105 protein-coding genes, 2 tRNA genes, 3 pseudogenes and 1 riboswitch (1 of these 111 cut by a window edge) are annotated in these 114,325 nt (G+C 59.6%); of the genes and pseudogenes, 56 read left to right on the forward strand and 54 right to left on the reverse strand.

The window, feature by feature from the left end:
- Positions 1–543 precede the first annotated feature (543 nt).
- The 12 genes from J1D76_RS15390 to J1D76_RS15445 form a co-directional block, all read right to left on the reverse strand.
- Positions 544–617, reverse strand: a tRNA-Gly gene (locus J1D76_RS15390).
- 181 nt (positions 618–798) lie between these two features.
- Positions 799–1,683, reverse strand: coding sequence for an alpha/beta fold hydrolase (locus J1D76_RS15395; RefSeq protein WP_421139109.1), 885 nt, complete (start codon positions 1,681–1,683; stop codon positions 799–801).
- Positions 1,684–1,996: 313 nt separating this feature from the next.
- Positions 1,997–2,689, reverse strand: coding sequence for a pseudouridine synthase (locus J1D76_RS15400; RefSeq protein WP_421139110.1), 693 nt, complete (start codon positions 2,687–2,689; stop codon positions 1,997–1,999).
- Positions 2,690–2,723: 34 nt separating this feature from the next.
- Positions 2,724–2,942 (reverse strand): cysteine-rich CWC family protein, encoded by a 219-nt coding sequence (locus tag J1D76_RS15405; RefSeq protein WP_421139111.1) that lies wholly within the window; start codon positions 2,940–2,942, stop codon positions 2,724–2,726.
- On the reverse strand, positions 2,929–4,422 hold the full coding sequence (locus J1D76_RS15410; RefSeq protein WP_421139112.1) for a sensor domain-containing diguanylate cyclase: 1,494 nt from the start codon (positions 4,420–4,422) through the stop codon (positions 2,929–2,931). Before J1D76_RS15410 ends, J1D76_RS15405 begins: the two co-directional genes overlap by 14 nt.
- Before the next feature lie 191 nt (positions 4,423–4,613).
- Entirely contained in the window at positions 4,614–6,392 is a 1,779-nt protein-coding gene (atzF, locus tag J1D76_RS15415; protein ID WP_421139113.1) for an allophanate hydrolase, read from the reverse strand.
- Between the two features lie 26 nt (positions 6,393–6,418).
- Positions 6,419–10,063, reverse strand: coding sequence for an urea carboxylase (uca, locus tag J1D76_RS15420; RefSeq protein ID WP_421139114.1), 3,645 nt, complete (start codon positions 10,061–10,063; stop codon positions 6,419–6,421).
- Between the two features lie 280 nt (positions 10,064–10,343).
- The gene (locus J1D76_RS15425; protein WP_421139115.1) at positions 10,344–10,985 is read right to left on the reverse strand and encodes an urea amidolyase associated protein UAAP2; all 642 of its coding nucleotides are present in this window, start codon (positions 10,983–10,985) and stop codon (positions 10,344–10,346) included.
- Positions 10,986–10,996: 11 nt separating this feature from the next.
- Complete coding sequence (locus J1D76_RS15430) at positions 10,997–11,722, reverse strand: urea amidolyase associated protein UAAP1 (RefSeq protein ID WP_421139116.1); 726 nt, start codon at positions 11,720–11,722, stop codon at positions 10,997–10,999.
- A gap of 13 nt (positions 11,723–11,735) precedes the next feature.
- Positions 11,736–12,524: an ABC transporter ATP-binding protein gene (locus tag J1D76_RS15435; protein ID WP_421139117.1), complete on the reverse strand. Its 789-nt coding sequence runs from the start codon at positions 12,522–12,524 to the stop codon at positions 11,736–11,738.
- Positions 12,521–13,336: an ABC transporter permease gene (locus J1D76_RS15440; protein ID WP_421139118.1), complete on the reverse strand. Its 816-nt coding sequence runs from the start codon at positions 13,334–13,336 to the stop codon at positions 12,521–12,523. Before J1D76_RS15440 ends, J1D76_RS15435 begins: the two co-directional genes overlap by 4 nt.
- Before the next feature lie 15 nt (positions 13,337–13,351).
- On the reverse strand, positions 13,352–14,419 hold the full coding sequence (locus tag J1D76_RS15445) for a putative urea ABC transporter substrate-binding protein (RefSeq protein WP_421139119.1): 1,068 nt from the start codon (positions 14,417–14,419) through the stop codon (positions 13,352–13,354).
- Between the two features lie 60 nt (positions 14,420–14,479).
- Positions 14,480–14,580: riboswitch (guanidine-I (ykkC/yxkD leader) on the reverse strand.
- A 284-nt stretch (positions 14,581–14,864) separates the two neighbouring features.
- On the opposite strand from J1D76_RS15445, the gene J1D76_RS15450 reads away from it, so the two are divergent.
- A complete protein-coding gene (locus J1D76_RS15450) occupies positions 14,865–15,137 on the forward strand; it encodes a hypothetical protein (protein WP_421139120.1) in 273 nt (90 codons plus the stop codon).
- Between the two features lie 167 nt (positions 15,138–15,304).
- Positions 15,305–15,724 (forward strand): hypothetical protein, encoded by a 420-nt coding sequence (locus J1D76_RS15455; protein WP_421139121.1) that lies wholly within the window; start codon positions 15,305–15,307, stop codon positions 15,722–15,724.
- Between the two features lie 127 nt (positions 15,725–15,851).
- Here the strand turns inward: J1D76_RS15455 and J1D76_RS15460 are convergent, their stop codons facing one another.
- Positions 15,852–16,964, reverse strand: a complete 1,113-nt coding sequence (locus J1D76_RS15460) for an enoyl-CoA hydratase/isomerase family protein (RefSeq protein ID WP_421139122.1) — start codon at positions 16,962–16,964, stop codon at positions 15,852–15,854.
- Positions 16,965–17,096: 132 nt separating this feature from the next.
- Here J1D76_RS15460 and ung point away from each other — a divergent pair, with 132 nt between their 5' ends.
- Positions 17,097–17,789 (forward strand): uracil-DNA glycosylase, encoded by a 693-nt coding sequence (gene ung / locus J1D76_RS15465; RefSeq protein ID WP_421139123.1) that lies wholly within the window; start codon positions 17,097–17,099, stop codon positions 17,787–17,789.
- A 56-nt stretch (positions 17,790–17,845) separates the two neighbouring features.
- On the opposite strand, the gene J1D76_RS15470 is transcribed toward ung, so the two are convergent.
- From J1D76_RS15470 to J1D76_RS15490, 5 genes are read right to left on the reverse strand one after another with little or no spacing between them, the layout of a single operon-like run.
- Positions 17,846–18,892: an AbrB family transcriptional regulator gene (locus J1D76_RS15470; RefSeq protein WP_421139124.1), complete on the reverse strand. Its 1,047-nt coding sequence runs from the start codon at positions 18,890–18,892 to the stop codon at positions 17,846–17,848.
- Positions 18,885–20,399, reverse strand: a complete 1,515-nt coding sequence (locus J1D76_RS15475; protein ID WP_047526747.1) for a tripartite tricarboxylate transporter permease — start codon at positions 20,397–20,399, stop codon at positions 18,885–18,887. Before J1D76_RS15475 ends, J1D76_RS15470 begins: the two co-directional genes overlap by 8 nt.
- A 1-nt stretch (position 20,400) precedes the next feature.
- Entirely contained in the window at positions 20,401–20,859 is a 459-nt protein-coding gene (locus tag J1D76_RS15480; protein ID WP_421139125.1) for a tripartite tricarboxylate transporter TctB family protein, read from the reverse strand.
- A 59-nt stretch (positions 20,860–20,918) separates the two neighbouring features.
- Entirely contained in the window at positions 20,919–21,896 is a 978-nt protein-coding gene (locus tag J1D76_RS15485) for a Bug family tripartite tricarboxylate transporter substrate binding protein (RefSeq protein WP_421139126.1), read from the reverse strand.
- A 39-nt stretch (positions 21,897–21,935) separates the two neighbouring features.
- Complete coding sequence (locus J1D76_RS15490) at positions 21,936–23,225, reverse strand: OprD family porin (RefSeq protein ID WP_421139127.1); 1,290 nt, start codon at positions 23,223–23,225, stop codon at positions 21,936–21,938.
- 238 nt (positions 23,226–23,463) lie between these two features.
- Here J1D76_RS15490 and J1D76_RS15495 point away from each other — a divergent pair, with 238 nt between their 5' ends.
- Both J1D76_RS15495 and J1D76_RS15500 read left to right on the forward strand, forming a co-directional pair.
- On the forward strand, positions 23,464–24,135 hold the full coding sequence (locus J1D76_RS15495; protein ID WP_421139128.1) for a response regulator: 672 nt from the start codon (positions 23,464–23,466) through the stop codon (positions 24,133–24,135).
- The gene (locus tag J1D76_RS15500) at positions 24,128–25,516 is read left to right on the forward strand and encodes a sensor histidine kinase (protein ID WP_421139129.1); all 1,389 of its coding nucleotides are present in this window, start codon (positions 24,128–24,130) and stop codon (positions 25,514–25,516) included. Before J1D76_RS15495 ends, J1D76_RS15500 begins: the two co-directional genes overlap by 8 nt.
- Before the next feature lie 104 nt (positions 25,517–25,620).
- Here the strand turns inward: J1D76_RS15500 and J1D76_RS15505 are convergent, their stop codons facing one another.
- Positions 25,621–26,442: an HDOD domain-containing protein gene (locus J1D76_RS15505; RefSeq protein WP_421139130.1), complete on the reverse strand. Its 822-nt coding sequence runs from the start codon at positions 26,440–26,442 to the stop codon at positions 25,621–25,623.
- Between the two features lie 34 nt (positions 26,443–26,476).
- Complete coding sequence (locus tag J1D76_RS15510) at positions 26,477–27,418, reverse strand: YgfZ/GcvT domain-containing protein (protein ID WP_421139131.1); 942 nt, start codon at positions 27,416–27,418, stop codon at positions 26,477–26,479.
- 149 nt (positions 27,419–27,567) lie between these two features.
- Between J1D76_RS15510 and J1D76_RS15515 the strand changes: the two genes are divergently transcribed.
- Both J1D76_RS15515 and J1D76_RS15520 read left to right on the forward strand, forming a co-directional pair.
- Complete coding sequence (locus J1D76_RS15515) at positions 27,568–27,822, forward strand: succinate dehydrogenase assembly factor 2 (protein ID WP_421139132.1); 255 nt, start codon at positions 27,568–27,570, stop codon at positions 27,820–27,822.
- Complete coding sequence (locus tag J1D76_RS15520) at positions 27,806–28,258, forward strand: protein YgfX (RefSeq protein ID WP_421139133.1); 453 nt, start codon at positions 27,806–27,808, stop codon at positions 28,256–28,258. The genes J1D76_RS15515 and J1D76_RS15520 overlap by 17 nt, the downstream gene beginning before the upstream one ends.
- On the opposite strand, the gene nadB is transcribed toward J1D76_RS15520, so the two are convergent.
- A complete protein-coding gene (gene nadB / locus J1D76_RS15525; RefSeq protein WP_421139134.1) occupies positions 28,227–29,843 on the reverse strand; it encodes an L-aspartate oxidase in 1,617 nt (538 codons plus the stop codon). The genes J1D76_RS15520 and nadB overlap by 32 nt on opposite strands.
- 552 nt (positions 29,844–30,395) lie before the next feature.
- On the opposite strand from nadB, the gene rpoE reads away from it, so the two are divergent.
- From rpoE to J1D76_RS15545, 4 genes are all read left to right on the forward strand, one after another.
- Positions 30,396–30,977 carry an RNA polymerase sigma factor RpoE gene (rpoE, locus tag J1D76_RS15530; RefSeq protein ID WP_003172477.1) on the forward strand — a complete coding sequence of 194 codons (582 nt, stop codon included), beginning with the start codon at positions 30,396–30,398 and terminating at the stop codon, positions 30,975–30,977.
- Between the two features lie 31 nt (positions 30,978–31,008).
- Positions 31,009–31,596, forward strand: coding sequence for a sigma-E factor negative regulatory protein (locus tag J1D76_RS15535; RefSeq protein WP_421139135.1), 588 nt, complete (start codon positions 31,009–31,011; stop codon positions 31,594–31,596).
- An 8-nt stretch (positions 31,597–31,604) separates the two neighbouring features.
- Complete coding sequence (locus J1D76_RS15540) at positions 31,605–32,564, forward strand: MucB/RseB C-terminal domain-containing protein (protein WP_421139136.1); 960 nt, start codon at positions 31,605–31,607, stop codon at positions 32,562–32,564.
- A 178-nt stretch (positions 32,565–32,742) separates the two neighbouring features.
- Positions 32,743–34,167 (forward strand): DegQ family serine endoprotease, encoded by a 1,425-nt coding sequence (locus tag J1D76_RS15545; RefSeq protein WP_421139137.1) that lies wholly within the window; start codon positions 32,743–32,745, stop codon positions 34,165–34,167.
- A 78-nt stretch (positions 34,168–34,245) separates the two neighbouring features.
- Here the strand turns inward: J1D76_RS15545 and J1D76_RS15550 are convergent, their stop codons facing one another.
- Positions 34,246–35,679: a M48 family metalloprotease gene (locus tag J1D76_RS15550; RefSeq protein WP_421139138.1), complete on the reverse strand. Its 1,434-nt coding sequence runs from the start codon at positions 35,677–35,679 to the stop codon at positions 34,246–34,248.
- Positions 35,680–35,776: 97 nt separating this feature from the next.
- On the opposite strand from J1D76_RS15550, the gene J1D76_RS15555 reads away from it, so the two are divergent.
- Both J1D76_RS15555 and J1D76_RS15560 read left to right on the forward strand, forming a co-directional pair.
- A complete protein-coding gene (locus J1D76_RS15555; protein WP_421139139.1) occupies positions 35,777–36,016 on the forward strand; it encodes a sulfurtransferase TusA family protein in 240 nt (79 codons plus the stop codon).
- 31 nt (positions 36,017–36,047) lie between these two features.
- Positions 36,048–37,118, forward strand: a complete 1,071-nt coding sequence (locus J1D76_RS15560; RefSeq protein ID WP_421139140.1) for an AI-2E family transporter — start codon at positions 36,048–36,050, stop codon at positions 37,116–37,118.
- Between the two features lie 112 nt (positions 37,119–37,230).
- Here J1D76_RS15560 and J1D76_RS15565 read toward each other — a convergent pair whose 3' ends face one another.
- Together J1D76_RS15565 and J1D76_RS15570 are read right to left on the reverse strand one after the other, a co-directional pair.
- A complete protein-coding gene (locus J1D76_RS15565; RefSeq protein WP_421139141.1) occupies positions 37,231–37,704 on the reverse strand; it encodes a peroxiredoxin in 474 nt (157 codons plus the stop codon).
- A 10-nt stretch (positions 37,705–37,714) separates the two neighbouring features.
- Complete coding sequence (locus J1D76_RS15570; RefSeq protein WP_007979776.1) at positions 37,715–38,275, reverse strand: glycine cleavage system protein R; 561 nt, start codon at positions 38,273–38,275, stop codon at positions 37,715–37,717.
- Positions 38,276–38,603: 328 nt separating this feature from the next.
- On the opposite strand from J1D76_RS15570, the gene dapA reads away from it, so the two are divergent.
- The 5 genes from dapA (at position 38,604) to J1D76_RS15595 (ending at position 42,293) form a co-directional block, all read left to right on the forward strand.
- Entirely contained in the window at positions 38,604–39,482 is an 879-nt protein-coding gene (gene dapA / locus J1D76_RS15575; RefSeq protein WP_421139142.1) for a 4-hydroxy-tetrahydrodipicolinate synthase, read from the forward strand.
- 17 nt (positions 39,483–39,499) lie between these two features.
- Positions 39,500–40,615, forward strand: a complete 1,116-nt coding sequence (gene bamC / locus J1D76_RS15580) for an outer membrane protein assembly factor BamC (RefSeq protein ID WP_421139143.1) — start codon at positions 39,500–39,502, stop codon at positions 40,613–40,615.
- A 4-nt stretch (positions 40,616–40,619) separates the two neighbouring features.
- A complete protein-coding gene (locus J1D76_RS15585) occupies positions 40,620–41,378 on the forward strand; it encodes an MBL fold metallo-hydrolase (RefSeq protein WP_421139144.1) in 759 nt (252 codons plus the stop codon).
- 28 nt (positions 41,379–41,406) lie between these two features.
- Positions 41,407–42,120, forward strand: a complete 714-nt coding sequence (gene purC, locus J1D76_RS15590) for a phosphoribosylaminoimidazolesuccinocarboxamide synthase (protein ID WP_007944067.1) — start codon at positions 41,407–41,409, stop codon at positions 42,118–42,120.
- A gap of 83 nt (positions 42,121–42,203) precedes the next feature.
- Positions 42,204–42,293: transfer RNA gene (locus J1D76_RS15595), tRNA-Ser, on the forward strand.
- Between the two features lie 142 nt (positions 42,294–42,435).
- Here J1D76_RS15595 and J1D76_RS15600 read toward each other — a convergent pair.
- On the reverse strand, positions 42,436–43,146 hold the full coding sequence (locus J1D76_RS15600) for a hypothetical protein (protein WP_421139145.1): 711 nt from the start codon (positions 43,144–43,146) through the stop codon (positions 42,436–42,438).
- 381 nt (positions 43,147–43,527) lie between these two features.
- Here J1D76_RS15600 and J1D76_RS15605 point away from each other — a divergent pair, with 381 nt between their 5' ends.
- On the forward strand, positions 43,528–44,700 hold the full coding sequence (locus J1D76_RS15605; RefSeq protein WP_421139146.1) for a hypothetical protein: 1,173 nt from the start codon (positions 43,528–43,530) through the stop codon (positions 44,698–44,700).
- A 556-nt stretch (positions 44,701–45,256) separates the two neighbouring features.
- On the opposite strand, the gene J1D76_RS15610 is transcribed toward J1D76_RS15605, so the two are convergent.
- On the reverse strand, positions 45,257–45,826 hold the full coding sequence (locus J1D76_RS15610; RefSeq protein ID WP_123536214.1) for a recombinase family protein: 570 nt from the start codon (positions 45,824–45,826) through the stop codon (positions 45,257–45,259).
- Between the two features lie 177 nt (positions 45,827–46,003).
- Between J1D76_RS15610 and J1D76_RS15615 the strand changes: the two genes are divergently transcribed.
- Positions 46,004–47,023, forward strand: coding sequence for an HNH endonuclease (locus tag J1D76_RS15615; protein WP_421139147.1), 1,020 nt, complete (start codon positions 46,004–46,006; stop codon positions 47,021–47,023).
- Here the strand turns inward: J1D76_RS15615 and J1D76_RS15620 are convergent.
- Positions 47,007–47,222: a hypothetical protein gene (locus J1D76_RS15620; protein WP_421139148.1), complete on the reverse strand. Its 216-nt coding sequence runs from the start codon at positions 47,220–47,222 to the stop codon at positions 47,007–47,009. The genes J1D76_RS15615 and J1D76_RS15620 overlap by 17 nt on opposite strands.
- A gap of 161 nt (positions 47,223–47,383) precedes the next feature.
- Between J1D76_RS15620 and J1D76_RS15625 the strand changes: the two genes are divergently transcribed.
- Positions 47,384–48,310 (forward strand): FRG domain-containing protein, encoded by a 927-nt coding sequence (locus J1D76_RS15625; protein WP_421139149.1) that lies wholly within the window; start codon positions 47,384–47,386, stop codon positions 48,308–48,310.
- Positions 48,311–48,951: 641 nt separating this feature from the next.
- Here J1D76_RS15625 and J1D76_RS15630 read toward each other — a convergent pair.
- Positions 48,952–49,836 (reverse strand): hypothetical protein, encoded by an 885-nt coding sequence (locus J1D76_RS15630; protein WP_421139150.1) that lies wholly within the window; start codon positions 49,834–49,836, stop codon positions 48,952–48,954.
- A 97-nt stretch (positions 49,837–49,933) separates the two neighbouring features.
- Complete coding sequence (locus J1D76_RS15635; protein ID WP_421139151.1) at positions 49,934–50,707, reverse strand: hypothetical protein; 774 nt, start codon at positions 50,705–50,707, stop codon at positions 49,934–49,936.
- A gap of 859 nt (positions 50,708–51,566) precedes the next feature.
- Between J1D76_RS15635 and J1D76_RS15640 the strand changes: the two genes are divergently transcribed.
- Positions 51,567–52,283 (forward strand): hypothetical protein, encoded by a 717-nt coding sequence (locus J1D76_RS15640; RefSeq protein WP_421139152.1) that lies wholly within the window; start codon positions 51,567–51,569, stop codon positions 52,281–52,283.
- Positions 52,284–52,292: 9 nt separating this feature from the next.
- On the opposite strand, the gene J1D76_RS15645 is transcribed toward J1D76_RS15640, so the two are convergent.
- Together J1D76_RS15645 and J1D76_RS15650 are read right to left on the reverse strand one after the other, a co-directional pair.
- A complete protein-coding gene (locus J1D76_RS15645; RefSeq protein WP_421139153.1) occupies positions 52,293–53,765 on the reverse strand; it encodes a tyrosine-type recombinase/integrase in 1,473 nt (490 codons plus the stop codon).
- A gap of 208 nt (positions 53,766–53,973) precedes the next feature.
- Positions 53,974–54,165: a YegP family protein gene (locus J1D76_RS15650; RefSeq protein WP_421139154.1), complete on the reverse strand. Its 192-nt coding sequence runs from the start codon at positions 54,163–54,165 to the stop codon at positions 53,974–53,976.
- A gap of 272 nt (positions 54,166–54,437) precedes the next feature.
- Between J1D76_RS15650 and J1D76_RS15655 the strand changes: the two genes are divergently transcribed.
- The 6 genes from J1D76_RS15655 to J1D76_RS15680 all read left to right on the forward strand — a co-directional run bounded on the left by J1D76_RS15655 (position 54,438) and on the right by J1D76_RS15680 (position 60,018).
- Entirely contained in the window at positions 54,438–55,403 is a 966-nt protein-coding gene (locus J1D76_RS15655) for a glycosyltransferase family 2 protein (RefSeq protein ID WP_421139155.1), read from the forward strand.
- Between the two features lie 3 nt (positions 55,404–55,406).
- Positions 55,407–56,117 (forward strand): class I SAM-dependent methyltransferase, encoded by a 711-nt coding sequence (locus J1D76_RS15660; RefSeq protein ID WP_421139156.1) that lies wholly within the window; start codon positions 55,407–55,409, stop codon positions 56,115–56,117.
- Entirely contained in the window at positions 56,114–56,500 is a 387-nt protein-coding gene (locus tag J1D76_RS15665; RefSeq protein ID WP_421139157.1) for a GtrA family protein, read from the forward strand. Before J1D76_RS15660 ends, J1D76_RS15665 begins: the two co-directional genes overlap by 4 nt.
- Positions 56,497–58,593, forward strand: coding sequence for a DUF6311 domain-containing protein (locus J1D76_RS15670; RefSeq protein WP_421139158.1), 2,097 nt, complete (start codon positions 56,497–56,499; stop codon positions 58,591–58,593). The genes J1D76_RS15665 and J1D76_RS15670 overlap by 4 nt, the downstream gene beginning before the upstream one ends.
- Before the next feature lie 86 nt (positions 58,594–58,679).
- Entirely contained in the window at positions 58,680–59,606 is a 927-nt protein-coding gene (locus J1D76_RS15675) for a LysR substrate-binding domain-containing protein (RefSeq protein ID WP_421139159.1), read from the forward strand.
- Between the two features lie 46 nt (positions 59,607–59,652).
- Entirely contained in the window at positions 59,653–60,018 is a 366-nt protein-coding gene (locus tag J1D76_RS15680) for a 5-carboxymethyl-2-hydroxymuconate Delta-isomerase (RefSeq protein WP_421139160.1), read from the forward strand.
- Between the two features lie 3 nt (positions 60,019–60,021).
- Here J1D76_RS15680 and J1D76_RS15685 read toward each other — a convergent pair whose 3' ends face one another.
- Together J1D76_RS15685 and J1D76_RS15690 are read right to left on the reverse strand one after the other, a co-directional pair.
- Complete coding sequence (locus tag J1D76_RS15685) at positions 60,022–60,960, reverse strand: LysR family transcriptional regulator (protein ID WP_421139161.1); 939 nt, start codon at positions 60,958–60,960, stop codon at positions 60,022–60,024.
- Positions 60,961–61,074: 114 nt separating this feature from the next.
- Positions 61,075–61,992: a DMT family transporter gene (locus J1D76_RS15690; protein WP_421139162.1), complete on the reverse strand. Its 918-nt coding sequence runs from the start codon at positions 61,990–61,992 to the stop codon at positions 61,075–61,077.
- 511 nt (positions 61,993–62,503) lie between these two features.
- On the opposite strand from J1D76_RS15690, the gene J1D76_RS15695 reads away from it, so the two are divergent.
- The 6 genes from J1D76_RS15695 (at position 62,504) to J1D76_RS15720 (ending at position 69,058) form a co-directional block, all read left to right on the forward strand.
- Entirely contained in the window at positions 62,504–63,886 is a 1,383-nt protein-coding gene (locus J1D76_RS15695; RefSeq protein WP_421139163.1) for a glutamine synthetase family protein, read from the forward strand.
- Positions 63,887–64,076: 190 nt separating this feature from the next.
- Positions 64,077–65,726, forward strand: coding sequence for a phosphoethanolamine transferase (locus J1D76_RS15700; protein ID WP_421139164.1), 1,650 nt, complete (start codon positions 64,077–64,079; stop codon positions 65,724–65,726).
- A gap of 72 nt (positions 65,727–65,798) precedes the next feature.
- On the forward strand, positions 65,799–66,461 hold the full coding sequence (locus tag J1D76_RS15705; RefSeq protein ID WP_421139165.1) for a class I SAM-dependent methyltransferase: 663 nt from the start codon (positions 65,799–65,801) through the stop codon (positions 66,459–66,461).
- Positions 66,462–66,584: 123 nt separating this feature from the next.
- Complete coding sequence (rnd, locus tag J1D76_RS15710) at positions 66,585–67,718, forward strand: ribonuclease D (protein WP_421139166.1); 1,134 nt, start codon at positions 66,585–66,587, stop codon at positions 67,716–67,718.
- On the forward strand, positions 67,715–68,008 hold the full coding sequence (locus J1D76_RS15715) for a YcgL domain-containing protein (RefSeq protein ID WP_421139167.1): 294 nt from the start codon (positions 67,715–67,717) through the stop codon (positions 68,006–68,008). The genes rnd and J1D76_RS15715 overlap by 4 nt, the downstream gene beginning before the upstream one ends.
- A gap of 117 nt (positions 68,009–68,125) precedes the next feature.
- Entirely contained in the window at positions 68,126–69,058 is a 933-nt protein-coding gene (locus tag J1D76_RS15720; RefSeq protein ID WP_421139168.1) for a D-2-hydroxyacid dehydrogenase, read from the forward strand.
- A 137-nt stretch (positions 69,059–69,195) separates the two neighbouring features.
- On the opposite strand, the gene J1D76_RS15725 is transcribed toward J1D76_RS15720, so the two are convergent.
- On the reverse strand, positions 69,196–69,789 hold the full coding sequence (locus tag J1D76_RS15725; RefSeq protein WP_421139169.1) for a nitroreductase family protein: 594 nt from the start codon (positions 69,787–69,789) through the stop codon (positions 69,196–69,198).
- A 164-nt stretch (positions 69,790–69,953) separates the two neighbouring features.
- Between J1D76_RS15725 and J1D76_RS15730 the strand changes: the two genes are divergently transcribed.
- On the forward strand, positions 69,954–70,403 hold the full coding sequence (locus J1D76_RS15730; protein ID WP_008015986.1) for a YcgN family cysteine cluster protein: 450 nt from the start codon (positions 69,954–69,956) through the stop codon (positions 70,401–70,403).
- A gap of 35 nt (positions 70,404–70,438) precedes the next feature.
- A complete protein-coding gene (locus tag J1D76_RS15735) occupies positions 70,439–71,668 on the forward strand; it encodes a hypothetical protein (RefSeq protein WP_421139170.1) in 1,230 nt (409 codons plus the stop codon).
- A 113-nt stretch (positions 71,669–71,781) separates the two neighbouring features.
- On the opposite strand, the gene J1D76_RS15740 is transcribed toward J1D76_RS15735, so the two are convergent.
- The 4 genes from J1D76_RS15740 to J1D76_RS15755 form a co-directional block, all read right to left on the reverse strand.
- A complete protein-coding gene (locus tag J1D76_RS15740; protein WP_421139171.1) occupies positions 71,782–72,159 on the reverse strand; it encodes a YgaP family membrane protein in 378 nt (125 codons plus the stop codon).
- Positions 72,160–72,239: 80 nt separating this feature from the next.
- Positions 72,240–72,710, reverse strand: a complete 471-nt coding sequence (locus J1D76_RS15745; RefSeq protein ID WP_007911337.1) for an RNA methyltransferase — start codon at positions 72,708–72,710, stop codon at positions 72,240–72,242.
- 190 nt (positions 72,711–72,900) lie between these two features.
- A complete protein-coding gene (locus J1D76_RS15750; protein WP_007944009.1) occupies positions 72,901–73,272 on the reverse strand; it encodes a YajD family HNH nuclease in 372 nt (123 codons plus the stop codon).
- Positions 73,273–73,321: 49 nt separating this feature from the next.
- Positions 73,322–74,008, reverse strand: coding sequence for a spermidine synthase (locus J1D76_RS15755; RefSeq protein ID WP_046043858.1), 687 nt, complete (start codon positions 74,006–74,008; stop codon positions 73,322–73,324).
- A gap of 95 nt (positions 74,009–74,103) precedes the next feature.
- On the opposite strand from J1D76_RS15755, the gene J1D76_RS15760 reads away from it, so the two are divergent.
- Positions 74,104–74,394, forward strand: coding sequence for a hypothetical protein (locus J1D76_RS15760; RefSeq protein ID WP_421139172.1), 291 nt, complete (start codon positions 74,104–74,106; stop codon positions 74,392–74,394).
- Here J1D76_RS15760 and J1D76_RS15765 read toward each other — a convergent pair.
- Entirely contained in the window at positions 74,391–74,864 is a 474-nt protein-coding gene (locus J1D76_RS15765) for a cyclic nucleotide-binding domain-containing protein (protein WP_008015977.1), read from the reverse strand. The two genes, J1D76_RS15760 and J1D76_RS15765, sit on opposite strands and share 4 nt — an antisense overlap.
- A gap of 202 nt (positions 74,865–75,066) precedes the next feature.
- Positions 75,067–77,121: a S9 family peptidase gene (locus tag J1D76_RS15770; protein ID WP_421139173.1), complete on the reverse strand. Its 2,055-nt coding sequence runs from the start codon at positions 77,119–77,121 to the stop codon at positions 75,067–75,069.
- Between the two features lie 147 nt (positions 77,122–77,268).
- Here J1D76_RS15770 and J1D76_RS15775 point away from each other — a divergent pair, with 147 nt between their 5' ends.
- From J1D76_RS15775 to J1D76_RS15785, 3 genes are read left to right on the forward strand one after another with little or no spacing between them, the layout of a single operon-like run.
- Positions 77,269–77,766 (forward strand): MFS transporter, encoded by a 498-nt coding sequence (locus J1D76_RS15775; protein WP_421139174.1) that lies wholly within the window; start codon positions 77,269–77,271, stop codon positions 77,764–77,766.
- A 32-nt stretch (positions 77,767–77,798) separates the two neighbouring features.
- Positions 77,799–78,575 (forward strand): class II glutamine amidotransferase, encoded by a 777-nt coding sequence (locus J1D76_RS15780; RefSeq protein ID WP_421139175.1) that lies wholly within the window; start codon positions 77,799–77,801, stop codon positions 78,573–78,575.
- Between the two features lie 13 nt (positions 78,576–78,588).
- Positions 78,589–79,131, forward strand: coding sequence for a DUF2937 family protein (locus J1D76_RS15785; RefSeq protein WP_421139176.1), 543 nt, complete (start codon positions 78,589–78,591; stop codon positions 79,129–79,131).
- Between the two features lie 44 nt (positions 79,132–79,175).
- On the opposite strand, the gene J1D76_RS15790 is transcribed toward J1D76_RS15785, so the two are convergent.
- The 4 genes and pseudogenes from J1D76_RS15790 to J1D76_RS15805 form a co-directional block, all read right to left on the reverse strand.
- Positions 79,176–81,287: a TonB-dependent receptor gene (locus J1D76_RS15790; protein WP_421139177.1), complete on the reverse strand. Its 2,112-nt coding sequence runs from the start codon at positions 81,285–81,287 to the stop codon at positions 79,176–79,178.
- Positions 81,288–81,302: 15 nt separating this feature from the next.
- The gene (locus tag J1D76_RS15795) at positions 81,303–82,514 is read right to left on the reverse strand and encodes an MFS transporter (protein WP_421139178.1); all 1,212 of its coding nucleotides are present in this window, start codon (positions 82,512–82,514) and stop codon (positions 81,303–81,305) included.
- Positions 82,504–84,423 (reverse strand): IucA/IucC family protein, encoded by a 1,920-nt coding sequence (locus J1D76_RS15800; RefSeq protein ID WP_421139179.1) that lies wholly within the window; start codon positions 84,421–84,423, stop codon positions 82,504–82,506. The genes J1D76_RS15795 and J1D76_RS15800 overlap by 11 nt, the downstream gene beginning before the upstream one ends.
- Positions 84,424–84,535: 112 nt before the next feature.
- Positions 84,536–84,709: pseudogene (locus J1D76_RS15805) on the reverse strand (LysR family transcriptional regulator); the annotation flags it as partial.
- Between J1D76_RS15805 and J1D76_RS15810 the strand changes: the two are divergent.
- The 4 genes and pseudogenes from J1D76_RS15810 to J1D76_RS15825 all read left to right on the forward strand — a co-directional run.
- Positions 84,705–84,852, forward strand: a pseudogene (locus tag J1D76_RS15810) (MFS transporter); the annotation flags it as partial. The pseudogenes J1D76_RS15805 and J1D76_RS15810 overlap by 5 nt on opposite strands.
- Before the next feature lie 83 nt (positions 84,853–84,935).
- Positions 84,936–85,688, forward strand: a complete 753-nt coding sequence (locus tag J1D76_RS15815; protein ID WP_421139180.1) for a 5-oxoprolinase subunit PxpA — start codon at positions 84,936–84,938, stop codon at positions 85,686–85,688.
- Positions 85,685–86,389: a 5-oxoprolinase subunit PxpB gene (gene pxpB / locus J1D76_RS15820; RefSeq protein ID WP_421139181.1), complete on the forward strand. Its 705-nt coding sequence runs from the start codon at positions 85,685–85,687 to the stop codon at positions 86,387–86,389. Before J1D76_RS15815 ends, pxpB begins: the two co-directional genes overlap by 4 nt.
- Positions 86,386–87,315 carry a biotin-dependent carboxyltransferase family protein gene (locus tag J1D76_RS15825; protein WP_421139182.1) on the forward strand — a complete coding sequence of 310 codons (930 nt, stop codon included), beginning with the start codon at positions 86,386–86,388 and terminating at the stop codon, positions 87,313–87,315. The genes pxpB and J1D76_RS15825 overlap by 4 nt, the downstream gene beginning before the upstream one ends.
- A gap of 422 nt (positions 87,316–87,737) precedes the next feature.
- On the opposite strand, the gene J1D76_RS15830 is transcribed toward J1D76_RS15825, so the two are convergent.
- The 3 genes from J1D76_RS15830 to J1D76_RS15840 all read right to left on the reverse strand — a co-directional run bounded on the left by J1D76_RS15830 (position 87,738) and on the right by J1D76_RS15840 (position 90,996).
- A complete protein-coding gene (locus tag J1D76_RS15830) occupies positions 87,738–88,916 on the reverse strand; it encodes a vWA domain-containing protein (protein ID WP_421139183.1) in 1,179 nt (392 codons plus the stop codon).
- Between the two features lie 12 nt (positions 88,917–88,928).
- Complete coding sequence (locus tag J1D76_RS15835) at positions 88,929–89,774, reverse strand: AAA family ATPase (protein WP_007911294.1); 846 nt, start codon at positions 89,772–89,774, stop codon at positions 88,929–88,931.
- A gap of 145 nt (positions 89,775–89,919) precedes the next feature.
- Positions 89,920–90,996: a DUF748 domain-containing protein gene (locus tag J1D76_RS15840; RefSeq protein WP_421139184.1), complete on the reverse strand. Its 1,077-nt coding sequence runs from the start codon at positions 90,994–90,996 to the stop codon at positions 89,920–89,922.
- A 128-nt stretch (positions 90,997–91,124) separates the two neighbouring features.
- Here J1D76_RS15840 and cysK point away from each other — a divergent pair, with 128 nt between their 5' ends.
- Both cysK and J1D76_RS15850 read left to right on the forward strand, forming a co-directional pair.
- Positions 91,125–92,099 (forward strand): cysteine synthase A, encoded by a 975-nt coding sequence (cysK, locus tag J1D76_RS15845; protein WP_421139185.1) that lies wholly within the window; start codon positions 91,125–91,127, stop codon positions 92,097–92,099.
- Between the two features lie 249 nt (positions 92,100–92,348).
- Positions 92,349–93,287, forward strand: a complete 939-nt coding sequence (locus tag J1D76_RS15850) for an aspartyl/asparaginyl beta-hydroxylase domain-containing protein (protein WP_421139186.1) — start codon at positions 92,349–92,351, stop codon at positions 93,285–93,287.
- A 43-nt stretch (positions 93,288–93,330) separates the two neighbouring features.
- Here the strand turns inward: J1D76_RS15850 and J1D76_RS15855 are convergent, their stop codons facing one another.
- Together J1D76_RS15855 and J1D76_RS15860 are read right to left on the reverse strand one after the other, a co-directional pair.
- On the reverse strand, positions 93,331–93,546 hold the full coding sequence (locus tag J1D76_RS15855; protein ID WP_421139187.1) for a hypothetical protein: 216 nt from the start codon (positions 93,544–93,546) through the stop codon (positions 93,331–93,333).
- Positions 93,543–94,088, reverse strand: a complete 546-nt coding sequence (locus tag J1D76_RS15860; RefSeq protein ID WP_421139238.1) for a hypothetical protein — start codon at positions 94,086–94,088, stop codon at positions 93,543–93,545. The genes J1D76_RS15855 and J1D76_RS15860 overlap by 4 nt, the downstream gene beginning before the upstream one ends.
- A 449-nt stretch (positions 94,089–94,537) precedes the next feature.
- Here J1D76_RS15860 and J1D76_RS15865 point away from each other — a divergent pair, with 449 nt between their 5' ends.
- Complete coding sequence (locus tag J1D76_RS15865; RefSeq protein WP_421139188.1) at positions 94,538–95,401, forward strand: DMT family transporter; 864 nt, start codon at positions 94,538–94,540, stop codon at positions 95,399–95,401.
- Between the two features lie 36 nt (positions 95,402–95,437).
- On the opposite strand, the gene J1D76_RS15870 is transcribed toward J1D76_RS15865, so the two are convergent.
- The 4 genes from J1D76_RS15870 to J1D76_RS15885 all read right to left on the reverse strand — a co-directional run bounded on the left by J1D76_RS15870 (position 95,438) and on the right by J1D76_RS15885 (position 99,575).
- Complete coding sequence (locus J1D76_RS15870; RefSeq protein WP_421139189.1) at positions 95,438–96,379, reverse strand: LysR family transcriptional regulator; 942 nt, start codon at positions 96,377–96,379, stop codon at positions 95,438–95,440.
- Positions 96,380–96,448: 69 nt separating this feature from the next.
- On the reverse strand, positions 96,449–97,978 hold the full coding sequence (locus J1D76_RS15875; RefSeq protein WP_421139190.1) for a tripartite tricarboxylate transporter permease: 1,530 nt from the start codon (positions 97,976–97,978) through the stop codon (positions 96,449–96,451).
- Positions 97,975–98,508 (reverse strand): tripartite tricarboxylate transporter TctB family protein, encoded by a 534-nt coding sequence (locus J1D76_RS15880; protein WP_421139191.1) that lies wholly within the window; start codon positions 98,506–98,508, stop codon positions 97,975–97,977. Before J1D76_RS15880 ends, J1D76_RS15875 begins: the two co-directional genes overlap by 4 nt.
- Before the next feature lie 53 nt (positions 98,509–98,561).
- Positions 98,562–99,575 carry a Bug family tripartite tricarboxylate transporter substrate binding protein gene (locus J1D76_RS15885; RefSeq protein ID WP_421139192.1) on the reverse strand — a complete coding sequence of 338 codons (1,014 nt, stop codon included), beginning with the start codon at positions 99,573–99,575 and terminating at the stop codon, positions 98,562–98,564.
- 418 nt (positions 99,576–99,993) lie between these two features.
- On the opposite strand from J1D76_RS15885, the gene J1D76_RS15890 reads away from it, so the two are divergent.
- From J1D76_RS15890 to J1D76_RS15920, 7 genes and pseudogenes are all read left to right on the forward strand, one after another.
- Entirely contained in the window at positions 99,994–101,334 is a 1,341-nt protein-coding gene (locus J1D76_RS15890; protein WP_421139193.1) for an MFS transporter, read from the forward strand.
- Complete coding sequence (locus J1D76_RS15895) at positions 101,327–102,286, forward strand: amidohydrolase family protein (protein WP_421139194.1); 960 nt, start codon at positions 101,327–101,329, stop codon at positions 102,284–102,286. The genes J1D76_RS15890 and J1D76_RS15895 overlap by 8 nt, the downstream gene beginning before the upstream one ends.
- Entirely contained in the window at positions 102,283–103,287 is a 1,005-nt protein-coding gene (locus J1D76_RS15900) for a 4-hydroxythreonine-4-phosphate dehydrogenase PdxA (protein ID WP_421139195.1), read from the forward strand. The genes J1D76_RS15895 and J1D76_RS15900 overlap by 4 nt, the downstream gene beginning before the upstream one ends.
- A gap of 339 nt (positions 103,288–103,626) precedes the next feature.
- Positions 103,627–103,830 (forward strand): annotated as a pseudogene (locus tag J1D76_RS15905) (MFS transporter); the annotation flags it as partial.
- Positions 103,831–104,022: 192 nt separating this feature from the next.
- Positions 104,023–105,198, forward strand: a complete 1,176-nt coding sequence (locus tag J1D76_RS15910; RefSeq protein WP_421139196.1) for an L-rhamnonate dehydratase — start codon at positions 104,023–104,025, stop codon at positions 105,196–105,198.
- 53 nt (positions 105,199–105,251) lie between these two features.
- Positions 105,252–106,247 (forward strand): AraD1 family protein, encoded by a 996-nt coding sequence (gene araD1, locus J1D76_RS15915; protein WP_421139197.1) that lies wholly within the window; start codon positions 105,252–105,254, stop codon positions 106,245–106,247.
- A 120-nt stretch (positions 106,248–106,367) separates the two neighbouring features.
- Positions 106,368–107,948, forward strand: coding sequence for an aldehyde dehydrogenase (NADP(+)) (locus J1D76_RS15920; RefSeq protein WP_421139198.1), 1,581 nt, complete (start codon positions 106,368–106,370; stop codon positions 107,946–107,948).
- Between the two features lie 135 nt (positions 107,949–108,083).
- Here the strand turns inward: J1D76_RS15920 and J1D76_RS15925 are convergent, their stop codons facing one another.
- A complete protein-coding gene (locus J1D76_RS15925) occupies positions 108,084–108,977 on the reverse strand; it encodes a DMT family transporter (RefSeq protein ID WP_421139199.1) in 894 nt (297 codons plus the stop codon).
- A 157-nt stretch (positions 108,978–109,134) separates the two neighbouring features.
- Between J1D76_RS15925 and aceK the strand changes: the two genes are divergently transcribed.
- Positions 109,135–110,853, forward strand: coding sequence for a bifunctional isocitrate dehydrogenase kinase/phosphatase (gene aceK, locus J1D76_RS15930; RefSeq protein ID WP_421139200.1), 1,719 nt, complete (start codon positions 109,135–109,137; stop codon positions 110,851–110,853).
- 168 nt (positions 110,854–111,021) lie between these two features.
- Positions 111,022–114,325, forward strand: partial view of an ATP-dependent RNA helicase HrpA gene (gene hrpA / locus J1D76_RS15935; RefSeq protein WP_421139201.1) — the 5' portion only. Its footprint extends 608 nt past the window's final position; the window shows 3,304 of its 3,912 coding nt (coding positions 1–3,304); it begins with the start codon at positions 111,022–111,024; its stop codon lies beyond the right edge, outside the window.

The raw sequence follows: 114,325 nt of genomic DNA on the forward strand, positions 1-114,325 counted from the left end.
TCCCGAACTCAGCAGTGAAACGATGCATCGCCGATGGTAGTGTGGGGTTTCCCCATGTGAGAGTAGGTCATCGTCAAGATTAAATTCCGAAACCCCAATTGCGAAAGCAGTTGGGGTTTTGTTTTTGCGCGTAGAGAAAAGCTGCCATCGCTGTTCATCCCCATATTTCACAATCGGGGCATTAGCCGATGCTTGCCGCGTTGTCCCGAGACTTATTGGTTAGAGTTGATGTCACTAGGCCAGAGTCGGTGCGGGCGGGGGCATGGTGTTCACCCATGCATGAATGCCGTCGCGCCAATAGGCGCAATGCGACAGCCTTCGCTGCACTGTGATCAGTGGTTCGGGTATACGCGTGAATGTCGCTTTGACCCAAGTGAACGCGATAGCGAGCCGGATGGTGATACGAAGGACTAGATTCCGCTCGAACGGCGGTAGAGGTTGTTGCGTTACATCACGTTGTAGGAGTCCTTAATAGGAGGACTACGTGACAATCTCGCTTTTCGCTCATTAAATTTCAGTGAAATAAACGAGTTATGAGAAAAGTGGAGCGGGTGAAGGGAATCGAACCCTCGTTATCAGCTTGGGAAGCTGGAGTAATGCCATTATACGACACCCGCTCAGAGCGGTGACTTTGTACCAGATACAGCCGACGATTTGAAGTTTTTCTTTGCGTGGAGCGGGTTTAGCATCCATTAAGCCAAGAAAAGCGTACGGCATGCCGGTCGATCGCGGGCAAGCCTCGCCTCTGCGCGATACGTTTAACGCAGCAGGGCGGGGCTTGCTCGCGATGACGCCACTTCAGCCTGCCAATGCATGGTGGTCCTGGACGTAGTGGCAACGCAGTCGGCTTTCGTATTGCGCGGGTTTCAGGAAGCCCATCAGTGCATTTCGGCTGTCCCGGCAGGCAGCTTTGTGTTCCATGTCGAGAAAGTGGCCGGTGGCCTGAAGGGTGCTGAACGTGCTGTGTTGCACGTGGTTGGCAAACAACCGGGCGTCGTCGGCGGCGGTGTATTCGTCCCATTCGCCATTGAGGAACAGCACCGGCACGTCGATTTTCTGCGCCGCGTTCAAGTAGCATTGGCGGTCGCTGTGCAACACGTCGCTGATGTGGAAGTGCATCTGCCCGTATTCATGTTCGGCCAGGGAGCTGACGTGGCGATAGTTGAAGCGCTTGAACAACGACGGCAGGTGTTTGCCGATGGTGTCGTTCACCAGGTGCCCGACGCGGTCGCGGTCGAGGTTGCCCAGGTGTTCGACGCCGCGCTCGAGGTAGTCGAGCATGTGCGCGTTGATCACCGGGGAGAACGAGCTGATCACGGCTTTTTCGATGCGCCGTGGTCGTTGCGACAACGCCATCATGGTCGCGGCACCGCCCCAGGAAAACGACAGCACGTGTTCGGCGGCGAAGTGGTCGATCAGCTCCAGCAGGATCTGCCCTTCGACTTCCTTGGTGAGCATTTTTTCATGCAGGTTATGAGCTTTTGACCGGCCCGCGTAGGGTTGGTCGTAGCAGACGACGTTGAACTGCGGATGGAGGTTTTTCACGGTTTGTGCAAACGACGCAGTCGTGGCCATCGAGCCGTTGACCAAGATAATGGTCTTCTCTGCGGCGTCTGCGCGATAGAACTCCGTGTAAACCCGATACTGACCCTGTATATCCAGCACAGCGATTTCTGGCCTCATGTCATAAGACTCCTGGCAAGCGGGTATGCGCGCAAATAGAGATTGCACGAGCTTTGTGACAGGTAGGCATACGCCTGGAATTTGAGAGGCCCATGTCGATCCATTGCAGTCCGGTCGACGGGTATTGTTATTGGCGGGCAGTCTGCCGGGTGAGGCCGGAACCGTTGGGTCCCTACCGGCAAAAAGTTTCTTAGAAGTATGTGGTGACTTGTCGGTCACATTTCGGCCGACGTCCTGATTCAAGCAGGGGTCACGTCATCGCGCAAGTGCCATTGGTAAATTGTTCGACAACATCTGCTCGGCGGTCGCCTGCTTAGATCACTCCGATCTCTTCGTCGCTCAATGGGCGGTATTCGCCCGGTTTCAGCGTGTCGTCGAGCACCAGTGGCCCCATGCGTTCGCGGTGCAGGCGCATCACCTTGTTGTCGAAGTAGCCGAACATGCGTTTCACCTGGTGATAGCGGCCTTCGACGATGCTCAGGCGCGCGCATTTTGGCTTGAGCAGCTCTAGCCCGGCGGGTTGCGTGGTGAGGTCTTCGAAGGCGAAATACAGCCCTTCACTGAACTTGGCCGCGTATTCAGGGCCGATGTCCTGCTCGGTCTCGACGTAATAGACCTTCGCCAGCTTGGTCTGCGGCTGGGTCAGGCGCCGCGACCAGCTGCCGTCATTGGTGATCAGCATCAGGCCGGTGGTGTTGAAGTCCAGGCGCCCGGCAATGTGCAGCTCGTCCTTGTCCGGTTCATCGATCAGGTCGAGCACAGTCGGGTGATGTGGGTCTTTTGTGGCACTGACGCAACCGGTGGGCTTGTGCAGCATGAAATGACGCAACGGCTTGCCGACTTGCAACACATCGCTGTCGACTTCGACGCGGCTGAATTCACGGACTTCAGTGTGCGGGTCGCTGACGACTTTTCCGTCAACTCGCACGCGTTTTTCCACCAGCAACAGGCGTACCTGCTTACGGTTGAAGCACGGCAGGTTGCTGAGGAATCGGTCGACACGCATGACTTATGGATCAAGAAGGAAAGAGGCGCGCATCTTACTTGAACAATTCGGGCGCTGCTTGCAACTGCGCCTCGACCTCCGCGCAGCGCGGGCACAGGCAAGAGGCGTTGCGCAGTTCTGCCGGCAGCGCTTCGAGCACCGCCGGGTCAATGCTGACGCCGAAGCACCAGCAAGCGCGACCGGCGGTGCGCGGGTCGGCCAGGGTGCAGTCGTTGGGGGCGCCGCAGGCGGGGCAGAGGTCAGGCGGGTTCATGGACGCAGTGAGACATTTCCACACAGGTTCGGTTACGGCCACTTTGCTTGGCCCGGTACATCGCATGATCCGCCCGCGACAGCAGGCTGTGCAAGGTGTCATCGGGTTGCAGGGTGGTGAGGCCGATGCTGACGCTCACCTGCAGGACCTGGCCGTTGTAGGCGTAGCGCTGTTGTTCCACGTGCTGGCGAATTTTCTCGGCGATCATCAGACCGGTCTTACCGTCAGTGTCCTTGAGCAGCACGATGAACTCTTCACCGCCCCAACGGCAGACAATATCGGCGTCGCGCAGGCAGCTTTGCAGGTCGCGGGCGAAACCGATCAACACCTGGTCACCTGCGAGGTGGCCGTAGGTGTCGTTCAACGCCTTGAAATGGTCGAGGTCCAGCAGCAACGCGGTCAGCGGTTTTGGCTCGCGCCGGGCTTCATGCATGGCTTGCGCGGCCAGCAGGTCGAAGCCGCGGCGGTTGGGCAGTTCGGTCAGGCTGTCGAGGATGGCCTGGGCCTGGATATTGTCCTGATAGCGCTTGATCACCCGGTTGAGCAAGGCCAGCACGATCAGTGTGACCAAGAGGCAGATCAGCAGGTTGAGGTACAGCGACTGGCGGATGTCACCGAGGGCGCTGTCTTCGCGTTTATCAACGAACAGGTACCAGTTCAGTTCCGGGATAAACCGCACATTGAGGAAATGCCCTTGGCCCTGCACGGAGTATTCGTAGCTGCCGCTGTGAGGTTTTGGCAGCCGGTTGATCAGGTCTTTCATGCTGTCGAGTTCACCGAGCTTCTGCCCGATCTGTGCGCCTTGCGGGCCCCCGTCGGCGCCCGTGAGCACCAAGCGTCCGAAGTTGTCGACGAAATACACGCTGCGCTGGTAACGCTGCTGGTACTTGTCGATCAGCTTGATCACCGCATCGACAGTCAGCCCAACCCCGGCCGCGCCGATGAAGCGGCTGTTGTAGTCGTAGACCTTGTAGTTGATGAAGAAGGTCAGGTTGTCCTTGTTGGCGAGGTCCGGGTCGACGTTGATCTCGTACGGGTCCTTCATGTCTCGCACGCGGAAATACCAGGCATCGCGCGGCTCAGTCGCCTTGACCTGCTTGAGCACACCTTTGGCGTGGTAATAGGTCAGGCTGGTGTTGGAGACGAAGAACGCTGTGTAGGCACCGTAGTGGGTCATGACCTCGTTGAGGTAACGGGTCATCTGGTCGGAGTCTTTTTCACCATTGACCACCCAATCGCGCATGAAGGTGTCGCGGGCCATCATCGAGGAAATCAGGATTGGCCTGACCAGGTCTTTCTGGATTTCCGAGTAGACCGTGTCTGACGTCAACGGCAGTTCGGTGTTGACGATGTTGTCGCGGATCGAGGCCCGGGAGGCGTAGTAACTGAGGAAGGAAGTGGCGAGGAAGCCAGCGCCCAGCAATGCGACCAGCGTGAGCACCAACGAACGTTGAGAATACAGTGGCGAGCGAAGCGGCATGGCAGTTCCATTGGCAGTCATCCGATGGCCTGCATTCTAATGGCACTGTGGGGAAATGACTGCTGGATTCGCAAGGTATATCGGTAGGTATCGGTTGTGGCGGTGTTTGGGCTGATGTCTTCGCTGGCAAGCCAGCTCCTACAGGGATAGCACCGAACCTGTAGGAGTTGGCTTGCCAGCGAATCGAAAGATCACCGCAGGGTTGTCAGATACATCCGCCAACCGCCCAAATGACTGATATTCACCGCACCTTCCAGTCCATAGGCCTCACAGATAAACCCGCTCTCCCAGCGACCATCCGCCAGTTGCACCTTGCCCAGACCCAAAGGGGCCGCAATCCCGGTCAGGAACGAGCCCAGTTCGCTGCTCGGCAATTCCCAGACTTCCACGGCGATCGACACGCCACCGTCCTTCACTCGGACCATCCCCGGACGAAACGGCGGACCGCCGGCCAAGGCATAGAGTTGATAGTCCGGCGAGCTGAAAGTGGTTTCCACCAGACGGGCGCCGCGCTGCTTGAGTTGCCAGTTCAACGCCAGCCCCTCCAGGTGCGCGCCGCAGACCACCAACCGCGCCCGATCATGCCGAGCAACCGTCACCGGGGCCGGTGCAGCCAGGCCCTGCTGGCGCTGCAAGGCATCGGCCACGCTCAACAAATACTGATCGGTAAAGGCCCGGCCAAACAGCGTCACGCCCCACGGCATACCGTTGTGCATGAAGGCACTGGGCACGGCGACGGCGGCGTAGTCGAGCAGGTTCATGAAGTTGGTGTAGTAGCCCAGTTCCGAGTTGCGCAGCACGGGTTCTGTTTCAAGCTCCAACAGTGTCACCGGGCGGCCGATGGTCGGCGTGACCACGCAATCGAGGCCTACGAGCGCTGTGTCGCACAGGGCTTTGAGCGCTTGCAGGCGGTATTGGGCGCGGAAGGTTTGCACGCCATTGACGGCCGGTGCCTTGGCCAGTACCGCGCGAATCACCGGCAGCACGGCCTCGGGATTCTGCGTCATCAACTCGCCAGCCACGCTGTAGCGCTCGGCCACCCACGGGCCTTCATAGAGCAAACGAGCAGCCTCCAGAAACGGCGACATATCCAGTTCCACTGCTTCGCCACCCAAGGCCTTGAGGCGGTCGATGGAATCACTGAACAGCAATGGGCCTTCAGGGCAGCCGAAGAATTGCAGGTCCTGCGCACGGGGCACGCCAAAGCGGAATGGGCGCGGTGTACCGAACGCCGAACCGTCGTTCCACAGCGGGTTGCTTCGGCTGTATTCGTCCCGAGGGTCGAGGCGCGCGGTGAGCGCCAGCAATTGACTGGCCTCGCGCGCCGTGGCGGTAAACGTGGTGACGCAATCTAGGGTACGACAGGCCGGTACCACGCCCCCGGTGGAGATCAGGCCTTTGGTGGCTTTCATCCCGACCAGGTTATTCAATGCCGCCGGCACGCGCCCGGAGCCGGCGGTGTCTGTACCCAACGAAAAGCTCGCGACCCCGAGTGCCACCGCCAGCGACGAACCGGCACTGGAACCGCCCGACGGGTATTCCGGCAACACGCTGTTGGGGCACGCGCCATAGGGTGATCGACTGCCATTGAGCCCGGTGGCGAACTGGTCGAGGTTGGTCTTGCCCAACGGAATCGCACCGAGGGCCAGCAGTTGCTCGACGATGGTCGCCGAACGCTCCGGCACGTAGGCAAACGCCGGGCACGCCGCGGTGGTTGCAATGCCCGCCAGGTCGATGTTGTCCTTGATCGCGAACGGCACGCCATACAGCGGCAGGCTGTCGAGGTCTCGACCGTCGAGGGCGGCAAGGTAGGGTTCCAGTTCCTCGACGCTGAGCAAATGGATGAACAGGTGATAATCCGGGTTCAGCGCCGCGGCTTTGTCCCGCAGTTTCGGCAGCAGTTGCCGGGGCGTGAGGCTGCCGTCGCGGTAGGCGCTGCGCAGGGCGTCGAGTTGCAGATTGATGCTCATGGTGTCAGTCCTTTTCAAAAATGGGTTCAGTCGAGTTCCAGCACCACGACGCGCTGTCCGGCGCGCACCGCCGAGCCCGGTTGCACGCGAATCTCGCGCACCACGCCAGCCATCGGGGCGAGCAAAGGGATTTCCATCTTCATCGACTCCAGGATCACCAGCACGTCACCGGCCTCGACGCGGTGGCCGCTCTCGACCTGGACCTGCCAGAGGTTGCCGGCGATGTGGCTGTCGACGCTCAGTTGACCGCTGGCCAGTGGCGCGTCTTCGGCGATCTGCGGAACCCATTCTTCGCTGTCGAAATGCGCCTGGCCGCTGGCGATCCAGCGCTCGCGCTCAGCGTTGAACGCGCCTTTTTGCTGAACACGAAACGCCTCGATGGTTTCGGCTTCCCGGGCCAGAAACGCCTGGTAATCCGCCAGGTTCAACTGGCTGTGCTCGATGCTCAGGTCGAAGCGCCCGAGGGGGAAATCGCGGCGGATGCGCAACAGCTCATCGGCGCTGACCGGGTAGAAACGGATCTGGTCGAAAAAGCGCAGCAGCCATGGCTTGCCGTCGAACGCAGCGACCTCGCGGTAGCGGTTCCACATCTGCAACGTGCGCCCGACGAACTGATAGCCACCGGGGCCCTCCATGCCGTACACGCACATGTAGGCGCCGCCGATGCCCACCGAGTTTTCCGCGGTCCAGGTGCGCGCCGGGTTGTACTTGGTGGTCACCAGGCGGTGGCGCGGGTCGAGCGGGGTGGCGACCGGTGCGCCGAGGTAGACATCGCCCAGGCCCATCACCAGGTAGCTGGCATCGAACACCGTGCGTTGCACTTCATCGAGGTTGGGCAGGTCGTTGATGCGCCGGATGAACTCCAGGTTGCTCGGGCACCACGGCGCGTCCTTGCGCACGGTGGTCATGTATTTCTCGATGGCCAACTGGCATGCCGGGTCATCCCACGACAACGGCAGATGGACGATGCGCGAGGGCACTTGCAGGTCTTTGGCGGCGCACACGGCGTCCCATTCGCCGGCGACGATGCCGAGCAGGTCGGCGAGTGACAGTTGCTCGGGTTGATAGTGGATTTGCAGCGAGCGGATACCCGGCGTCAGGTCGATCACGCCGTGCAGCTGTTTGCTTTCCAGCGCCTGCATCAAGGCGTGGGCGCGGAAGCGCAGGACCAGGTCGAGTTCCGGGGCGCCGATTTCCAGCAGCAGGTGTGTGTCGCCGGACAGTCTTGCGACTAACCGCGTATCGTCCCGCCCAATATCCAACACAACAGGCGACACAATCCCCTGTAGGAGCTGGCTTGCCAGCGAAAGGTCTCCGTCAGTCAACATTGCGGTATCTGATACACCGCTTTCGCTGGCAAGCCAGCTCCTACAGTGATCCCATTTCAAGGCGAGGGTGCGGGCGGTCTTGAGGTCGACTGGACGGAACTGCACCTTGTCCCCAGCCTTCAGTTGCCCCAACTGCCAAAGATCCGCCTCGATCACCGTCACTGGGCAAACAAAGCCGCCGAGGCTCGGGCCATCCGGGCCGAGGATTACCGGCATGTCACCGGTAAAGTCCACCGCACCGATGGCGTACGGGTTGTCGTGAATGTTCGACGGATGCAAACCCGCTTCGCCGCCGTCGGCGCGTACCCATTCCGGTTTCGGCCCGATCAGGCGCACGCCGGTGCGGCTGGAGTTGAAGTGCACTTCCCATTGCGTGGCGAAGAAGGTAGCGATGTAATTTTCCGTGAAGTATTCCGGCGCGCCGTGGGGGCCGTAGATCACCCGGATTTGCCGAACGGCCGGCAACTCGGTGACCTGTTCTTCAGGCAGTTGTTGACCGACACTGAGGTCTCTCAACGGCGGAACGTGCAACACGTCGCCGGCGCGCAAGGCGCGGCCGCCATGACCGCCGAACTGGCCCAGGGTAAAGGTGCTTTTGCTGCCCAGATAGTTCGGCACTTGCAGGCCGCCGCGCAGGCACAGGTAACTGCGGGCACCCGCGCCGGCGATGGTGCCCAGGCTCAACGTCATGCCCGCCGTGACCGCCAACGCGGTGTTCATCGCGACCTGTTCACCGTTCAACGTCAGCGGAATAACGGCCCCGGTGACGGCGATAACCGCATCGCAGTTAAAACGAAGCAACGGCCCGCTCATGGTGATTTCCAGCGCCGCCGCGCCTTCGTCATTGCCCAGCAAACGGTTGCCCAGGCGCAGGGCCCGACTGTCCATCGGCCCTGATGGTGGCACACCGACCGCCCAGTAACCCAGACGCCCCGGATAATCCTGAACACTGGTTTGCGTCCCGGCGCTCAGCACCTCGAAGGTGTTGGCCTGATACACCAGGCCTTCCAGGCATCGGGTCCACGGCTGGCCGCTGGCGAACGGCGCATCGAGCAAAATCTGCCGCAAGTAGTCGCGGTTGGTTTCCACGCCGTAGAGCTGGCTGGCCCCCAGCGCCTGATGCAGTTCTGCACTGGCCGCTTCGCGGGTCGGCGCCCAACTGATGAGCTTGGCGATCATCGGGTCGAAGTACGGCGGGATCTCGCAGCCGGCCTCGACCCACGTGTCGATGCGCAACTGGATGCCATTGGCCGCCGGGAACTCCACGGCGGTGAGCAACCCCGGGCTCGGTTGAAAATCGCGGCCCGGATCCTCGGCATACAACCGCGCCTGGATCGCATGACCTTCCGGCGTCAAGCCCTGCACCAATTCGCTCAGCGGCGGCAGGTCACCGGCCGCCAGTTGCACCATCCAGCGCACCAGATCGACGCCCCATACTTGTTCGGTAACGCCGTGCTCCACTTGCAACCGGGTGTTCACTTCCAGGAAGTAAAAACGCTGGGCCTCGCTGTCGAAGACGAACTCCACAGTACCGGCGCTGCGGTAGTTCACCGCTTTGGCCAGTTTGATCGCCGCTGCACACAGTTCATCGGCCATGCCCTCGGGAAGGTTGGGTGCCGGGGTTTCTTCGAGGACTTTCTGGTTGCGCCGCTGCACCGAGCAGTCGCGCACGCCGAGGGCGATCACCTCGCCGCGACCGTCGCCGAACACCTGTACTTCCAGGTGCCGGGCGCGCTGGATGTATTTCTCGATGAACACCCCGGCGTCGCTGAAATTATTCTGGCCCAGGCGTTTGACCGCTTCGAACGACTCGCTTAACTCGGCCGCGCTGCGGCACACGCGCATGCCGATGCCGCCACCACCGGCGGTGCTCTTGAGCATCACCGGGTAGCCGACCTGTTCACCGGCCAGCAACGCAGCGTCGAGGCTGTCGAGCAGTTCGGTGCCTTCGAGCATCGGCACGCCGTGTTGCTTGGCCAAGGCGCGAGCGGTGTGCTTGAGGCCGAACACCCTCAGTTGTTCTGGCGTGGGGCCGATGAAGGCGATGTTGGCGGCTGCGCAGGCTTCGGCGAACGCGGCGTTCTCCGAGAGAAAACCGTAGCCAGGATGGATCGCGGTGGCGCCGGTGGATTGGGCGATGGCGAGGATTTTATCGACCGCCAGGTAAGTGCCCGCGGCCGCGCCTTCACCGAGGCTGTGAGCCTCGTCGGCTTGCAGGATGTGCAGGCTGGCGGCATCGGCTTCGGAGTACACCGCGACACCTTGCACGTGCAGTTCACGCAAGGTACGCAGGATGCGGCAGGCAATCGCGCCACGGTTGGCAATCAGGACTTTTTCGAACATGGCATAACCCCCGGAGGCGATAGCGCATCAGCCTCGACTGGGATGCGGGCCGTCCCGCAGTTTTTCGAAAGGCACCGGGGTCGTCCCCGGTGGCAGAAATTGTCAGCAGCCCTGTAGGAGCCTGGCTTGCCAGCGAAAGCGGTGTACCAGGCACATCTTTGGTAAAAGTGCTGGCCCATTCGCTGGCAAGCCAGCGCCTACAGATGGAGCGTTTATTTGATGCACTGCCCGGAACGGGCCTGGCACAAGGCAAACAACCAGCGGCGCAACCTTGGGAATTTCAATTCCATACCAGCAGCTCCGCAGGGGTGGGGTTGTAGGCGTTGCACGGGTTGTTCAGTTGCGGGCAGTTGGAGATCAGCACGATCACGTCCATCTCGGCGCGCAGGTCGACGTACTTGCCCGGTGCGGAAATCCCGTCTTCAAAGGTCAGCCCCCCTTCCGCGGTGACCGGTACGTTCATGAAGAAATTGATGTTCGGCCCGATGTCGCCCTTGCCCAGGCGACCGTCATGCACACAGGCACGCAGGTAGTTGTCACGGCAGCTGTGCATGTGGCGTTTTTCAAGGGCGTAGCGCACGGTGTTGCTCTCTTGAGCACACGCGCCGCCGAGGGTGTCGTGACGCCCGCAGGTGTCGGCGACGATGGTCAGCATCGGCTTGCCGAGGTTGGAATACAGCACGCTGCCGGTGCTCAGGTACACGCTGTTTTGCCGGCGCAAAGTGCGTTGCACGTCGTAGCGTTCCTTGGGGTTGGCAACGCTGTAGAACAGGGTATCGACGGCCTGATTGCCTTCCAGGTCGAGGATGCGCAGGGTCTGGCCGGCCTTGACCTCCATCAGCCAGGGTTCGCCGGCGGGGATGGTGGCGCGGTAGACCGCGGTGTCAGGCGACTGTGGAGCGGTGGCGATTGCGAGTGACATGGCAGCGATCCTCAGGCGAACAGACGGTCGGTATTGATGAAGCCGCGCTCGTTTTCCGGGCGCGAAGTGCGGCAGTGTTCGGCGACGCTGGCGTCGGCGTTCATCCAGCTCAGCTTCAACGGTTTTGGTGCGTACTCAGGCGTCGGGTCCATCGGGTGTTGCAGGGCGGTGAGCACCACCAGGGTGTCCATCGGCGCGTACAACTCGATGTAGTCGCCAGCCTTGGAATTGCCCTCGACAAAGTGAAAGCGCCCGGCGTCATCGACGTTCACGCGGCTGAACAGATTGAGGGTCATCAGCAGGTCCGACAGGCCCAGGCCCCACTTGCCCAATTCCACCAGCAGGTTGTCGGTGCCGTTGCGGAAGAAGCCGTTGCGCAGTTCCTGATAGCGGCCCGTGCCGTACTTTTCGGCGACTTCTTCAGCGCAGAGCACGCCGCCCAGGCTGTCGCTCCAGCCGCAGGTGTCGGCAGTGATCGCGGCCAGCACGCGGCCCATGTCCGAGTACAGGCAATGGCCGGTGGTGAGCTTGGCGGTGTGTTGGCACTTGAGGCTGTCGGGCAGGTTCAGGCGTTCGGTTTTTTCATTGGCGTTGAGCAGCGTCAGGCTGACGTTGGCACCGCCGCGCAGGTCGGTCAGGCGCAGCAGTTGGCCGCGCTTCAAGACGAAAGATCGATGGCCGCCGCCGGGGAGCATTTCTTCGGCAAAGGACGGGAACAGCAGGGTCGAATCGGTCATGGGCAGAATCCTCTCAAGCGGTTCGAAGTTCACCCGCCAGTTGCACCGGCAGGGTGTCGACGGCGGCACGGCTAATGCAGCGGTCGCTGTTCAAAGGGATGTCGTAGGTGATGCGGGCGCCATAGCGGCCGGGGGCGTGCGGGTCGAGGCGGACCTTGTCGAACACCAGCAGGCGCGTGCCGAGGCTGAAGCCTTCGGACAGGTCATGGGTGACCATGAACACCGTCAACCGGGTTTCGCGCCACAACTCCAGCAGCAAGGCGTGCATGTCTTTGCGGATGCCCGGATCGAGGGCGCCGAAGGGTTCGTCGAGCAGCAGCACGCGCGGTTTCATGATTAGCGCCTGGGCGATGGCCAGTCGTTGTTGCATGCCGCCGGACAGCTGCGCCGGGTACTTGTCCAGTGAGTGGCCGAGGCCGACTTTGCACAGCAGCACCGAGGCCAGTTCGCGGGCGTCTTTTTTTGCATGGCCGAACAGTCGACCGAGCAACGGTGAACGCGGCAGTTCCAGGCCCAGGGCGACGTTGTCCAGCACGCTCAGGTGCGGAAACACCGAGTAGCGCTGGAACACCACGCCGCGGCTGGCGTCCGGCTCTGCGGCCAAGGGCTGGCCGTCGAGCAGGATCTCGCCGCGACTGGCGCGCTCCTGACCGAGCAGCAGGCGCAGGAAGGTCGACTTACCGCAACCAGAGGCGCCCACGAGGGTGCAGAATTCACCTTCGTTGACGTTCAGGTTCAAGCCTTCGAGCACCACCTGATCGGTGTATTGCTGCCAGACGTTCTTGACGGTGATGAAGCTCATTTGGCCGCTCCTTCATACCAGGGGAACGCGCGGCGGGTCAGCTGCTTGAGCCCCCAATCCATCAACCAGGCGAGCAGGGTGATCCACACCACGTAGGGCAGGATCACGTCCATCGCCAGATAACGACGCACCAGGAAGATCCGGTAGCCCAGGCCATCGGTCGAGGCGATGGCTTCGGCGGCGATCAGGAACAACCACGCTGAACCCAGCATCAGGCGCAGCGAGATCAACAGCCGTGGCAACAGTTGTGGCAACACCACCCGCAACATCAGGGTCCAGGTCGAGGCGCCGAGGGTCTGCGCCTTGATCAGCAACTCCACGGGAATTTCCCGGGCGCGCTGTTCCAGGTCCCGGGCCAGCGCCGGGGTGATGCCGATGACGATCAGCATCACCTTCGACAATTCGCCGAGACCGAAGACGATGAACAAGATCGGCAGGATCGCCAGCGGCGGCACCATCGACAACACCGTGAGCAACGGCGACAACGGCGCGCCGAACAACGGCAGGGTGCCGGCGGCGATGCCCAGGCAAAGCCCGGCCAACGCACTGATGCCCAGGCCGATGGCCAGGCGTTGCAGGCTGGACGCGGTGTCTTGCCAGAGCAGGTACTCGCCGGTGCGGCTGTCGGCGACCAGCGCCAGGCGTTTCACCGCATCGGTCATCTGCACGGCACTGGGCAGCAGCTTGTCGTTGGGGTTGTCCGCCAGTCGCTCGGCCGAGCCCATGAAGTAGGCCAGCAGCACCAGGGCGAACGGCAGGATCACCAACAGCAGGCGACTCGGGCGATCCGGGTGACGGTTGATCAGGCGCATGGCCAGTTCTCCTGATTACAGCTTGGCGTCGGCGGCCATCTGGACGTAACTCGGGTCGAAGCGCAGCTTGAGGTTGCCCTTGTCGCCGCTGGTCACGCCGTTGGCGAAGGCCATGCCGACCGCGCTGGTGTCCTTGGCGCCTTCACCCAGCAAACCGTGCTGGAAGGAAAACTCGGCGACTTTGCGCATGGTTTCCGGCAGTTGTTTGCTGGTAGAGAAATCCAACGCTTCTTTCGGCGTGGCGAACAACCTGGTGGTGTCCAATTGCGCCTGGAAACCCGGCAGGTCGGTGCCCGAGGCTTTGGCCATGTGCTCCAGGGCAGCTTTGCTGGCGGCGTTTTTTGCGTTCATCAACTCGACCACTTCGAACCAGGCGCCGGTCAGTGCCTTGCCCAGGGCCGGGTTGTCTTTGAGGGTGGCGCTGTTGACCACCATCATGTCCATGATCTCGCCGGGGATCTGGCTGGAGTTGAACACTTCGCTCACCCCGGGCTTGGCCAGGATGTCCGAGAGCATCGGGTTCCAGGTGGTGACGGCGTTGACTTGAGGGGTGTTGAAGGCGGCCGAAATATCGGCATCGGAGGTGTTGACCACTTTCAGGTCTTTCTCGGTGAGGTCCACCGAATCCAGGGCGCGGGCCAGCAGGTAATGGGAGACCGACAGCTCGACGAGATTGACGTCCATGCCCTTGAGGTCGGCGAGTGTCTTGCCTTCGCCCTTGAGCACGATGCCATCGTTGCCGTTGGAGAAATCGCTGACGATCAGCGCGGTGCTGTCGACACCGCCGGCGGCCGGAATGGTCAGCGCGTCCATGTTGGTCATGGTGCAGCCATCGAACTGGCCGGCCGTGTATTGGTTGATCGATTCGACGTAGTCATTGAGCTGCACCACATCGATCTTGATGCCGTACTTTTTTGCCCATTTGTCGATGATGCCCTGGCTGTCGGCGTACTCCCAGGGCATCCAGCCGGCGTAGATCGTCCAGCACACGCTGAAGTGGTCTTTCTGGGCGGCTTGGGACGAGAAGCTCACGAGGGCGGCGAACGCAGCGGCGAACAGGGCGGGTAAACGAAGCTGGGACATGGTGGTTCTCCAGTTGATCGAGGGCGGACAGGAAGGCAGCGGCACCGCTAGCGGTGGCTTGTCTCCCGGGCTTTTGTCCCGCCGTGTAACCTCAACTGGAGGTCGCCAACTCTCGGACCAGCCGCTCGCGATTGCGAGCCGGAACCCTAGTCAGCCATTTTCAAATTGTGGTGCCGCGAACCTTGGGTGACTCCTGCACGGGTTTGCTATAGCGAGAGGCGTGCCAAGTCGGCTCGAGCGCTCTAGCGTGGGGAGCAGTAAGCGAAGTTGGATTTGATCGGCAAGCGCGCTGCCTTGTGATGGTGCGCCGGTGCACTGCATTGGGACGCGGCAGCCGCTGATCCGAAGGTCTGTGCGGCGCTGCACTTGGCAGGGTTTTGCCAGTCAAAAGAAGTGTCAGCCGGTTGTGTGCCGACTGCTGTCACAGGTCTTTACGGAGGCCGTCATGTTACGTCGATTGTTATTGGGCGCCGTGCTCGGGCTTGGATTGTCGGGATGCTATTACTACGACTATCCCTACGATGCCTACGCCACGCCTTATTACTATCCCGGTTACTACTCGCCTTATTACTCCGGTTACTACGGTGGCTATTACGGCCCGCGTTACTACGGTGGGTATCGCGCCTATTACTACGGCGGGCACGGTTACTATGGAGGCCATGGCTATCATGGTGGCGGTGGCTATCACGGCGGTGGATACCACGGTGGACACCACTAATCAGCGCGTGAATGGATGAAAAACCTTTCATCGGCGAGATGTTTCAACTTGTTGCAGGAACGCACCAGATTTGGAATTCGATGTCTGATCTTTCGACAGTCACAGAACTTCTGACGGTCGCCTGCCAGCGTCGCTGGTGTGGCTCACTCGCGGTCCAGGAGGCCGCTATGCATCTGCGAATTCTTCTACTGGCTGTATTGGGTTTGTCCGTTGGTGGATGCGTGCCTTATTACGAAGAAGGAGGCGGTGACTACGGTTCCGAGGTCTACACCTCCCCAGCGCCTGCGTATTACGCCGCAGGCAGTTCCTACTATTCCAATGGTGGCGGTTACTACACTCCGCCACCGCGCTATTACGTGCCACCTGCGCGGTATTACCAGCCGACACCGCGCTATTACTCGCAGCCGCGGATCTATCAACCGGCCCCGCGTTACTACCAGCAATCACGGGGTGACTACCGCGCGCACCAGAACCATGGCTGGGACGACCACAACCGCGGCGGCTGGAACAACAATGCCCGAGGCCACGACGGACGCGATCATCGCGGCGGCCGCGGCGATCACGATGGGCGCGGCGGGCACCGCTAATCTTTCCATCAAATAAAAAAACTGTAGGAGCGGGCTTGCCCGCGAAGGCGTCCTTTCAGCACACTTTGCTGTGTCTGCCATACCGCCTTCGCGAGCAAGCTTGCGCCTACAAGTTTGTGGGTGTTTCTCAATACTCGGACAAATCCGCCAGCGGATGCCGACCTTCCCATGCCTTGTGGAAATGCGCCTCGACCACCGCGTCCGGCACGCTGTTGACGTCGGGCCAGTGCCAGTGCGGCTTGTGATCCTTGTCGATCAATCGGGCGCGCACGCCTTCGCTGAACTCCGGATGACGGCAGCAGTTGAGGCTCAGGGTGTATTCCATCTGGAAGATTTCGGCCAGCGACAGGTGGCGGGCACGGGCGATCTGCTCCCACACCAGGTGCGCGGTCAGCGGTGAACCTTCGCTCATGGTGTTGGCGGCGCGACTGAGCACTGGATCAGTGTGATCGCGCAAATCGCTGATGGCTTTCCAGGCGCAACGTACATCGCTGACATCCAACAACTCGTCGATCTGCTGGCGGCGTGGCAGCCACTGGGCGGCGGGCATCCGCGCGATGGCTTCTTGCTGCAAGGCCTTGAGCAGGCTATTGAGCTGCATCGGTGTCTGTTCCTGCCAGTTCAACTGCAGCAATCCGTCGATCAACGCCGGTTGTTGGTCGTCGAGCAGGAAGCGGTCGGCCAAATCCAGATCAATCGCATCACGGCCGTTCATGTGCGCACCGGTCAGGCCCAGGAACAAGCCGAGCTTGCCGGGCAGGCGCGACAGGAACCAACTGCCGCCGACGTCCGGGTACAGGCCGATGCTGATCTCGGGCATGGCCAAACGGCTGCTCGGCGTGACAATGCGGGTACTCGCGCCTTGCAGCAAGCCCATGCCGCCGCCGAGCACATAGCCATGGCCCCAACAGATCAGGGGCTTTGGATAGGTGTGTAGCTTGAAGTCCAGGCGATATTCCGCGGCGAAGAAATGGGCGGCCAACGGTGGCACTTCCCCGGGGTGCGCGCGACAGGCTTCGACCAGGCTGCGCACTTCGCCACCGGCACAAAAAGCCTTGGAGCCATTGCCACGCAGCAACACACAGACGATTTGCGGGTCCTTGGCCCAGGCGTCCATGCGCTCGCGCAGGGCGTTGATCATCGGCAATGACAAGGCATTCAGCGATTTTTCGGCATCCAGGCTGGCAACGCCGATGCGCGCTCCGTCGGTGCCGGTGAGTTCTTCGAAGTGCAAATTCATCGTGACCTCGATCGGGAATTTGAAGGATAAGTATGATCGCTGTGGGGGAAAGTGCCGGATCGGCGTCAGACCAATTGACAAGCGAGGTAGGCTTTCCTAGGGTTCGCCCCACTGTTTTTGCCGGGTAAGACCATGACTGCTGACGACCGAATCAAACTCGAACCGAGCTGGAAAGAGGCACTGCGTGCCGAATTCGACCAGCCCTACATGGCAGAGTTGCGAAACTTCCTGCAACAGGAGCGGGCGGCCGGCAAGGAGATCTATCCGCCGGGGCCGATGATTTTCAACGCGCTCAATTCCACGCCGCTTGAGAAGGTCAAAGTGGTGATCCTCGGCCAGGACCCCTATCACGGCCCAGGCCAGGCCCATGGTTTGTGCTTTTCGGTGCAACCGGGCATTCCGACACCGCCGTCACTGCTCAATATCTATAAAGAGTTGAAGCGCGACCTGAACATCGACATTCCCAACCACGGCTACCTGCAGAGTTGGGCCGATCAGGGCGTGCTGATGCTCAACACCACCATGACCGTGGAACGCGCCAGTGCCAACGCGCACAAGGACAAGGGTTGGCAGTTTTTCACCGATCGCGTCATCGAGGTGGTCAGCCAGCAGCAACCGCACCTGGTGTTCATGCTGTGGGGCGCCCATGCGCAGAGCAAGCAGAAGCTGATCGATGCGACCAAGCACCTGGTGTTGACCTCGGTGCACCCATCGCCGCTGTCGGCCTATCGCGGCTTCCTTGGTTGCGGGCACTTCAGCCGTACCAACAAGTTTCTGGAGCAGAATGGCGAGACGCCGATCGAATGGCGGTTGCCGCCGGTTTGATGGGAACTTGTTGAGTTTTTGTGGCGAGGGAGCAAGCTCTCTCGCCACCGGGGGAGTCAAATTTCTGGTTCTTCCGGGTTCCGGCTCCAATACTTGAACAACGGCTCCGCCAGAAACAATACGAACAACAGCCGCATCACCTGCATCGCCGTCACCAGTGGCACCGACAATTGCAGGGTCTCGGCCGTCAGGCTCATCTCGGCAATCCCTCCCGGCATCATGCCCAGGGTCAGCGAACGCAGGTCCAGATGGGTCAGCGCACTCAAGCCCAATGCCGCCGCCGTGGCGATCAACATGGTCAACACCGTGCCGACCAAAGTGCGCCCCATGAACGAGGGCGCGCGCCGGAAAAACTGCCGGTTGAAGTGACAGCCCAAGCCGCTGCCGATCAGCCATTGGCCAATCTGGCTGCCGCCGTTGGGCAAACCGATGTGCAAATCCCAACCGATGCTCACGGCCGCGCTGACCAGCAACGGCCCGAACAGCCAGGGGTTGGGTTGATGCAGTCGCTCCCAGATCCAGGCAGCCAAGGCCCCGGCTGGAAACAGCATCGCCAGCCAGCGCCAATCGATGCTGCCAGCGTGGGAAATCGGCGCGCCGTCGCCTAACAAATACTTGAACGCCGCCGGCACACAGAGCACCACGACCAGCACCCGCAAACTCTGACCCGCCGCCACACGGCTAAGCACCGCGCCATTGCGGGCGCCGAGGTTGACCATCTCCCCGGAGCCGCCAGGCATGCTGGAGAAAAAAGCGGTGGCGCGATCCTCACCGGTGCGGCGCATCAACCACACGCCGACCACGGCCGACAGGCTGGTGACCAAGGCACCGAAGAAGATCAAACCGAAATGACTCAGCACCTGCTCCATCACCACCGGGGTGAAGTGCAGGCCAATGCCGATGCCGACAATCCACTGGCCGCATTTGCGACCGCCAGGGATTTCGGCCAATTGCCAGGGTGTCAGGCAGCGCACGAGGATGATCGCCAGCAACGAGCCCACCATCCACGGCAAGGGCCAGCCGACCTGGCTGGCGAGAAAACCGCCAAGCAGGCCGACCAGCGGGGTTCCCCACCAGGCGCTGAAGGGTTGCCGATCAGACATCGGCGATAGCGCGCTGCGCGGCTGAACGTTTGCGCCAGATACGAATGATCGGCATCAACAGCATGATCGCCGTCAGCACCCAGCAACCGAACGTGATCGGACTCGACCAGAGGATCTCCAGCGCACCGTTGGAGATCGACAGGGCGCGACGCAGGTTCTGTTCCATCAAGCCGCCGAGGATGAAGCCCAGCAGCAGCGGCGACAGCGGGAAGTCCAGCTTGCGCAGGATGTAGCCGAAGATGCCGATACCGATCATCAGGAACAGGTCAAACGTGGTGGCGTGTACCGCGTAGACGCCGATCCCGGTGATGATGGCGATCACCGGCACCAGTGCCCAGTTCGGCACGGCAAGGATGCGGGTAAAGATGCGGATCATCGGGATGTTGAGGATCACCAACATCACGTTGGCGATGAACAACGAAGCGATCAGGCCCCAGACGATGTCCGGTTGCTGTTGGAACAGCAGCGGGCCCGGCGTGATGTTGTACAGCGACAGTGCGCCGATCATCACCGCCGTGGTGCCCGAACCTGGCACGCCGAGGGTCAGCATCGGCACCAGCGCACCGCACGCGGCACCACCAATGGCGGTTTCCGGCGCGGCGAGGCCGCGCATGTCACCCTGGCCGAAGGTGCCCTTGGCACCGGCGATGCGCTTCTCGGTCATGTAGGCTACGGCGCTGGCCAGGGTCGCACCGGCACCCGGCAACACGCCCATGATGAAACCCAGTACGCCGCAACGTATGTTCACCACGAACACCGACGCCGCTTCCTTGAAGTTGAACATCATGCGCCCGGTGGCCTTCACCGCTTCCTGGCCGTGGTGGGTTTTTTCCAGCAGCAGGAGGATTTCGCTGATGGAGAACAGGCCCAGTACCAGCACGACGAACTGAATGCCGTCGGTCAGGTGGATGTTGTCTCCGGTGAAGCGGTACACGCCGCTGTTGGCGTCGATCCCGACTGTCGACAGGAACAGACCGATCAGCGCCGCAATGAATGTCTTCAGCGGACGGTCACCGGCCATGCCACCGAGGCAGACTATCGCGAATACCATCAACACAAAGTATTCCGCCGGGCCAAAGGCAATCGCCCATTTCGCCAGCAGCGGGGCGAACAGCACCATGCCGCAGGTGGCGATGAACGCACCGATGAACGAACTCCACGCCGACAGCGACAGCGCTACACCGGCCAGGCCTTTGCGGGCCATCGGGTAACCGTCGAGGGTGGTCATCACGGTGGAGGCTTCGCCCGGGATGTTCAGCAGGATCGAGCTGATTCGCCCGCCGTATTCGCAACCCAGGTACACCGCCGCCAACAGGATCAGCGCCGACTCCGGTGGCAGGCCGAGGGCGAACGCGATCGGGATCAACAACGCCACGCCGTTGATCGGCCCCAGGCCCGGCAGCAGGCCGACCACGGTGCCGATCAGGGTGCCGCACAGTGCGGTCACCAGGTTATACGGGCTCAGCGCGACGCCGAAGCCCTGTCCCAAATAGCCAAGAGTATCCATATCAGTTCTCCAGGACGTCGAGCACGCCCAGTGGCAGCGGCACGTCCATCAAGCGGTCGAACAGCAGGTAAAGACCGACGGCCATCAGGCTGATGATCACCACGCTGGGTACCCAGCGGCCGCCATACAGGCGTGCCATCGGTACACCGGTAATGATGCTGGCGACGATGAAGCCAAGGGGTTCGAAGGTGCCGGCGAACACCAGCAACAACACTACGCAGAGGCCGATCTTGGTCAGGGTTTCGCGATCCAGCGGCGGTTCGTCGTCGCTGTGCTTGATCGGCGCCGGACGAAACACCATGTACAGCAGCGCCGAGCCCATCAGGCCGAGCATCAACAGGGGAAAGGCCCGAGGTCCTACCGGCTCGTAGGAAAAAGCCGCTTGGTACGGCCACGCCATCAGCGCCAGGCCGATACAGGCCAGCAGCAGCACGGAGGCGAAAATGCGTTGTAAGAGCATGTGCAACTCCTGGGCGGCGCCCCCGTAAACACGGGGCCACCGCCGCTAGACAGAGACGATCACTGGATCAGGCCGAACTCTTTGGCCAGCACTTTGTAGTCCGCGACTTGCTTCTTCACGTAGGTGTCCAGATCCGGGCCGGTCATGGCGAACGGGAAGAGCTCACGCTGGTCACGCAATTTGGCGAAGTCTTCGGAGGCCAGCAGTTTGTCGAAGGCCGCTTTCCACCAGGCGTAGTCTTCATCGCTGACTTTTGGCCCGAGGTAGAAGCCGCGCACCACCGGCCAGACGATGTCGTAGCCTTGCTCGCGTGCTGTTGGTATGTCCTTCATTTCCGGCTCGTCCAGACGCTTGTCGGAGAACACCGCCAGCAGGCGCATATCGCCGCTCTGGATGTGCGGCATGGAGTCGGAGATGTCGGTGCTGCCGACCTGGATGTGGCCACCGAGCAGCGCGGTGGCAATTTCACCGCCGCCTTCGAGGGCGACGTAGCGCAGGTCACGCGGGTTGATCCCGGCAGCCTTGGCGATCAGCGCCGTTTGCATCCAATCCTGGCTACCGACGGTGCCGCCGGAACCGATCACCACTTTGCTCGGGTCTTTCTTCAGCGCCTGGACCAGATCATCCAGGGTCTTGTACGGCGAATCGCTCTTCACCGCGATGGCGCCGTAGCTGGTGCCCACGGCCGCCAGCCAGCGCACATTGCTTTCATCGAAGCGACCGAACTTGCCTTGAGCCAGGTTCAACAACGAACCGCTGGACCAGGCCACCAGGGTGCCGGCATCGGCGGGACGCTGGGCGACCACCGCGTTATAAGCCACGGCGCCGACACCGCCGGGCATGTAGGTCACGCGCATCGGCTTGGTCAGTAGCTTTTCGTTGACCAGCGCGCTTTGCGCCAGTTTGCAGGTCAGGTCGAAACCACCGCCGGGGGAGGCCGGGGCGATGCATTCCGGGCGTTTCGGTTCGGCGAGCGCTTGGCCGGTGAACAGCAGGACGCTGGCGGCGAGGGCCAGTTTACGCATTGACAGGTTCATTCAAGTCTCCTTGGGAGTTGTTGTTATCGACGTACTGAATTACCAAAGGGCAACGCTGTAGCTCACCAGCAGACGGACTTCATCGGCATCGCGAGCGGAGTAGTTGGAGCGGTAGGTGGCATTGCGCAGGCGCACGGCGACATCCTTGAGCGCGCCGCTTTGTACTACATATTTGATCTCGGAGTTGCGTTCCCACTCTTTGCCTTCGTCACCGCTCTTGAGCTTGATATTGTCGCCGCTTACATAGCGGCTCATGAAGCTCAGGCCAGGGATGCCGAGGGTGACAAAGTCAAAGTCATAACGCGCTTGCCAGGAACGCTCTTCGGCGCCGGCAAAGTCGTTGATCTGCACGAAGTTCACCAGGTACGGGTCAGCGCCATCCACATACGGGAACGCGCTGTCGCCGGACATGTGCTGGTAGCCCGCACTGAACTTGTGTCCGCTCAGGGCGTAGCTCACCAGGCCATTGAGGGATTTGTTGTCGATCTTGCCGCCGCGGGCCTCGCCCTGATCGTCGCTGATGGCAAACCGCAGGTCAGTGCCAAAGGTGCCTGGGCCGAAAGGCTGTGAGGCGATCAAACCGAGAAAGTGCTGGTTGTAGACTTCACCGAGTTGCGCGAAGTGATAGCTGCCGGTGATCTTGTCGGTGAACTTGTAGTCCAGCCCGCCAAAGTCAAAGTGGTCACCTGCCACGGTGCCAGCAAAACGGCTGTTCTTGTTGTTGAGGGCAACGTCCTCGAAGTCAGTGCTGTCGCGGTCCTTGGCTTTGTCCAGGCGCCCGCCGGTGAAGGTCAGGTTCTTGATCTCTTTTGAGGTCAACATGCCGCCTTCAAAGGTCTGCGGCAGGATGCGCCCGTCGTTGGGCTTGAGAGTCGGCAGCTCTGGAATCAGTGTGCCGACTTTCAGTTCGCTGGCGGATATTTTCACTTTGCCGGTCAGGCCGAGCTTTGAGTATTCGTCGACGGCGCGCCCATCATCGGTCGGCAACAGGCCGGTACCGGTGCGGTCCGGACTTGAGTCGAGCTTGACCCCCATCATGCCCAGTGCATCGACGCCGAAGCCTACGGTGCCATTGGTGTAGCCCGATTTCAGGTTGAGCATGAAGCCCTGTGCCCATTCGTCACGCTTGGACTGTTGGGCGCTGGTGCCATCGCGGAAATCGCGGTTGAAGTACATGTTGCGGGTTTCGAACGTGGCCGAGCTGTCTTCGAAGAATGCGGCCTGGCTCAACGGCGAAAAACCGGCAAGGGCAGCAGCGCTGGCAAGCGCAGTGTGGCTGAAACGGGAGAGGCGGGCAGGCGCGATGGCCTGGGGCTGCAGAGACTGCATGGATGACTTACTCCGTTTATTGTTCTTATTTGACGAAAACGCTTCGAGGCGTTTTTCGGATCGCTGTATGGCGGCAGCGACGGCAGTCGAAACTGTCCGTGGTCCGACTCTAACGGGCTAACCTTTCGCTAACCTTTCAGAAAGCTTTCACTGCTTTTCGGGCTTCACAGCGACGGATGCCGCTGTAAACTCCGCGCCAAAGAGTGGCGTCGGCCATCCCTGAATGAGGTAAAGATCCATGCGTGTCCTGCTCGTCGAAGACCATCTGCAGCTCGCCGAAAGTGTTGCCCAGGCCCTCAAGAGCACGGGGTTGACCGTGGACGTTCTGCACGACGGCGTGGCGGCCGACCTGGCGTTGGGCAGCGAGGAATATGCGATGGCGATCCTCGATGTCGGCCTGCCGCGCATGGATGGTTTCGAGGTGCTGGCGCGTCTGCGGGCGCGGGGCAAGAACCTGCCGGTGCTGATGTTGACGGCCCGTAGCGACGTCAAGGACCGGGTCCATGGGCTGAACCTCGGCGCCGACGATTACCTGGCAAAACCCTTCGAACTGACTGAACTCGAAGCCCGGGTCAAAGCCCTGCTGCGTCGCAGTGTGCTGGGCGGTGAACGCATTCAGCGCTGTGGCGTTTTGGCCTATGACCTGGAAACCCGGCGTTTCACCCTCGGTGAAGCATTGCTGACCCTGACCTCCCGCGAACAGGCCGTGCTCGAAGCACTGATCGCCCGTCCCGGCCGGGTGATGAGCAAGGAGCAACTGGCTTCGCAAGTCTTCGGCCTCGATGAAGAGGCCAGCCCCGATGCCATCGAAATCTACGTGCACCGCCTGCGCAAGAAGCTCGACGGCCACCCGGTGGCCATCGTGACCTTCCGCGGCCTGGGCTACTTGCTGGAAAGCCGTGATGCATAAGCCCAGCAGCCTGCGATGGCGGTTGCTGTGGAACCTGGCGCTGTTGCTGGTGGTATTGATGCTGGCCAGTGGGTTGAGTGCCTACTGGAACGGGCGAGAGGCCGCCGACACGGCCTACGACCGGACCTTGCTGGCCTCGGCGCGAACCATTGCCGCCGGTCTTTCCGAGCGCGACGGCAGCCTCAGCCTCGACGTGCCCTACGTGGCCCTCGATACCTTTGCCTATGACAGCGCCGGGCGAATTTTCTATCTGGTCAATGACATCAATCAGAAGCTGATCTCCGGCTACGAAAACCTGCCCGCACCCCCGCCAGGAACGCCGCGCACCGATGACTATCCGGCATTGGCACGTTTCTACAACGCTCAATATCGTGGGCAGAACGTGCGCGTGGTCAGCCTGCTCAAACCGGTGAGCGAGCCAAACATGAACGGCATGGCGGAAATCCGCGTGGCCGAAACCGATGAAGCGCGCGTCAGCATGGCCCGCAGCCTGGCGGCGGACACGTTACTGCGCCTGGGCATGCTGGCCATCGGTGCGCTGATGCTGGTCTGGTTTGCTGTGAGCGCCGCATTGCGCCCGTTGGAGCGCTTGCGCACGGCGGTGGAAGAGCGCCAGCCAGACGATCTGCGCCCCTTGCCGTTAGTAGAGGTGCAGCGTGAATTGTGGCCGTTGGTGCGGGCACTCAACCACTTTACCGAGCGCTTGCGCGGGCAGTTCGAGAAGCAGGCGCAATTCATTGCCGACGCTGCCCACGAATTGCGCACGCCGTTGGCGGCGCTCAAGGCGCGGCTGGAACTGGGCATGCGCTCTGCCGAGCCCGACACCTGGCGCAGCACCTTGGAAACCGCTGCCCAAGGCACCGATCGCCTGACCCATTTGGCCAATCAATTGCTCTCTTTGGCTCGGGTCGAAAATGGCGCCCGGGCGATTGCCGAGGGTGGCGCGCAGTTACTCGATCTCAGCCAATTGGCTCGGGAGCTGGGCATGGCCATGGCGCCGCTGGCCCACAAGCGCGGTATCGCCTTGGCGCTGGAGGCGGATGAGCCGGTCTGGCTGCGCGGCGAACCGACGTTGTTGAACGAACTGCTGAGCAACCTGGTGGATAACGCACTGGCTCACACGCCATCGGGGGGTAACGTGATTTTGCGCGTCTCGGCACCGGCCGTGCTGGAAGTGGAAGATGATGGCCCGGGCATTCCCGTCGAGGAACGTAGCCGGGTATTCGAACGCTTCTACCGGCGCAATCAGCAGGTGGCCGGCTCAGGGTTGGGGTTGGCGATCGTCGGCGAGATCTGCCGCGCGCACCTGGCGCAGGTCAGCTTGCACGATGGCGAGCAGGCGGGGTTGAAGGTACGGGTGAGTTTTACAGCAGGGGAATGACACTGCTCTTTGTGGCGAGGGGGCTTGCCCCCGTTGGGTGCGAAGCGCCCCCCAAATGGGACTGCTGCGCAGTCCGACGGGGGCAAGCCCCCTCGCCACAATGATCAGTAAAACATCGTGCGCGTTTCTTCAAGGTCCGCGCACATCACCTTGTCATCGATGTCGATGCCCAGGGCATTGAAGGCCGGTACGCTCAACGGCTCAAAACGAGCAAACGGATGGTCGGTGTCCTTGTGGCAATACAGACTGGCCACCTGCACCAGATCCACATAGTCGATTTGCGCAGATTGTCGCTTGAAGTTCAGGTACAAGCGCGGAATCTGCACCAGCATGTCCGGAAAATCCCAGACCTTGAGTAACTTCTCGCCGATCAGCGGATGAATCTGGTCAATCACATGATTGAGGCTGACGGGATCGGACAGCAACTCATAGTGATCCTCGGCATAGGTCAGTATCGGCAACACACCAATCTGATGCACCAACCCGCCAAGCGCGGCCTGATCGGGTTTGAGTCGGGTGTAGTTGCGGCACAAGGCATAGCTGACACCGGCGATTTCCAGGCTTTTGCGCCAGACATCGCGCATCTTCTGCTCCACCACATCGGAGCGGGCATGGAAAATCTGCTCCATGACCAGGCCGATTGCCAGGTTGCAGCTGTAGTTGATGCCCAGGCGGGTGATTGCGGTGTGCAGGTCGGTCACTTCCTGGGTGGCACGCAACAGCGGGCTGTTGACCACCTTGATCAGGCGCGCCGACAGCGCGGTATCGCGGCCGATCACTTTGCTCAGGGTACTGACGCTGACTTCCGGGTTTTCCGCGGCCTTGCGAATCTGCAGGGCTACTTCCGGTAATGTTGGCAGAACCAGGTCATCGTTATTGATGGCCTCAACCAAATCCTGTTGGACCTTTTCCGCCAGCTCGCTCATTTAGTCTCTCTAGGTGTTGCGCCAGATACTGCCGTTATTGCTGGATTTCGCGATCGCGATCCAGGTCATAAGGCAGGTCAAGCAGCTGCAGGGCCGGTCCTTCGAGCGCGCCCAGGTGGATGTCGCCACTGTCTGCTGCTTCGGCTTGCAACACCGCCAGGAGTTCAATGTTGTGCCCGGTCCGAGCGGCCAGAACCACTTCACCGATGGAACTGTTGTGGGTCGGGGCAAACAACGCGATACCCGGTTCTGGCAACTCATCGGCGGCCAGTTGCAGGCGATACAGGCGGCGCTTGAGTTTGCCCAGGTACTGCATCCGCGCGACGATTTCCTGGCCGGTGTAGCAACCTTTCTTGAAGCTCACGCCGCCGACCGCTTGCAGGTTGAGCATCTGCGGGATGAACAATTCGCGGGTTTGCGGCATGACCTGGCCGATCCCGGCGCGGACCTGGCCCAGCAACCATTGATTGAGATCACCTTCGCCCAGCAGGGCCGAGAGCTTGCCTTTAATGGCATCGGCTTGATCGGCGGCGACCCACAGTTCAGCGCGTTCAGGTGAGACACGGATAGCGATCAGCCCGTCGTTGCGCACGACACTGTCGGTTGCGGCGGGCAGGTCGAGGCCAAGGCTGGCCAGCGCCGCGTCGCCCTGGTCAATGCCGAAGCGAACCCAAGCCACGCTTTCGTCGGTGAGTTTCGATTTGGAGAATACAGCGTACTTTTTCAGGTCCGCCAATTGCGCTTCGATCAGCTCGGTAGCCATGGCCAGGACCACGCCGTCCCCTTGGAGCAAAATGCGGAAACTCGACTGCATCCGACCTTTTTGCGTGCAGCGCGCACCGAGGCTGGCCCGGTTGTCGCTCAGGTAATTGAGGTTGCAGGTCAGTTGGCCTTGCAGGAACTTGCTGGCGTCCGCGCCGCGGACCGCGAGAACACCTTCGTGGGAAAGGGTGCAGAAAAAAGCAGAATCGGCCATGGGTCATCGCAGGGTAAAAAGTCTGGTGGACATCATAAGGGGCTGCCTTCGAAATGGGTAGTTAACAAAGGCTCAGCGGTGCCCGACCAAAGCCGACTGTTCGACCGGGCGCGGGCCTGTATACTTGCGGCCTATTTGAGGAGCGCTCCATGGTCGAAGATGTTGAACTGAACCGCCTCTACTGGCACAGCCGCCGCGGCATGCTTGAACTTGACGTGTTGCTGGTGCCGTTCACGAAAGAGGTTTACGCAACGCTCAACGAGGTGGATCGCGCGTTGTACGTCCGATTGCTGACGTGTGAGGATCAGGACATGTTCGGCTGGTTCATGGAACGCAGCGAATCGGAAGATCCCGAGCTGCAACGCATGGTTCGCATCATCCTGGACCGTGTCCAGCCCAAGTAATTCGTTCGAATGCCGCTGGCATGCCTCTCGGCAGTTGCTGGCGGCGTATCTGGTTGCCCAGTTGTTCGCGCTGGGTTCGATGTTTCTTCTCTCTGTTCCGCTTTGGGCCAGGTTGCTTGGCATCGTGCTTTGCGTGCTCCACGGTGCCTGGTTGTTGCCGCGACAGATATTGCTGACGCACCCGCGGGCCTTTTGTGGCTTGCGGCGTGATGCCGATGGCTGGCAGTTGTGGAATCAATCGAAGGGTTGGCAGCCCGTGCAACTGCGCCCGGACAGCCTGGCGCTACCGCTGGTGGTGGTCTTGCGCTTTCGTCTGCGTGGCGAGCGCGGAGTCAGGTCGATTTGCGTGCCTCGCGATGCGCAGGCGGCGGATGTGCACCGACGCCTGCGAGTGCGGCTCAAGTTCAGCCGACGTAGGTGGGCGGCACCAGAATAGTGTCCAGCGCGACCGGCAACAGGTTCGGGTAGTCGAGGGTGTAATGCAGGCCCCGACTTTCCTTGCGCTCCATGGCTGACAGAATCATCAGCTCGGCCACCTGTGCCAGGTTGCGCAGCTCGATCAAGTCCCGGCTGACCTTGTAGTTGCTGTAGAACTCGTCGATTTCATCCAGCAGAAGCCGTACGCGGTGTTGCGCCCGTTGCAGGCGCTTGTTGGTGCGCACGATGCCGACGTAGTCCCACATGAACCGCCGCAGCTCATCCCAGTTGTGCGCAATGATCACGTCTTCGTCGGAATCGGTGACCTGGCTCGCATCCCAGGCGGGCAGGGCGTCCGGCATCGAAACCCGGGGCAACTGCTCGATGATGTCTGTGGCCGCGGAGCGGGCATAAACGAAGCATTCCAGCAGCGAATTGCTGGCCATCCGGTTGGCGCCATGCAGGCCGGTGAAACTGGTTTCGCCGATGGCGTACAGGCCCGGCACGTCGGTGTGGCCTTGCTGGTCGACCATCACGCCACCGCAGGTGTAGTGCGCCGCCGGAACCACGGGAATGGGCTGTTTAGTGATGTCGATGGAAAATTCCAGGCAGCGTTCGTACACCGTCGGGAAATGCGTCTTGATGAAGGCTTCGGGCTTGTGGCTGATGTCCAGATAGACGCAGTCGACGCCCAGGCGCTTCATTTCATGGTCGATGGCGCGGGCCACGATATCCCGTGGCGCCAGCTCGGCCCGTGGATCGAAGCGCTGCATGAAGCGCTCACCGTTAGGCAGTTTCAGGTGCGCACCTTCGCCGCGCAGCGCTTCTGTGATCAGGAAACTCTTGGCTTGCGGGTGATACAGGCAGGTGGGATGGAACTGGTTGAATTCCAGGTTCGCCACCCGGCAGCCCGAGCGCCAGGCCATGGCGATGCCGTCGCCACAGGCGCCGTCGGGGTTGCTGGTGTAGAGGTAGACCTTGGCTGCACCGCCGGAAGCGAGGATCACGAAACGTGCGCCATAGGTGTCGACTTGGCCAGTGCCGCGGTTGAGCACATAGGCGCCGAGGCAACGATCACCTTCGAGCCCGAGGCGTTTCGCGGTGATCAGGTCAACCGCGACGCGCTGTTCCAGCAGTTCGATGTTCGGTCGGTTCCTGGCCTGTTCGAGCAGGGTGGTGAAAATGGCCGCACCGGTGGCATCGGCGGCATGGATGATGCGCCGATGACTGTGGCCGCCCTCGCGGGTCAGGTGGAATTCAAAGCCGCCGTCCTCATTGCTCGCCTGTTCATCGCGAGTAAAGGGCACGCCCTGGTCGATCAGCCACTGGATCGCTTCCTTGCTGTGCTCGACGGTGAAACGCACGGCGTCTTCATGGCACAGGCCGCCGCCGGCATTGAGCGTGTCATCGACATGTGATTCGACGGTATCGGTGTCATCCAGAACGGCTGCAACGCCACCCTGGGCCCAGAACGTCGAGCCATTGGCGAGGTTGCCCTTGCTCAAAACAGCAATGCGCAAATGACCGGGCAAGGTCAGCGCAAGGCTCAAGCCGGCAGCACCGCTGCCAATTACCAGAACATCGTGTTGAAACTGTTGGCTCATTTCAGGATTCCGCTCAAAGCGACCCGGATCGGGGGTGGCGCAGCTGGACTGGCGAGTCAAGACAGCCGCACAGCCCACTAGTATATAGAGGGGGGGAGCGGCACAATACCCGAGCTAGCATGGCATTGTGAAACTACTGTGACGCAAAACACCGGGCGCTTCGTCGGATGTTTTTCTGCCCGTTGGGTGTGAGAATGACTGTATCGCCGATTTAACAGTCTTTTTCCCTTCACGGTTGCACAATGTCGGACAGGTGTAGCTATAAATATTTGGAACTTTTGCCAAAGGGCCAAGATCAATAGACCGTTGCCTGAATCAAGGGACAGTGTCGGCTTCAGTGCAGGATTGCGGTTCGATCCTTGCCGAAGAAACCGATGACAAGATTATTCGCGCAGCCGGGTCAACTCGTGCTGCGCTTTTCGTGCGTGCCAAATCAGAGCCCGCAGGAAACTTGCCTGGAGGGGGAGAACTTTTGCGAAAAGCCCGAGTCTATGTTTGCAAGTCTGGTCGTTTAGTTCTGCAAACCTCCTCCGAGCTCATCGAGGAGTGTTCATGCTAACCCAGGAAGAGGATCAGCAACTGGTCGAGCGCGTTCAACGCGGCGACAAGCGTGCTTTCGATCTGCTAGTGCTGAAATACCAGCACAAAATTCTCGGGTTGATCGTGCGTTTCGTGCACGACACCCATGAAGCCCAGGATGTGGCACAGGAAGCCTTTATCAAGGCGTACCGTGCACTTGGAAATTTTCGCGGAGACAGTGCGTTTTATACGTGGCTTTACCGCATCGCCATCAACACGGCGAAAAACTATCTGGTTTCACGCGGCCGTCGGCCGCCGGATAGCGATGTCAGTTCCGAGGATGCAGAGTTCTACGATGGCGATCATGGCCTCAAGGATCTCGAGTCGCCAGAGCGGGCCTTGCTGCGGGATGAGATCGAAGGCACCGTCCATCGAACCATTCAGCAACTGCCGGAAGATTTGCGTACGGCGTTAACTTTACGTGAGTTTGATGGTCTGAGTTACGAGGACATTGCGAGCGTCATGCAATGCCCGGTAGGCACCGTGCGCTCCCGGATTTTCCGCGCCCGGGAGGCCATCGACAAAGCCCTGCAGCCGTTGTTGCAGGAAAACTAAAGACAGCGGCGACAGCCAAGAGAGGAACGCCATGAGTCGTGAAGCCCTGCAGGAATCGCTGTCCGCAGTGATGGATAACGAAGCGGACGAATTGGAATTGCGTCGGGTATTGAATGCCTGTGACGATGTTGAAACCCGTGAAACCTGGGCTCGTTATCAGATCGCTCGGGCAGTGATGCACAAGGATCTGCTGCTTCCTCGTCTGGATATTGCTGCGGCCGTTTCTGCTGCCCTGGCCGACGAGACCGTACCGGCAAAAGCTTCGCGTGGTCCGTGGCGCAGCCTGGGTCGCCTGGCGGTCGCAGCTTCCGTGACCCTGGCGGTGCTGGCCGGTGTACGTCTATACAACCAGGACGAGATCGCCGGTGTCGAATTGGCCCAGCAATCGAATCAACCTGCACTGGCCGTTCCTCAAGTAAAAGGCCCAGCCGTTCTAGCAGGCTACAATGAGAGTTCGGACGCCACCGGCCCTATGGCCAACGGCGTATTGCAAGGTCAGCCCGGCTGGCATGATCAGCGTCTGCCAGGTTACCTGCGCCAGCATGCGCAACAGGCAGCACTGAAAGGTACTGAGAGCGCGCTGCCTTACGCTCGTGCCGCAAGTCTGGAAAACCGTTAAGGAGGATCATGCGCGCCATACCTCTACTTTCGCTTCTGCTCAGCGGCTGGTTCATTGTTCCAGCCCATGCCGACGAAGCCCAGGACTGGTTGACCCGCCTGGGCCAGGCCGAGCAACAGCAAAGCTTTCAGGGTACTTTCGTCTACGAGCGTAACGGTAGTTTTTCTACCCATAACATCTGGCACCGCGTCCAGGATGGAAAGGTCCGCGAGCGATTGACCCAGCTCGACGGAACCGCTCAGGAAGTCGTTCGTTTTGATGGGCATACGCAATGCGTCAGCGGCACGTTGATCGCAGGGCTTGGGGACTCTCCCAACTCTTCCGCCCGTGCACTTGATCCGCAAAAGCTCAAGAATTGGTATGACCTTGCCGTCATTGGCAAGTCGCGTGTGGCCGGGCGTTCGGCAGTGATCGTATCGCTGACGCCTCGTGATCAACACCGCTACGGTTTTGAATTGCATCTGGACAAGGAAACCGGCCTGCCGCTGAAGTCGCTGTTGCTCGACGACAAGGGTCGGTTGCTGGAACGTTTCCAGTTCACGCAACTGGATACTGCTGACGTACCTGCCGAAAGCAACCTGCAAGCCAGCGCCGACTGCAAGCCGGTCAATCTCGAGAGTGACAAGGCTTCGGCGGTGAAATCGGCCCCGGTCTGGCGCTCTGACTGGTTGCCGCCGGGCTTCGAACTCATCAGCAGCACGGCTCGCAAGGATCCAGAGACCAAAACCCAGGTCAATAGCCTGATGTTTGACGATGGTCTGGCGCGTTTCTCGGTGTTCCTTGAGCCGCTGAACGGCGCTACCGTCACCGACACCCGCACTCAGTTGGGGCCAACCGTTGCGGTTTCCCGGCGCTTGACTACGCCGCAGGGTGACATGATGGTGACGGTCGTTGGCGAAATACCGGTCGGCACCGCTGAACGGATCGCGCTTTCAATGCGCACCGACGCCGCTGCAACAAAGCAGTGAGCCGAGTTCGAAATGTTTCGTGAGCATTTCAACTTGCAAAAATCCCTTGAATTTTCTATAGGTCAGAGCCTCTCGGCTCTGGCCTTGTTTGTTGTTCCCGGAACAAAAATACCGGCGTATTGTTCCCGGTGTTCCTTGCTCCATATCGCTTAACCATGCTCGTCGTAACGGGAGCCGTATGTCGATACCACGCTTGAAGTCCTACCTTTCCATTTTTGCCACCGTGCTGGTGCTCGGTCAGGCCGTTTCCGCCCAGGCGGTCGAACTGCCTGATTTTACGCAACTGGTCGAGCAGGCCTCGCCAGCGGTCGTGAACATCAGTACCACGCAAAAGCTTCCGGATCGCAAAGTCAGCCAGCAGATGCCGGACCTCGAAGGCTTGCCGCCCATGCTGCGCGAGTTCTTTGAGCGGGGCATGCCGCCACAGTCGCGTTCCCCGCGTGATCGCCAACGCGAGGCCACATCGTTGGGTTCGGGTTTCATCATCTCGCCTGATGGCTACATCCTGACCAACAACCACGTGATTGCCGATGCTGACGAAATCCTCGTCCGCCTGGCAGATCGCAGCGAAATGAAAGCCAAGCTGATCGGTACCGATCCACGTTCCGACGTGGCGCTGCTGAAAATCGAAGGCAAGGACCTGCCGGTGCTCAAACTCGGCAAATCCCAGGACCTGAAGGCCGGGCAGTGGGTTGTTGCGATCGGCTCGCCGTTCGGTTTTGACCACACCGTGACCCAGGGCATTGTCAGTGCCGTCGGTCGCAGCCTGCCAAACGAAAACTATGTGCCGTTCATCCAGACCGACGTGCCGATCAACCCGGGTAACTCGGGCGGTCCGCTGTTCAACCTGAACGGTGAAGTGGTGGGCATCAACTCGCAGATCTACACCCGTTCCGGTGGCTTCATGGGCGTGTCGTTCGCGATCCCTATCGACGTGGCCATGGATGTTTCCACTCAGCTGAAATCCGGTGGCAAGGTCAGCCGTGGCTGGCTGGGTGTGGTGATCCAGGAAGTGAGCAAGGATCTGGCCGAGTCGTTCGGTCTGGAAAAACCGGCCGGTGCGCTGGTGGCCCAGATTCAGGATGATGGCCCCGCTGCCAAGGGTGGCCTGCAAGTCGGCGACGTGATCCTGAGCATGAATGGTCAGCCAATCGTGATGTCGGCAGACTTGCCGCATCTTGTGGGTGCGTTGAAAGCCGGTGCAAAAGCCAACCTGGAAGTCATTCGCGACGGCAAGCGCAAGAATGTCGAGCTGACTGTCGGTTCGATCCCGGAAGAAGGTAAAGAGCTGGACGCCGAGCCGAAATCGAGCATTGAGCGCAGCAGCAATCGCCTGGGTGTTTCCGTAGTCGAACTGACTGACGACCAGAAGAAAACCTACGACCTCAAGGGTGGCGTGGTGATCAAGGAAGTGCAGGACGGTCCAGCCGCCCTGATCGGTTTGCAGCCAGGTGATGTCATCACCCACCTGAACAATCAGGCCATCGGTTCCACCAAGGAGTTCGCGGACATCGCCAAGGCGTTGCCGAAGAACCGCTCGGTGTCGATGCGCGTACTGCGTCAGGGTCGTGCTAGCTTCATCACCTTCAAACTGGCTGAATAATCCGGTTGTGGGTTGAATAAAAAACCGCCTCGAAAGAGGCGGTTTTTTTGTGTCCGGGTTTTTTGTTTCCCAGGGGCGTCAGCCCATCATGTCCTTGATCATGCGCTCTTGTTCCATCAACTCGCGCTGGCGGGCGTCGATGCGCGACGACAGCGGGAAATTGCTGCCAGCCTTGCGTTTGGCAAAGTCCAGTTGCTGGATGGCCTGTTTATAGTCCCCGACCAGTGCGAAGTATTCGGCGCGAGCCTGGTGCAGGCCGATGATGTTGCCGGACAAGCCGCGAGTCTCGGCCACCTGATACCACACGTCCGGATCATCCGGGCGCGACTTGAGCAGGCCTTCGAGGGCTTTCTCTGCGTCCGCTGTGCGGTTCTGCTTGAGCAGCAAGTCGACGCGCACCTGGTTCAGCGGATAGTTGCCAGGGAACTGGCCCATCAACCGGTCAACCCGGGACTGCGCGTCCGCCAGGCGATTGTTGGTGATGTCCAGATCGACCTGGGCGAGGTTGTAGATGATCTCGTTGGGTGCCTTGGCCAGCAATTGCTTGAGGTTATCCCGTGCTTCGTTCAACTGGCCGCCCTTGATCTGAGCGATGGCCAGGCCGTAGCGGGCTACATCGTTTTTCGGATTTTCTTCGAGCTGGGCACGAAAACGCTTGGCGCCGAGCCCCGGGGTTTCTTCATAGGTCAGCTGGACGCGCGCGCGAATCAGCTGATAACGCATGCTGTCTTCGATACCGCCCTGTGGGAACTGTTCGGCGCGGTTGCGGGTGTCGGCGATACGCGATTCGGTCACCGGGTGAGTCAGCAGGAATTCCGGAGGCTTGGCATCGAAACGGTACTGACGCATCAAGCGCTCGAACATGGTCGGCATTGACCGCGGATCGTAACCGGCCTTTTCCAGATTGAGGATGCCGATACGGTCGGCTTCCTGCTCGTTTTGCCGGGAAAAACGGCGTTGTTCCTGGATCGCCGCGGCCTGGGTGCCGGCAATGGCGGCAATCCCGGCGTTACCGCCACCGGCGGCGGCGACCACGATGCCGGCGAGCAATGCTGCCATCATTGGCACTTGCATGCGTTGCTGCGCTTCGATGCCCCGGGCAAAGTGGCGTTGCGACAAGTGAGCCAATTCGTGCGCCAGCACCGAGGCATATTCGCCTTCGGTCTGGGCATTGAGGAACAGGCCGCCGTTCACCCCGACAATCCCGCCCGGCGCGGCGAAGGCGTTGAGCTGTGGGCTGTTGATCAAGATGAATTCCAGGCGCCGGTCAGTGACCTGGCTGGTCTCTACCAGTTTGTAGACGCTGGATTCGACGTAATCCTTGAGTTGCGGATCGTTGAGCTGTGCAACCTGGCTGCGCAACATGGCCAGCCAAGCGCGACCGAGCTGGTATTCCTGTTGCGGCGAAACTATGGCAGAACTGGCGTCGCCGAGTGACGGCAAGTCGTCGGCGAAGCCCGGTGAGGCGAGCAGGCAAGCGAGCGTCAGCAGGGTAGGGCGCAAAAAGGTCATGCACAGAGCCTTAGTCGACAAAGACCTTACTGTAGCCGGACACCGACGTTGCGACCAGATATTCTAGGCAACTCGATACCTGACCCGGAGTGATGCAATGACCGACGCTGTAGACCATGACGTTGAACTGGACGCCAGTGGCCTGAACTGCCCGTTGCCGTTGCTCAAGGCCAAGATGGAACTCAACCGGCTGGCCAGCGGCGCGGTGCTCAAGGTGATCGCCACCGATGCGGGCTCGCAGCGTGACTTTCGCACCTTTGCCCGATTGGCCGGTCATACGCTGCTTCTTGAAGAAGATGACGCGGGCGTGTACCGCTACTGGTTGAAAAAAGCCTGAATTGTGCCGCGTTTGCGCCTAGGGAAAATTGATGTTCAAAGTGTTACGCGACTGGATCCAGCGCTACTTCTCCGATGAAGAGGCGGTGGTGCTGGCTGTTCTGCTGTTTCTGGCGTTCACCGTGGTGCTGACCTTGGGCGGGATGTTGGCGCCGGTGCTTGCCGGCATGGTGCTGGCGTATCTGATGCAAGGGCTGGTGGTGACCCTCGAACGCCTGCGTGTGCCGGGTTGGGCGGCGGTGGGGCTGGTCTTTGCCTTGTTCATGGGGTTGCTGCTGGTATTCATCGTGGTGGTCGTGCCGTTGCTGTGGCATCAGTTGATCACGTTGTTCAATGAGTTGCCCGGCATGCTGGCCAAGTGGCAGTCGCTGCTTTTGCTGCTGCCCGAGCGTTATCCGCATTTGGTATCCGACGAGCAAGTGCTGCGGGCCATCGAGGTGGCACGGGGCGAAATCGGCAAATTTGGCCAGTGGGCGCTAACGTTCTCGTTGTCGAGCCTGCCCTTGCTGGTGAACATCATGATCTACCTGGTGCTGGTGCCGATCCTGGTGTTCTTCTTTCTCAAGGATCGGGCCATGATCGGTCAGTGGGTGCGTGGTTACCTGCCACGGGAGCGGGCGTTGATCACGCGCGTCGCCCATGACATGAACCGGCAGATCGCCAATTACATTCGCGGCAAGGTCATCGAAATCGTCATTTGCGGGGGGGTGACCTACATCGCCTTTGTTGTGCTCGAACTCAACTACGCGGCGTTGCTGGCCATGCTGGTGGGGATTTCGGTCGTCGTGCCTTACGTCGGCGCCGTGGTGGTGACCGTGCCGGTGTTCCTGATTGCGCTGTTCCAGTGGGGCTGGAGCGATCAGTTCATTTACTTGATGGCGGTCTACGGGATTATCCAGACGCTCGATGGCAACGTACTGGTGCCGCTGCTGTTCTCCGAGGCGGTGAACCTGCACCCGGTGGCGATTATCTGTGCGGTGCTGTTGTTTGGCGGGCTGTGGGGGTTCTGGGGCGTGTTCTTTGCGATCCCGTTGGCCACGCTGTTCAAGGCAGTGCTGGATGCGTGGCCGCGCAAGGAGCCTGTGGTGGCGCCGCTGCTTTAGTTTTTCCCTGGGGCTGAAGACCTCTTCGCGGGCAAGCCCGCTCCTACAGGGTCAGTGGATGCTTTGTAGGAGCGGGCTTGCCCGCGAAGGCGTAAGAGCAGGCGCCAGAAAGTCAGGCCTTGTTCAGCGCCTGAGCCGCTGCCAGAACCGCATCAACATGCCCCGGCACCTTCACGCCGCGCCATTGCTGACGCAACACGCCGTTCTCGTCGATCAGGAAGGTGCTGCGATCCACACCCATGTATTCCTTGCCGTAGAGCTTTTTCAGCTTGATCACGTCGAACAGTTGGCAAATGGCTTCGTCCTTGTCGCTGATCAGCTCGAAGGGAAACGCCTGCTTGCACTTGAAGTTCTCATGGGATTTCAGGCTGTCGCGAGACACGCCGAACACTTCGGTATTGGCAGCCTTGAACGCGGCGTACTGATCGCGAAAGCCCTGGCCCTCGGTCGTGCAGCCCGGGGTGCTGTCCTTCGGATAGAAGTAGATCACCACCTGCTTGCCCTTCAGGCCCGCGAGACTGACGGTCTGCCCGCTGGTGGCAGGCGCTTCGAAATCGGCAACCGGTTGGTCGATGGCAACGGCCATGAAAGCTTCCTTACATTGGGTTCTGTGGGCGCCACGGTTCGATCAGGGCATCGAGGTTCAGCGCGTCGGCGAAGTCCAGGAACTGGTCGCGCAACCAACTGATCTGCACGCCGGCGGGCAAGGTCACGGTGAACGTGGCGTTGAGCATGGTGCCGCCGGTCTGCGGGGCCTGGTAGGTGTCGCAGGTCAGGTTTTCCAGCTCGACGTTATGGTCCATGAAGAACTGGCACAGCTCGTTGATGATGTCCGAACGGTAGGCCGAGCTGACATAAGCGACGTACGGCAGGGCCTGGGGGCGGTTTTCCAGCGCCGCGCTGCGCACCACGTTGACCGTGAACGCATGCCGCTTGGCCAGCACCGGCAGGCTGCCTTCCAGGCGAGCCAGGGCATCCCAGCTGCCGGAGATTTCCAGCACCAGCGCACTGCATTCGCCGTGACGGGTCAGGCGGGAGGTGACCACGGCGCAGCGGTTTTCATGGCTGGCGCGGCACAGGACGTTGGTCAGCTCCATGGGGTTGGCGCCGAGGGCACTGATGACAAGGAATTGTTCGCGAACTGTGGGGGTGGACATGCAGCATTCCTAAAGCGATGAGCGGTCGATACGTCGACGGGCTGTTTTGCCGGAAGCCAGCCTGCGGACGCGCATTCGCAAAGCCCCAAGTGACCGGTTGCGGACTGCTCCGGCAGGGCGGGAGCGAGCGCTGGCAACGCTGGATCAGGGCTTGTAATGCCGAAAATGGAGACTGAAAACCGGCGGACGAGCTTGTCTGTACCGATCAAAGTCTGAAGGGTAGCGAAAAGCGGCGCCAAGGGGAATGGCGGCAGCACAGTACTTCGCTTGTGCAAGCATCTTGGCGCCAGTACCATTACGGCTCTCTTTTTCCGGCAGGAGCGGTTTCATGATTGCGGGCAGTATGGTGGCACTGGTCACACCCATGGATGCACAGGGTCGTCTTGACTGGGACAGCCTCAGCAAACTCGTGGACTTCCACCTTGAAAACGGCACCCATGCCATTGTCGCCGTCGGTACTACCGGCGAGTCGGCAACCCTCGATGTCGACGAACACATCGCGGTCATCAAGGCTGTGGTCAAGCAGGTCAATGGCCGCATTCCGGTGATCGCCGGTACCGGCGCCAACTCGACCCGCGAAGCCGTCGAGTTGACCCGCAATGCCAAGGAAGCGGGCGCCGATGCCTGCCTGCTGGTCGTGCCGTACTACAACAAACCGACCCAGGAAGGCTTGTACCAGCACTTCAAGCACATTGCCGAAGCGGTCGACATCCCGCAAATCCTGTACAACGTTCCCGGCCGCACTTCCTGCGACATGCAGGCTGAAACCGTGATTCGCCTGTCCACCGTGCCGAACATCATCGGTATCAAGGAAGCGACCGGCGACCTCAAGCGCGCCAAGGCCATCCTCGATGGCGTCAGCAAGGACTTCATCGTCCTGTCCGGCGATGATCCAACCGCCGTCGAACTGATCCTGCTGGGTGGCAAGGGCAACATCTCCGTGACCGCCAACGTCGCACCGCGTGAGATGGCCGACCTGTGCGAGGCCGCCCTCAAGGGTGATGCCGAGACGGCTCGGGCAATCAACGAAAAACTGATGCCGCTGCACAAGGACCTGTTCATCGAAGCCAACCCGATTCCTGTGAAATGGGCTCTGGTTGAAATGGGCCTGATGCACGAAGGCATTCGCCTGCCGCTGACCTGGCTGAGCGCACCTTGTCACGAAACGCTGCGCAAGGCCCTGCGCCAATGCAGCGTCCTGGTTTAATTGAGGAAGTACAACGCATGAAGCGAATGGCCGGACTTTCCGCACTTGCCTTGATTATCTCCAGCACCAGTGGCTGTGGATGGGTCTGGGGCCCGGAAGGTTATTTCCGCGACCGGGGTAGCGATTACCTGCAAGCGCAACAGACTGCACCGATGCAAATGCCGCCGGATGTCCATGCCGCCAAGCGCCTGGACCCGCTGTTGCCGATCCCGCGCAACGTAGCTGATGACACCGACAAGGGCGAGTACATCGTGCCTCGGCCGCAGCCGCTGACGGCGACTGCCGACGCCAGTGCCTATTCGCTGCAGAAAAGCGGTGGCTCCAGCTCCATCCTGGCGCAAAACCAGCCGGCCGAAGTCTGGCCCGTGGCCGTTCAATTCTTCCAGGACAACGGTTTCCGTCTGGATGAACAGCGTCCGCAAACCGGCGAATTCACCACCTCCTGGCAGCACTCCGACGAGTTGTCCGCCGCCATGGGCAAACGCCTGAGCGCGGCCGGTGTCGGTAGCGACAGCGAAACCCGCGTGCGGGTGCGTATCGAGCCGGGCGTGCAGCGCAACACCAGTGAAGTCTACGTGGTGAGCGCCGAGCGTCCTGCCGGCAGCACCGCCAACGTGGATTTCACCAACCGTTCGGTCAACACCGGCCTGGACGCGGCGCTGATCGACGACATGCTCGCGAGCATGAGCCGTATCTCGGAGAAGGGCGGTTCGGTGTCGATGCTGGCCTCGCGTGATTTCGACGCGCCGAGCCGTGTCAGCCTGAGCGAAGACGGCAGCGGCAACCCTGTGCTGAACGTCGGTACCGACCTGGATCGTGCCTGGTCGAGCGTCGGTCGTGCGCTGGAGCAAGGCGAATGGCGCGTTGAGGACATCAACCGCAGCCTGGGCCTGTACTACATCAACCTGGCCGAAAAAGCCGAGAAGAAAGACGATCAGCCAGGCTTCTTCAGCCGCTTGTTCGGCAGTGCGCCGAGCAAGGAAGAGCTTGATGCCCGTGCCGAGCGTTATCAGGTTCGCCTGAGCAAGGTTGGCGAGAACGTCCAGGTCACCGTCGAGAAGAACATCAATACCGTGGCGCCGGCCGATGTGGCGCGTAAAGTGTTGAGCAAGATTCAAGACAACCTGGGCTGATCACATGCGTTTTGCCGTTCTCGGCAGTGGTAGCCAAGGGAACGGCACGCTGATCGCCAGCGCTGATACGTACGTATTGGTCGATTGTGGTTTCTCCCTGCGGGAAACCGAAAAACGCCTGCTGCGCCTGGGTGTGAACCCTGCGCAGCTGAGCGCGATACTCGTGACCCACGAACATGCCGACCACGTGCATGGCGTGGGTTTGCTGTCTCGGCGCTACAATCTGCCTGTCTACCTCAGTCGCGGGACCTTGCGCGGGATGCGCAAACCGATTGAACCCGCGTGCTTTCTGGCCGGCGGCGAGCAACTGCAAATCGGTGACTTGAACGTCGGGGTCATTACCGTGGCCCACGATGCACAGGAGCCGACGCAATATGTCTTCAGTGACGGTGAACGGCGTTTCGGCCTGTTGACCGACCTGGGTTCCTATTGCGACAAGGTGCTGGACGGCTACAGGGACCTCGATGCGTTGATGATCGAGTCCAACCATTGCCGGGACATGCTGGCTCGCGGTCATTACCCGTACTTTCTCAAGCAGCGGGTGGGCGGTGAACTGGGACATTTGAACAACCACCAGGCAGCATTCCTGGTGTCCGAGTTGGGCTGGCAAGGCCTGCAACATCTGGTCCTGGCCCATCTGAGCAGCAAGAACAACCTGCCGCAGCTGGCCCGGCAATGTTTTGTCGACACCCTCGGGTGCGACCCGGACTGGCTGCAACTGGCCGATCAAGATTCAGGGCTCGACTGGCGTCACATCGCCTAGCCCATCTACTTAGCAAGCGGAGCCCACCATGGAAAAGCGTGAAGAACTCTATCGCGGAAAAGCCAAGTCGGTTTACAAGACTGACGACGCCAACCGTCTGATCCTGCTGTTTCGCAACGACACCTCGGCGTTCGACGGCAAGCGTATCGAACAGCTCGATCGCAAGGGCATGGTGAACAACAAGTTCAACGCCTTCATCATGCAGAAGCTCGAAGCCGCCGGCGTGCCGACTCAGTTCGACAAGCTGCTGGGCGATAACGAATGCCTGGTGAAAAAACTCGACATGATCCCGGTCGAGTGCGTCGTGCGTAATTACGCGGCGGGCAGCCTGGTCAAGCGCCTGGGCGTTGAAGAGGGCATGAAGCTCAACCCCTACACCTTCGAACTGTTCCTGAAGGACGACGCCAAGGGCGACCCGTTCATCAACGAATCACACGTCGTGGCCTTCGGATGGGGCACCGCCGAGCAACTGGTTCGCATGAAGGAACTGTCGCTCAAGGTCAACGAAGTCCTGAGCAAACTGTTCGACGATGCCGGCCTGCTGCTGGTCGACTTCAAGCTCGAATTCGGTGTGTTCCACGATGGCTCCATCGTGCTCGGCGACGAGTTCAGCCCGGATGGCTGCCGCCTGTGGGACAAGGCGACCGGCAAGAAAATGGACAAGGACCGCTTCCGTCAGGGCCTCGGTGACGTCATCGAAGCCTACGAAGAAGTGGCCAATCGTCTGGGCGTACCGCTTTAATCGACGCAAGCATCTGAAAGCACAGAAATATTTCGCTTGGGGGGTTCGCTTCCGGCGAAAGTGTTGTTATGATGCGCGCCGTTGGAGAGATGCCAGAGTGGCCGAATGGGACGGATTCGAAATCCGTTGTACCTTCACCGGTACCTAGGGTTCGAATCCCTATCTCTCCGCCATATTCAGAAAACCCCTGTAATTCAATGAGTTACGGGGGTTTTTCTTTTTGGGTTGTACTACTCGGTTGTACTACTCAAATCTCCATAGCTGCACGCAAAATCCTTCCCTGCAACGTCATCCCAATTGAATACCAATGCGGTTTCAAGCCCCTCCGGTTAGCTCGCCTACCAATGCCGCGTGGCAATTGGAAAATAGCTCTGCAACCTGCTTCAACGTACCGATGATTCCTTTGGCCTGTGTGTCGTCGTGTGAGAAGGTTTCGACCACGTTGTCATGCTGATCAAGCATCAGTAGCGTCTTGGTCGGCTTTTGGTGCTGTCCCATTCTTGAAAGCAGGGCATCGTAATCGTCCTCCCGGATGACGGACTTCTGTTTGTCTTTTTCCTTGTCCTTTGTAACTGGGTAGCGGAAGAACGTACTTGATGAGTCCGTTGCCTCGATTTCACTGATCCATTGCCCTAGCTCGGTGGGTAAGCTCCAATCTGTGTTTGTGTGGGTAGCTAGGTACTCGGCGTGGTCTTCAAAAAGCGAGCAGAGGTGTTGATAAAGCGGTTGAAGGCCGTGGACGTTATGCATGGGCTTCCACTTCTCCCCGACAGGGATTTGAGGTTCGCCGCTTGCTGGTATGGCGCCGTACGGGATGTTGAGTTTCCTGTGAAAAATGATGATCGCTGACTTCAGGAAAAGCTCTATAGCGTGCCGGTAGAGAAAGCTCACAGGCAGATGAGCATTCAAGGTTGGGGTGCTCTCTCTGGAGTCTTCAAGAGCGTCAGCAGCGTCCCTGAACGAGTCTGCGACTGCACCAAACCCTGAGTCAAAATGCCTATCTAGCGGTAGCATCATGTAAAGCATTACTGGCCTCCTATGGAGATGGCGTATAAGCGGAAGGTCTATCACCCAGTTCTTCGCTGCCCTGAAGGCTCCACGGCACATGATGAGGCGGTCTTGGGGAGCTGTGTGGTAAACAGAGCTGTGTTCCTGAGAGTGTGGCAGGATCGGTGCGAGACGCACGATGTGTATTCGAAGGGGGCGAGCCCTGCCCAGAAGCTGGCGGCAATCTCTGTAAAGGGCGGCTGATCAAGCAAGGTTGCTGTTAGACCTCTGTATAAGGTGGGTCATTCTTTTCAACGCCTGATCGTTCTGCAAAGATGGCGATCTGCTTAGCGGTACTTCGCCGAGACATCCGAAAAGCCAAGACGGCCTAACGCCTTTTCATAAAATCAGGAGCTAACCTTGGACGAAGAGCATCAGAACTACTTCCTAAAGCTCGAAGTGATTCCGCCTAAGTTGCTGGCTAAAATCCTAATTGAAAAGCGTCAGCCAAAAGGCTTTTCGGGCTGGATTCTAAAAAACGAAATCAGACCAATAAGCATCTACTGTTACCTATATGCCAAGTATGGTCCACCTAATGGCTTCATGAATTTTTTGAGGAATGATTCCTCCGACAACTTGGTACATTGGGAATGGACTTTGATGAATGATGACGGCATGGTCATGTTTCAAGGTCACAACTACCGAACCGAGGTTCAATTTTTAGGAAACTTTAACCGGCCAGAGATTACCAAAGCTAATCTTGTATCGCAAATCAAGGCAGACCTTGGTGCTTATGGCAAACAGATGACGGCCATTCGCACGCAGCTTGAAAAGTGGACTGAGTTTGTTAATCCTTACCACAGCATAGAATCAACGATTGAGACTCAGTTCAACAAGCTGAGAGAGCTTAACTTATCACCAGCAGTAGATAGAGTGCATACCCCAACTTCCGCAGATGAGTTGAAAACTTATCAAGAAAGATTCTCAAAAATGGCTGAAAGATACACCTTCGGCACCGGACTTGCGTTCGGCTTGAGATGCATGCTTCCTGTACAGGCAGAAACCTTCATCAATCTCTTAATCTTCGCACTAGCCAAAAGCGAGATAAGGGAAGACGATGTCAAGTACAGAGATTTTGTCTCAGACACCATATCAAATAGACTGCAACTTCTGCACATTAACTGCATGGGGTTTGAGCGGCCCGTTGATCATTCGCACGTCTCTTGTAGGAACTTCTATCAGCTCATGAATGACAGAAACGATTTGCTGCACGGAAACTTTAACGTAAATAAGCTAAAAATCGGTGACGTATACTTTAATGGTAACGTGCCAGTGAAGTATGAGTATGGCGATCTATGGCAGGACACTCTTGGTGTTAGAATCGAAAGTGTTAAGCTTGACCATATAGAGGCTAACTACTCTATCGTTCGGGAGTTTATCTCCTATTTATTGTCACTGCTCTCGCAGAAGGTTAAAGATCAGATTGAACTCATCATGAGCGTTCGTGATCTTGGGTATAGCGAAAAGATGAGTAGAATGGGGGTGCTTTTCTCTTCAAGAGCTATAGAGGGTTTTATGTTCTTTGAAAGTTAATTCATCACCTCAGAGTCTCCATCGGGCGAATGACCTTTTACGGCATAAAACCCCGCCGCCGCCCGGAGAGACTTTGCATTGTTGGAGCTGCTTCAAATCTAGCTGGCAAAAATAATGTGATGGGGCGTGGCGTTTGGAAAACGGGGTTATCGCCTGAGCTACTTAACGCAAACACGGCCACCCTGTTTTAAAAGCTGGGAAAAGCAGAAATAAGTGATGGACGCCCTACGCACGACTTGCCTTCTGTGGCTGGCTGTTTGCGGTGTGTGAGCAGGTGGTGCTGGGCGGCGCCGGTGCAGTGTCGTATCAACGTATCTTGTCGGGGCTGTATGACGCTCTGTGACAGCGTGAGGGCATGAAAATGCCCGCTCATTGGCGGGCTACGTCTTAGCTGTCAAAGGAGAATGCTTGTTGCATTCGGCGTAGGTGTTCGCACTCCGGTATGCATGACGGTGTAAGCTGAAACCCTTACAGGCTGTGGCCTTTGGAGGTATTACTCTTCGATCTTCATTCCGGTATACGCCTACCTAGAGGGGGGAGTGAATCTTTCAGGGCGTTAGGATTTATTCCAGTGCCGTTTGACTGTGGCAATACCAATCCCCAGTTCAGCGACTACTTGTGCCTGTGTCATATCCTTAGCCTTCAGGCGTTGCACCGATGCTGTCGTGTCGGTTGCTTCTGGGCGTCCTAGCTTCTTGCCTTCAGCCTTGGCACGGGTCAGGCCCTGTTGGGTACGCTCGATCAGCAAGTCACGTTCAAATTCAGCGACAGCCCCCAGCACTTGCATGGTCATCTTGCCCGCTGCACTGGTGAGGTCTACACCGCCAAGGGCGAGGCAGTGAACTCGGATACCACCTTCTGCAAGGCGCTCAACAGTCTGACGCACGTCCATGGCATTACGGCCCAAGCGGTCAAGTTTGGTAACGATCAGTACATCCCCAGACTCCATACGATCCATCAGCTTCTGAAAGCCGGGACGTTCGCTGGCGGCGATGCTGCCTGAAATGGTTTCCTCGACTACGCGGCTCGATTGCACATCGAAGCCAGCGGCTTTCACCTCCTGCACTTGGTTGGCGGTAAATTGCCCGGCAGTGGAAACGCGGCAGTACAGGAAGGTGCGTGACATGGTGAAGGCTCCGTATCGTTTAACGTGGTATCAGTGTACCAAGGTATCAACAATGCACTAGGCCTATTTTTATGGTGCGTGATACCGCCTGTCTGAAAGGTATCATTTAACGGTCGTTTGTTGGTGCTCTGATACTATCAAGCTCTGTCATCCCTGAAGCCCGATAGAGAATTGGTAATGAGCACTTCATTGGAATATTTAAGACCTGCCAGCAAATCGATGATCATTGACTGCGTTCGAAGTGCGGGGATAGATGTTTCAGCATGGAGCCTTAGGAAAACGGATGGCCGACCAGTAGCCTTGCCTCAATCAAATGGTGGCTACTGTTATGAATGGTCTTATCGAAGTGCAGACAGAAGTACCCTGCTTGTGTGTGTTTGGTGGGAAAGGCTGCATGTCGATAGTCAAGGGCGGGTTTGCTTTTCAGAAAACCTGAAGGCATATGCCGATACCTTGATCCAACAGCTTGAAAAAGACCCCAAGAATCGAAATCGAACAATCAAAGACTCACGTATTCATCGTGCCCAGCATTTCAGCTCTACCATCGCGCTGGCCTACATGAGCTCGACTCCCGTCCGGGTAGTAATAGTGTCAGGGCCAGTTCGTGAAGAGGAGGATGAAGGAAAGGAACGTGATCGAGCGACAGGGCGTCAATTAGATGATATGCAGTGGTTCGTCGAGTCGTTCGACGATTACACTGGGGCGTTCGTACTGGTTCGCAGCAACCGTAACCCACTGAGTAACGTTACTGAAACGACTGGTGTTGAAGAAGCTACCTCCCAGATAGAAATCGACGTAGTGAGAGATACTGCCGTTGTAGATCAGTTTGCTACTAATGAGCGGCCAGACACATATACCTATAACGGCGTACAACGTTACCGTGATCCTAGGGTTCGTCGGCGAGTATTGGAACGTTCAGAAGGTGTCTGTGAGCTAACGAAGGTTCCCGGCTTTCTGATGGCGAATGGCGGCGTCTATTTGGAAACCCATCACATCATTCCACTTTCAGAGGGCGGCCCTGATACGGTTGAGAACGTCATAGCCTTAACTGCAGATGCCCATCGCCAAACCCATTTCGCTGTTGACCGGGATGAATTGCGGACACGTTGTTTGGAGATCGTTGCATGTCAAATCGACCGAGAGGATGAGCTATCGCAGCGGGCTACTTCGTTGGTAGCGATTATTGCCGGAGCTTGAGAATTCCAGCGGTGATGGCTGACGCGTTCGCATCGAGAGTTTCCAATGCAGTGACGGCGTTTTCATGGGCTTCGCTTGAACCGGTGGATTTAGCCCATAGGGCCACTTCTTCAATTGCAGCAGCCAAAGCGTGCTGGTTGTGCAGCAGGAGTGTTAGAACGTCTGCTATGGCTATATGGACATCTGTGTTTTCTGCCATGGGTGGTCATCCTTGAGGGGGTGGCAAGGATAGTAGTTCAACTTGAAGCTGGCTGAGGCTGTAGTGCGGACATGTCAACAGGAGCCTAAGCAATGGGAGGTTGGTGGCATTGCCGAATGGCCAGTACACTCAGGCATGACCAATTCGAAGCAAGGTGAGTGATGGGAAACGTTTTTGAGAAGCCTTTCGAGACAGCTCGTGAGCTGCTTGACTACGTATCACCTCTTAATCCTGTTTGGGATAAGGGCCAGTATATTTTCAGGGGCCAACCAAGCGACAGCTACAAACTTACACCCTCTGTTTGCCGCCGTGGTGAAGGGTCGTTTGCATATGGTTCCCCAAGAAGAGTGTTTGACGAAACGAGTTCAGGGCAGGTTTCCTTTGAGTTTGAAGTCCTCAAGAGATTTTTGCTTGGCTGTGATCGGTCAGGTTTAGTTTTGCCGGGTTACACCGAGCAGGTTAAGCGAGAGTTAAGCGAACAATACTACTACTTAAACTACTTCGAAACTGGCAAACCTTGGCCCCCGGCCCAGCTTTACGAAATCATGGCTGTCGCCCAACACTATGACGTACCTACTCGACTGCTTGACTGGACAGAGAGAAGCTTTGTCGCCTGTTACTTCGCTGCGGCAGGAGCAAACCTTGAAATTGATACTATGACGATGCCCAGAATTGCCATATGGGCACTAGATATTACCTTTGCTGATTTTTGGGAAACGGTGAGCCTCATCAGAACACCGGGTGGCACAAGTAGAAACCAAGCGGCTCAATCCGGCCTATTCACCACTCACAACATTGCGACCTACGACGTTGCAGATGTGTACACGCCAGAAGCATTAGAAGACGTTGACGAGATATATACCATAACCGCAAGACCTAGGCCGCTCATCAAAATGACTCTGCCAATCAGCGAAGCACCCGACTTATTAGACCTATGCTCTAAACTTGGGGTTGATGGCTCAACACTCTTTCCCGGTTTCCATGGGGTGGCAAAAATGGTGAGGGATTGGGCTAACGTTGAGGTTGGAGTCAGACACTCTCAGTCAGCACTTGATGACTACCATGCAGATTACAATGAACCAGACTAAGTAGTAGACCTGAAATGATCACCATATAGACGGGCCACTCAGGGTGTTCATTAAGGCACGTCGCCACCTGCGAAACATTAATAAGCATCCACTCTAAAAGTCCGTTTAGAGTCTTTGCACCGAAAGCGTGAGCTTTCCAAGAGCACTCAGCTACGGCGTGACCGCCGACATTCCTTCGGGTGTACTTCAGTAATTAATAAAATATACACAAATCCAGCTTTCGCCCTTGATCTTGCTCTTGTTTTTCCGTGCATAAATGAATACGTCAGTATTCAGTAGTGACCATGTCAGTGGACACTGACAGCTTGCACACCAAGGCGGTAAGCCTTAAAGTTTATGGGGATGATATTTATATATCATTCATCCCCAACCATGAAATCTGAATCAGGTCGTAAGTGAAACTTACAGTGGTTACCCTACATGCTTCGCATAAGAAGATCAAAATCAAGAGCGTAGGTGTGTATTGATATCATTTAATTTACTGGTGTGCTGATCCAGAATGGGGACGATACGCCTATTGTCTTCGAAGCAGGTTATCCCACTCAGACGTCAACGTCTGGAGTAATAATTATTGGACGGTACGTCCACCCACCCACTCACATATATATGGTACGCGTGGGTGGGTGAATACGTCTGGGTGATCAGTACCCGGCCGCCGTAATGACCTGTTCCACCTCTGCATAGTGGGCAGGGTGCAGCCAGCCTTTCGCCTCGCAATGATCCAAGAAAGCATCGTGTCCACTGGGTTTCGGGAAGTAGTCTTTTCGTGTCCGGCTGACTGAATTCATCGGTGCATCAGGGTGCTGGGCCAACGCATCGGTCAGCGTCAGTGACCGTTCGAGTAGAGTCTCGGTGGGCTCGGAATGATACTCGCGTATCGCCAGCTTGAGGATGTGACGACGCGCAGCATACGCCTGCTTTCTCTGTGCTTCGTTCAGTTCAATCTCGTCATTTACCGCATCTTGGCGATGCTCGTCCATGTACTCATCAACAATTTCCACGATAGCCTGCTCGATCCTAAGAGCGCATTTTTCGATGGAAATTCTCGACTCGGTAGGGCGACATGTGTTGACCCAGTCCATTACGAAGAGCGGACTGTCAGTCCTTTCTTCCGCCAAGGTTCTGATTTTGGTGCGAACTCGATTGATGTGGTCAGCGGTGTACAGGCTTTCGAATTTCCCCGTCTCGGTGTTCCACTCAACACCGTAGCATTCGTGAAGAATCTGCCGAAGTTGATAGTCCTTGATGCCGGTGCGGCCAATCGCCATCGGGTAACACCGAGCGACTGCACGCTCGAAGGGGGATATTGGGACTTTCTCGGTTACAGGCACACCCTTGATGACTTGACGAACGTAGTGCTCGGTCTCACCTGTGGCTTCAATGATTTTTCGGCGAGACATGCCAGCTGTATGGAGTGCGAGAACTTTTTCTTTGCGAGGATCAAGGAGGGCTGCCGCCCTGGAGGGGGCATCATCATTTGCGGCGTGGGCGGTGGGAATCAAATTTAAAACGAATGGGTGCGACATGGATTGTTCTCCTCTGGTTAGTTCATTTCATAGGCGGTTGCCTCAGTGTTTGGTTTGGCCGCAAGTGAACGCCTGCGGCTATGTTTGGTAATGCTGTTTAAGCGAAGAAACCAGTAGTTTCCCTGCCTGCGGTCGCGTCAGCTCGAAGCCGGTCAGCGTAGTGAATCAACGCTCGTACAACCTCTAGATGCACCACTCGTTCATTCATGTACCGCCGTAGAGCATCATCAATGACGTCTGCCTTCTTCACCTGCCAAGCTTTGTGTGCTGCTTGGGGGCAGTCAAAACTGCCGAGGCGAATTTGCTTGCCATCTGCTCTGCAAAGAGCTCTGAATTTTCCGCCCTGCTTCTGCTTGGTGACGCCCAGCGGCCATTCGCCCCGTGTGGCTGAGGAGTCAGTCACAATGAGATTGAGGTACGGGGGTACGTATCGACAGTGCTCCGGTCCGTACACCTTGTTGCCGGGGCAAATCAGGTCTTTGTCCAAACACCAGCCTTCAACATGGTTTTGATCAAACCAAGCTTTGAACCCAGAAAGTCTGAGCCACTCAGGGTGTACAGAGCACCCAATGTAGGTGGGGTAGCGAGCATGGACTTTCTCGTCATAGCCGCGATGAATCACCGCGCTCCATGTTGAGTACGCTGGTTGAAGCACGAGCTTACCGGTCTTAGGGTCACGGTAGGACGAGTGTCCGGGAAGATCGTTAATCCCAACTCCACACACAAGCTTCCCGCTAACGCTGTCGTTGGCGGACGGAGCTCTGTGTCCGGGAATTGTCGTTGTAGCTGCGATCTGGCAGATGAGGTGATTGCGTGCGAGTCGCGGCGATTCACCATTGGTCTTGTCGTTTTCAGTAAAAGTGCTGCTCATAAAATCCTCCTATGTAGTTAAAAATGGGCGATAAAAAACCGACACATTGGTCGGCATCGGGCTCGTCATTCTTCTCACTACGGAGGAGCAGGAACTTAGCTATTCGATGTCGTCGACCTCAATGTTGATGTTGCTTCGATTGCGTTTGTCATGGGGCTTCTCATGATCTGCTGTGACCGTCAGGCGGTGGTCAGCCGAAATTCAGGCGTTAAAAAACCTCCTGCGGTTTCGTGCATTTTCAGCACTGGCCACGTAGAGGTTTCTCGGCGATCTGTTCTGCCCGCTGTGGCAGATGCGTATAGTTTCACAACTACGTGCCGCTTGTCAAGGAGTTGTTGCGGCAGGCGCTCAGATGTGGTTGTAACTTTGTTCCGGAAGCGAATCATTTCAGAGCCCCATAGCGCCGTGCCATTTTGCATAAACCAGTTTCCAGCGGAGTGGAAGCGCCCTGCTTAGTCCATACAGCCATGTAAGCCCGTAAACAGTGGACTTAACGACGGTTATCCCTCAGGACATGACGAATACAGTGCAGGTTATGCTCGAGTTTATCAGTGGTTTCTAGCGAGTTTTCGGAGCCACCAATAGCCCACAACAACACTGTCACTGACCACCGCAACGAGCAATTCCCGAAGCATCTCCGAGATGGTCTCACCGGGCACCCCTGAACCGTAGACATCAAAAGTTATCGTGCCCGACGAACGTAGCCCTTGCTTAGGTGAGGATTTTGTCTCCGGGGGCAGGTTGATATGGGCACTCGTGACGCTCAAATAGTTGTGTTCCTTGGATGGGCCTGATCGGTTGGCGTCTGGTCGTATTACTCAGTTAACATCCGCGAAATCGGGCATACACAGGTGATGAAATGCAGACGGACAACGCAAAGCAGGGCTCAGTATTGAAGAAAATTGCAGGGTGGACGTTCAGCGCCTTCGCGGCGTGGGCCATCACTAAAATTTTTGATAGTTACTACGATCTTTCGCTTTTTAGCTCCGCGTATGCAGCGGTTGGGGAGTGGCTAGGCCAAACGATTCCGGTGCAACAGTGGTTGTTTTGGCTTGTGTTTGGCGCCGCACCACTGGCCATCGCTCTAGGACTTTGGAGCTATTGGGATAGGCGTCTCGTGGTGGCTGTTGCGAAGGCTGAAGAAGAGAAGGCTTATAAGAGCGCGAGAGACTCTGTTGAGAAGGCCAAGACAGCCAGCAAAGAGTCGGAGGTTGCCAAGCAAGAATTGAAGGTGATGCGTAAGAAGCTAGAGGCTATTGATTCAGAGTTGGCTGCTGCTAATGCGAAAATTGCTGACCTCCAGACACCAAAGGTTCAGCCGCTCAACGAGCAACAACGCTTAGTCCTTGCTGCTATCGCGTATTACGACAATACCGACGAGGAGTGTTATGTGAAAAGCCTCAGCCAGCGAATCAAACTTACGATGGTCGAGACTGAAGGGGCTGTTGATGTGCTGTTGAAACGTAACCTTGTTGCTGATTTTTACGCCAACACTGGCAGGGGCGTTTTTCTGAGTCCAGATGGTCGTGCGTATGTACTGTCCCCGGACTTCGACATGTCCCATCTGCCTTTGTGATAGGCGTTTTTAGGCAATGAGGGAAGGGAGCTTGGAGATTGCTGCCAGCTTCTGTAGCGCGCTCGCCCCTTGTGAGTAAACGTCGAAGGTCACGGTTCCAGTTTCATGTCCCACCAGTTCAGCAATCAGTGGCCCTTGCACGCCAGCCCTGTGAAGTTGAGTGATAACCGTCTTGCGGATCGAATGGAACACGTGTTGGGCGCCGTAGCCATGCGCTTCTTTGAGTCTGCCGAACGCCTTTGAGAGCGCGTCAGATCGTATGCCGTACTTGTTCTTACTGTCAGACGGGATCAGGTAGCCATCCTTGGAATCGTTCTTCAGGCGCTCGACAATGCTCGACAGGTCAGGGTGTACAGGTACGACACGGATACCCGCTGCGGTTTTCGAATCAACAATGTCGAAGCTTTCAATGCCGTCCGGCTTAATCACGTGCTCGACTCTTAACTGGCACAGTTCTTCAATTCTGGCACCGGTGTACGCACCCAAGAGGATCAAGTCAGCCAGTGTCGTGTGGTCAGCGGCTAATGCAGCAGCGTGAAGCTCTGCAATTTCTTTTGGCTGGAAGTCCTTTCGCTGACGGTCTGCACGTTCCTTACCACGGGTCTGCGGTAGTTCATGGTTATCGAAAGGATTGGCCTTGTCTTTGAAATCCTCTCGCCAACGAATGTCGTGCTTCATCGCCCACTTCCAGAAGACGTTACCTGCCAGCAAGTATTGGGTGAGGGTCTTGCTCGCCAGCTTGAGCGAGTCAAGCCACGCCGATACGGTATCGAAGTCGAGCGGTTTGCCTTCTTTCGTCAGGTATGCCGACAGCTTCTCCAGCTTGGACTGCTGCTGATCTATCGTCTTGGTGGCGACATTCCGCGTTTCACGATACTGGCGGAAAGTAGCGATACGCTGCTTGGTGATCGGTGACCGAACTTTACGAATGCCATCACCATCACCAGCCGCAATCATCCTGATCTCTTCCTTCTGATCGGCGTTCGGCGTGTAGTGGGTTTCAAACCGTTGAGCTATCGCGGTTTTGAACATGTCCCCCAGTTCATCATCAAGCCTGAATAGACCCATGGGGGTTTGGCGTCCTTTCTGAATCATTCCCTTGAGAGCGTCCACCATGGCAGGGTTGTCTTCCATGAACTGCGCCATTTCAGTTGGATCGGGTACGACATAAGGAGCAGGGCCAGCTTCACCTATGCGCGCCATTTTGGAATGCTTCGTTACCCTGTCCACCGTTTCGAGCATCCCAGTCATCGACTCTTGCCAGTCTTGTGGTAATGGCTTGCCAGTTCGTGCAGCTTGAAACTGCGCTTTCCATCCAGCAAGAACAGAGAGGCGTCGGGTCATTGCTTCGGATCGAAGGCCGGTCTTTAACGACTGAATCAGAACGGACTTCCCGCCCATAGCTTTTCGCACAGCTTTAGGCACGGCCAGTCGCACATACCATGTCGATTCGCCTTTCTTCTGAATCAAGTTGTCTGACATTGGGGTGCGCCGTGAAGTGGGGGAGTGGTACAGCGAATTGTACTACTCAATTGTACTACTATGCACGCTGAAAGCCCCGTAATACCGGGCTTGTTGATCGAAACTCTTCTTTATGGTGAGTCCCTATCTCTCCGCCATTACATAGAAAAAGCCCCGTAGCTGAGAAGCTACGGGGCTTTTTCGTTTCTGCGGTTATCGCAAGCGGCGATCAGATCTCCCTGATCGGAGTCTCATCCTGCACGCCCTTGATCAACTGGATGACGTGCAGGCAATCAGCCTTGTTCACATAAGACTCGCCGCTGGCGACGGTCTCATGGTTACCCGCCCGCAACCTCCATCGCCATTGTCCTTTGCCGGTGCTCGGTGTGCCTTTGATTTGCCTGTAGATCTCGAAATACATTCGGTTCGCTCCCTGCGATAGTCGTGCGACAGCCTGTGTGACGCATCGATGTCAGCCTAACGGAGCAGTTTTTTTTGGCTATCGGTCTTTTGTTTCCAATCGTTGGTAAGGATTCCGGGGCGGCGGATCAGGGCGGGCGGATCAGCCTCTGGATTGTCCGGATCGGCGCCGTCCCACCCTTGCAAGCCCGTCGGGGCTGCTGCTTAATACAGATCCGCTCATGGCGCCCGAAAACTTTCGGCGACCGAAATCACTATAAAAAGAGCACGCCATTGACTGAGCACGGAACGCAACTGGCCGCCCAGGTGACGTTATCGCTGGTTGTCCCGGTTTTTAACGAGCACGACAGCCTCGACGCCTTCCTTCTGCGCGTTGACGAAGTCTTTGCGCCGCAGCCCTCGATCACGCTTGAACTGGTGTTCATCAACGACGGCAGTACGGATGACACGCTCGCACGCCTGCTTGAGCGTCAGCAGCACGATTCTCGCCTGCGCATCGTTGACCTGAGCCGCAACTTCGGCAAGGAAGCGGCAATGTCTGCCGGTTTGCAGATCGCCACCGGCCAGATCGTGGTGCCGATCGATGTCGACCTGCAGGACCCGCCAGAAGTCATCCTGCAGATGATCGAGCGCTGGCGAGAGGGCTATGAAGTGGTGCTCGCGCATCGGGTCAGCCGTCGTAGCGATACCTGGGCCAAACAGACGTCCGCACACTGGTTCTATCGCCTGCACAACAAGATCGCTGAGCAGCCGCTCCCGGAAAACGTCGGCGACTTTCGCCTGATGGATCGCTGCGTGGTCGATGCGCTGCTGACGCTGCCCGAATCCCGGCGATTCATGAAAGGTCTGTTCGCATGGGTCGGGTTTCGCACCACCCACGTTGATTACCAGCGTCCTGAGCGGGTGGCAGGGCAGAGCAAATTCAACACTTGGCGGCTGTGGAATTTTGCCTTGGAAGGCATCACCAGTTTCAGTACCGAACCGCTGCGAGTCTGGACGTACATCGGGGCGATGGTGTCGCTCGTGTCTTTCGCGTTTGCCATCTTTATCGTGGTACGCACGTTGATTTATGGCATCGATATGCCCGGTTATGCCTCGCTGATGGTCGCCATCACGTTCCTGGGGGGCTTGCAGCTGATTGGTATCGGGGTGCTTGGTGAGTATTTGGGCCGTACCTACATCGAATCCAAACGCCGGCCGGTTTTTCTCGTGCGCCGTGTCTACGACCCGAAGGACTAGCGCATGGATCTCAAGGAAACCGACATCCTCGGCGACAGCATCGGCGAGCATTGGTATTACTGCTCGAAAGCGGCAGCCACCCGTCGCCTGCTCGGCGATGCACCGATCACACGGATCCTCGACGTCGGTGCGGGCTCCGGGTTCTTTACCCACCATCTGCTGGCCCACACCGATGCGCGCGAGGCGTGGTGCGTCGATATCAGCTATCCCGCCGATTCCAGCGCGAGTACCGCCGGCAAACCCGTGCATTATCGTCGCCGGGTTGCGACCGTCGATGCCGATCTGGTGCTGCTGATGGATGTGCTGGAACATGTCGATGACGACCTAGGCCTGCTCAAGACCTACGTCGATAGCGTGCCGTCAGGCAGCCGGTTTCTGATGACAGTACCTGCCTTCCAGTTTTTGTGGAGCAGCCACGACGACTTCCTCGAACACAAGCGACGCTACACCTTGAACCAATGTGAAACCCTGGCCCGCAACGCGGGTTTGTCGGTGCAGCGCGGGGCCTACTATTTTGGTGCCGTGTTCCCGATTGCCGCTGCATTGCGCTTGCTGCCCCAGGGGCCGCAAGCCTCGGCGCCTCGCTCACAGCTCAAGCGCCATCATCCGCTGGTGAACAGGGTGCTCAAGACCCTCTGCGCGCTTGAGCTGCCATTGATGGGCAGGAACCGACTGGCGGGGTTGAGCGTGTTTGTGCTGGCGCAAAAACCGTGACCAGCACTGAAAAAAAAGCGCTGATCCAGCGCGGTCTGCGCTTTGCCGTGACCGGACTGTTTGTGACGGCCCTGCATGCGCTGGTCGCGATCCTGTTCATCAATTTTGTCGTCGCCCACCCCCCTCTGGCCAACGGCGTGGCGTTTGCCGTGGCGACGGTGGTGTCCTACGTCATCAACACGACCTGGAGCTTTTCCTCCCGGTTGCATGGCCGCACGTTGACGCGTTTCATGCTGGTCTCGTTCGGCGGTTTTTTGTTGGCCATGTTGATCGCCTGGGTGGCGCAACGGGCGGGACTCCACTACTTGCTGGGCATCGGCGCCGTCGCGCTGATCATTCCGGCCTTCACCTTTGTTCTGCATAACTTCTGGACCTATCGATGAGGGATTCGAACAGGCATCCGGCCCTCTCGCTTTTACCGTTGTTGCTCGGCGTGCTGGCTTTTTTTCTGGTGGTCGGACCGCGGGTGCTGGATCCGCAAAACATCGCCTGGCTCAAGGACGGTGATCCGGCGACGCATTACCTGGGGTGGGTGTATTTCCGTCAGGCGCCTTGGTCGTTTCCGCTCGGACTCAACCCGTCCTATGGGTTGGAGCTGGGCAGTGCGATCATTTTCTCTGACTCCAATCCGCTACTGGCGCTGCTGTTCAAACCCTTCAATACCTGGCTGCCGGAGACCTTTCAGTATCTGGGTTTTTGGCTGTTGGCCTGTTTCGTTCTCCAGGCCTGGTTTGCCTGGAAGCTGCTCGGGTTGATGACCGATAACACTGTGCTGCGCCTGTTGGGGGCGGGCCTGTTCGTGTTTTCGCCGCCGATGTTTTTTCGGATGGGCTGGCACCTGTCCCTGGCGGGGCACTTTCTGATTCTGGCGGCCCTGTATCTGGCGTTGCACCCGGCGCTTGAGCGGCGACGCCTGGCCTGGGGCACGCTGTTGGCGACAACGGCGCTGGTGCACGCCTATTTGTTGGCCATGGTGGCGCTGCTCTGGGTCGCGGATCTATTGGGCAAGCTGTTGATCGGCAAACTGTCTCGTCGTCAGGGGCTGATCGAGTTGGCGGGCCTGTTCGCCCTGGTCAGCGTGTGTTGCTGGCAGGCCGGTTATTTCAGCATTGGCGACGGGGCGGCCGGGGCCGGATTTGGCTGGTTTCGCATGAACCTGGTGGCGCCGTTCGATCCGAGTGGCTGGTCGTCTGTGCTGCCGAACATTGCGCAGGGCGAAGGTGACTACGAGGGTTTCAACTATCTGGGGCTGGGTGTGCTGTTGCTGGTGCCATTGGCGGGCGTGGCGTGGCTGCGTCGCGACATTGCATTAAAACCCTTGCTACGCACGCGTCCCTTGCTGCCCTGGGCGTTGATGGGACTGACGCTGTTCGCGCTGTCGAATCAGGTCGGTTTCGGCAAGTCGGCTTTTCATTATCCGCTGCCCGAATTCGTGGTCGGCCTGGCGGGTATCTTTCGGGCCTCGGGGCGGATGTTCTGGCCAGTGTTCTACGCCATTGTCGCGCTCGTCACGTTCCTGGTGGTACGCGGCTATCGACCGCGAGTCGCCATGTCGTTGCTGGCGTTGGCGCTGGTTGTGCAAATCGTCGATACCCGCGCCGGCTGGGCAGGTTTGAGAGCGATGAAAATGCTGCCGCAGACTTCAGCCTGGGCCAGCCCGATGCAGGACCCATTCTGGAGCAGCGCGGCCAGCCACTACAAAAATATCCGCGCACTGATCCCCGTCAACCAGCCGGAACAGTGGCAGGCCATTGCCGATTTCGCTGCGCGCCATGGCTTGAAGACGGACGCCGTGTACATGGGCCGCGTCAGTTCGTCGGCGCTGGACAGCGCGCAACGCGAGGCGCAACGCAGGCTCGCTACCGGCCAGTATGAGGCCGACTCGCTGTACATCCTCGAAGGCGATGCGCTGGACGCTGCCATCAGCAATGTTCATCGCGACACCGACCTGCTGACCAGGGTCGACGACTTTGTCGTGTTGGCCCCCGGCTGGAAACGCTGTGCCCAATGCCTGGTGATGGGCGATGAGGCGCAGGCGATGACAGCTGTTCCCATGAGTGCGCCGGGCGTGATGAAGGCGTTCAACCGCAAGAGCCGGCAACTGGGCAAAGGCTGGGCTGCACCCGAAACCTGGGGCACCTGGAGCGATGGGCAGGAAGCCGAAATCGTGTTGCGGGTCGCCCCCCAGACACACTCGATCGTCATCCATGCCATGGCGTTTGCCTTTGCGCCCAAGCTCAGCCAACGGGTTATCGTGAGTCTCAACGGCATAGAAGTGCTGTCGACACGCCTGACCCAAGCCCAGGGCAATCAACTGGACATTCCGCTCACCGCGGCCGTGCGCAACACACTGGCGGATGACGGGATTTTGAACGTCCACCTGCAATTGCCTGATGCCGTCAGCCCGCAAAGCCTGGGGTTGAACGATGACCCGCGCGTCATGGGGTTGGGTTTGAAAACGTTGACCGTTCACTGACCGACCGCTCGATGGCGCGTATCGATGGACGCCAGTCCCGTGGACTTTCTACACTGCTTCGAGTTTGGGAGCCTGGAGAGCAATGGATGAATCGCAACGAACTACGCAAGGCCGATATCAACCTGATGGTGGTGTTCGAAACGCTGATGCTGGAGCGCAATGTCACGCGGGTGGCGGAGAAGCTGTTTCTCGGCCAGCCGACCATCAGTTCGGCGCTCAACCGCTTGCGTGCGATGTTCAATGATCCGCTGTTCATTCGCGTCGGCCATCGCATGGAGCCGACCGCGCGGGCCGAGGAAATCATCAAGCACCTGTCGCCGGCGCTGGATTCCTTGTCCGTGGCCTTGAGCCTGACCCATGATTTCGACCCGGCCAGCAGCACCATGTCATTTCGCATTGGGCTGTCGGACGATGTCGAATTCGGCCTGCTGCCGCCCTTGCTGCGCGCCTTGCGTCAGGAAGCGCCGAGCGTGGTATTCGTGGTCCAACACGTCGATTACTGGCGGATTCCCGACTTGCTGGCCGCCGGCGACATCACCGTCGGCATCAGCCAGACCCGTGGCCTGCCGGCCAATGCCAAGCGCAAGTTGCTGCGGCATATCCAGCCAAGCATCCTGCGCGCCGATGCCAGCGATACGCCGTTGACCCTCGATGAATATTGCTCACGGCCGCACGTTCTGGTTTCCCATACGGCGAACATCAGCGGTTATGCCGACGAGTGGCTGGCGGACATTGGCCGCACACGCCAGGTGGTGCTCTCGGTCCCGCAATACAGCGCATTGCCAGCACTGCTCGCCGGTACCGACCTGATCGCCAGCCTGCCGGACTATACCGCTGAGGCAATGGCCGCGTCGGGTGCGTTGTTCAAGGAACCCTTTCCGTTCAAGACACCGACCCTGGACCTGTCCATGGTCTGGCTCAGTCATGTCGATACCGACCCGGCCGAACGCTGGTTGCGCTCGCGCCTGGAAGCGTTCATGAGTGAGCGCGCCGTGTTGCCATTGCCCGAATGAGCAGGGTATATGTACGACCCCTTCAACGCCTTTCAGGAGCCAACTCATGCCTCACCTGCACATGGAATACACCGCCAACCTCACCAGGCTGAATGCCGATGTGGCCCTGATACGGCTAAACAATACGCTGGTGGGTTCCGGTCAGTTTGCCGCCGAATTCGACATCAAGAGCCGCGCGGTCAAGGTCGAGACGTTCAAGGTCGGTACGGCCCTGGCCGAGCGGGCGTTCGTGCATGTGAAGCTGGCGCTGTTAAGTGGGCGTTCCGCCGAGATCAAGAAGCAGCTGTCGGAAAGCCTGCTGGTCGTGGTGCAGGACCTGTGTGAATGGCCGAGCGGTATTGAAGTGCAACTGTGCGTGGAAATTCTCGACATCGATCGCGATTCCTACAGCAAGACCGCCATCAGCCACTGAGCGTCAGGCCGTTTCCTGCTCGGCGCAGGCGCGGATGACCTGTTCTCGCAGCCAGGTGTTGGCGCTGTCCCTGTCAGCGCTTTGGCTCCACTGCATGTCCAGGGTAAAGCCCGGCAGGCCAACAGGCGCTTCGCGGCAATGGAAGGTGTCTGCGCTGGCCAGCAGTCGCTGGATGCGCCGGGGCAGGGTCAAGGCGTAGTCGGTGCCGGTAATCAGCTTCAGCGCTGCACTGTAGCTATTGGCGCGCGCGATGATCTGGCGCTGGCGCGCCTGTTGCGCCAGCCAGCCGTCGACCATGTTGGTGGCAGACGTCCAGGGTGTCGGGAACACATGGCGACGCTCGACGTAGGTTTGCAGGCTCAAGCGCGGTTCCGGCGGTGCGGCGCGCTGGTCGAAAACACACACCAGGTCGTCCTCGAACAGGGTCCGCGAGTGGAAGCCGGCATGGCTGCGATGAAACTTCGGACCGAAGCACAACGCCAGGTCGAGGCTGCCATCACGCAATGCGTCGGCCGGGATATCGGCTTCAAGCTTGAACACATTGATGCTCACCGGCAGGTCGCTGGCGTCGAAAGCTTTCAATAAGCGCGGCAGGATCAGTTGCTCGAAATATTCCGGTGCGCAGAGGTTGAAGGTCACCGGTTGCAAACCCGGGTCGAATGTCGCTGAGCCGGCGTAGCACAGGTTGATGCTATCGAGGATGTTCAACACGTGCGGGTACATGCTGCCGGCCTTGTAGGTGGGCTGCATGCCGCCGGTACGGGTATTGATGAATAGCTCGTCGGCGAAGCTGCTGCGCAGTTTTTTCAGGCAGTAGCTGACCGTGGACTGGCTCAGACCCAGCGCCTCGGATACCGCGGTGACGCTGTTCTGCTCATACACGGCGACGAACACCAGCAGGTCCTGCATGTCGAGTTTTCTAAGCGAATTACTGTTGAGCATCCCTTGCCTCTCGCTGTGCCCCTTGCGCCGACCGCGCGCGAAGCTGAGCGGATGATCCTAGCCGAATGGGCGGGCAGGGAGAACGCCTTGCAGGCCCTTTCGCCATCCGTCATTTCAGCCCTGGGCCACCGGCGAAAAAGTTCGGCGGCTGGACATCAGCAGCGCGAACATGCCGATCCCCACCAGCACGGCGCCGGCCAACTCCAGCGGCAGTGGCATTTGCCGCCCCCAAAACCAGTGGAACAGGGTGATGAACAACGTGCTCAGGTAGATGTAGGAAATCACCGAGGACGGCGCAATCACACCGATGGCTCGGTGCAATAGCCAGAACGTCGCCAGCGTGGCGAACACGGCGAGGTACATCAGCCAGTAGAAATCATTGAGGCTCAGCAACGCTGCCGAACGCCAACCGCCGCTAAAGCCACAGAGCACCAGCAGGAAGAGCGCACCAAACAGCATGTTCCAGAACGTCATGGGCACCGGCCCGCGCCCTTTGAGGCTATTGGCTTTGAGGCATTGATTGAGGGGCGCATAGAGTGCCATCGCCAGGCAACCGGTGCCGAACACGGCTAACGCATAAGGCGACGGTAATTCGCCGGGCCCCGTGCCTTTCATGATCAACAGCACTGCACCGGCAGCGGCGAGCAGCATCGGCACGATCCGTTGTTTGAGGCGGCTGTCAGGGGCCAATACCGCTTCGAAACCCAGGGTCATCAGCGGCACCAGGGTGAACATCGTCCCGGTGTTGACGGCAGAGGTGTAGCGCAATGCTTCGAACAACGAGCCGAAATACAGCGCCAGCAACAGGCCGAGCACCGCGTGCCCCAGCAGCCCGCGCGGCGTCATGGCGACATCGCCCTTGACGAGCAGCAGCGGCAAAAATACTGCGGCGCAAAACAGCAGGCGCAAACCGGTCAGCAGGACCGGATCGATTGCCTGACTGACCTGCGCCGCCGCGGAAAACGACGCCGCGACCAACAAGGCCCACAGCAGCATGCTGGCGTGGGCAATGGTGAAACCGGTGGATTTCATGATCGGACCTTGAGGTGTGTGGGGTTCCGATTAGGCGCGCCGGGCCGGGAAGCGGCAAATCAGAATATCCGGCGAGGTATTTAAAAACTAAATACTGTAGGCGCGAGCCTGCTCGCTCACACCAGGGAAAGCAGTGTTGGCTTGAATGTTTAGCCAGCCAGCATCCAAAGTTCTTCAAATCGCGATTTAACGACTCAAGCCGTCGTGTGACGCTGCGATCCATCTGTTTTCTGCGGTTCTCCCTATGGACGGTCGGCCAGTCGCAATCCACTCCAAGGCATGCATCGACGCCCCAGCGTCGAGCCATGGTCGTCGATTCACGCCCGCCAGCGCGCCAAACCTCAGTGCACTTCCTTCCGAACTGGCCTTCTGGGCGCTGTGGCATTGTCGTCATGCGCGCCCACCGGATTCCCGCTTTTTCCGCTGATAGTTCCTACAGATTCCGCTTGATGGCGGGATTAAAGTGCGGGTGCTTTTGCGCACCCGCAAGACACGGAAAAAGAGAATTGCCATGAGTTGTGCCACGACCTCGTTCGCCACCCCGCAAGAAGCCCTGACCTTCCTGGAGCAGAACCCGGACATCGAGATGTTCGAGCTGTTCATCCTCGACAACAACGGGGTGCCGCGGGGCAAGTTGCTGCACCGTGATGAGTTGCTGGCGGTGTATGAAAGCGGGCGGCCATTGCCGAGCACCATCCTTGGCCTGACCATCAACGGCGATGACGTGGAAAATTCCGGGCTGGTCTGGGATGTCGGTGACATCGATTGCCGGGCCTACCCGATCAGCGGCAGCCTCTCGCGCATGCCGTGGCGCCTGATTCCCACGGCGGCCGTTCAGGTCAGCATGCACCCGACAGAGGGCATGCCGGCGACCATTGCCGACCCCCGTCATTTGCTCGCTAAAGTCATCGCGGGTTTGCAGGCGGACGGCTATTACCCGGTCATGGCGGCAGAACTGGAGTTCTATCTGCTCGATCAGCAACGCGACAGCAACGGCCGGCCACAACCGGCAAGGGATGTCGATGGCGGGCGCCCGCGCGGCACTCAGGTCTATGGCTTGCGCGAGCTTGAACAGATAGAGCCGTTCCTCGCCGATCTCTACAGTGCCTGCAAGCTCCAGGGTATTCCTGCACGCACGGCGATTTCCGAATACGCGCCGGGTCAGGTGGAAATCACCCTCGAGCACCGTGGCGATGTGTTGCAGGCGATGGACGAGGCAGTGCGTTACAAGCGGCTGGTCAAGGGCGTCGCCCACAAGCACGGGATGACGGCCTGCTTCATGGCCAAGCCGTTCAATGACCTGGCCGGCACCGGCATGCACATGCACGTGAGCCTGGCGGATAAGGACGGCAACAACCTGTTCGCCAGTGAAGCCCCGGACGGAACGCCGCTGCTCAAGCAGGCTGTGGCCGGCATGCTGAGTACCTTGCTCGATTCACTGCTGCTGTTCTGTCCCAACGCCAACTCCTACCGCCGATTCCAGACCAACAGCTATGCGCCGCTGGCGGCCACCTGGGGCGTGGACAACCGTACTGTGAGTTTGCGCGTACCGGGCGGCCCGGCGTACTCGCGGCACATCGAACATCGCATTTGTGGCGCGGACGCCAACCCTTACCTGGCGGCTGCGGCGATCCTCGCCGGTATTCACCGGGGCATCCGCGAACAACTCGACCCGGGCGCACCGGTCGAAGGCAACGGTTATGCCCAGGCGGCGAAGCTGTTGCCGACAGACTGGCTGACGACCTTGCGCTCCCTGGAGGATTCAAGCTGGGCCCGGGACGCCTTCGGCGGTGAATTCCTCGGCGTTTACCTGGCGGTGAAACGTGCCGAATATCGCCAATTCATGGGGGAGGTCGGCGAGCAGGACTGGCGCTGGTATCTGCATCAGGCGTGAGCTGAAACTGAACCAGGCCTGAACCATTCTCAAATAGTACAAAAGTTTCAGGCGGGTTTCGGGAGCCGACTAATTGTTGGCTTCTTTTTCACAAAAAATTGATGGTTGGCTATCTAAAATTAGAGCTGTCTCGGTAAATGAAATTTTCACATTTGCCGAAGGCACTTCTTTTCAGGACCCGCCGAACCTCATGCTTAAGATTAAAGCCGTGCGCCCCGAATGGGTGACACTGATTGCCAGCGCATTTTTGTTAGTTGGCTTCAATTTTGTACTGTGGCAACACCTGTTCGAGATCACCGCGTCCGACGGCAAAGGCATGATCATGCGCGTGGCCTTCGGCGTAATGATCTTCGCGGCCTTCAATATCGTGCTGACCCTGCTGGCGTTCCGCCCGTTGCTCAAGCCGGTCCTGACGCTGTTGTTCATGATCAGCGCCGGCGTCGCCTATTTCATGAGTCAGTACGGTGTCCTGATCGACACCGGCATGCTGCGCAACTTCGCAGAAACCAATGCCACGGAAGTGCGTGACTTACTGTCGCCCAAGTTGTTTGTTTATCTGTTGCTGCTTGGGGTATTGCCGTCATTTCTATTGTGGAAAACGCCGATTAATTATCGTCGCTGGCACCGTGAACTACTGAGCAAAGTTCTGGTGGCTTTTGCGTCGGCTGCGGTCATCGGCGGTGTGGCACTGATTAACTATCAAGGCTTGTCTTCACTGTTTCGCAATCATCATGAGTTGCGCCTGATGGTGGTGCCAAGCAATTACATCGGCGCCTCGGCGGGTTTCCTGCGCGAGAAAGTAGCGACCGCGCGGCAACCCTTCGTCAAGATCGGTGAAGATGCCCAGCGTAATCCAGCCTGGCAAACTCATGGGCGTAAATCCCTGACCGTGCTGGTCGTGGGTGAAAGTGCCCGGGCAGAGAACTTCGGCATTTTGGGTTACAGCCGCGACACCACGCCGAAACTGAGCAAGGAAGACGGCCTGATCGCTTTTACCGACGTGCATTCCTGCGGTACTGAAACGGCCGTTTCGGTGCCCTGCATGTTCTCCAACATGGGGCGCCAGGACTACAACGCGAGCAAGGCGAAAAACGAAGAAGGCCTGCTGGACGTGCTCAAGCGTGCGGGTATCGACGTGATCTGGCGTGACAACCAGTCGGGCTGCAAAGGCACGTGCGATCGCGTCACCGTTCAGGATGTCAGCAATCTGAAAGATCCGGCCCTGTGCGCCAACAGCGAATGCCGCGATGAAATCCTCCTGCAGGGCCTGCAACACTTCATTGATACCCTGGACAAGGACACCGTATTGGTATTGCACCAGATGGGCAGCCACGGTCCGGAGTATTTCAAGCGTTATCCGAAAGAGTTCGAACGTTTTACCCCTGTTTGCGAGAGCAATGCACTGAACAATTGCAGCCGCGAAAGTATCGTCAACGGTTATGACAACACCTTGGTCTATACCGATCACGTGCTGTCGACCCTGATCGATCTGTTGCGCACCAATCAGGACAAAGTCGATACCGCCATGCTGTATCTGTCGGACCACGGCGAATCCCTGGGTGAGTACAACTTGTTCCTGCATGGCACGCCTTACATGTTGGCGCCGGAGCAGCAAAAGCATGTCGCCATGTTTGCCTGGTTCTCCGACAGTTATAAAAAGTCGTTCTCGGTCAATACCCAGTGCCTGCAACAGAACCGCGAAAAACCGTTGAGCCAGGACAACCTGTTCCACTCGATGCTCGGGCTGCTGGAGGTCAACAGCAAGGTCTACAACCAGAACCTGGATATGTTTGCCGGATGCCGCGGTCCAGTGGCCGACGGGGTGTTGGCCAAGGATTGAGTGCACCGTTCCTGATTCACACGACGGCCGCCGCCCCGCGGCCTGTACCACTTTCATCAAGAGCCCTTGCACATGTCTGCCCAGCCTCCATCCGCCATCGAGCTTGAGATCGCCCGGCGCTACGACCAGGAGCACGCGCGCGTCTGCCTTCAGCCGCAAGCGCCGGGCCTGCGCGGACGTCTGGCGCTCTGGCGTGAGGAGCGGCTCGTGCGCAATGCGCTCAAGGTGGCGGGCGAACCCGGACTGATCCTCGACGTGGCGTGTGGCGTGGGACGTTTCTGGCCGGTGCTGGCCGAACATGCGAACCGGGTGATCCTGGCGACGGATCCGTCCCAGGACATCCTTGATCATGCGCGCACTCATCACCCGCAAGCCTTGTTGAAGCGGATCAAGACCTTCCAGAGCTCGGCGTTCTCGATTGGTTTGTCGGAGAACGCGGTCGACAGCATTTTTTGCATGCAACTGTTTCAGCACCTGCACATCTCGGAACATCGACTGGCAATGTTGGGGGAGTTTTACCGGGTCAGTCGCGATACGGTGATTGTCGCGGTGCGCCTCGACGGTCTTTTCAAGGGTACGCACTCAGACGTGGAGGGCATTCCAGTCCGTCCGTTGCCGTCCAAGGTCGAGGTGGAAAGCGAATTCAGGCAGGCGGGTTTCCGTTTGCTCAGCCACCAGGACTTTTTCCCCGGTTGTGCACGGATGCGAATCTACGTGCTGGGTAAGACCAGCTAGTGCGACGTCGTCGGACTATTCTTCATGTCATGCAGAAATTTTCGCTAACGCTCTTGCTCAGTGGATGCGTGGAAATCGCCGGGGGCGATATATACTGCGCGCCATTCATCAAGGGAGAGCCGTGTGGCCATCGATATTCACTGGATTCGCGACAACGATAGCCTCGGACACTGGTGTGCCGAGTGGCAGCAGTTGCCATTCGTTGCCCTCGATACCGAATTCATGCGGGTCGACACCTTCTACCCCATTGCCGGCCTGTTGCAGGTCGGGGATGGCGAACGCGCCTACCTGATTGATCCCCTGACCATCGACAACTGGCAACCCCTGGCCGCTTTGCTGGAAAACCCGGCCGTGGTCAAGGTTGTCCACGCGTGCAGCGAGGACCTCGAAGTCCTGCTGCGCCTGACCGGCAGCCTGCCGGTGCCGCTGTTCGATACGCAACTGGCGGCCGGCTACCTGAACCTCGGTTTTTCCATGGGCTATTCGCGCCTGGTGCAGGAAGTGCTCGGCATCGACCTGCCCAAGGGTGAAACCCGGTCCGACTGGCTGCAACGTCCGCTTTCCGACACCCAGATCAGCTACGCCGCCGAAGATGCCGTGCACCTGGCGGAAGTCTTCGTGAAGTTGCGTCCGAAATTGTCCGACGATAAATACGCCTGGGTCCTGGAAGACGGTGCCGAACTGGTCGCCAACCTGCGCCGCGAGATCGATCCGTACGAGGTTTATCGCGACGCCAAGCTGGCCTGGAAACTGTCTCGCGCCCAACTCGTCGTCCTGCGTGAGCTTTGCGCCTGGCGCGAAAAGGAAGCCCGTGCCCGTGACCTGCCGCGCAACCGGATCATCCGCGAGCATTCGCTGTGGCCGCTGGCGCGTACGCAACCGGACAACCTCGGTGCCCTGGCGAAAATCGAAGACATGCACCCGCGTACCGTGCGCCAGGACGGCGAGTTTCTGCTGGACCTGATCAAGCGCTCGGGCAGTGTGTCCCCTGACCAGTGGCCGCCAGCCGTGCCGGAGCCGCTGCCGATGGAAGCCGCTGCGCTGCTCAAACAGCTCAAGGCCATCGGCCAGGCCGAGTCAGAGCGCCTGGGCATCGTCCCGGAGCTGATGCTACGCAAGAAAACCCTGGAGGCACTGCTCAAGAGCGGTTTCCCTGAGGGGCCTTACCAATTGCCTGATTCGTTGCGTGGCTGGCGCCGCGAATTGATGGGCCAGGCGCTGCTCGACAGCCTGGCCTCCGCCGGAGAACAGCCTTGAAACGTATTTGCTCCATCTATCGCAGCTCAAAGAGAAACGAAATGTACCTGTATGTGCTCAAGAGCGATGCGCTTGAGCGTGTGCCGGATCCCCTGATGGTGGCCTTCGGCAAGGCAATCCACGCGTTCGACCTGGTATTGAGCCCCGAGCGCAAGCTGTCGCGCGAAGACATCACGGTCGTACTGGATAACCTGGAAAAACAGGGTTATCACCTGCAAATGCCACCGGCCGAAGACGAGTACATCGAGCACTTGCCGGAAGAGTTGCTGCGTCGTAACGACCCGATGTGAACGCCATACAGGCGTGATTCAGCGTGGTCATGAAACACTGATTGATTTTTGCGTCGGACGCCGAAGGAGCCTTGCTCCGTCGGCGTTCGCCTGCCCCGTTTTTGAAAGGTTTGAAGCATGCGCGTCCTGATTGCTGAACACGACCATCCCGTGTACGCCCAACTGTTGCGCGAGGCGGCGCCGGATCTGGAGGTGCTGACCAGCGGCGACTCCGCCGAATTGGCCCTTCAGGCCGCGGATTGTCCGGTGTGGCTGGGCCAGCCTGATCTGCTGGCGACCCTGCTGCGCCAGGGCCATCAGCCGCAATGGCTGCAATCGACCTGGGCTGGCATCACGCCGCTGTTGGCCGACGGTTTGCCATGCCACTATCGATTGACCCGGGCGGTCGGCATCTTCGGGCAGGTGATGGCCGAGTACGTGCTCACCTACATGCTCGGTCACGAGCGTGAAGTGTTGGCGCGGCTGGTCAGCCAGGTCGAGCGCAAGTGGGACAGTCGCCATGGCCAGAGCCTCGCGGGGCGCAAGGTGTTGATCGTCGGCACCGGTGATATCGGCCAGAGCGTCGCGCAATTCCTCGTGCCGTTCGGCGTCGAGTTGTATGGCATCGCCAGCAGTGCGCGGGAACAGGCGCCGTTTAGCGAAGTCGGTTCGCTGGCCGATTTGCCCCGACTCGTCGGCGAGGTCGACTACGTGGTCAATCTGCTGCCGAACACGGCGGACACCCACGATATCTACGATGCAGCGCTGTTCAAGCAATTCAAGCCGACCGGGTTGTTCATCAACGTCGGGCGCGGTGTGGCGGTGGTCGATGCGGACCTGGTAGAGGCGTTGAAAGAAGGGCATCTGGCGGGCGCGGTGATTGACGTCTGCCGTCAGGAACCGCTGCCGCAGCGTCATCCGTTCTGGACGGCCTGGGGCTTGCTGTTGACCGGTCATAGCTCGGCGCCGACTTCGCCTTCGATGATGGTCAAGCTGTTCGTCGACAACCTGCGGGCGTATCAGGCGGGTGAAGCGTTGCGCGGGGAAGTGGATTTCGAGCGCGGGTATTGATTCACCGCTGAAGCCAAAAACTGTAGGAGCGAGCCTGCTCGCGAAGGTCGCTAACGATGACGCGCGTCATCTGGGTAAACGCGTTGCCATCAGGTGCTTCGCGAGCAGGCTCGCTCCTACAGAAGGAGTGCATGGGCTTAGAGGGTGAAGTTGCCTTCAGCCGCCAGTTCGCTCAATGGGCGACGCGGGCTGGGCTCTTCGCGGGCTTGCAGGTAGTCCGCCAGGCTTGCCTTGTCCCCCAGCTTGCCGACTGCAACAGCGGCATGCAGGGCGTAGCCTTCAGGAATGTTCAGCTCCTTGCGGGTCAGTGCCTGGTCGAAACCAGCCATGCCGTGGGTGTGCCAGCCACTCAGGCTCGCCTGCAACGCCAGGTGACCCCAGGCCGAACCGGTATCGAAAGTGTGCCACAGGGCCGGGGTTTCTTCGGTGGCGCCTGGCGCGGTGAAGGTGGTTTTCGAGATCACGATCACCAGGGCCGACGCATGTTGCGCCCAGCTGCGGTTGAATTCGTTCAGCAAGCCCAGGTAACGCTCCCAGTTCGGTGTGTCGCGGCGCGCGTAGAGAAAGCGCCAAGGCTGCGAGTTGTAGGCCGATGGTGCCCAGCGGGCGGCTTCGAAGAAGCTCAGCAGGGTTTCCTCGGGAATCGCTTCGCCGGTGAAGGCGCGGGGCGACCAGCGATCAGTGAACTGAGGGTGAATGGCGTAATCGGCAACGCGCGGGTTGGCACTCATCAAAGATTCCTTGCTACGTTTGAAAGTGGGAAACGACGCAAAACCCTACTTGGCGGAGCAATAACTGACAAGCCCGTTCTACCGGCAGTCGCCAATGCTTGGCCCACGGGGCTTCGGGCACTAGACTGGCGGCCTTTTCACCACCTGATGCAGTTGCTTGAACCATGGCCGCCAAAGTAGAACCGTTCTGGATACGCAAGACCCTCGATCAACTCGATCAGGAGGAATGGGAGTCGCTGTGCGACGGCTGTGGATTGTGCTGCCTGCAAAAGCTGGAAGACGAAGACGACAACAGCGTTTATTACACACGCATCGCCTGCAAACTGCTGGACCTGAAAACCTGCCAGTGCACCGACTATCCTAACCGTCGTGATTCGGTGCCGGATTGCATCCAGCTCACGCCGGGCAAGGCCGACGAATTCAAATGGCTGCCGCCGACCTGCGGTTATCGCCTGGTCAGTGAAGGCAAGGACCTGCCACTTTGGCATCACTTGGTGTGTGGCGATCGCGATGCCGTGCATCACGAGCGCATCTCCCAGTCCGGGCGCATGCTCGCCGAAGGCAGCGTGCCGGAAGATGATTGGGAAGATCACCTGATTTTCCGCGCAGGCTGATTGCCCTGGTTTCAACTGTTCACCAAGGAGTGTGTATGGCTGTGGGATGGCGGCAGGCATGGGTGGTTGGATGGCTGGCGCTGAGTTCGCCGGTGTGGGCTGCGAACAAGGTCAATCTGGATTATCACGTGCGCCTGCTGCCACAGAGCGATCAGGCTGAAGTACGCCTGACGCTCGCCCAGGGCTCGGCGGTACGCAGCCTGGATTTCGACCTCGGCGATGGCAGCCACTACAGCGACTTCAAGGCCGACGGCCAATGGCAGCTGACCCCCGGCAAAGCGGTGCGCGGTGTCTGGAGCCCCTCCAGTGACAAAGCCAGCCTGACTTACCGGGTGAACATCAGCCACGGACGCAAGAGCGGCAGCTTCGACACGCGCATGACACCCAACTGGGCGTTGATGCGCGGCGATGACTTGGTACCGGCGGCCAAACTCGATCTGCAGGACGGCATCGAACTGGTTGCACGCCTGGAGTTTGAACTGCCCGGCGGCTGGAAAAGCGTCGAAACCGCCTGGCCACGGATCGGCAAGAACAAGTTCCGCGTCGATAACCCTTCCCGATTGTTCGATCGGCCCACGGGCTGGATGCTCGCCGGTCAACTCGGCAGCCGCCGCACTCGGTTGGGCGAGACCGACGTCACTGTCACCTCGCCGCTGGGGCAAGGCATGCGCCGCATGGATGTGCTGACGTTGCTGACCTTCGTCTGGCCGCAGGTGCAGGCGCTGTATCCACGGCACCCCGGCAAGCTGCTGATTGTCGGGGCCAGTGATCCGATGTGGCGCGGCAGCCAGTCAGCGCACGAATCGATCTATCTCAACAGTCACCTGCCGTTGGTCAGCGAAAGCGGCAGCAGCGCGTTGGTGCGTGAGTTGGCCCAGGTGTTCGGGCGTATCAATGGCACCGAGCGCAGCGACTGGATCGGCGAAGGCTTTGCCGAGTATTACGCGATCGAACTGGTACGCCGGGCCGGCGGCATGAGTGACGAGCGCTATGAGAGCCTGCACGGCAGGCTGCTCAAGAGCAGCCAGAACGTCATCACCTTACGCGGTGAGCAGCTCAATGCGGCGCAAGTGGCCAAAGCCGTGGTGTTGATGCAGGAACTGGATCGCGAGATTCGCTTGAAAACCCATAACAAGCGTTCGCTCGATGACGTGTTGCGCGGGGCGATGCGGCTGGGGAATATCGATACCAACGCGTTCGTGCAGCTTAGCGAGAGCGTGATCGGTGGGTCTTCCAAGGTATTGAGTACCGAGTTGATTCAGTAGCACCGCCATTCGCTGGCAAGCCAGCTCCTACAATTGAACTGTGCCGTTCACAAAACCAATGTAGGAGCTGGCTTGCCAGCGAAGAGGCCGGTTGCCTCAGTACAAATCCCGGATCAAACCCCGGCTTTCGGCGACTTCAGCGAATCATTCCCGGTGACCGTAGCGGTTTTGGTCGCCGCCTCGGCATTGGCCTTCAACTGGCTCAACTCTTCACCCGCGCGCTGGATTTTCGCCCGCACGTTGTTCATGTCCTGACGGCTTTTCTCCAGCAGGCTCTTTGCCGAACTGTGCCCGGTAATACCCCGGGCCAGGGCCACGCCGCCAATGGCGACCTGGATCAGGCCGAAGATCCCGCCTCGACGCAGGCCCTTGCCCACCATCACCATGCCACCTGCCAGCGAGCCGATGCGCTCCCAGCCCTGTACATTCTGCTCCGAAGGGCTCTGGAACGGGGTGGATTCGATGCGTTCGACGCGTTTGAGTTCGCTCATGGTCTGTCTCCAGGCTTCAGTGATCGATAGTTAAGCTGACTGTCCAGGCAGGCTGCTTGTTCCATCCAATGTGCGGCGATTCAGCGGAATTTTGGTCCGGAGCGGGTATTGAGACCCTTGGCCATGCGGTCGTAGAGCACGACGTTTACCGTGGCAGCGAGGTTCATGCAGCCGGTGGTCGGGATGTAGACCACGTCTTCGCACCAATCGCGGATCTCTTTATCCAGCGAACCGTCTTCCGGGCCGAAGATGTACAACGCACGGTCCGGGTGGGTGTATTCCGGCAACGGACGGGCGCCCTCGACCAATTCCACGGCCACCGGCACACAGTTGAGGGGCAGGATTTTCTTCAGGTCGTCAATGCCGATCAGCGGGATGTCGTAGTGCACGCGCTTGGTATCGGTGACGAAGTCGGCGGCGCGTTCATAACGCTTGCCGGTGTAGAACACCGACGCCACGCCATAACAGCCAGCGGCGCGCATCACCGAACCGACGTTCTCCGGTGATTTGGGGTTATACAAACCAATGCAGCTGTACCGTTTGTCTGCCACGTGCGGGGTGCCTTTCGGGAAAAAAGCGCGATTATACGGGGATTGAGGGAGGGGTGTTCAGTTTGAGATTGGTGGGTGTGTGGTCGATTGCTTTCGCTGGCAAGCCAGCTCCTACATTGTCATGCGTGCGGTGCAAAACCCGTAGGAGCTGGCTTGCCAGCGAAGAGGCCAGTTCAGGCGCTGAAAATTATTAATCTTCTTTTTTCATCAGCCCGGCCAGGGCGGCAAACGGATTATGCGTCGCCTTGGCGATTTTCGGCGTGCTCAGCGAGCCCTCGCCGAAATACTGCTGATCGGTGTAACGCGAGTGCTCATTATCGTGGCAGTACAGGCACAACAGCTCCCAGTTCGAACCGTCCTGGGGGTTGTTGTCGTGGTTGTGGTCGCGGTGGTGTACGGTCAGTTCGCTCAGGCGCTTGCCGGAGAACTCACGGGCGCAACGGCCACAGACGTGCGGGTACATTTTCAGGGCTTTGTCGCGGTAGCCCATTTCCTTGTCGCGCTGATTGTCGGCGAGGATGCGGTCCAGCTTCGAAGTGTTGGTCGGGGTGGACGAACTCATGGGTTCACCTTTGTAGAATGACTAATGACGGTAATAAGTGAAGTTTAGCTCAGCCCTTGAGCTTCTCGGCAATCCAGATGGTGTGGCGGGTGCCCTTGTTGCCATGGGCGAAGACCTGGACTTCCTCGGCCTTGAAGCCGGCTTTCTTGAGTTTGTCGGAAAACTGCCGGTCGGCGCTGGCCGACCAGACGGCCAACACGCCTTTGGGTCTCAGGGCTTTGGCGCAGGCGCTCAGGCCGCCGGCGGAGTACAGCCAGCTGTTGGCCTTCTGGGTCAGGCCTTCGGGGCCGTTGTCGACGTCGAGCATGATCGCATCGAAGCCCTGGGGTTCGGCCTGCAGGACTTTGGCCACGTCTTCCATGCGAATCACGGTCCGCGGGTCTTGAAGCGGGTTGCCGGCTTTCTCGCCGAGTGGCCCGCGATTCCATTCCACAACGCCAGGCACTAATTCAGCGACCACCACTTCGGCGGTCTTGCCCAAGTGCTTGAGTGCCGAGGCGAGAGTGAAACCCATGCCCAGGCCGCCAATCAACACCCGCGAATTCGGCCGGCCGGCGACCTTGCGGCAGGGAATTTCGGCCAGGGCATCTTCGGAGCCGTGCATGCGTGTGTTCATCAATTGCCCGCCGTCGCCGCCCTGGATCTTGATGACAAAATCCTCGCCGTATTCGAACAGGCACAGGGCACCGCCGTTTTCAGGGATGGGGGTGGTGTCCAGCAGAACGAAACGTTTCATGGGGCTCACTTGAAGAAAATTGGCACGACACGGGAGGGCAAACAGACGCAGTTGGGAGTAGCCTGTTGATGACGACAAGGCCAACGGAGCCATAGATGAAGCGCACCATTCTAACGGTCATTGCCCTGGCCGCGCTCTCGATAACTGCAGTGCAGGCCCAACAGCTGCAATCGATTCCCGTCAGCCCTGCGCCGATGCCCGGTTCGCCCGGCACCGCGACTCCCACGCCGTATCCGCAAATCAGCCCGGCACCCTTGCCGAAAGTCGGGCCCGGTAGCAGTGGTCCGCCATTGGTACCCATTGAAATGCCGAGCCCGCCGACCAAGGATCAACCCGTGCCGGGCATTGAACAGAACCCGTCAAAAGTTAAGTCACCGGGTGGCTAGACCTGCTGCGACAGCAATTGGCCGTCGGCCATGCGCAAGCGTTTGGAGAGGGACACGGCAAGGGCACGGATGATCTTGGCGGCAATTTTCGGTGCGTCGTTGAGCATCTTTTCCAGGGAGTCCTTGCCCAAGTTGAGCAACTGACAGTTGCTCGCGGCCACACAACTGGCTGACCGCCGTTCGCCGTCGAGCACGGCCATTTCGCCAAACGAGCGGCCACTGCGCAAGGTTGCGATGGTGACCCGTTGCCCGTCGGCGGTGGTTTTCTGCACGGCCACCTGACCGGTGTGGATGATGCACATGAAACTGCCGGCATCACCCTCCTGGAAAATTTCCTCGCCTTGGGCAATCGTGCTGATGCTGAAATAGCCTGACGCCGCGGCAAAATCCGCGGGCAACAGTTGATTGAACAGGCCGCAATCCATCAGCCAGTCGCGAATTTCGTTGTTCAGAAAGGTTGATTCAGACATGTCGTCACGGTCTATTTGTCATGTGTGTTGTCCGGGATTGTCTTGATGCACTCAATCCTATTGTAGGAGCGAGCCCCTCGCGATGAGGCCGGTACATTCGATATCGATGTTGAATGTGCCATCGTTTCGCTAGCAGGCTCGCTCCTACAGGGGGAATTGGCCAGCGGTGCGGAGTTAAGACCGGCACACCGCGTCAAGTTCCTCAGGCAATGCGCAAAACCTTGAACAAAAAAGCATATTCGAGCGCTACGTCACGCAATCCCTGGTACCGACCGCTCATCCCGCCGTGTCCGGCACCCAATTCGGTCTTGAGCAGCAACGGATTGCTGTCGGTCTTGGTCGCACGCAATTTCGCTACCCACTTGGCCGCTTCCCAATATTGCACCCGACTGTCGTTGTAGCCGGCGATCACCAAGGTTGCCGGATAGGCTTGCGCGGTGACGTTTTCGTACGGGGCGTAGGCCTTGATCCGATCATAGACGTCCGGCTCCTGCGGGTTGCCCCACTCGTCGTATTCCGTCACGGTCAGTGGCAGGTCGGGGTCGAGCATGGTGTTGAGTGCGTCGACGAACGGCACCTCGGCAATGGCCGCACCAAACAGCTCCGGCCGCTGGTTGAGCACCGCGCCGATCAGCAAGCCACCGGCGCTGCCGCCGCTGATCGCCAATTGCGGGGCAGTGGTGAAGCCTTGGGCGATCAGGTGTTCGGCACAGGCGATAAAATCGCTGAAAGTGTTGTGCTTGTGCTCTTGCTTGCCCGCGCGGTACCAGGCTTCTCCCAACTCGCCGCCGCCACGCACATGGGCAATGGCAAACGCCATGCCGCGATCCAGCAAGCTCAGGCGTGCATGGGAAAACCAGGGGTCGAGGCTCTCGCCATAGGCGCCATAACCGTAGAGGTACAGCGGCACCGGTTTGCCGAGGTCGGCGCGTTTGATCACCAGGCTGATCGGCACTTGCGTGCCGTCCGGCGCAGTGGTCCACAGGCGCTGGCTGACGTAGGCATCGGCATCGAATGGGCCGAGCACCGGGGTTTGCTTGAGGACTTTCTGCTCGCCGGTCGCCAGTTCCAACTGACGGACTTGCGCCGGGCGGTTCAACGCTTCGTAGCGCAGGCGAATCCGCGCGCTGTCAAACTCCAGGCTGTTTTGTACGTGTAGGCTGTAGGCTGCATCCGGCAGTTGCACGCGATAAGGCGCCAGGCCTTGTGGGTGAACTTCGATAATCGGCAAGCCGCCAATCCGCAGGCTGAGGGTCATGGCCCCGATGTTCAGGCTGATGCCGTCGATCATCACCGTGTCGCTGTGCGGGACCAGGTTCTGCCAATCGGCTTCGGTCGGTACGGCGCCAGTGTCGACGGCCGTGTATAAGGCGAAGTTGATGCCGTCGCGGTTGCTGCGGATGAACCAGGTCCATTGCTCGTCGAGTACGCCGTGGTCGACGTCGTACTCATGATCCTCCACCCGTGGCGCCAGGCAGGTGAACGCCTGCTGGGGCTGTGCGGCATCGAGCACCCAGACTTCGCTGGTGGTCTTGCTGCCCACGGACAGCAGCAGTTGCTGTTCGGAGCTCGAGCGGTAGCAATGCATGAAGAAGCGACCGTCCGGCTCATGGAACACTTCTTCGGCCGCCGTACCGTCCAGTCGATAGCGATACAGCTTGTGCGGGCGGTGAGTATCGTCCAGTTCGCCGAAGAACAGCGTCAGGCTGTCGTTGGCCCAGGTCATGCTGCCGTCGCAGTCCTCGAACGCCAGTTCGCTCACACGGCCGTCGGACAATTCCTTCACGAACAGCGTGTAAATTTCATCGCCGCTGGAATCGACGCTGTAGGCCAGGCGTTGATGATCGGGGCTGATGCTGAACGCACCCAGGGAAAAGAAGCCACCGTTGGCCAGCTCGTTCGGGTCCAGCAGCAGTTGTTCGCGGCTTTCGTCGAGGATCAGGCTGTCATCCGCCGGACGCGGGCAGCGATAGTGTCGGGCGTATTCGTCGCCTGCGGTGGTGCGGGTGTAATACAGGTACGGTCCCCAGGGCGAGGGCAGGGACAGGTCAGTCTCGAGGATGCGCCCCTTGATCTCGTTGAACAGGGTTTCGCGCAATTCGGCCTGATCGGCGGTTTGCGCTTCCTGATAGCTGTTTTCGGCCTTCAGGTAGTCAAGCACTGCATCGGTGTCGCGCTCTTGCAGCCAGGCATACGGGTCGGAGCCTTCAGCCTTGTGGGCAATCGGAGCGTCGTGAATGTTGGCGGATAGGGGCATGAAGAAATCTCGAACAGTGTACGAAATGGGGTTCAAACCCGTAGGAGCAAGCTTGCTCCCACAGGGTTATGTGTCTTGGCCGAAGGCATTGATGCAGCCTGAGGGGCGAAAAGCCGTTATCATAAGCGCCTCTTTGCCTGCCTTGCCATGGACACCATGACCGAGAACGACTATCTGATCGCTTGGGGCCTCTACGCCTTCGCCGCTTTAGGCTGCCTGTTGGTGTGGATGCGCTTGACCCGCTGGATGTGGCGTTGGCTGCGTGAGCCATTGCGGCTGGCAATGGCCGTGCTGCTGTTCAGCCCGACCATCATCGACCCGGTGAAGGACAAAGTCGCCCCGGCCGTCGCCATTACCGCGCTGGACCTGCTGTTCAAGGTCGGCAACAACGCCTGGCGGGCGATTTCCGATCTATTGATGTACGGCATGATTGCCTTCGGCCTGTATCTGGTGCTGGTGGCGATCCGTTTCCCCATCGAGCGCGCTTCCAACGCCCGCAAGGAACGTGAAGCCGCCGCCAAAGCTGCGGTCCGCGCCGAAGCGCCTGAGGACGATCAACCGTTCGGCGGTGCCGGCGATGATCGTTACGGTCGGCCGCCCGTGCCGAGCAATCCTCAGCGGATGCGCGTCGAACCCCGTCTGTAACCTGGCCCCAGCGGTTGAGCGAGAGTCCAAGCATGTGTGAGTTATTGGGCATGAGCGCCAATGTCCCGACCGATATCGTGTTCAGTTTTACCGGGCTGATGCAGCGCGGCGGGCGCACCGGCCCGCATCGCGATGGCTGGGGCATTGCTTTCTATGAAGGGCGTGGGCTGCGTCTGTTCCAGGACCCGGCGGCAAGTTGCGAGTCGGAAGTCGCCAACCTGGTGCAGCGATATCCGATCAAGAGCGAAGTGGTGATCGGCCACATTCGCCAGGCCAACGTCGGCAAGGTCTGCCTGTCCAACACGCACCCGTTCGTCCGCGAGTTGTGGGGGCGTAACTGGTGTTTTGCGCATAACGGCCAGTTGGCGGATTTCCAGCCCGCCGCCACGTTCTATCGCCCGGTCGGCGACACCGACAGCGAAGCGGCGTTCTGCGATTTGCTCAACCGCGTGCGCTTGGCGTTCCCCGAGCCTGTCGACATTGAAACGCTGCTGCCGGACCTGGTGGCCGCCTGCGCAGAATACCGCAGCAAAGGCGTGTTCAACTGTCTGCTCAGCGACGGCGACTGGTTGTTCTGCTACTGCTCGACCAAACTGGCGCAAATCACCCGTCGCGCACCGTTTGGCCCGGCGCGCCTGAAAGATGTCGACGTGATCGTCGATTTTCAGGCCGAAACCACACCCAACGACGTGGTCACGGTGATCGCCACCGAACCCCTGACTGAAAACGAAACCTGGACCCGCTACGAACCGGGCCAATGGAGCCTTTGGCGGCGCGGTGAATGCGTCAGCCTGGGCAAGACCGAATAAGGATCCGCTTCCCATGTTGCTCAGTTATCTACGGCTGGTGTTGTTTGCGGCGGGCCTGTTGATCGGTGTCCAGGTACCGGGTTTCATCAGCGATTACGCCAAGCGCGTCGAAGCACATCTGATCGAGGCGCAGGCTGGGCTGAGTGGTTTCCAGAACACCGCCAACCAATTCTTCAAAGGCGATATGCAGGCGCTGGTCGCGCATTACCGGGCCAGCGAAGACCCGATTTTCCGTAGCGATGCCGACAGCCTGAGCAATCTTTTGACTCGCCAGGTCGCGCTGGACAAGCAGTTCCAGGCGATGCAAGGGCCGTGGTACATCCGCGTCCTGCAAGTGGTGCTGGCCGCCGATCCAGACATTCGCAAGGAAACCTGGAATGGCTATAGCTACCAGATCCTGCTGACGCCGGAAGCGATGATCTGGGGCATGAGTGGCGCCTTGTTGCTGTCGTTCGGCCTGGAATGCCTGTACCGGTTGATCGATTGGGTAGTGCTCGGTGGCAGGCGCCTGCGCCAGAGCCGGCCGATTGAAGAGCGGGATTTGCGCGGCTTGTAACACCGTCGAACGTCAAGGCGCCGGCAAGCCAGCGCCTTGCTTGATTACCAATCAATCGAATAGGTCATGCTCAAGGTACGGCCTTCGGCGTTGGGGAATGGCGCTTTGGCGTTGGCCTGGGCGAACAGGTTGACGTACGTGCGGTTGGTCAGGTTGTACACCCCGCCTTCCAGACGACCGACCGGCAAGTACACGGAGCCGAGCAGGTCCACCAGCGTATAGCCGTCGATTTCGCGCCCGTTATTGTCCTTGGCGGCAGCGTCGTAACTGGTCAGGCGCATGCCTTGCAGACGCAGAGTGTAATCGTCTTCGGCATAGCCGACGAACAGCGTGGTCTTGGCCGGTGAAATGCGTGTCGCCGGCAGATCGATCCATTTCCCGTTCTGCTCGGTCTCACCTTTGGCCCAGGCATAGGTGCCACCCACCGACCAGTGATCGGTCGCGAGGTAGGTCAGGCTGTTTTCGATGCCGCGGACCCGCTCCTTCTGGTTGATCAGACGCAAGACACGGTCATTGGCATCGTAGAACTGAGTCACGTCCGAGGTGTTTTCATAAACGGTGACGTCGGCCTGCCACCGGTCCCAGTCACCACGCCAGCCCAGCTCGTAGCTGTCGACCTTGATGGCCTGGGCGTTGAGGCTCTGGATGTCGAAGGTGCTGTTCACGTCACGTAAGAAGCGCTGGATGTCCGGCAGCGAAAACCCCTGGCTGTAATTGGCGAAGACGTCCTGATGTTCACTCAGGTGATAGACCGCGCCCAGGTTATAGAGCGTAGCGTCGTACTTGAGGGTGTCACCGGGCAGGATGGCGCGTACGCCGGTCTGGACGATCTGACCGTAGGCGATGCTGTCGGAAACCTCGCTTTCGATCCATTCGCGGCGCACTCCGCCACGCAAGGTCCAGTCTCCGATGTCCCAGGACATCTGCCCGAACAGCGCCTTGGTGGTGGTTTCGATATCCGGACCCATCTCGTAAGTGGTGCCAGTCTTGGTGTAGGTCAGCCCATTGAGGGTGTATTGGTCACCGCGCTGGCGGGAGCGTTCGTGATCATAGTCGGCGCCCCAGACCAGGTTGCCTGTGGCGCTGCCGATGGCCGGCAATGGTGTGTCGATGGCCGCACGCAGGCCGTACACATCCTGCACGCTGTTGTTGTCGGCGATCCCGGCCTTGCCCCGCGACAGGTCCGGGAAGAACAGTGCGTCGGCCCGGCGCCAGTAGCTTTCCAGTTGCAGGCCCTGGCCGTAGAAGTCGTTGTCGGTGTAATTGAGGTTGGCCGCCTGGTTATGGGTGTAGGGCTGGTCGTCGAGTTTCAGTCCTTTGACTGCCACGGCCTCTTGCAGGTTTTTCGGGTCTTTTGTGAAGTCAGTGTCCTGCTGGTCTTTGTAGTCCTGCAGCGACAGGCTGAGTTTTTTATCGGCATCCAGTTCGTAACCGAAACGACCTTGCAGGTCATAGGTGTCGGTGTCCATGTTGCTGCCCTGGGACGTGTCCTGAGGGATGCGATTGCCGTTGCCGTCGTACTGATCGTTGCGCTGGGTCAGGTCGGCGGACACGTACCAGTCCAGGGCATCTTTGCGCCCGGTCGCACTCTGAAAGGCCTCGTAGGCGAAACCTTTGCTGTTGAGGTTGTTGCCAGTGGTCAGGCCCAGTTTGCTGCTGTAGGCAAGATCCTGACCCCGGTTACGCTTGGTGATGATGTTGATGATGCCGCCCGAAGCGCCGGCTCCATAAATGCTGCTGGCGCCGGAAACCACCTCGATGCGTTCGATACTGGCCGGCGCGATGCTGTTGAGCTGGCGGAAGTTGTCGCGCGTAGCGTTCTGCGACACGCCGTCGATCAACACCAGCATGTTACGCCCGCGCAGGGTCTGGCCGAAGTTGCTCATCCCGCCGCTGGACGGCGCCAGGCCGGGAACCAGTTGCCCCAGAATGTCGGAGACCCGACGCCCGGCGCCACTCTGTTGGCGGATCTGTTGTTCGTCAATCATCTGGACCGAGCCAGGAATCGAGGCAATGGTCGCTTCGCTGCGCGTCGCGGAAACGACGGTGGCTTGCATGTTCAATGTGCCGGGTTGCTGGTCGGTGTCCTCGGCCCAGGTCTGGGCGTTGAAGGAGCCGAGCAGCGGAATCATCAAAGAAAGTTTGGTTCGGGTCATGAGGTTGTCTTTTTTTTAGTCGTGATAAGTGTGGGTAGATAAGATGGCGGGGGCAGGTGTGCTGGTGAATGTGCGCACCCAGCGGATCCCGACGGCGACCAGTGCGTAGGTCAATGCCACCAGCCAGAAACTGTGGGCCAGCCCGACCAGACCCATGCCGATCCCGCCGAGGACGGCACCGAGCAGAGCGCCAGCCTTGGCCGCGCTGTTGCCCAGGCCGAGTGCAAAACCCTGCTGGCTTGAAGACACGGTGTTGGCGATCAGTGCATAGGCGACGGGGAGCAGCGCGCCTTGCCAGATGCCCCAGACCAAACGGCTGACGAGAAACCCCAGCCATTCGTTAGCCAGTGCCGTGGCGGCTAGCGTCAGGGCGCAGAGCCAGGCAATGCCTTCGATGACGCGCAAGGTGTAAGCCGGCTGCCAGCGGTCGAACAGACGCCCCCACAAAGGTGCGGAAATGGCCAGGGTCGCGGCGCTCGCCGCGTAAGTAGCGCCGATCAGCCAGCCCGGCGCCTGCAGAACGTCGGCGACGTACAGCGCGTAGAAGGGCTGCGGCATCATCTTCGCGGCTTGAATCAACACGATCACCAACAGGATTCCACCGAGCCAGCCTTTAGGCAGGGCCACCGGCGCAACCGGTTTCTTCGTCGAGGCTCGCGCCTTGTCGGCCGGCAGGAAAAAACTCCCCAGTGCACACAGCATGCAAATAGCCGCTGCGCCATAACAGAGCAGGGCAAACCCCGAGATGTCCATCAGCCAGCCGCCCAGTACCGGGCCGATCAACGAGCCAACGGCGGTCGCCGATTGCAGACGGGCCAGGGTGTGACCGCGCCGGGAGCTGTCGCAACAAGCCAGGGCATAGGCTTGCGCGGCGGCGAGAAACCCGGCCAATGCGCCTTGCATTATTCGAATGCCCACCAGCAGCCACGGGTCGAGGGTAATCGCCGCCAGCCCCTGGCACAGCGCCAGTGCCAGCAACGCCCGAACGATCATCGGCTTGTGTCCGGTGCGATCACCCAACCGCCCCCACGCGGGCGTCAGCAGCATGGCCGCCAGCATCGGGCCGGCATAGACCAGCGCCGATAGCAGTGCGGTGTAGCCGGCGCCCTCCGGCCCAAGCAGATGCTGGATCTGCAGGGGCCAGAACGGGCCGCTCATTTCCATGGCACCCATGGAGACAAACTGGATGACGATCAGCAGTCGCAACGCTCGACCATCAGCGAGCATCGGCGTTGGTTCGCAGCGGATTACTCAGGCGTCCGACGATGTCGGCGTGGCTGTCGTGCAAGCGCATGCGCATGAACGATTTGGCCGGCCAATCCTGTTCCAGGAGGGCCTGACGCTCGCTTTCCCAGCGTGCCGGTTCGACGTGCTCGCGCACGCTCTCGAAGCACCGTTCAACGTGCGTAGCCAAACGCTCCCAAAGGATATTTTCCGGCACATTCCAGTGGCGGGCGCAGAGCAACGTCAACTCACCGAGGTGGCACATGAACGTGGTGTGCAGGAGCTTGTCGCGGACAAAACCGGCGTCGTCGTACAGGGTCATTTTCGGATCGTGCAGCTGGATATCCAGACCCTTGGCGTGCAGGGTTTTGCGATCAATGCGAATGTCGCCGAAGTCACGCAGTAGCAGCCGATTCAACTGCCCGTCAGCGGCCATCACCATGAAGCTGTTTTGCTGGTGCGCTTCGAACGCCACGCCATACATCAGGTAGATGCCCAGCAGGCTCGGGACGGCAATCGACAGGTAATCATCGAAGAACACCAGCATGGCCTCGCTGTCGTCGCGGCCCTGAGCCAGTTGCACCCAGTCACGCAGCAACGGTTGTTCGAATTCGTTGACCGCGAACAGGCTGCCGACCGGCACGGCCAGTTCGCCTTCTTGCAGCAGGGTCAGGGGGTTGTCGCGGTACAGCACAGCGGCATGCCGAGACCGTTCGTCATTGGCCGGTTGTAGCGCGTAGTGCACGCCGATTCGTTCCGGCACGATGTTCAGCAGGCGCTGAATCTGCGGTTCATGATCGAGAATCTGCAGTATCAGTTGGCTGATGCGCGGTCCCATCCGGGCCGAGCGCGGCGACACGGTGCGCTGCACGCTGGTCAGGCGCAAGGCCACCGGCAGTTTGACCATTGGTGCAACGCGGCTGGCCTCTGGTACGACCGTGCGGAAGGACATGGTCGGGTGGCCTGTGAAGGCAACGATGTCGGTGACGATCAGCAGGTTGTCGGCGATCTCGCTGGCGAATGAATTGGGCAGTTCTTCGTCGGCTTGCCATGGGTGCGATGGCAGCGGGAGGTAGTCCGTTACCTCCAGGCCCCGTTGCTGCAAATGGCGCTGCAATTGTTCGGCGGCCTGCGGGAAGTAGCCCTGCCACCAGTCCCGGTAATCGGCGGTGCCGGCCAGTGATTCGACGTGTGCGTACTGACGGTGCAGGGCGCACAGCACAATCGGAAAACTCGCTTCGAATTCCGGCGAGAAAGCGATGACCTGCGCAGCGCTCAAGCCCAGTTTGGTCTTGTAGTTCGGATGCCAAGGGTGGCCGAGCGTGCCCCACTGTTCGAGCAATGACGTCGGGTTCTGGTGGTCGGGGCTGGCTTTGAGCCAGGCGAGCAGATTGTCGTCGTGCTCGGTGTCGATCTGCTCTCTCAGGCGTTCGGTCCATCCATGGTGGAACGCCAGGCACAGGGTGTCGTTGCTGTAGCTATCGTCCAGCTCGCGGGCCAGACGTTCCAGTACTTGCGGGGAGGCGGGCGGGTTGAGCTGAGTGCTGAGGTGAGCGAGCAGTTCGCTGGGCAACTGGATTTTGTGGGGCAGGCTGTCGGGGGTGTGCAGGACGATGCTGCCGCGAACGTCCCAGCTGTTCATTCTTCCGCCCGACAGGTGATCGAAGCAAAGTTGTGCACCGTCGCCAAGCGGCAGCCAGCAACGACTGTTGTCGTATTCACAGGCGTCGGGGTTGATCAGACCTTCGCGAAACAGCGCCTGGATCAGGCGTTGGAAGCAGCGTTGGGCGGCGGGCTCCAGGGCATTGCTCAAATGGTCGAGGGTGATGCGGTGGGCCTGGAAGGCCGGAGTGCCGAGGGCTTCGCTCCAGTTTGAGAGCAATTGTTGCTGTTTTTGCGTGTAAGCGCGCATCGAGTCCGACTCCTTCTGGACAGTGATCTAGCTGAATGCGCACAGAGAATACATTTTTAAAATAATAACGCAAATGATAAAGATTACTATTTGCGCTGTGAAAAACTCCTTTTCAGAAACCGGCCAGGGGTTTACTCAAGACCATGTAGTGCTTGCCCACTTTCTGGGCATAGTGTTCCACCACGTGCTGACACAAGGTCACGATCTCTTCGACCCACTCTGCGCCGACCCGCCATGACACCACCACTTGCAGGTTGGGCGGGCGTTGGTCGATGGCCAGCAAGGCCGTCGGCTCGTTCACCATGTGTGTTGCTGTACACGCAACTGCCGGTCAGCAACGGCGTGATGCTGTGGCTGGGCTTCTTCGCGTCGGGGATTTTCAGTGGCATGGGCGCGTTCCTGACCGAGTTGTTCCCCACGCGCATTCGACGCGCTGTAACTGATAATCTGCGGGCCTGTCCTACAGATATGTCCCGCAGCTGAAAAGAATAAAACCTACAGGAGTGTTCAGCGTGAGCCGCCTGCTATTGAACTGCGACATTGGCGAGAGTTTCGGTGCCTGGACCATGGGTCTGGACGCGGAAATCATGCCCTTCATCGATTGCGCCAACATCGCCTGCGGTTTCCACGCCGGCGACCCGAGCATCATGCGCAAGACCGTCAGCCTGGCCCTCAGCCACGGCGTGCAGATTGGTGCGCATCCGGCCTATCAGGATCTGGTGGGCTTCGGCCGTCGCTCCATGACGTATGCCACCCAGGAACTGCAAGACCTTCTGCATTACCAGATCGGCGCCCTCGACGGCATCTGCCGGGCCCAGGGTGGGCGGGTTAGTTACGTCAAACCCCATGGCGCGATGTACAACGACATGATGGCCAACCCGGCGCAGTTGCGCGCCGTGCTGCAAGCGGTGGCGTCCTATGACCGCAACCTGCCATTGATGTTGATGGCCACCCGCGACAACAGCGCCGCCCAACAAATGGGCGAGGAGTACGGCGTGACCCTGTGGTTCGAGGCCTTCGCCGACCGTGCCTACGACAGTGCTGGCAGGCTGGTGTCGCGACAACTGCCGGGCGCAGTGCATCACGACCCGCAAACCATCATCGAGCAAGCGCTGACCATTGCCCGTGGCGATCAACTCACCGCCAGTGACGGTAGCGCCCTGCATTTGCAGGCAAACACCCTCTGCGTGCACGGCGACAACGCCGGTTCGGTCGCGGCCGTGCAACGTATCCGTGAAGCCTTGAACCGGCAGAGCGCGCCATGAAGCTGAGAGTGGAAGTGGTGGCGCTGGATTGCCTGATGGTGCGCCTGTTCGATGAAATCGCTGAAGCCAACATGCCATGGATGCTGGCGGCCAGCGAAAGCCTGCGGTCGGCATTTGCCGGGTATTTGATTGATCTGGTGCCGTCGTACACCACGTTGATGGTGCATTACGACCTGACCGCGCTGAGTCCCGCCCAGGCCCGGGAGTTGATTGCCCAGGCGTTGATCGATCTGTCGCCCAACGCTCATGCCCGGGGTCAGTGTCATGTGTTGCCGGTGTGGTACGACATGAGCGTCGGCCCGGAATTGACCCTGTTGTCGCAGCGCAGTGGCCTGGCGGTGGAGCAGGTGATCCGTCGGCACAGCGAGCGTGAGTACCAGGTGTTCGCCCTGGGGTTTGCGCCGGGGTTCGCCTTCATGGGGCTGGTGGAAGAGGTGCTCGCCGCACCGCGTCTGAACACACCCCGCAAGAAAGTCGCCGCCGGCAGTGTCGGCATCGCTGAGCGGCAGACGGCGGCCTACCCGGTGGTGTCGCCGGGTGGTTGGAACCTGATCGGCCGTACGCCGGCCAAATTATTCGATCGCAACCGTGACGGTTACAGCCTGATGCAACCGGGAGATACCGTGCGTTTCGAAGCCGTGGGCCACGCCGAGTTCATCAACCTGGGCGGTGACGATACGCCGCTGGAGGCGCAGGCATGAGCCGATTGAGAGTCGAGACCAGTACGCCGCTGTGCCTGTTGCAGGATGCCGGTCGCTTCGGTGTTCGGCACTTGGGTGTGACCCAGGGCGGCGCCGCCGATTGGCGCTCGATGTCGTGGGCCAACTGGTTGCTGGGCAACGGACTGGACGCAACGGTGATCGAAATTACCCTCGGCGGGTTTAGTGTTTTGGCCGAGGAAGACTGTGTGCTGGCCTTGGCCGGTGCGGATCTGGGTGCGCAGGTGGACGGCGACGCGCTGGCGCCATCGCGCAGTTTCAGGCTGCGCAAAGGTCAGCGGCTGCACTTCACTCAACCGTTGCACGGGGCCCGGGCGTATCTGGCGGCGCCGGGTGGATTTGATGCGCCGAAAGTGCTGGGCAGTAGCGCGACGGTTGTTCGGGAACAGCTCGGTGGTCTGGATGGTTTGGGCCATGCACTGGGTAAAGGCGCGACCTTGAACTATTCGGGGAATTCGCTGGTGTTGCTGCGCGAGTTACCGAGCGACTGCGTGCCCGACTTCACCGGCGACCCCGTGCTGGATTTGGTGCTCGGCGCGCAGATTGGCGAGTTCAGTGGGCAGAGCCTGTTCGACGCGTTCAACAGCCGCTGGAGCCTGGACAGCCGAGCCGACCGAATGGGGATTCGTCTGTTGGGCACGCCGTTGCAGTACCAGGGCCAACCGATGGTCTCCGAAGGTATTCCGCTGGGCGCGGTGCAGGTGCCACCGGACGGACAGCCGATTGTACTGCTCAACGACCGGCAGACCATTGGCGGCTATCCGCGACTGGGAGCATTGACGCCGTTGGCGCTGGCAAGATTGGCGCAGTGCCTGCCGGGTACCTCGTTGAGCTTGCGACCGGTGGTGCAGGACGTGGCGCACCGCGAGCATACCGAGTATCTACAGCGCTTCAACCGCCCCTTGTAGGAGCTGGCTTGCCAGCGAATGCAATCTTGAGCCTTGTAGCAGCAGATCGGACGCCTTCGCTGGCAAGCCAGCTCCTACAGTGTTCAATGGTGTCCACAAAATTTGTGAGCAATGCAAGTCACCGTAGGAGCTGGCTTGCCAGCGAAGGCAATCTTGAGACTTGCAGTGACAGATTGGCCGCCTTCGCCGGCAAGCCAGCTCCTACAGGGATCAATGGTGTTCACAAAAGTCGTGAGCATCGCAAGTCACCGTAGGAGCTGGCTTGCCAGCGAATGCAATCTTGAGCCTTGTAGCAGCAGATCGGACGCCTTCGCTGGCAAGCCAGCTCCTACAGTGTTCAATGGTGTTCACAAAATTTGTGAGCAACGCGAATCACTGTGGGAGCGAGCCTGCTCGCGATGGCGCCAGAGCAGACAATAGAGTTACTTGGAGAGAAACCGCATTCCTTCTTCCAACCCGCGAAGGGTCAGCGGATACATCTGGTCCTCGATCAAATCCCTCACGATATTGGTCGACGAGGTATAACCCCAGGTGTCCTTCGGGTACGGGTTGATCCAGATGAGTTTCTTGTACTTCTCCTTGAACCGCTGCATCCATACGTAGCCGGCTTCTTCGTTCCAGTGCTCGACGCTACCGCCCGCCTGGGTGATTTCATAGGGCGCCATGGCGGCGTCACCGATGAAGATCACTTTGTAGTCGGCGCCGTACTTGTGCAGCAAGTCCAGGGTCGAAGTGCGCTCGGAGGTGCGGCGCATGTTGTTCTTCCACACCGATTCATAAATGAAGTTGTGGAAGTAGAAGTACTCCAGGTGCTTGAACTCGGTCTTGCAGGCCGAGAACAATTCCTCGCAGATCTTCACGTGGGCGTCCATCGAGCCGCCGATGTCGAACAGCAGCAACAGCTTGACGGTATTGCGCCGCTCCGGCCGCATCTGGATGTTCAGCAGGCCGGCATCCTTGGCGGTGTGGTCGATGGTGCCATCGATGTCCAGCTCTTCCGCCGCACCCTGACGGGCAAACTTGCGCAAGCGGCGCAGGGCGACCTTGATGTTGCGCGTACCCAGCTCAACCGAATCGTCGAGGTTCTGGTATTCGCGCTGGTCCCAGACCTTGGCCGCCTTGCCCTGGCGCTTGCCGGCGTCACCGACCCGAATGCCTTCCGGGTTGAAACCGCCGGAGCCGAACGGGCTGGTGCCACCGGTACCGATCCACTTGTTGCCGCCGGCATGGCGTTCCTTTTGTTCTTCGAGGCGTTTCTTGAACTCTTCGATCAGCTTGTCCAGGCCGCCGAGGGACTGGATCGCCGCCCGTTCTTCGTCGGTCAGCGAACGCTCGAACTCCTTGCGCAGCCAGTCCTCAGGGATCAGCGCTTGCAGGTGATCGTCGAGCTTTTCCAGGCCATTGAAGTAGGCGCCGAACGCCCGGTCGAACTTGTCGAAATGCTTTTCGTCCTTTACCAGGATCGCCCGGGACAAGTAATAAAACTCGTCCATGTCGGCGAAGGTCACGCGCTGTTTCAGCGCGTTGATCAGGTCCAGCAGTTCACGCACCGAGACTGGCACCTTGGCTGCGCGCATTTCATTGAACAGGTTGAGCAGCATGGCATCAGCCTCTTAGCGGGTGCCGCGACGGCTCATGAACGCCAGACGCTCCAGCAGCTGCACGTCCTGTTCGTTCTTCACCAGTGCGCCGGCCAGGGGCGGGATGGCCTTGGTCGGATCGCGTTCGCGTAGCACCGCTTCGCCGATGTTGTCGGCCATCAGCAGTTTCAGCCAGTCCACCAGCTCCGAGGTCGAAGGCTTCTTCTTCAGGCCCGGCACCTTGCGCACGTCGAAGAACACGTCCAGCGCTTCGCTGACCAGGTCTTTCTTGATGTCCGGGTAGTGCACGTCGACGATTTTTTGCAGGGTGGTGCGGTCGGGGAAGGCGATGTAGTGGAAGAAGCAGCGGCGCAGGAAGGCGTCCGGCAGCTCTTTCTCGTTGTTGGAGGTAATGATGATGATCGGGCGCTTCTTGGCCTTGATGGTCTCGTCGATCTCGTAAACGTAGAACTCCATCTTGTCGAGTTCTTGCAGCAGGTCGTTGGGGAATTCGATGTCGGCCTTGTCGATTTCGTCAATCAGCAGGATCACCCGCTCTTCGGATTCGAAGGCTTCCCAGAGCTTGCCTTTTTTCAGGTAGTTGCGAACGTCGTGGACTTTTTCGTTGCCCAGTTGCGAGTCGCGCAGGCGGCTCACCGCGTCGTACTCGTACAGACCCTGATGGGCCTTGGTGGTGGACTTGATGTGCCAGGTGATCAGCTTGGCGCCAAAGGATTCGGCCAATTGCTCGGCGAGCATGGTCTTGCCGGTGCCTGGTTCGCCCTTGACCAGCAACGGCCGCTCCAGGGTGATGGCGGCATTGACCGCCAGCTTCAGGTCATCGGTGGCGACGTAGGCCTGGGTGCCTTCGAACTTCATCTGCTAATCCTCGAACGGTAACGCCGACCTGAACGAGGCAGGGCGGGGCGCAATAAAATGGTCAGCCCCGACTATAACGCGGCGCCCGGTCGACTGTGAACGCAGACGGCTTATTCAGTCTCTGAATGGAGCGTCACATCTTGACTTAGCCGGTCTCCGGCTTGGGTCGTTCGTACCGGGCATTGAAGGCTTGGATGAATCCATTGCGCAAAATCTGCAAAAACGCCTGGAACGCGCTGATATTTTGCTGATGGACGTTGCCACTGAGTTCGACCTTGGTTGCAAACTGGTTCTTGCCCTGGTTTTTCAAGACGGTTTCGGTGCCGCCGACCAGAGCCTCCCAGATTGACCGGAACAGCCCCTTGTCCTTGTTTTCCACATCCTGCTGCCAGTTGAACACGTCCACATCCCGTAGCAACGGCTTGATATAGCCAGTCAGTCGCCCTTTGTTGGCTTCGGCTTCGATCACCACGTCACCGTGGCCGGCGTTGAAGTCGAACTTGCCATAGGCCGAGGCGAAGTCATTCATGCGCTTGAGCTCGATGTCCTTGGCGCGCAAGCGAAACTCGAAGTCTTCGAAGTTGCTCAAGGGGTCGAAGGTGGCCGTGGCTTCGAGTGGTGCGTGCCCCAGCAGCAGGGCTTTACCCTCGAATCGTGCATCCCGCTTGCCTTTGGTGTCGACCACGTTGGTCAGGTTATAGATGCTGGCGTCCACGTTAGTGGCGTTCATGTTCACCGGTGGCTTGGAGTTGAAGTTGCGGAAACTGATCTTGCCGTCGCTGATTCGCACTTCGTTGAGGGTGATGGGCAGCAGTTTGCCGAGTTGGGCACGCCAGTCGGTGCCTTGGCCGGTCTGCGAGTTCTGCTTGTTGGCGCCACCGTCGACGAAGTTGATCTCGGGTTTGAAGAACTGCACCTCGGCCACCACCGCATGGTCGTACCACAGCGAATGCCAGCTGACGGAGAGGTCGATCAACGGTGCATTGACGAAGGGTACCGGCACCTTGCCGTCGACCTTGACGATCTTCAGTCCGTTGATTTTGTAGGCGCCGCGCCACAAGGCCAGGTCCACGTCGGTGACCTGGCCCCGGTAGTCGCCCATGTCTGCCAACTTCTCGTTCAAGTAATTGCGCACCAGATACGGCAAGGCAATGTGCAGCGTTATCAGCAGCACAACGAGGCCGACGAGGGTCCACAGGGGCCAACTGTATCGACGTTTCATGATGGCAAATCTCTGGCGATCTAAAGCCATTGACTGCGCTGATCAGCGGACGTTCGACCTGACTGGACGCCCGTGGGCAAGAGGCTTACCTTGTTGCCCTCTTCAATGCTGTCGTTAAGGACCCAGCCATGAGCCGCATTTTCGCTGACAACGCCCATTCCATCGGGAATACGCCGCTGGTGCAGATCAATCGTATTGCGCCGCGTGGTGTGACCATCCTGGCCAAAATCGAAGGACGCAACCCGGGTTACTCGGTCAAGTGCCGGATCGGCGCGAACATGATCTGGGATGCCGAAAGCAGCGGCAAACTCAAGCCGGGCATGACGATCGTCGAACCTACCTCCGGCAATACCGGCATCGGCCTGGCCTTCGTGGCCGCCGCCCGTGGCTACAAATTGGTGCTGACCATGCCGGCGTCCATGAGCATCGAACGCCGTAAAGTACTCAAGGCCCTGGGGGCCGAACTGGAGTTGACCGAACCGGCCAAAGGCATGAAGGGCGCTATCGAAAAAGCAGGTGAAATTGTTGCCAGCGACCCGTCGAAATATTTCATGCCGGCCCAGTTCGACAACCCGGCCAACCCGGCCATCCACGAAAAAACCACCGGTCCGGAAATCTGGAACGATACCGACGGCGCGGTCGACGTGCTGGTGGCAGGCGTCGGAACAGGCGGAACCATCACCGGGGTTTCGCGGTATATCAAGAATATCCAAGGCAAACCGATTCTCTCTGTAGCGGTCGAGCCATTGGTGTCGCCAGTGATCACGCAGGCCCTGGCCGGCGAAGAAATCAAGCCGAGCCCGCACAAGATCCAGGGCATCGGGGCTGGTTTCGTGCCGAAAAACCTCGATTTGTCGATCGTCGATCGGGTCGAGCTGGTCAGCGACGAAGAGTCCAAGGCCATGGCCTTGCGCCTGATGCAGGAGGAGGGGATTTTGTGCGGGATTTCCTGCGGCGCTGCCATGGCCGTGGCCGTGCGGCTGGCGGAAACCCCGGAAATGCAGGGCAAGACTATCGTGGTGATCCTGCCGGATTCCGGTGAACGCTATCTGTCGAGCATGCTGTTCAGTGATCTGTTCACCGAACAGGAAAACCAGCAGTAAGCACAGATCCACCGTTGTCTACGGGGATTTTGACGTTGGTAGCAATCTATTGATTGGATCCGGCTGATGATGGATTTGCATCAGCCGGCGTTCAGGCGCCTTATGGTAAGAAATCCTTTGTTGCATATTTGTTAACATTGAATGTAGAAACGTGCAGGTTTTGCACTGCGTCGATGGTGTTTATCATGCAGGTAGCCACGTTGAGCCCTGGACGTGGCGCTATGTCGCTTATCTTCAAAGGAGTTGTTGATGACCTTATCGTTTGCCGCGAAGGCCTCGTTGTTGCTGCTGTTTCTCGGCAGTACCCTCTATGTGCATTTACGTGGCAAGGCGCGCCTGCCGGTTTTGCGTCAGTTCGTTAACCATTCGGCACTGTTCGCACCCTATAACGCCTTGATGTACATGTTCTCGGGAGTGCCGTCGAAACCGTACCTGGATCGCAGCAAGTTTCCCGAACTCGATGTGCTCAGGGATAACTGGGAAGTGATTCGCGACGAAGCGATGCACCTGTTCGACGAGGGCTATATCCGTGCGGCGCAAAAGAACAACGACGCCGGGTTTGGCTCGTTCTTCAAGAAAGGCTGGAAGCGTTTCTACCTCAAGTGGTACGACAAACCGCTGCCGTCGGCCGAAGCCCTGTGCCCGAAAACCGTAGAGCTGGTCAGCAGTATTCCCAACATCAAGGGCGCCATGTTTGCACTGCTTCCGGGTGGCAGCCACCTCAATCCCCACCGCGATCCGTTTGCCGGTTCCCTGCGTTACCACCTGGGGTTGTCGACACCGAATTCCGACGACTGCCGTATTTTTGTCGACGGTCAGGTCTATGCCTGGCGCGACGGTGAGGATGTGATGTTCGACGAAACCTACGTGCACTGGGTGAAGAATGAAACGGAAATGACCCGTGTCATCCTGTTCTGCGACATTGAGCGCCCGCTGAGCAATCGCCTCATGACCCGCGTCAATCGCAGCATCAGCGCCTGGCTGGGGCGCGCAACAGCGCCGCAAAACCTGGATGACGAAAGGGTGGGTGGAATCAACAAGGCCTACGCCTGGAGCAAGAACTCCAGCGACAAATTCAGCGGCGTGGTCAAGCAATGGAAACGCCGCAATCCCAAGGCCTACCGCGTGCTGCGCCCGGTACTGGCCGTAGCGGTGCTGACGTTGTTGGGGTATTGGTTGTTTGGCTGAGGCCAGTTACGCAATAAAAAACCGCTCGTGATGAGCGGTTTTTTTATGATGAAAATTTGTATGATGCGCCTGCGAGAATGCCGGCGGGTTCGTCTTCGATCCCTGTAGCGATGAGTTGCAGTAGGCGACGCTCACTGGCAGTCAATGCCAAGGCTATGTCTTTATTGCCCACTGCGGGCGAACGCTTTCTTGAGGAGGTGTTTTTAATCGCCTTTCGCATGTTTCCTCCAGAGTTGTCCGTTAATTGAATTTTTTTCACGATACAAGGCTCTCCACGGCTTTGACAAGTCGACGATCCGCGTCGAAGTAAAAGCCCAGTCGTCTATAGACTGAAACAGCTTCTTCCAATGGTTCTTGAACTTCCATTAGCGTGCTACCGATGATCCGGGCGTATTGCTCGATGACCAGCATGGACAGTGGCGCAATACGTTTTTTAAGAGGGTGAGCCTTTGCAGGACTTCCCTCCAGTCGCACAATGCGCATTCTTTGCCGGCTGTTGTTTGGATTGGCAAAGCATAATCCGCACAGGTGTTCATCGAACCAGATGGCAACGTCCAGCGCTAATGGCTCCCTCGCTTTCCATCCAGCAACCTCACCCCATGAGAAGTGGGAGTCCTCCCAGCGCTCCCAAGCGTGCAGGGCCTGTGTACTGATCGCTTCGAAGCGTACCCGTGATAAATCGAGTTCCACTGGACCGACCATTTCCAGTTGATGTTGCAGTTGGGCGGTCTTGAGGCTCGCAAGCTTCCGTGCTTTTGACCTGTACAACTGATACCGAAGATGACTCCTTTCCCTTGGCATGTGATCTCTTGCATTCCATTCCCCATCGTCGGGCATTGCAGTTGCTTTCAAGCCTAGGTAGCACCCTTGTACTTGTCGTTACTGGCCTTTTGACCAAGTCGTTGCAATCCATGTCGAGGGCTGGTTATAGTCGGCGCACGCAGGTTCCATGACCTGCTTTTTCAACCCTTCAAAAAAAGATCAGCCCAATGCCTGTATCCCTCATCAACGCGGTAGTCGATTCAGCGGTCAACGCTGGCGTCGTGCCGTGCGAGAAGCAGCAGCCCGGGCAGATCAGTCATTACCCCCCACCTGTCAGTAGTACGCCGGTGTGCGCAGTCGTATCACCGCCGGGCGTTGGCGTTTCGGGCTGATCAGCTGCTGTCTGCTGCTCCCCACGCCTGCCTGGAAAAACAACTGAATTTCAGCTTCGGCTGAGTTGGCTTTTTGCCTGACTACAGGTGGTCTACATGTTTGTCCTTTCGAAAAAATCCGCGCTTGCGGCGGCGTCCACGAGCCTGTTCGTTCTGCTGTGGAGCAGTGGGGCGATCTTCTCCAAATGGGGGTTGGCCCACGCGTCGCCCTTTGCGTTCCTGATGTTTCGTTTCGTCATCGCGTTGTGTGGATTGATCCTGCTGGTGCCGCTGCTCAAGCTGAAGTTGCCCAAGGGCGGCAAACCGATGCTCTATGCGATGGCCACGGGCGTGGTGTTATTGGGGGCTTATCAGATTTTCTATCTGCTGGCCCTCGACCTCAAAGTCACACCGGGTGTGATGGCGACCATCATGGGCGTGCAGCCGATCCTCACCGTGGTGCTGATGGAACGTCAGCGTTCCTGGCGCCGGATGTTCGGCCTGGCCTTGGGCCTGACCGGGTTGATCATGGTGGTCTATCAGGGGATCGGCCTGGCCGGGATGTCACTGGCCGGGATGCTGTTCGGGCTGCTGGCGCTGGCGAGCATGACGTTCGGCTCGATCATGCAGAAACGCATCACCGAAAATCCCCTCGGCACGCTCCCGGTGCAGTACCTCGCCGGGTTGCTGTTGTGCGCGATCTTCGTGCCTTTCCAGCCGTTTCACTTTGAGCACAGCAGCGGTTTCATCCTGCCGGTGCTATGGATGGGCCTGGTGGTGTCGGTGCTGGCGACACTGTTGCTGTACCGCTTGATCGCCCGGGGCAATCTGGTGAACGTCACCAGTCTGTTTTACCTGGTGCCGGCGGTGACGGCGGTAATGGACTATCTGATCTTCGGCAATCGACTGGCGATGCTGAGCCTGTTCGGTATGCTGTTGATCATCGTCGGCCTGGTGTTTGTGTTCCGTAAATCGGCGTAAACCCAGGAAGGCCCGGAGCCATGCTCCGGGCCTTTTTCATTTGGCCAGCGCGTGCTCGGCCCGCACCGAATTCATGAACGCCTGCATCGCCGACGACTGGATGCGATGACGTCGGGTAATCAATCCGAAGGGCGGCAGCCGCGCCTCGAACTTGATCGGCAGCACCGCGAGCAAATCGCGCCCGGGGTAATCCTCGACCACCGACAGCGGCGTGACGCCGAGCATGTCGGTCTGCTGGATCAATGACAGCAAGGTCATGATCGACGTGGTTTCGACGATGCTGCTGGGGATATCGACCCGCGCGTTGTGGAACACCTGGTTGATGATTGCGCGCATCGGGCTGGGCTGCTGTTGCAGCACCCAGGTCATGTTCTGCAGTTCGGCCCAACTCAACTGCGTGGCCTTTGCCAATGGATTCTGCGCGCCGGAAATCACACACAGCGCTTCCTCGCCGAGGCTGTCGAACAGCAACTCTTCGGCCCGGGCGCCAGCCGGAATTCGTCCCAGCACGATGTCCAGTTGATCCTGCAACAGCGCCTGCACCAGCACATCGCTGGTGTCGACCTGAATGCTCATCGACAGGCGCGGGTGGCTTTGCTTCAACGTGGCGATGGTACGCGTCAACAGCCCCGAAGCCAGTGCCGGAATGGCCCCGACCGCGACTCGGCCAAGGTTGCCGGATTCGAGTGCGACCAGTTCTTCGCGCATGCCGCTCAGTTCAGCGAACACCATGCGTGCGTAGTAAATGACCGTTTCTCCGAACGGCGTAGAGCGCATGCCCCGGGGCAGGCGTTCGAACAACTCGACGCCCAACAGGTCCTCGGCTTCATGAAGCATTTTAGTCGCGGCCGGCTGGGTCATGCCGATATGGTCGGCGGCGCGGCGCAACGAGCCGAATTCCTGCAATGCCAGCATCAACCGCAATTGGCGCAGGCGCAGTCGACTGTGGATCACGTTCGCATCAGGAATTCGGGTCATGGGCCGCGCTCGCAAGAAGGACTGCGGCAAGCCTGACAACAAATGCCAGGCGTTGCCAGCATTGCTGCTTCACAGCACCGATTTTGGTTTGACGACATGGGGTTTGCGCAGGCCCAGCAGCACACCCAGCGCCTTGGAAATCAACGGCCAGAACAGCATCAGCAGGGCCGCCGTGGTCAGGCTGCCCACCAAGGGGTTGGACCAGAAAATCCCCAAGTGCCCGTCGGAGAACAGCATCGACTGGCGGAACGCATCTTCGGCCTTGTCGCCCAGTACCGCCGCCAGCACCAGCGGCGCAATCGGGTAGCCGAGTTTCTTGAACAGATACCCCAGCGCGCCAAAGCCCAGCATCAGCAGCACGTCGAAGAACGCGTTGTGCACCGAGTAGGCCCCGATGGCGCAGACCATGATGATGATCGGCGCGATGATCGAGAACGGGATGCGCAGGATCGAAGCGAACAGCGGCACGGTGGCCAGCACCACGATCAGGCTGACCACGTTGCCCAGGTACATGCTGGCGATCAGGCCCCAGACAAAATCGTGTTGCTCGACGAACAGTGTTGGCCCCGGGTGCAGGCCCCAGATCATCAGGCCACCGAGCATCACCGCCGCGGTCGCCGAGCCGGGAATGCCCAGGGTCAGCATCGGCAACAGGGCACTGGTACCGGCCGCGTGGTCGGCGGTTTCCGGGGCGATCACGCCTTCGATTTCACCCTTGCCGAAGTTGTCGCGGTTCTTCGAAAAACGCCGCGCCAGGCTGTAGCTCATGAACGAGGCGGCGGTCGGGCCACCCGGGGTAATGCCCATCCAGCAACCAACCAGGGTGCTGCGCACAATCGTCCACCAATAGCGCGGCAACTTCGCCCAGGTGCGCAAAATCACCATCGGCGTGATGCGTGCGTGCTCGCCACGAAACACCAGGCCTTCCTCCACGGTGCAAAGGATTTCACCGATACCGAACAGGCCGATCACCGCGACTTCGAAGCTGATGCCGGTCATCAGGATCGGCTGGTCGAACGTCAGGCGCAGGTTGCCGGACACGGTGTCCATGCCGACCGCGGCCATGGCGAAACCGATCATCATCGCCACCACCGTTTTCAACGGCGGGTTCTTGCTCATGCCAATGAAGGTGCAGAACGCCAACAGGTACACCGCGAAGAACTCCGGCGAGCTGAAGGACATGGCGAACTCGGCAATCCGCGTCGACAGGAAGGTCAGCAGCAACACCCCGCACAGGGCGCCGATCAGCGCCGAACTGAACGCAGCGGTCAGGGCTTCGGCGGCACGGCCTTCGCGGGCCATCGGGTAGCCGTCGAAGGTGGTCGCCACCGATGAGGGCTCACCGGGGATGTTGAACAGGATCGAGGTGATCGAACCACCGAACAACGCCCCCCAGTACATGCACGACAGTAAAATGATCGCCGACACCGGCGACATGGTGAAGGTCAGTGGCAACAGCAACGCCACGCCATTGGGGGCACCGAGGCCCGGCAATACGCCGACCAGAATGCCCAGCAGCACGCCGATCACCATCAGGCCGACATGGCCCGGCGTGAGGATCAGGTTCATGCCTTGCAGCAGGGAATCGAACTCGCTCATTTGAAATGTCTCCCGGCCAGGGCAATCCAGTCGCCCATCGGGCCGGCATCCAGCGGCACTTTGAACCACAGCGCGAAAATCAAATAACTGGCCAGCACCGCGCCCAGGGACACGCTGCCGATCATCCATTTGCCGTAAGGCTTGGCGCGGACCTTGTCACGCCACATGAACCAGGCAATGAATGCCGCCGAAGCGAGGTAGATGCCGGTAAACGGCATGGCACCGACAAACAGCGCGATCGGCACGAACACCGACAGCACTTGCTTGAATGCACTGCGACTGACAAATGCCACGCTCAAGGCTTGCCAGCGCACCAGGGCCAACACGCCGTTGGCAAGGCTCGCAGCGCCCAGCAGCAGGCCGATGTAGAACGGGAAGTAACCCGGCTCGGGGCCGGCATCACCCCAGCCGATGCCTTGTTCGAGGCTGCCGTACATCACCACCGCGCCGATCAGAGTGGTGAACAGCGCCAGGCCGAGCTCGACCCAACGGGTGCCGAGCAGCGCCGGTGAATCCGAAGAATGGGACATGAAAACACCTCCAGCAGGCCACGGCCGCCCACAGGCGAGCGGTCGCGACGACTTTAGTTTTTCAGCCAGCCGGCTTCTTTGAACACCGGCGTAACGCGGGCAGTGTCCTGTTCGATGTAGGCGGTCAGCGGCTCGCCTTCAAGGAAGGTCGGCACCAACGCGTTCTGCTTGACGTAGGCCTTGAACTCATCGGTCTGGGTGACTTTACGCATCAGGTCGACGTAGAACGCACGCTGTTCGGCGGTGACGTCGCCCGGCATGAACACGGTGCGCGGGAAGCGATATTGATCGATGCCCAGGCCCTCTTCGTGACAGGTCGGCACGTCGGCCCAGGATTTGTCGCCAGCGACTTTCTCGGTGTAGCCCATGCGTTCTTTACTGAACACACAGAGCGGCTCGACCTGGTCGCCACGCCACTGGCTGATGCTTTCGCTGGGGTTGTTGACGTTGGCAGCGATGTGTTTGCCGGCCAGTTGGGTTGCGGCTTCGCTGCCGCTCTTGAACGGGATGTACACCAGTTTGGCGTTATTGGTCTGGTTCAGCAGCAGGGTCAGGGTCTGGTCGACGTCCTTGGACTGGCTGCCGCCCATGCGCAGGTTGGACGGGTCGGTCTTGACCGCTTCGTAGAAGCCTTTTGCATCCTTCCACGGCGCGCCTTTGTAGCTCCAGAGAATGAAGTCGTCCTCGGCCACGGCGGCAATCGGGGTCAGTTCCCGCCATTCGTAACCAAGCTTGGACACCAGCGGCAACAGGTAGATGTTGTTGGTGCCGATCACCAGTTTGTCGGCATCGCCCTTGCTCATCTTCAGGTCCAGGAAAGCTTCGGCACCGTTGCCACCGCCCTTGTTCAGGACGATGGTATTCACGTCAAGCAGCTTGTGCGTGGTGATGATCGACTGGATCAAGCGACCGAGCTGGTCGGTGCCGCCACCGGGTCCGCCGGCCACGACGATCTCGACGTTCTTGTCCGGTTGCCAGGCTTCAGCGAAGGCGGGAAGGGTGCCGGCGGCGATCAGCGCACAGCCGAGAAACAAACGGGAGGTGCGACGGACGAATGCATTTCGCATGATGGAAGAGCCTCGTTTTTTGTAGTTGTTATGAGTGACTTGTCTACGCCGTGAAGCCGCAAGCCTGGGCTGAGTGTGGGAAGGTGTGGGCGCGGCGTCTAGTCAAAACTATACATACACCGATAGCCTGGGGTTATACCTCCAGTTTCTCTGTAGGAGCAGCTTGCTCGCGAAGGACTCAAGGGCAACGCGTTCATTCAGGTAAAACGCGTTTTCGTTGACGATCTTCGCGAGCAGGCTCGCTCCTACAGGGACCTGCGTTGAAAGGTGGTTGAAAGCACGGCATGACATAACCCGAGGCTATCGCCTGATTTCAAGTTTTGATTAGACGGTTATCACCGCGCCTTCGATAGTGCTCATTAACGCCGTCAAGCAACGGCGCTGCTGTTCCACAACAATAATAAAAGAGGTACGCACCATGGCTCGTTCCAGTGCATCCCTGAACCTGGCCGGCGACATCCTCGCGCCCCAGGTCGCAGCACCCGCGCAGGTCGCCACGACCAAGGCCAGCAGCGTGCGCTGGCGGATCTTCGCGATCATCTTCGCGCTGACCATGGTCAACCTGATCGACCGGGTGTCGTTGTCCATTGCGATGCCCACCATCGCCCATGAATTCTCCCTGTCGCCAAGCCTGCAAGGGCTGATCCTCAGCAGCTTCTTCTGGGCCTATGCGCTGTTACAGATTCCCGGCGGCTGGTTGATCGACCGCTTCGGCCCGCATCGGGTAATCGGCTGGTCTACCGGACTGTGGGGCGTGTTTCAAGTGCTGGCGGCGTTTGCCACGGGCGGCCTGTCATTGTTGTTCGCCCGGGTCGCGTTGGGCGCCGCCGAAGCACCGCTGTTCCCGTCGGGCGGCAAGCTGATTTCCCTGTGGCTGGCACCGAGCGAGCGCAGTCGCGGCGCGGTGTTGATGGACAGCGGCAGCCCGTTGGGCGTGGCCTTGGGCGGGTTGATCATCGCCTACCTGATTGCCTCGCTGGACTCCTGGCGCCTGGCGTTCGTGATCGCCGGTGTCGCCACCTTGGTGTTGGCGTGGCTGGCGCGGCGTTACCTGCGCGATGACCCGGCCAGCCACCCGCAGGTCAATGACGCGGAGTTGCAGAAGATCAACATCGGCCGTGCAACCCCGGTCGCCGAAGCGGCGCGGATGCCGGTCAAAGGCTTGGGCATCGCAGCCCGTTCCCTCAGCGGTTTGCTGGTGGGCCGGGCGAGTTGGGCGATGGTTTATTTCGGGTTGCTGACCTGGGGGCCAAGTTACCTGGCCCAGGCCCGGGGCTTTGATATCAAGGGCATCGGCGCGGCGACTTTTGTGATCTTCATCTGCGGCGCACTCGGCTCGTTGACCGGTGGTTTTCTCTGCGATGGCTTGATCCGCAAAGGCGTGAGTCGCGGTGTGGCGGTCAAGAGCCTGCTGGCGTTTTCCGGCCTGGTGGCCCTCGGCGCGTTCCTGTTGCTGCCGACCCTGAGCAATCCTTTTGCGGCGGTGGCGTTGTTGGCCATGACCGCGTTTTTCCTGATGTGGGGCAGCCTCTACTGGAGCTTCCCGGCATTGCTGGCGGCGCCGGCGCGGGTCGGTTTGATCGGCGGCGTGATGAACATGGCCGGCAGCACCGGCGGCATTGCGGTACCGATTCTGGTCGGTGTGATCCTGCAAGCCGCCGGCGGCTTTGCCCCGGTGCTCGGCTTCTTCGCCGTGTGTTCGGCAGTGTTTGTGCTGGCGACGTTGTTCATCAGCCTGGATGAGGTGCGTCATGACTAAGGTGTTGTGGGACGGCCCGATCATCGACGCCCATCATCACTTCTGGGACCCGAGCGTCAATGATCACCCCTGGCTCGCGCCCGAGGCCAATATTCCATTTCGCTACGGTGATTACGGTGCAATCAAGCGCCGTTATTTTCCTGAGGATTACTTTGCCGACGCCGGTGAGCATCGGGTAGTGCAAACGGTGTACGTCGAGACGGAGTGGAACCCGCAGGACCCGATTGGCGAAACCCGTTTCATCGAGCAACTGGCCGCCCGCTATGGCGTGCCGAATGCAGTCGTGGCGCAAGCCTGGCTCGATCACCCGGACGCCATCGATGTGCTCACCGAACAGGGGCGCTTCAAGCATGTGCGCAGCGTGCGGCACAAACCTGGCGGGCCGACCGCGCCGGCGCAAGTCGGGCACCTGCGCAGCTTGATGAGCGACGAACATTGGCGCCGCAGTTACGCCGCGCTCGAAGGGCTGGGCCTGCATTTCGATTTGCAGACACCGTGGTGGAACCTGCACGAAGCCGAACGGCTGGCGCGGGACTTTCCCAACATCACGCTGATTCTCAACCATGCTGGCTTGCCCAATGACCGCAGTGCCGAAGGCCTCGCCGGCTGGCGCCTGGCTATGGCGCGACTGGCGCAATGGCCGAACGTGCAGGTGAAGATTTCCGGCCTGGGGCAAGGCGGCCAGCGCTGGCGCGCCAAGGACAACGCCTGGATCGTGCGTGAAGTGATCGCGATGTTCGGCAGCCAGCGGGCGATGTTCGCCAGCAACTTTCCTGTCGACAGCTTGTGTGGCTCGTTCGACGACATCTACAGCGGTTTCAAATCCATCGTCGCCGATCTGCCCATGGCCGATCAGGAGCGACTTTTCTACAGCAACGCGCAGCGGGTCTATCGCTGCGAGCCTTGCGCCATCGACCGGGCGCAGCCTGAACCCTTGAGGAGTGAAGCATGAACAAATCCACCATCGCGATAGTCCTTGGCGACCCGGCAGGCATTGGCCCGGAACTGATTGCCCGTTTGTTGGGCGAACCCGAGGTGCGTCGTCAGGCCAACGTGATCCTGATCGCCGACGAAGCGCAAATGCGCCGTGGCATGCGCATCGCCGGGATGGAGTTTCCCTATCGTCGCGTCGAGTCGCTGGAGCACCTGGCTTTCGTCGATGACACGCCGCTGTTCTATGACTTTCGGGGCGACACCGTCGGCGAATTTCCGCGCAGCGAGGCCAGCGTCATCGGCGGCCGCTACAGCCTCGACACCCTGGAAAAAGCCCTGCGCCTGACTGAGGCCGGCACCACCGATGCGGTGCTGTTCGGCCCGTTGAACAAGACCTCGCTGCACATGGCCGGCATGGCCCACAGCGATGAGCTGCACTGGTTCGCCGAGCTGCTGGATTTCCACGGGCCGTTCTGTGAATTCAATGTGCTCGATAACCTGTGGACGTCGCGGGTGACGTCCCACGTGGCGCTGAAGGATGTGCCCGGCCTGCTCAGCGAGAAACGGGTGGTGGAAGCGATCCAGCTGATCGACACCGCGCTCAAGCGCAATGGCCTGGAGAAACCGCGGATCGGCGTGTGCGGACTCAACCCGCACAACGGCGACAACGGCTCGTTCGGTCGTGAAGAACTGGACATCATTGGCCCGGCGGTTCGTTCGGCCCAGGCATTGGGGATCGCAGCGGACGGACCTTATCCGGCCGATACGATTTTCCTCAAGGTCCAGGGCGACGCCAGCGCCTTCGACGCGGTGGTGACCATGTATCACGACCAAGGGCAGATCGCGATCAAGCTGATGGGGTTCTCCCGCGGCGTGACGGTGCAGGGCGGCTTGCCGATCCCGATCACCACCCCGGCCCACGGCACGGCATTCGATATCGCCGGGCAGGGCAAGGCCAACGTCGGCGCGATCCGCCAGGCCTTCGAAATTGCTTGCCGGATGGGTACCCGTAACAACTGACACGACGCAGCCCCTGTGGGAGCGAACCTGCTCGCGATGACGGCCTGACAGACACTTTTGCAGTGGCTGAATGACCGCTATCGCGAGCAGGCTCACTCCCACATTTGTTTTGTGTGTGCCCGATAACTCTATCCACCCAATATCTGCTTTTTGCTATCACCCCAAGTTATCGCCGGATACGCATAAGTGATTATCCGCCACCCTTTGCGCTGGCTAAAGTCGCTCCATCGAATGACCGCAAACGCTCCAACAGACCGCTGCGATCAGGCGAATGACAACTACAAAAAGCCCGCCTTGTCACTTCCGCAAGGCACACACCGGCAGCAAAGGAACTTATCCATGACCCGTCCAGATTCCGCCCTGGCTTTGTCCAGTGCCATCTCACAAAGCCGGCTGCGTCTGCTGCCGTTTCTGATCCTGATGTACATCCTAGCCTTCATCGACCGCTCCAACGTCGGCTTCGCCAAAGCTGCTTTGCTGGCCGACACCGGGCTCGGCGACGCGGCGTTCGCCTTTGGCGCGAGCTTCTTCTTCATCGGCTACTGCCTGGCGTATTTCAGCATTCAGAGGAGTGTTTACGGTGTGGTGTTCTACCTGCCGACCCGCATCGCCGGCCTTCTCGGTGCGCTGTTGCTGTCCCGATTTCACACCACCCACACCCCCAAATCCCCCTCGCAGCTCACACCGGCTCAGGTTGGCTGATCACTACCCAAGCGTTAGCAAGGAACTGTATTCATGAAAATTAAAGCGATCCGTACCCGCGTTTTCGAGTGGAAAGGCAAAGTCGTTCCACCCCAGGCGCACTTCTGCACCAACGCCAGCGACATCCTGTTCGAGCGTGGCGATGCCATGGGCTCGTTCCGTTTCCACGGCTGGCTGGTGGTGGAAGTCGAGACTGACACCGGCCTCGTCGGCATCGGTAACTGCGCCCTGGCACCCCGTGTGGCCAAGGAAATCATCGACACTTACCTGGCACCGATCGCCATTGGCGAAGACCCGTTCGACAACGAATACATCTGGCAGAAGATGTACCGCCAGAGCCACGCCTGGGGCCGTAAGGGCATTGGCATGGCAGCGATCTCGGCGATCGACATCGCGATCTGGGACATCATGGGCAAGGCGGTGAACAAGCCCGTATTCAAACTGTTGGGCGGCCGTACCAAGGAAAAGATCTGGACCTACGCCTCCAAGCTCTACGCCAACGACAACCTCGACCTGTTCCTCGAAGAAGCGCAGGGCTACCTGAGCCAGGGTTTCAATGCGCTGAAAATGCGCTTCGGCTACGGCCCCAAAGACGGCCCGGCGGGCATGCGCCGCAACATCGAACAGGTGCGTGCGCTGCGTGAGTTGGCCGGCCCGGACGTCGACATCATGCTCGAATGCTACATGGGCTGGACCCTCGAATACGCCCGCCGCATGTTGCCGAAACTGGCGGAGTTCGAGCCGCGCTGGCTCGAAGAACCGGTGATCGCCGATGACATCGAAGCCTACATCGAGCTCAAGAAGATGGGGATCATGCCGATTTCCGGCGGCGAGCACGAGTTCACCTCCTATGGCTTCAAGGACCTGCTCGAACGCCGCGCCGTCGACGTAATCCAGTACGACACCAACCGTGTTGGCGGCATCACCGCCGCACGCAAGATCAACGCCATGGCCGAAGCCTGGTCGGTGCCGGTGATCCCGCACGCCGGGCAGATGCACAACTACCACCTGACGATGTCCACCACCGCCTCGCCGATGGCCGAGTTCTTCCCGGTGTTCGACGTCGAAGTCGGCAACGAACTCTTCTACTACGTGTTCAAGGGCGAGCCGCAACCGGTCAACGGCTTTATCCAGCTCGACGACCACACGCCGGGCCTGGGCCTGGAAATCTCCGATGAGTACCTGAGCGAATTCAACATCATCGAGTAACCGTCCGGCGCCGCTTGCGGGCGGCGCCCACCACGACTTTTCGGAGGGCCGACATGCGCCTGATTCAATTTGAAAACGCTGATGGGCAACGCCAGGTCGGCGTGGTTGTGGGCGCTCAGGTCCAGGTGTTGCACGATGCCCGCAACACCCGTGAACTGGCCCTGGCTGCGATTCGCGCCCAGCACAGCCTGCAGGAAGAAGTCTTGCTGCGCGGCAGCGAGCCCGGCCCGGATTACGCGACGTTGTTGCAGCAGCACAAAGTCTTGCCGCCACTGGATCATGAAGACCCGGCCCATTGCCTGATCAGCGGCACCGGCCTGACGCACCTGGGCAGCGCGGACACCCGGGACAAGATGCACCAGCACGACGGCGAAGTGGAAGCCGGCATGACCGACACCATGCGCATGTTCAAGTGGGGCGTGCAGGGCGGTAAACCGGTGGCGGGGCAGGTCGGTGCGCAACCGGAGTGGTTCTACAAGGGCGACGGCAGCATCGTTGTGCGCCCCGGTGCGGATTTCCCGGTGCCGCCGTTCGCCGAGGACGCCGGTGAAGAGCCGGAGCTGACTGGCCTGTATGTGATCGGTGATGACGGCCAGCCGTATCGCATTGGTTTCGCCCTGGGCAACGAGTTCTCTGACCACGTGATGGAGCGGCGTAATTACCTGTACCTCGCCCATTCCAAACTGCGCTGCTGCTCCTTTGGCCCGGAACTGCGCGTCGGTGAATTGCCCAGGCACCTGGTCGGCACCAGCCGCATCAAGCGCAACGGTGAAACGATCTGGGAAAAGGAGTTCCTCAGTGGCGAGGACAACATGTGCCACAGCCTGGCCAATCTGGAATTTCATCACTTCAAGTACGCGCAGTTTTTGCGTCCCGGTGATGTCCACGTGCATTACTTCGGCACCGCCACGCTGTCGTTTGCCGACGGGGTGAAAACCCAGCCGGGGGATCGCTTCCAGATCAGCCTCGACGAGTTCGGCGCGCCGTTGGTCAATGGCATCGGCGAGAGTGCCCAGCCGCTGGCCATCGGACAGGTGCGCACACTCTGACCCTGTAGGCGCCGGCTTGCCGGCGAAAGCGATTTCGCGGGCGAGGTTGATGTTTGGCGGTGCATCGCCTTCGCCGGCAAGCCGGCTCCTACAGGTCTGCAATCGATCAAGGAACCCCACATGACCACAATACTGGGACACAACTATATTGGCGGTCGCCGCAGTGCCAACGGCACTGTGCGCCTGCAAAGCCTGGATGCGACCACCGGTGAGCCGCTGCCCGGCGTTTTCTATCAGGCGAGCGAAGCTGAAGTGGATGCAGCGGCCAACGCGGCGGCTGCGGCGTACCCGATCTACCGCCGCCTGAGCGCAGAAAAGCGCGCGCAATTTCTCGACGCCATTGCCGATGAAATCGACGGCCTGGGCGATGAGTTTGTCGCCACCGTGTGCCGCGAAACCGCGCTGCCGGCCGGCCGTATCCAAGGCGAACGGGGACGCACCAGCGGCCAGTTGCGGCTGTTCGCCAAGGTGTTGCGCCGGGGTGATTTCTACGGGGCACGCATCGACCGTGCATTGCCGGCTCGCCAGCCATTGCCGCGTCCCGATCTGCGTCAATACCGCATTGCCCTGGGGCCCGTGGCGGTGTTCGGCGCGAGTAACTTCCCGCTGGCGTTTTCCACCGCCGGCGGTGATACGGCGTCCGCGCTGGCCGCCGGTTGCCCGGTGGTGTTCAAGGCCCACAGCGGGCACATGGCGACCGCTGAATGGGTGGCCGACGCGATCCTGCGCGCCGCCCAACGCACACAAATGCCGGCGGGAGTGTTCAACATGATTTATGGCGGTGGCGTCGGCGAATGGCTGGTCAAGCATCCGGCGATACAGGCGGTGGGCTTCACCGGTTCGCTCAAGGGCGGCAACGCCCTGAGCCATATGGCTGCGACGCGCCCACAACCGATCCCGGTGTTCGCCGAGATGTCGAGCATCAACCCGGTGTTCCTGCTGCCTGATGCCCTCAAGGTGCGCGGTGAGCAGATCGCCGCGCAATTGGCCGGTTCAGTGACTTTGGGTTGTGGTCAGTTCTGTACCAATCCGGGGTTGGTGATTGGCGTGCGGTCGCCGCAGTTCAGTACATTCCTTGAGACCTTCTGCGCCCACATGAACCAGCAATGTGCACAAACCATGCTCAACGCGGGTGCGCTGGTCAGTTACAGCCACGGCTTGGCTGAACTGCACGAACATCCAGGATTGACGCACCTGGCGGGCCGCCCGCAGCAGGGTAATCAGGCACAACCGCAGGTGTTCAAGGCCGATGTCAGCCTGTTGCTTGAGGGCGATGAGCTGCTGCAAGAAGAGGTTTTCGGTCCGACCACCATCGTCATCGAGGTCTCGGATCGGGCGCAACTGGCGGCGGCACTACAGGGCTTGCGTGGGCAACTGACCGCGACGTTGATTGGCGAGGCCGACGAATTGCTAGAGTACCGCTGGCTGGCGGAGCTGCTGCAAGAGAAGGTCGGGCGGATTTTGTTCAACGGCTATCCGACCGGTGTCGAGGTATGTGAGGCGATGGTGCATGGCGGGCCGTATCCGGCGACGTCCGATTCGCGGGGTACGTCGGTGGGGACCCTGGCGATCGATCGCTTCCTGCGGCCGGTGTGCTTCCAGAATTACCCGGATGCGTTGTTGCCCGAGGCGTTGCAGGACGCCAATCCGCTGGGGATTCGGCGGTTGGTGGATGGAGAGGTGAGTGCTTCGGCTTTGTGATTGTGGGTGTCTGATCTGTCGCTTTCGCTGGCAAGCCAGCTCCTACAGGGTTCGATGTCGCGTACAAATTTTGTGTACGACTCAAATAGTGTAGGAGATGGCGTGCCACTGAAGGCGTCTTCGGCAACACCACCGCTAACGGGCAAGTGCCCTGACCGGCTTCAACACCAACCACAACGCCACCGCAATCAATACGCCGCCATACACATGCGCCATCGACAACGGCTCATCGAGGAACAGTCCTCCCCATAACACCCCGAACAACGGAATGAGGAAGGTCGTGGTCATCGATTTCACCGGTCCGATCGAGCTCAGCAAACGGAAGTAAATGATGTAGGCAAACGCCGTGCAGCCCAGCCCCAACCCCAGCAACGACAGCCACACGCTCCAGCCGCCCCAGCTCGCGGGTGGCTGGCTGATCACGCTGTAGCCGAACAGCGGCAGCAGGAACAAGGTGGCGCCAAGCATGCTGCCCAACGCCGACAAGCGGCTATCAAGGCCACCGGCCTGATCCAGCCAGCGTCGCGCCAGAAACCCCGCAAACCCATAGCACGTGGTCGCGAGCAGGCAGGCGAGGGCACCCATCAGCAGTTGCAGATCGAACGCCACCGGCCCCGCTCGCGTCAGCACGCCCACGCCGAACAGCCCGAGGAACACGCCGCCCAGTTTGGCTCCCGTGAGCCGTTCATGGAAAAACAGGCCGCCGATCAGCACGCCCATCAACGGGGTCGTGGCATTGAAAATCGACGAATAACCGGCAGGCAGCACCTGTGCGGCAACGGAGTACAGGGTCGCCGGGATGCCGGAGTTGATCACCCCGAGCAGCATCACGGTCTTGAGCTTGCCCTTGAAGTCCCAACTGATGCGCATCAGCCCGAGAATCACCAGCAGCCCGGCAGCGGCGATGGAAACTCGGAAGCAAGCCGTAGGAATGCTGCCGATCACCGGGGCGATGATGCGCATGAACAGAAAACTCGCACCCCAAATGGCCGCCAGTGACAGTAAACGGAATGTATCGACGGGGTTCACAGCGCGTTCCTTCCTTGATGGGGACGAGAGTGTTGCCGAGCGCTCGGCCGATGGCAACCGCAAAACGGGCATTTAATTTGCCCGCAAAATTACGCTTCTCCTGCACCCGATTCACTGGCTAAGCTCAAGCCTTCAAAATTCCCGCAGAGGTCTCACCATGCCGCAGCAATGGCCAGCCGCCGACATCGCCCGCTTGATCCTCGATGGCTTTGACGATTACCGCGAGCATTTCCGCCAGATCACCGACGGCGCCCGGGCCCGCTTCGAACAGGCCCGCTGGCAAGAGGCGCAAACGGCGTCGGCAGCGCGAATCAACCTGTACGAAGAAAAGGTCGGTGAAACCGTGGAGCGCCTGCGCACCGCATTTGACGCTGGCACCTTGGACGTCAGTTGCTGGCCGCTGGTCAAAAGCGCCTACATCAGCCTGATCGACCTGCGCTTTGACGATGAATTGTCCGAGACCTGGTACAACTCGATCTTCTGCGGGCTGTTCAGCCATGACCTGATCAGCGACGGCTGCATGTTCATCCACACCACGCGGCCGAGCCTGCGCCGGGCCCGAGCCGCGCAAACCCGCACCTACAAGCCGCAAGGCCAGTTGTCGGTAATGCTGGCAAGCATCTTCGCCGACTATCGCTTCAGTGAGGACTACGCCGACCTGCCCGGCGACTTGCGCCGCCTCGAAGCGCAACTGCGCGAGAACCTGCCGGACTGGGTCTGCAAGGATCCGGAGCTGAGCGTCGAGCTGTTTTCCTCGGTGCTGTACCGCAACAAAGGCGCGTACCTGGTCGGGCGCATTTACACCGCTGATGAACAATGGCCGCTGGCGATTCCGCTGCTGCACCTCGAAGGTCGCGGTATCCAGATCGACGCGCTGATCACCGACGAGGCGGACGTGTCGATCATCTTCTCGTTCACCCGCTCGTATTTCATGGTCGATGTGCCGGTGCCGGCCGAATTCATCGGATTCCTCAAGCGCATACTGCCAGGCAAGCACATTGCCGAGCTGTACACCTCGATTGGCTTTTACAAGCACGGCAAGTCCGAGTTCTACCGGGCACTGATCAATCACCTGGCCAACACCGACGACCAGTTCATCATGGCCCCCGGCGTGCGCGGCATGGTCATGAGCGTGTTCACCCTGCCGGGGTTCAACACCGTATTCAAAATCATCAAGGACCGCTTCTCGCCGTCGAAAAACGTCGACCGCGCCACGGTGATCGAGAAGTACCGGCTGGTGAAAAGCGTCGACCGCGTCGGGCGCATGGCCGATACCCAGGAGTTCGCCGATTTCCGTTTTCCGCTGGGCAAGTTCGATCCGGCATGCCTGGAAGAATTGCTGGAAGTGGCGCCGTCCACGGTGTCGGTCGAAGGTGACACGGTGCTGATCCGCCACTGCTGGACCGAACGCCGCATGACACCCCTGAACCTGTACCTGGAAAACGCCAACGACGCCCAGGTACACGAAGCCCTTGAGGATTACGGTCTGGCGATCAAGCAACTGGCGGCGGCCAACATCTTTCCCGGCGACATGCTGCTGAAGAACTTCGGCGTCACCCGTCACGGCCGGGTGGTGTTCTACGACTACGACGAGATCTGCTTCCTCACCGAGGCCAACTTCCGCCACATCCCGGCACCGCGCACCCCCGAGGACGAAATGGCCTCCGAGCCGTGGTATTCGATCGGTCCGCTGGACGTGTTCCCGGAAGAATTTCCGCCGTTCCTGTTTGCCGATTCGGGGCAGCGCCGGCTGTTCGACCAGTTGCATGGCGAGTTGTACAACGCCGACTACTGGAAAAGCCTGCAAGAAGCGATTCGGGCGGGGAAGGTGATCGATGTGTTCCCGTACCGGCGCAAGGGCCTGGACAACGAATAACCAACACACCCTGTAGGAGCCGGCTTGCCGGCGAAGGCGTCAGGTCTGACGATGCAAGGCTCAAGATGGCCTTCGCCGGCAAGCCGGCTCCTACAAGGGATCTCGTTCATCCTTTAAATCTGCGACAATCGCCACCTTGCGCCACTAGACGACCCAATTGCGAACCCGATGACCGACGAATCGCCCTCCATCGACAAACTGCTGAAAAACCTCGATCACGCCATGCTCGCCGACCGCCACCGGCTGCGGCGGCAGTTGCTTGAGCTGCGCAAGAAACCCGACGAGGCCAAACTGGCCCAGTGGGTGGCGCGCATGCAGGCGTCTTGCGAGCAGGTGCTGGCGCGCAAGGCCAGCCTGCCGGTGATCCGCTACGACGACAGTTTGCCGATTGCCGCCAAGCGCGACGAAATCAAGAAAGCCCTGGAAAAGCACCAGGTGCTGATCATTGCCGGTGAAACCGGCTCGGGTAAAACCACCCAGCTGCCGAAGATCTGCCTGGAGATTGGTCGAGGCCAGCATGGCCTGATCGGCCATACCCAACCGCGGCGCATCGCTGCGCGCAGCGTCGCCAGCCGCGTCGCCGAAGAACTCGGCACGCCGTTGGGCGCACTGGTCGGCTATCAGGTGCGCTTCGAGGACCAGAGTGATTCCAACACCCTGATCAAGCTGATGACCGACGGCATCCTGCTGGCGGAAACCCAGAACGACCGCTACCTGGAACGCTACGACACGATCATCGTCGACGAAGCCCACGAACGCAGCCTCAACATCGACTTCCTGCTCGGCTACCTGAAAATCCTGCTGCCGCGCCGTCCCGACCTGAAGGTCATCATCACCTCGGCGACCATCGACCTTGAGCGTTTCTCCAAACACTTCGATGACGCACCGATTGTCGAGGTGTCCGGCCGCACCTTCCCGGTGGACACCTGGTATCGCCCGCTGACGCTGGAGCAAGACGAAGAGGGCAACCGCGTCGAGGACGACCTGACGGTGGACCAGGCGATCCTCGCCACCCTCGACGAAATCGCGGCTTACGAGCGCAGCGAACGCCGCAGTCCCGGTGACGTGTTGGTGTTCCTGCCCGGCGAGCGCGAGATTCGCGACGCCGCCGACATGCTGCGCAAGGCCCAGCTCAAGCACACCGAAATCCTGCCGTTGTACGCACGGCTGTCGCCGGCCGAGCAGCAGCGGATTTTCCAGTCGCACCCTGGGCGTCGCGTGGTCCTGGCGACCAACGTCGCGGAAACCTCGCTGACCGTGCCGGGCATTCGCTACGTGATCGACAGCGGCACCGCACGCATCAGTCGCTACAGCTACCGCGCCAAGGTCCAGCGCCTGCCGATCGAAGCCGTTTCCCAAGCCAGCGCCAACCAGCGAAAAGGTCGATGCGGACGGGTCGAGCCAGGTATCTGCATCCGCCTCTACAGCGAAGAAGACTTCCTTGGTCGCCCGGAATTCACCGACCCGGAAATCCTGCGGACCAACCTTGCGGCAGTGATTTTGCAGATGCTGCACCTGCGTCTTGGCGAGGTTACTGCGTTTCCGTTTATCGAGCCGCCGGATGGCAAGGCCATCAGCGACGGCTACAACCTGCTGCAAGAACTCTCGGCGGTGGACCGCAACAGCCAGCTGACGCCACTCGGTCGGCAACTGGCGCGCTTGCCGGTGGACCCGCGCATGGGGCGCATGCTGTTGGAAGCGGCCAAGCTTGGCAGTTTGCAGGAAGTGCTGATCGTCGCCAGCGCCATGTCGATCCAGGACCCGCGCGAGCGCCCGCCGGAACGTCAGCAAGCGGCGGATCAGGCCCACGCCCAATGGAAAGACGCCGACTCGGACTTCGCCGGGCTGGTCAATCTGTGGCGCGGTTTCGAAGAGCAGCGCCAGGCACTGACCGCCAACCCGCTGCGCAATTGGTGCCGCAAGAACTTCCTCAACTACCTTCGCCTGCGCGAGTGGCGCGACTCCCATCGCCAGTTGAGCCTGATCTGCCGCGACATGCAGTTGAGCCTCAATAAAGAGCCGGCGGATTATCCGAAACTGCACAAAGCGGTGTTGGTGGGACTGCTGAGCCAGATCGGCCAGAAAACCGAAGAGGGCGATTACCTCGGTGCGCGTCAGCGGCGCTTCTGGATTCACCCGTCGTCGGGCATCGGCAAAAAACGCCCGCAGTGGTTGATGACCGCCGAGCTGGTGGAAACCACCAAGCTTTATGCGCGCATGGTCGCCAAGATCGATGCCGACTGGATCGAGCCACTGGCCGGCCACCTGATCAAGAAGAACCACTTCGAACCGCATTGGGAGAAGAAGCGCGGCCAGGTCGTGGCGTTCGAGCAGATCACCCTGTTCGGGCTGATCGTGGTCGGCCGTCGCCCGGTGCATTACGGTCCGGTCGATCCGGTGGTGTCCCGCGAGTTGTTCATCCGTGAAGGGTTGGTACGCGGCGAGATTCAGTCGAAAGCCAAGTGCCTGACCGCCAACAAACAGTTGCTGGAACAGCTCGACGAACTGGAAGCCAAGGCTCGCCGTCGCGACATCCTCGCCGACGAAGAAACCCTGTACGCCTTCTACGACGCACGCTTGCCGGCGGAGATTCACCAGACCGCGACCTTCGACAGTTGGTACCGGATCAACAGCCAGAAAGATCCGCAGTTGCTGATCATGCGCGAGGAAGACGTGCTCGCCCGCGAAGCCAGCGAAGTCACCGCCCAGCATTACCCGGACACGCTGCACATCGGCGATCTGGAATTGGCCCTCACCTACCACTTCGAACCCAATCACCCACGGGACGGCGTGACCCTGCGCGTGCCGGCGCCGCTGCTGCCGATGCTGCCACCGGAACGCCTGGAATGGCTGGTGCCGGGTGTCATTGAAGCCAAGTGCATCGCACTGGTGCGCAACCTGCCCAAGGCCTTGCGCAAGAACTTCGTGCCGGTGCCGGACTTCGTCAAGGCTGCGTTGCAGCGCATGACCTTTGCCGAAGGTTCGTTGCCCCAGGCGTTGGGTCGCGAGTTGCTGCGCATGACTGGTGCGCGGGTCAGCGATGAAGCCTGGGCCGAGGCGGCACAACAGGTTGAAAGCCATTTGCGGATGAACCTGGAAATCGTCGACGCCCAGGGCAAGTTCCTCGGTGAAGGTCGCGATCTGGCCGAACTGACCGCACGTTTCGCCGAGGCCAGCCAGGCTGCTTTGGCCGTGCCGCAAACCGCCAAGCGCCAGCTGCCGGTGGAGCCAAAAGTGTTCGCCGCGGTGGCTGAGAAAACCCAGCAGAAGATTGCCGGGTTGTCGATGACGGTCTATCCGGCGCTCGTGGAAGAGGGCGGGACGGTCAAGGAAGGACGTTTTTCAACGCCGGCCGAAGCCGAGTTCCAGCATCGCCGCGCCTTGCAACGCTTGCTGATGCAGCAACTGGCCGAACCTGCCAAGTTCCTGCGTGGCAAGTTGCCGGGCCTGACCGAGCTGGGCCTGCTGTATC

It is taken from the genome of Pseudomonas sp. NFX15 (assembly GCF_049132105.1).
Taxonomy (GTDB): domain Bacteria; phylum Pseudomonadota; class Gammaproteobacteria; order Pseudomonadales; family Pseudomonadaceae; genus Aquipseudomonas.

Coding starts and splice junctions, on each gene's coding strand:
- J1D76_RS15395 (WP_421139109.1), bottom strand. CDS start 1,683: ATGAGGCCAGAAATCGCTGTGCTGGATATACAGGGTCAGTATCGGGTT.
- J1D76_RS15400 (WP_421139110.1), bottom strand. CDS start 2,689: ATGCGTGTCGACCGATTCCTCAGCAACCTGCCGTGCTTCAACCGTAAG.
- J1D76_RS15405 (WP_421139111.1), bottom strand. CDS start 2,942: ATGAACCCGCCTGACCTCTGCCCCGCCTGCGGCGCCCCCAACGACTGC.
- J1D76_RS15410 (WP_421139112.1), bottom strand. CDS start 4,422: ATGCCGCTTCGCTCGCCACTGTATTCTCAACGTTCGTTGGTGCTCACG.
- atzF (WP_421139113.1), bottom strand. CDS start 6,392: ATGAGCATCAATCTGCAACTCGACGCCCTGCGCAGCGCCTACCGCGAC.
- uca (WP_421139114.1), bottom strand. CDS start 10,063: ATGTTCGAAAAAGTCCTGATTGCCAACCGTGGCGCGATTGCCTGCCGC.
- J1D76_RS15425 (WP_421139115.1), bottom strand. CDS start 10,985: ATGTCACTCGCAATCGCCACCGCTCCACAGTCGCCTGACACCGCGGTC.
- J1D76_RS15430 (WP_421139116.1), bottom strand. CDS start 11,722: ATGACCGATTCGACCCTGCTGTTCCCGTCCTTTGCCGAAGAAATGCTC.
- J1D76_RS15435 (WP_421139117.1), bottom strand. CDS start 12,524: ATGAGCTTCATCACCGTCAAGAACGTCTGGCAGCAATACACCGATCAG.
- J1D76_RS15440 (WP_421139118.1), bottom strand. CDS start 13,336: ATGCGCCTGATCAACCGTCACCCGGATCGCCCGAGTCGCCTGCTGTTG.
- J1D76_RS15445 (WP_421139119.1), bottom strand. CDS start 14,419: ATGTCCCAGCTTCGTTTACCCGCCCTGTTCGCCGCTGCGTTCGCCGCC.
- J1D76_RS15450 (WP_421139120.1), top strand. CDS start 14,865: ATGTTACGTCGATTGTTATTGGGCGCCGTGCTCGGGCTTGGATTGTCG.
- J1D76_RS15455 (WP_421139121.1), top strand. CDS start 15,305: ATGCATCTGCGAATTCTTCTACTGGCTGTATTGGGTTTGTCCGTTGGT.
- J1D76_RS15460 (WP_421139122.1), bottom strand. CDS start 16,964: ATGAATTTGCACTTCGAAGAACTCACCGGCACCGACGGAGCGCGCATC.
- ung (WP_421139123.1), top strand. CDS start 17,097: ATGACTGCTGACGACCGAATCAAACTCGAACCGAGCTGGAAAGAGGCA.
- J1D76_RS15470 (WP_421139124.1), bottom strand. CDS start 18,892: ATGTCTGATCGGCAACCCTTCAGCGCCTGGTGGGGAACCCCGCTGGTC.
- J1D76_RS15475 (WP_047526747.1), bottom strand. CDS start 20,399: ATGGATACTCTTGGCTATTTGGGACAGGGCTTCGGCGTCGCGCTGAGC.
- J1D76_RS15480 (WP_421139125.1), bottom strand. CDS start 20,859: ATGCTCTTACAACGCATTTTCGCCTCCGTGCTGCTGCTGGCCTGTATC.
- J1D76_RS15485 (WP_421139126.1), bottom strand. CDS start 21,896: ATGAACCTGTCAATGCGTAAACTGGCCCTCGCCGCCAGCGTCCTGCTG.
- J1D76_RS15490 (WP_421139127.1), bottom strand. CDS start 23,225: ATGCAGTCTCTGCAGCCCCAGGCCATCGCGCCTGCCCGCCTCTCCCGT.
- J1D76_RS15495 (WP_421139128.1), top strand. CDS start 23,464: ATGCGTGTCCTGCTCGTCGAAGACCATCTGCAGCTCGCCGAAAGTGTT.
- J1D76_RS15500 (WP_421139129.1), top strand. CDS start 24,128: ATGCATAAGCCCAGCAGCCTGCGATGGCGGTTGCTGTGGAACCTGGCG.
- J1D76_RS15505 (WP_421139130.1), bottom strand. CDS start 26,442: ATGAGCGAGCTGGCGGAAAAGGTCCAACAGGATTTGGTTGAGGCCATC.
- J1D76_RS15510 (WP_421139131.1), bottom strand. CDS start 27,418: ATGGCCGATTCTGCTTTTTTCTGCACCCTTTCCCACGAAGGTGTTCTC.
- J1D76_RS15515 (WP_421139132.1), top strand. CDS start 27,568: ATGGTCGAAGATGTTGAACTGAACCGCCTCTACTGGCACAGCCGCCGC.
- nadB (WP_421139134.1), bottom strand. CDS start 29,843: ATGAGCCAACAGTTTCAACACGATGTTCTGGTAATTGGCAGCGGTGCT.
- rpoE (WP_003172477.1), top strand. CDS start 30,396: ATGCTAACCCAGGAAGAGGATCAGCAACTGGTCGAGCGCGTTCAACGC.
- J1D76_RS15535 (WP_421139135.1), top strand. CDS start 31,009: ATGAGTCGTGAAGCCCTGCAGGAATCGCTGTCCGCAGTGATGGATAAC.
- J1D76_RS15540 (WP_421139136.1), top strand. CDS start 31,605: ATGCGCGCCATACCTCTACTTTCGCTTCTGCTCAGCGGCTGGTTCATT.
- J1D76_RS15545 (WP_421139137.1), top strand. CDS start 32,743: ATGTCGATACCACGCTTGAAGTCCTACCTTTCCATTTTTGCCACCGTG.
- J1D76_RS15550 (WP_421139138.1), bottom strand. CDS start 35,679: ATGACCTTTTTGCGCCCTACCCTGCTGACGCTCGCTTGCCTGCTCGCC.
- J1D76_RS15555 (WP_421139139.1), top strand. CDS start 35,777: ATGACCGACGCTGTAGACCATGACGTTGAACTGGACGCCAGTGGCCTG.
- J1D76_RS15560 (WP_421139140.1), top strand. CDS start 36,048: ATGTTCAAAGTGTTACGCGACTGGATCCAGCGCTACTTCTCCGATGAA.
- J1D76_RS15565 (WP_421139141.1), bottom strand. CDS start 37,704: ATGGCCGTTGCCATCGACCAACCGGTTGCCGATTTCGAAGCGCCTGCC.
- J1D76_RS15570 (WP_007979776.1), bottom strand. CDS start 38,275: ATGTCCACCCCCACAGTTCGCGAACAATTCCTTGTCATCAGTGCCCTC.
- dapA (WP_421139142.1), top strand. CDS start 38,604: ATGATTGCGGGCAGTATGGTGGCACTGGTCACACCCATGGATGCACAG.
- bamC (WP_421139143.1), top strand. CDS start 39,500: ATGAAGCGAATGGCCGGACTTTCCGCACTTGCCTTGATTATCTCCAGC.
- J1D76_RS15585 (WP_421139144.1), top strand. CDS start 40,620: ATGCGTTTTGCCGTTCTCGGCAGTGGTAGCCAAGGGAACGGCACGCTG.
- purC (WP_007944067.1), top strand. CDS start 41,407: ATGGAAAAGCGTGAAGAACTCTATCGCGGAAAAGCCAAGTCGGTTTAC.
- J1D76_RS15600 (WP_421139145.1), bottom strand. CDS start 43,146: ATGCTTTACATGATGCTACCGCTAGATAGGCATTTTGACTCAGGGTTT.
- J1D76_RS15610 (WP_123536214.1), bottom strand. CDS start 45,826: ATGTCACGCACCTTCCTGTACTGCCGCGTTTCCACTGCCGGGCAATTT.
- J1D76_RS15615 (WP_421139147.1), top strand. CDS start 46,004: ATGAGCACTTCATTGGAATATTTAAGACCTGCCAGCAAATCGATGATC.
- J1D76_RS15620 (WP_421139148.1), bottom strand. CDS start 47,222: ATGGCAGAAAACACAGATGTCCATATAGCCATAGCAGACGTTCTAACA.
- J1D76_RS15625 (WP_421139149.1), top strand. CDS start 47,384: ATGGGAAACGTTTTTGAGAAGCCTTTCGAGACAGCTCGTGAGCTGCTT.
- J1D76_RS15630 (WP_421139150.1), bottom strand. CDS start 49,836: ATGTCGCACCCATTCGTTTTAAATTTGATTCCCACCGCCCACGCCGCA.
- J1D76_RS15635 (WP_421139151.1), bottom strand. CDS start 50,707: ATGAGCAGCACTTTTACTGAAAACGACAAGACCAATGGTGAATCGCCG.
- J1D76_RS15640 (WP_421139152.1), top strand. CDS start 51,567: ATGCAGACGGACAACGCAAAGCAGGGCTCAGTATTGAAGAAAATTGCA.
- J1D76_RS15645 (WP_421139153.1), bottom strand. CDS start 53,765: ATGTCAGACAACTTGATTCAGAAGAAAGGCGAATCGACATGGTATGTG.
- J1D76_RS15650 (WP_421139154.1), bottom strand. CDS start 54,165: ATGTATTTCGAGATCTACAGGCAAATCAAAGGCACACCGAGCACCGGC.
- J1D76_RS15660 (WP_421139156.1), top strand. CDS start 55,407: ATGGATCTCAAGGAAACCGACATCCTCGGCGACAGCATCGGCGAGCAT.
- J1D76_RS15670 (WP_421139158.1), top strand. CDS start 56,497: ATGAGGGATTCGAACAGGCATCCGGCCCTCTCGCTTTTACCGTTGTTG.
- J1D76_RS15675 (WP_421139159.1), top strand. CDS start 58,680: ATGAATCGCAACGAACTACGCAAGGCCGATATCAACCTGATGGTGGTG.
- J1D76_RS15680 (WP_421139160.1), top strand. CDS start 59,653: ATGCCTCACCTGCACATGGAATACACCGCCAACCTCACCAGGCTGAAT.
- J1D76_RS15685 (WP_421139161.1), bottom strand. CDS start 60,960: ATGCTCAACAGTAATTCGCTTAGAAAACTCGACATGCAGGACCTGCTG.
- J1D76_RS15690 (WP_421139162.1), bottom strand. CDS start 61,992: ATGAAATCCACCGGTTTCACCATTGCCCACGCCAGCATGCTGCTGTGG.
- J1D76_RS15695 (WP_421139163.1), top strand. CDS start 62,504: ATGAGTTGTGCCACGACCTCGTTCGCCACCCCGCAAGAAGCCCTGACC.
- J1D76_RS15700 (WP_421139164.1), top strand. CDS start 64,077: ATGCTTAAGATTAAAGCCGTGCGCCCCGAATGGGTGACACTGATTGCC.
- J1D76_RS15705 (WP_421139165.1), top strand. CDS start 65,799: ATGTCTGCCCAGCCTCCATCCGCCATCGAGCTTGAGATCGCCCGGCGC.
- J1D76_RS15720 (WP_421139168.1), top strand. CDS start 68,126: ATGCGCGTCCTGATTGCTGAACACGACCATCCCGTGTACGCCCAACTG.
- J1D76_RS15725 (WP_421139169.1), bottom strand. CDS start 69,789: ATGAGTGCCAACCCGCGCGTTGCCGATTACGCCATTCACCCTCAGTTC.
- J1D76_RS15730 (WP_008015986.1), top strand. CDS start 69,954: ATGGCCGCCAAAGTAGAACCGTTCTGGATACGCAAGACCCTCGATCAA.
- J1D76_RS15735 (WP_421139170.1), top strand. CDS start 70,439: ATGGCTGTGGGATGGCGGCAGGCATGGGTGGTTGGATGGCTGGCGCTG.
- J1D76_RS15740 (WP_421139171.1), bottom strand. CDS start 72,159: ATGAGCGAACTCAAACGCGTCGAACGCATCGAATCCACCCCGTTCCAG.
- J1D76_RS15750 (WP_007944009.1), bottom strand. CDS start 73,272: ATGAGTTCGTCCACCCCGACCAACACTTCGAAGCTGGACCGCATCCTC.
- J1D76_RS15755 (WP_046043858.1), bottom strand. CDS start 74,008: ATGAAACGTTTCGTTCTGCTGGACACCACCCCCATCCCTGAAAACGGC.
- J1D76_RS15760 (WP_421139172.1), top strand. CDS start 74,104: ATGAAGCGCACCATTCTAACGGTCATTGCCCTGGCCGCGCTCTCGATA.
- J1D76_RS15765 (WP_008015977.1), bottom strand. CDS start 74,864: ATGTCTGAATCAACCTTTCTGAACAACGAAATTCGCGACTGGCTGATG.
- J1D76_RS15770 (WP_421139173.1), bottom strand. CDS start 77,121: ATGCCCCTATCCGCCAACATTCACGACGCTCCGATTGCCCACAAGGCT.
- J1D76_RS15775 (WP_421139174.1), top strand. CDS start 77,269: ATGGACACCATGACCGAGAACGACTATCTGATCGCTTGGGGCCTCTAC.
- J1D76_RS15780 (WP_421139175.1), top strand. CDS start 77,799: ATGTGTGAGTTATTGGGCATGAGCGCCAATGTCCCGACCGATATCGTG.
- J1D76_RS15785 (WP_421139176.1), top strand. CDS start 78,589: ATGTTGCTCAGTTATCTACGGCTGGTGTTGTTTGCGGCGGGCCTGTTG.
- J1D76_RS15790 (WP_421139177.1), bottom strand. CDS start 81,287: ATGACCCGAACCAAACTTTCTTTGATGATTCCGCTGCTCGGCTCCTTC.
- J1D76_RS15795 (WP_421139178.1), bottom strand. CDS start 82,514: ATGCTCGCTGATGGTCGAGCGTTGCGACTGCTGATCGTCATCCAGTTT.
- J1D76_RS15800 (WP_421139179.1), bottom strand. CDS start 84,423: ATGCGCGCTTACACGCAAAAACAGCAACAATTGCTCTCAAACTGGAGC.
- pxpB (WP_421139181.1), top strand. CDS start 85,685: ATGAAGCTGAGAGTGGAAGTGGTGGCGCTGGATTGCCTGATGGTGCGC.
- J1D76_RS15825 (WP_421139182.1), top strand. CDS start 86,386: ATGAGCCGATTGAGAGTCGAGACCAGTACGCCGCTGTGCCTGTTGCAG.
- J1D76_RS15830 (WP_421139183.1), bottom strand. CDS start 88,916: ATGCTGCTCAACCTGTTCAATGAAATGCGCGCAGCCAAGGTGCCAGTC.
- J1D76_RS15835 (WP_007911294.1), bottom strand. CDS start 89,774: ATGAAGTTCGAAGGCACCCAGGCCTACGTCGCCACCGATGACCTGAAG.
- J1D76_RS15840 (WP_421139184.1), bottom strand. CDS start 90,996: ATGAAACGTCGATACAGTTGGCCCCTGTGGACCCTCGTCGGCCTCGTT.
- cysK (WP_421139185.1), top strand. CDS start 91,125: ATGAGCCGCATTTTCGCTGACAACGCCCATTCCATCGGGAATACGCCG.
- J1D76_RS15850 (WP_421139186.1), top strand. CDS start 92,349: ATGACCTTATCGTTTGCCGCGAAGGCCTCGTTGTTGCTGCTGTTTCTC.
- J1D76_RS15860 (WP_421139238.1), bottom strand. CDS start 94,088: ATGCCAAGGGAAAGGAGTCATCTTCGGTATCAGTTGTACAGGTCAAAA.
- J1D76_RS15865 (WP_421139188.1), top strand. CDS start 94,538: ATGTTTGTCCTTTCGAAAAAATCCGCGCTTGCGGCGGCGTCCACGAGC.
- J1D76_RS15870 (WP_421139189.1), bottom strand. CDS start 96,379: ATGACCCGAATTCCTGATGCGAACGTGATCCACAGTCGACTGCGCCTG.
- J1D76_RS15875 (WP_421139190.1), bottom strand. CDS start 97,978: ATGAGCGAGTTCGATTCCCTGCTGCAAGGCATGAACCTGATCCTCACG.
- J1D76_RS15880 (WP_421139191.1), bottom strand. CDS start 98,508: ATGTCCCATTCTTCGGATTCACCGGCGCTGCTCGGCACCCGTTGGGTC.
- J1D76_RS15885 (WP_421139192.1), bottom strand. CDS start 99,575: ATGCGAAATGCATTCGTCCGTCGCACCTCCCGTTTGTTTCTCGGCTGT.
- J1D76_RS15890 (WP_421139193.1), top strand. CDS start 99,994: ATGGCTCGTTCCAGTGCATCCCTGAACCTGGCCGGCGACATCCTCGCG.
- J1D76_RS15895 (WP_421139194.1), top strand. CDS start 101,327: ATGACTAAGGTGTTGTGGGACGGCCCGATCATCGACGCCCATCATCAC.
- J1D76_RS15900 (WP_421139195.1), top strand. CDS start 102,283: ATGAACAAATCCACCATCGCGATAGTCCTTGGCGACCCGGCAGGCATT.
- J1D76_RS15910 (WP_421139196.1), top strand. CDS start 104,023: ATGAAAATTAAAGCGATCCGTACCCGCGTTTTCGAGTGGAAAGGCAAA.
- araD1 (WP_421139197.1), top strand. CDS start 105,252: ATGCGCCTGATTCAATTTGAAAACGCTGATGGGCAACGCCAGGTCGGC.
- J1D76_RS15920 (WP_421139198.1), top strand. CDS start 106,368: ATGACCACAATACTGGGACACAACTATATTGGCGGTCGCCGCAGTGCC.
- aceK (WP_421139200.1), top strand. CDS start 109,135: ATGCCGCAGCAATGGCCAGCCGCCGACATCGCCCGCTTGATCCTCGAT.